Below are 115343 nucleotides of genomic sequence, written 5' to 3'. Positions count from 1 at the left end.
TGCTGGTAAAAAAAGTGAAAACTGCCACTAAACCGTATTTAACACTTCAGCCGAATGCGAAACAGTACAAAGCCTTGCATACAGTTTTATTGGCGGCTCAGCCTGAACTGCAAGATGGTCATGCATTTTGTGAGGGCATTTATACGGAACAAGGTGCAACACCACAAGCGATCGAGTTGTATCAGCTGTCTAATCATAAAGTTCTAGCCACAACCCTGTGCTGGCGCGGGGCGTATAACGAAGGGTATGGGGCTTGGGTGATAAATGAGTCTTTAAAAGGTAAGGCGACTTTTGTGACAGAATCTGCGTCGGAGTTTGGTGATGGTGAAATAGGAAGTTCACAAAAGGGACGTGGCGTAGGCGATTGTTGGGCGATGAGCGAATGGATTTGGGATGGAAAAGCCTTTGTGCAGACCATAGACCGCTGGTCAGGCATGTGTAAGGGCTTAGCTGTGGGTGGGGTTTGGAATTTAGATTTGATTGAATCTGTCGTAAGGTAACTACATCCTGTAGAGGACAATACATTGAAGTAAATCTTGGTTCGAAGCATGTATTGCTCCTTCGGGGGATGTTTGAATAAATAGAGGTGCAAGAAGATAAAAAAACGGTGATCAAAATAGCGGTTACTTCGTCCGATCATAATTGAAAGTGCCGAATGGCTTGGCAGATAAATTTACTTAAACCCATGATCAGATTTTTAAAAGTTTGACTGAACTGTTATGCAGTTCAAACTATCAATCCAAAACCATTAAAAATTGGCAATTTATGAGCCATTTTGAATAAAAAATCAAAAAACAATTCAGTAAAATCAATAATGAAATCAAAGTTATGAGTTTGTTATTTTGAGGCTTTTCATATATTTTCATTAACACGGCATAATTGAGAATTGATACGTGAATTTCAGAACATTAATCTTGATTGGTGGAGTGGGCATCGCTTTACATGGCTGTACAAGTCTGGGCAGTTTAAGCTCGGATTCAGCTCAGAATTTTGCTTCGCCGCAGGAACTGATTGTTCAAAAAAATATTAATGCTGCCAACGGTCGGGCTAAAGAATATGTCTATTATTGGGGGCCCAAGCAAGGCAATAAAGAACCGCAAGCTTTATATCCAAGAAAATATTTAAATAATTATTGTACTGCCAAGGGTGGAAAATTCTCTCTTTTATATAAAAGTTCAATGAACTTAGTAAAGAATCAATGGGATAAAAAACTGTTATCAAGCTATAGCAGCGTCAAGCAAGGCCTAGGTGCCTATAAATGTGTGCAAAGTGATGGGCAAAGCTGGATTGTCTCTATTGAACCGGTTTCTGAGCGTAAATTAGAGGATGGCAGCGAAGCGCGTACGGTTGCGCTTCAAACTAAAATAATGACGGCTTCAGACGCTCAAAAATTTTATTCCAGTGCCAATTCTTCAAATAGTTCTGCTGCAAAAAAAACCAATGTAAATAATCAGACGGCCAAAAATACAGCGATTAAAACCATGCCTCCAAAAGAGATGCAGGTTAAAAAAGAGGTTGAAACTAAAAAAGAAACCAAGCCTACGCCTGAATTGCCAGTAAAACAGGCTGTACAAGTTGTGGAGACATCACAGCAGCACCAGCTCAAATCTTATGTTGCGGCACGCCGTGATTTAAATAGTGGTAAAAATCAGGTGGCTGCCTGTAATAATGCACAACGTGCTTATAACTACGGCAAGTTACAGGGAACAGATGGAACCAAAGTTTATACTGAGTCTGGAATGCTGGTGGCACGTTGTTTAACCAGTGTACCGAGTTATAGCAGTCGTTTTGCCAATTCCAAAGCGCAGGCGGTCAAGATTTTGCAAAACCTGTCCAATAATTACAATCATGCGGGAGCGAAGCATATGCTTCGGCAGCTAAACTAGGATTATATTCTTCATTCTTGCTCAATCCTTTGCTTTGCATCCTCAAAATATATCTTGGGGATGCCATCACGTGTACTTCCTTTAATGCAGCATTTTAAAAAATTGCTAAGCAAAGGAAATGTCTAATATCAACTTCACATTTGTACCAAATCTGGGTGCCGGTCTTTTTCAATTGATGTAAGAATGGTTCAGGTTACAGAGTAATAACAGGGACAAAGCGAGAGTCTATGATACAAAGTAGCTGATTGTTAATGAGAGATTCGCTTATGTCACGCCAAATTAATATTATCCGTAGCAGATTTACAGCTAAAATTCGGTGGGGGTTGATGGCAATTGCCTTGATGGGTACAACTCAAATTGCTATTGCAGGGCCAACAGTCGATCAGCTAAGTAACTGTCTGGTGAAGTCGACCACTGCAACCGATAAAAAGACCGTATTGCAATGGACCTTTGTGGCGTTGTCCACACATCCTGACTTAAAAGCCTATAGCAATGTGACCGATGTGCAGAAAGATCAACTCGATAAAAATCTAGCTACGGTTTTACAGCGCATATTGGTAGAGCAATGTTCGAGTCAGACCAAAGCCGTAATTGCTGCTGAAGGAGTGCAAGCGGTAGGCGATAGTTTTCAGGAGCTTGGACAAATTACAGGTGAGGAAATACTCAAGAATCCTGAGGTAAAGGGGCAGTTAAAAGGCGTGATTCGCTATGTGGATTTAAATAAATTGGTGATGACGTTTTTGACGCCCGATGTATGGAATAAGTTGGGTGAGTTGAGAGGGAAGTAATTACCTCTCCCTTGCGCGTAATTACCCTCATCCTTTAAAAAAGAGAGGGAACTTCGCGTATCAAATTAATCACATGACAAAGTCTTCCTTTTCTAAAGGGAGATTTAGAGAGATTCTAAAAAATGCGCATAAAAAAATTAGAGGTGAATAAACCCAAAATCTCTAAGTCGAGTTATTGATTTTATTAGAATACAATACAATACAATACAAGTAAGTATTTAATTAATTTATTGATTTTGGTAAGGTTAAACAATTAAAAAATTACATTTGAGTAGAAATATGGCTGAACCACTATCCTTAGGAATTATAAAAGTTATAAATAAACCTTTGAATGATTTATATGACTACCTCAAACAACAAACTAAATTTCATTTAGAAAAGCAAAGACTCAATGATATTAGTGGAAAAATAGAATTAAAAATTGAAAATATTAAAAAGGTAAAAACAATTTATAAGGGGGATGAAGCTATTGATCTTAATAGTTTTTACTATCCCCCATATATTGATAGCGATCAAGGGTATAGGAAAGCAGATAGTATTTCAGATATAACTTCTAAAAATTTTGTGATTGAAGGGGTTGCGGGACAGGGAAAATCAATTCTACTTAGATATTTATCCTTTAAAGAGTATGAAGGATTGAAGCGAATTCCTATCTTTATTGAACTAAGAAAGATAAATAAAGAGGGAGAAATTCTAGGCTTTATTAAAGAAGCTATTAATTCTTGGGTATTTTCTGTTAGTGACGAACTTTTAGATTGGGTATTGAAGTCAGGAAAAATAGTTTTGTTACTTGATGGTTTTGATGAATTAAAAGCTAAAGATGTTCCGAATGTAATAAAAGATCTAGAAGGAATTTGTCAACAATATCCTATGACACAAATAGTTATAAGTTCTAGACCAGACAATGCAATTCAGTCCAGTAATTATTTTAAAGTATTATGTATAAGGCCTTATAAAGACGATGAAAGGATAGGGCTAACAAGGAAGTTAGTTGAAGATGATGATGCTTTTAACAATTTACTAAAAGCTTTAAAAGAAAGTCCTTTAAAAGTTGATGAATTATTATCAACACCATTAATGGTCACTCTTTTTGTAATGACATATAGGGCAAAATTAGTAATTCCAGACAGTATGTCAAAGTTTTATGAAGAATTATTCAGTGTATTGATATACAAACATGATCGTACTAAGCCGGGTTATCAAAGAGAGTTTAAAAGTAATTTAAATGAAAGTGAATTACAAGAATGGTTTGAAACCTTATGTTTTATATCAAAAAACAATAAAACTCTTGTATTTGAAAATAGGCAGGCATTATTAGCTTGTATAAGGCAATCAATATTAAAAAGATTTCAACAGGAAAATCCCTCAGCTTTATTAGAAGATGTGAGTAAAAACCTTTGTTTAATTATTCGTGATGGTAATAATTATAGTTTTATCCATAGATCTATTCAGGAGTTCTTTGTTGCTTCATTTTTTAAAAAACGACCACAAGATTTAGCTGAAAGAACATATAACTTATTAAATGAGAAAAGTTCTGTATATAAATCTGAAATCAGTTTTCTATCAGAAATTGATAATTACAGATTTAAAAAATATTTGTTTAGACCAGCTTTAGAAACATTTTTTGAAATATTCCCGACATTTTTGGCTTTTAAATCTTGTATACATGTTGATTTGCATGAGGATTGGGAAATTCCAAGCGATGACGAAGTACAAGATGGTTATGATGGAGAGTTAAAGAAATATGTGGAACTTACAATTAAAATAGTTGATATTTCAAAAAAATTAGCAAGAAGTTTTAATAGCTATTTGTATACATTGATATATGAGCAATTGATTTCAAAAAAAATATCAACAGCCGTATTTATTAATTTAGGAAGTTATGGAGTTAATAGGTTTCTTCATAGCATTCCTGTTTTAGATAAAGATATTGAGGTAACTAAAGTTACAAAATATTTCCGTAAGGAGGCTAATCAAGAATTACTACAAATTTATAATCATTTCCAAGACGAACTTCAACAATCTAAAATAGAGATCAATCAACAAGAAGATCAAAGTTTTTTGGATTTAATATGATAAAAACCCGCTCTAAAGCGGGTTTTCTTTTTCAAAACTGATCAGCTTAACCAATCAATTTCTTCATTAACTCATTTACTTGAGCAGGGTTTGCCTTACCACGTGATGCTTTCATCACTTGACCAACAAGACCGTTAAAGGCTTTCTCTTTACCAGATTTAAACTCTTCAACCATCTTCTCGTTCGCAGCAAGCACTTCCTTAATAATCGCTTCAATCGCGCCTGTATCAGTTTCCTGTTTCAAGCCTTTTTCCGCAATAATTTCGTCCGCAGTTTTGCCTTCTTCCCACATAAAGCCAAACACCTGTTTCGCGATCTTGCCGCTAATGGTGTTATCCACAATACGCGCGATCATACCGCCAAGTTTTTCCGCAGTTACAGGAGTGTCAGCTAAATCTAGGCCTGCTTTGTTTAAGGCAGCCGAGAATTCACCCATCACCCAGTTTGCAGACACTTTACCTTGTGCAGCACCGCCCGCAGCCTTAACCACATCTTCGTAAAATTCAGACATTTCACGAGTAAGCGTAAGAACGTGCGCATCGTACTCAGTTACACCAAAGTCAGCGACAAAACGCTCACGACGCGCTTTAGGTAATTCAGGTAACGCAGCACGTGCCGCTTCGATTTGTTCGTCTGCAATAATCACAGGCAACAAGTCTGGGTCAGGGAAGTAGCGGTAATCGTTCGCTTCTTCTTTAGAACGCATCGAACGTGTTTCCATTTTCACTGGATCGAACAAACGCGTTTCCTGATCAATGGTGCCATCCCATTCCAAAATTTCCATTTGACGCTCAATTTCAACATTGATCGCTTGTTCAATGAAACGGAATGAGTTGAGGTTTTTCAATTCACAACGCGTACCGAAGGGTTGACCCGGACGACGTAACGACACGTTACAGTCACAACGGAATGAACCTTCTGCCATGTTACCGTCAGAAATACCGAGCCAACGCACTAACGTGTGAATTGATTTAATATAAGCAACCGCTTCTTCAACCGAACGCATATCCGGTTCAGAGACGATTTCGAGTAAAGGCGTTCCGGCACGGTTGAGGTCGATACCTGACATGCCTTCAAACTGGTCATGAATCGATTTACCTGCATCTTCCTCAAGGTGCGCACGGGTTACGCCAATGCGTTTAACCGTACCATCTTCAAGTTGAATGTCGATATGACCCAAGCCCACAATCGGGTTGTCCATCTGGCTAATTTGGTAGCCTTTAGGCGAATCCGGGTAGAAGTAGTTTTTACGTGCAAATACAGAAGCCTGGTCGATGTAGGCATCAATCCCCAAACCAAAGCGAATCGCAAGATCTACCACTTCTTTGTTGAGTACTGGCAACACGCCCGGCATTGCAAGGTCTACAAGGCTTGCCTGCGTGTTTGGATCATTACCAAAAACAGTGGAAGAACCAGAGAATATTTTTGAGTTGGTCGCAAGCTGAGTGTGAATCTCGATACCAATGACGACTTCCCAGCCATCAATCAACAGTGATTTTGGTTTAGCCGCTTTTGTAGAATTGTTTTGAGCTTGAGCCATTATGCGTTCTCCTCAGCAATTGCAGCGCGTTTGGTATGCCAATCAGTCGCTTGTTGATACTGGTGTACCACAGACAACAATTGAGATTCTGACCAGTAATTACCAATCAACTGCAAGCCAACCGGTAAGTTGTCTTGGTCAAAACCAACAGGCGCGTTAATCGCAGGAAGACCTGCCAAGTTCACCGCGATGGTGTAGATATCACCCAGATACATTTCAACTGGTGTCAGATTCGCACCAATTTTATAGGCAGTCGTTGGCGCCGAAGGTGCAGCAATCACGTCTACAGATTCAAATGCTTTTAGGAAATCTTGCTGGATTAAACGACGTACTTTTTGAGCTTTTACATAGTAAGCATCGTAATAACCGGCAGAGAGCGCATAAGTACCAATCAAGATACGACGTTGCACTTCAGGGCCAAAGCCTTCTGAACGTGAACGCTTGTACAAATCTGTTAAATCAACCGGATTTTCACAACGGTAGCCATAACGTACGCCGTCAAAACGCTGTAAGTTAGACGATGCTTCAGCAGGGGCGATGAGGTAATAGGTCGGAACATAAGCGTCAGTCATGTTGAGATCAATCTCAACCAAGGTCGCGCCCATGTCTTCCAGTTTTTTCAATGATTCTTCAACACGTGCTTTAACGTCAGCAGCCAAACCGGCAACATTAAAGTACTGTTTAGGAATACCAATGCGTAAACCTTTCAACGATGTACCATTCAAGTTCGCAACGTAATCATCAACGTCTTGATCCATCGAAGTTGAATCTTTGGCATCATGACCCGCCATCACGTTCATCAGGTAGGCACAGTCTTCAGCCGAACGTGCCATTGGGCCGCCTTGGTCTAAAGATGATGCATAGGCAATCATACCGAAACGCGAGACACGGCCGTAAGTCGGTTTAAGCCCGGTAAGGCCACAGAATGACGCAGGTTGACGGATTGAGCCACCGGTATCAGTACCCGTTGCAAAGGGTGCTAAGTCCGCTGCCACAGCTGATGCAGAGCCGCCTGATGAACCACCTGGTACATGGTCCAAGTTCCAAGGGTTTTTAGTCGCGCCATAGTAAGAATTTTCAGAAGTCGAGCCCATGGCGAATTCGTCCATGTTCACTTTACCTAAAGTGACCAGACCCGCAGCTTTGCCTTTCGCTACAACGGTGGCGTCGTAAGGAGAGATAAAGTTGTCCAGCATTTTAGAACCGGCAGTGGTTTTAATGCCTTGGGTACAGAAAATATCTTTATGCGCAATCGGTACACCTGTAAGTACATTTGCGTTGCCTGCTTGACGCAGAGCATCGGCCGCATCTGCTTGTGCCAAGGCTTGCTCGGGCGTTACAGTGACATAAGATTTGACTTGTGCATCAATTTTTTCAATGCGTTTTAAATAATGTTCAGTGAGTTCGCGAGAAGAGAATTTGGCTTGAGCTAAACCCTCAGTGATTTCACGAATCGATAAGCGATGTAAATCTGTCATGAGAAATAATTCTTTACGTTTGATTTAATAAAATGATTTAACTGAATAAAGATTATTCAATCACGCGTGGAACAAGGTACAAGCCATCTTGCACGGCAGGTGCAACCGCTTGATATTCATCGCGATGATTCTGTTCAGAAACCACGTCTTCACGTAAGGGTTGGGGATGGTCAAATGGGCTTTTAAGTGGCTCAACACCGTCGGTGTCAATGCCTTTTAAGGTTTCCATCATGCCTAAAATTTTATTTAGACTTTGAGCATATTCAGCAGATTGCGTATCATCTAGCGACAATCGTGCAAGATTGGCGATTGCTGAAACTGTTTGTGCATTTAAATCTGCAGAATGCTGTGCATCCGTTGTAGACATAACATCACCTGATCAGTATTAAAAAAATTCAAAATATCGTGCGTTATAATAAGCGATTGACTTGTTCAAATCATCACATTTAGTTAAAGTTGCCACCTTGCGTCCACATAAAGTTTAATCGAGAACGTCTCCGTGATTCTAAAAAGACTAATTGGCTTGTTTTCGCCCGATCTAGCCATTGATTTAGGTACAGCAAATACGCTTATTTATGCACCAGGACGAGGCATTATATTAAATGAACCGACGGTTGTGGCAATTCGTCACAGTGGTTCACAGAAAATCGTTGCCGCGGTAGGTCTTGATGCAAAGCAAATGCTGGGTCGTACACCTGCAAATATCTCTGCAATTCGCCCGATGAAAGATGGGGTAATTGCCGATTTTGAAGTAACAGAAACCATGCTGAACCAGTTTATTGGTAAAGTGCATGAAAGACGTCTATTTCCACCTGCACCGCGTGTTGTGGTGTGTGTTCCTTGCAAATCGACACTGGTTGAGCGTCGTGCCATCCGTGAAGCAGTATTCAATGCCGGTGCGCGTGATGTTCGCTTAATTGAAGAGCCAATGGCTGCTGCAATTGGTGCAGGTATGCCGGTTGAGCAGGCATGCGGTTCGATGGTGGTAGATGTAGGTGGAGGTACCACTGAAATTGCCATTATTTCTCTACAAGGCTGTGTCTATGCAGACTCGCTACGTATTGGTGGTGATGTATTTGATGAACAGATCATTAACTATGTACGCAAAGCGCATGGTTGTGTGATTGGTGAAACCACTGCTGAAGTGATTAAGAAAGAAGTGGGAATGGCATTGCCGGATGAAGGCGCTAAACCCCTCGAAATCGAAGTTCGTGGTCGTAACCTGGCAGAAGGTGTGCCTCGTGCAATTACTGTGACTTCTGATGAAATCATGCAAGCCATTTCTGACCCATTACAAAATATTGTGTCGGCCGTGAAATCTGCACTTGAACAAACACCACCCGAATTGTCGTCTGATATTGCAGAACGCGGCATTGTTTTGACCGGTGGTGGTGCATTATTGCGTAATCTCGATAAACTGCTTGCACAAGAAACAGGTTTACCTGTAGTGGTCGCAGAAGATCCTTTAACTTGCGTGACGCGTGGTGGTGGTAAAGTCTTAGAATTCTTTGATAACCCAAATCATGACATGCTATTTGTAGGCTAAGTTAAGGATCAGGCGGGTGCAAACAAATCTGTTTTCTAGACAACCGCCATCTTTTCGCTCATTTATCATTGCGGTCATCACATGTTTGGTTGTGCTGTTTTTTAACTGGCGCATACCGCATGTGATTCAGCCCGCACGTGATGTCTTGTATGCGGCATATAATCCGATTTATGCCTTAGCAAGTTATCCAGTGTTATCGCGAGAATGGCTAAATCAACAAACCAAGTCTGAAGCCCAGTTACGTCGTGAAAATACCGCGATGCAAGCCGAGCTGTTACAGGCGCAAGTGCGTCTGCAAAAATTATCTGAACTTTCTGCTGAAAATACCCGTCTAAGAGGTTTACTCGATACGCCACTCATTATTGATGGACGGATGGAAATTGCAGAAGTGATTGGTACCGATGCAGATCCACTCAGACATATTATTGTGATTAACCGTGGTGCAAGCAGTCAGCTCAAAGTCGGTCAGACGGTTTTGGATGACAAAGGCATTATGGGGCAAATTATCAATGTCTATCCGCACAGTAGCCGCATCATGTTGCTGTCGGATAAAGAACATTCTCTATCTGTCCGTTTAGAACATACCGGAATGCGTGCCATTGTGACAGGTACGGGTGATCTAGGTCATTTGAAAATGGAATATGTCCCAACCAGTGCCAACATTAAAGTCGGTGAGAAAGTGTATAGCTCAGGTTTAGGTGCACATTTCCCTGCGGGTTATTTAGTGGGAACAGTGTCTAAAGTGAATCGACATAATACGGGTGAATTTGCCAAAATTGAAGTCATTCCAGCCGCTCTATTGGCAGGTGGACATCATGTGGTGGTGCTTTTTTCTGATTCTTTAGCGATGGAGCAACCTTATGTCACTCGCTAAATTACGCTCTGAAAACCATCGTGATCCGCTTATTGCGATTATTGTTTCAGTCATTATCTGTTCAGTCCTGATCGTTTATCCATTGTCCTATGCTATTTCAGGTGCACGTCCATTATTCATGCTATTGGTGGTGCTCTTTTGGACTATGTGTCAGCCAACATGGTGTGGAATTTGGTTTGCCTTTGCGACGGGTATCTTTACCGATCTTCTGGTAGATGCACCCTTGGGAATGAATGCTTTAACATTTGTCATCATTACTTTTATCACCAGATTTTTAACTCGCGAGCGACGAATTTTGACTTTTGCTAATCTATGGGTCATTAGTTTCTTGGCCGTATTGGCGCATTTGTTTATGACCTGGATGGCTCAAATTATGGGCGGTTTGCAATTTTCGATTGCAAGACACTGGCAGCCCCTAGTGAGCAGCGTTTTAGTTTTCCCTGTTATTTATTTTGTCTTAAGAAAATGGCGCGTTTAATTCTCGCTTCGAGTTCTCCGCGCCGTCGTGAGTTGCTACAACAACTTGGACTCGAGTTTGAAGTTTTTAGTCCCGAGATTGATGAGTCAGTTGTAGCAGGTGAGGGCATTGCAGCTTATGTAGAACGTCTGGCATGTGCGAAAGCTCAAGCAGTCTTGGACCAATTTCCCGATGCTATTGTTATCGCAGCAGATACTAGTTTAGGCGTGGATCATCAGATTTTAGGTAAACCGGAATCTAAACAACATGCTTTTGAAATGTGGCAACGTATTTCAGGTCGTAAACATGATGTGTTTTCAGGTGTTTGCGTACGTACAATGACAGAAAAATCAAGTATAGTGGTACGAACGCAGGTTGAGTTTCAACAATTAAGTCTCGATGATATGGAAAGTTATTGGGCGACAGGCGAACCTGTAGGTAAAGCGGGTGCTTATGCTATTCAGGGGATTGCAGCACGCTATATTCCTCGTATAGAAGGAAGTTATAGCAACGTTGTAGGTTTACCTGTATATGAGACAGTACAGTTATTACAGTCGGTTAAGGCACTAAATTAACGACTGAAAAAAAAGAATTTTTATAATGTTTTGAGTCTTATTATGTCTGACGAGTTGTTGATTAACGTCACACCTATGGAATGTCGGGTGGCCTTAATCCAAAATGGTACGGTCAATGAACTATTTGTAGAGCGCACGGTTAAACGTGGTTTAGTCGGAAATATTTATAAAGGAAAAGTTGTCCGGGTTTTGCCGGGTATGCAAGCTGCATTTGTAGATATTGGTTTATCACGTACCGCATTTTTGCATATTAACGATATGGTGTGGCCGCGTAATCAACCCATTCCTAATGTTTTTGAGTTGCTCCAACCGGGCCAAATCCTCACTGTTCAAGTGATGAAAGACATGCTCGGAACCAAAGGTGCGCGTTTAAGTACCGACCTTTCTATTCCTTCGCGTTATCTCGTTCTTATGCCCTATGGTCATCATACGGGCGTTTCACAACGGATTGAATCTGAACAGGAACGTGATCGCTTACGTTCGATGATTGAAGGTATTCAAACTGAACACAAGCTACCCGGCAGTGTGATTGTACGTACTGCTGCGGAAGGTATTCCTGAAGCAGAAATTGCCCAAGATATGGCATATTTAGCCAAACTTTGGGAGTTTATTCAACGCAAGCAAACCAGCATCGCTGCACCGTCACTGATTTTTGAGGAGCTACCGCTTCCGCAACGGGTGATTCGTGATTTAGCCAATGAGGATACCGCGAAGATTTCAGTGGATTCACGTGAAATTCATGCCAAGTTGCAAGAGTTTGTCGAAGAATTTGTACCGAGTATGCAAGATAGACTCATTCATTATCCAGGCGAACGTCCCATCTTTGACTTGTACAATGTTGAAGAGGATATTCAAAAAGCATTGCAAACACGTGTGGCACTCAAGTCTGGCGGCTATTTGATGATAGACCAAACAGAAGCGATGACTACGATTGATGTCAATACCGGTTCCTATGTGGGCGGTCGGACTTTAGAAGACACCGTGTTTAAAACCAATATGGAAGCAACGCAAGTCATTGCTCGTCAGCTGCGATTACGTAATTTGGGTGGCATTGTCATTATTGACTTCATCGATATGCAAGAAGCAAAGCATCGTGAAGAAGTGATGAACCAGTTTGAGCGAATGCTGCAACGTGATCATGCTAAAACCAAAATCACCCAAGTATCAGAGCTCGGTCTAGTCGAAATGACCCGTAAGCGTACCCGTGAATCTTTAGAACACTTGTTATGTGAATCATGTTCGACCTGTCAGGGACGTGGTTATGTGAAAACGGCAGAGACAGTGTGTTACGAAATTTTTCGGGAAATTTTAAGATATGCACGCGCTTTCGAATCAAAGAGTGAATTTACCGTTGTGGCACATCCTTTGGTGATTGACCGATTGTTAACAGCCGAAGCACCGGCAGTGGCCGACTTGGAGCACTTTATCGGGCGTATGATCAAGTTCCAGGTGGAAAATCTATATACGCAAGAGCAATACGATATCATTCTAAGCTGAAATTGTAACAGAATGTCGTTAAATACTTGTTACATCTGAAATTTTACTTTCGAAGTAGAATTTCTAATACTAGTCATACACAGTAGCCAAAGCCAAATTCTCCCTTTTTGGCTTAGCAAAAAGAGGTAAGACATGAGTATGAGCCAAGTCGTTATTAAAAAAAGTTTGAAAGCGTTAGATAATAAACCAATACAAAATGGTTATATCGTTGATGAGCAGGGTAAAGAAGTTCAAATTACTGCTGCCATGATTCGTTCGGTCTGCCATCAATTATTAAATCAATGCCGTAGTATTAAAAATTAAGGGGCTCATAAAAGCCCCTTAATTTATTCATATTTATTCTTTAGAAATTGCGGTTAACTCACCGCGCGTAACTTTGGGTTTTCTTGACCCACGATCTCTTCAAATCGCTGAATTTCATCTTCTAAGTGAGTCAGGAGGTTTTGCATTTTAGGTAATGCATTTCGACAGCCTGTTAAGCCTACTTCCAATTTATCTAAATAGCTGGTCATCGTAATATTGAGGGCTTGACCATCTAGAACAATCGAAGCTGGGTAGAGTGCATCTAATTTGGCACCATTCCAATATAACGGTTCACGTGGTCCTGGAACATTCGAAATCACAATATTGAAGGCTTGGCGTTTTGGCATCATGCCTGACACAATATTTAAACCCGCTGCACCGTAAACCAATGCGCTATAGTTTAAAATTTGATTTGAATTCATTCGCTTGAAACGCTGTTTCGCATTTAAAACACTACGCCGAATAATTTGCAGACGTTCTAATGGGGTTTCTTTATCCGTGCCCAGATTGGCTAGAATCATGGTGATACGGTTAGATACATCAGAATTATCATCACGAATTGAAGCAGGAACCATGGCAATTAGCGGTTTTTTCGGTAAAGCGTGTTGGCTGAGCAGATATTCGCGTAATGCACCCGAACAAATAGCCAGCACCACATCATTAATGGTCACACCGAGTGCCTTGGCAATCTTGCTTAAGCGATCCAGTTCAAAAGATTGTGCTGCGAAACGGCGTGATGAACTCACGCGCTGATTTAAAATACTGCTTGGTGCCTGAAAACTTGAAACATAGTCAGGATTACGTCCCATATCTTTAAAGATAGTTTGGGATAATTCATACATGACTTTTGGGGTCGACTCAAATTGTTCTTTTAAAGCACCCATAATTTTTTTTATGCGACTCTTCTTCTGGGGTTCTTTAAAACGTTTAGCGCGAGGACCTTCAACACACCAAAGCGGCACAATACTTTTGGCATTTGGATCTAGAGACAGTGATTTTTCAACTAAACGCATGCCTGCAATACCATCCACCATCGCATGGTGAATTTTAAAATACATGGCAAAGCGGTTGCCTTCAATGCCTTCAATAATATTACAGGTCCAAAGTGGTTTAGCCCGATCAAGCAGAGCGCTATGTTCTTGTGAAATATAAGTCAGTAATTCACGGATTCGACCTGGGTGAGGAAGTGCAATGTGACGGAAATGATGGTCTAAATCAAATTCTTGGTCTTCATCCCAAAATAGACCATTCAGTTTATTATTAAAAGGTGCAACAGGAAGACATTTAGATTTACGAATATCGGCAACGAGGTCTTGAATAAATGTGTCAGGTGCATTATCGGGAATTTGAAATAAAAAGAGTCCACCGACGTGCATCGGTTGTTGACGTTTTTCTAGTGACAAAAAAATAAAATCAATAGGGTGTAATGGACGCATAGCGTGGAATGCCTCACTGCAATTTCATTGGCTGTTCTTATTTGAACAGGCTTGTTAGAATTATAAAAAACCGTTTTTTCAGTATATCTTTTTTCAAAAAGAAAAGAACTGCTTTGTATGTAAGAAAAAGTGAATAAAAAGCCACTGAAAACAGTAGCTTTTTTGAAAAATTATTTTTTTAAGTTTCCAGCATGTAATCCACATTCTTTATGGGTCGCTTCTTCCCACCACCAACGACCTTCACGTTCATGCTGGTTCGGAAGGATTGCGCGTGTACAAGGTTCACAACCAATAGAAATAAAGCCACGTTCATGCAACGGATTATATGGGATTTCCATCATACGGATATAGTTCCACACGTCGGCGCTTGACCAGTTAGCCAAGGGATTATATTTGATCAGTTGCTTTCCGGGTCCAGAAAAACCAGTATCGGCTTGAATGACTGGAATTTCATTACGCGTGCCTGGACTTTGGTCTTTACGCTGACCGGTAATCCAGCCATCCAAAGTTGCTAGTTTCTTACGTAGCGGTTTAACTTTGCGAATGCCACAACATTCCTGGTGTCCATCACGATAGAAACTAAATAAACCTTTTTCAGTTGTAAATTGCCGAACTGCTTCCGTCTCGGGGAAACAAATTTCGATATCAATTTTATAGTGATTACGCACGGTTTCTATAAATTGATAGGTTTCTGCATGTAAACGACCAGTATCTAAACTAAAGACACGGAAAGGTTTACCCAGATGAGAGGCCATATCAATCAAAACCACATCTTCAGCACCTGAAAATGAAATGGCAATTTCGCCTTCTTGACTTAAAGCAAGCTCCAGAATCTCGCTTGGAGATTTATCGGTATATTCAAATGCAAGTGCATCAACAAGGTCAATGGTGGGGATCGTAGTCATGATAGTTCCTGGCGTATAGGCTTGGACACTTAAAAACCTATATTAATTTAATTCACAACGATTTTAATAGAATTGAAATAGCCTGCTTAGCACTAAAAAATAAATACTTATGAATAAAATAGATTTAAAAAACAGCACCTGAAATATCAATTTTTAAGCTATGATAGCGCAAAATTTTTTCACTGACATTGGGAGAACCCATGGAAATCGTATGTCTTGATCTTGAAGGAGTGTTAGTTCCAGAAATTTGGATTAACTTCGCCAAGAAAACTGGAATTAAAGCATTGGAAGCCACTACACGTGATATTCCAGACTACGATGTGTTAATGACTCAGCGCCTGAATATTTTAAAAGAGCACGGTTTAGGCTTAAATGATATTCAGGAAGTGATTGCAGATATGGGACCTTTCCCAGGTGCAAAAGAATTTGTGAAATGGGTCAGTACTCATTTCCAGCTCATTATTCTTTCAGATACTTTCTATGAATTTGCTCATCCACTCATGAAGCAGTTAGACTGGCCGACTATTTTCTGTCATAAGCTAGAAACCGATGAAGCGGGCATGATCTCTGCCTATAAACTTCGTCAGCCGGATCAGAAGCGTCAAGCGGTGAAAGCTTTGCATGGTTTGAACTTCCGTGTAATTGCAGCGGGTGATTCGTATAATGATACGACGATGCTAGATGAAGCAGACCACGGTTTCTTATTTGATGCGCCTGAAAATGTGATTGCTGAATTTCCGCAATTTCCGCCAATTAATGGGTATGAAGCTTTAAAAGAAGCGATTCGTAATGCTTCAGTTCGTGATATTCCAGCTTAATATTTAATAGATATTGGAATAAAGAAGGGCGCTATAAGCGCCCTTTCTTGTTTAATGCTAATTTTTAACGCAATTAGAAGCGGTAACCGATTTTCATACCATAGCCGATTGCATGGTTATCTTCAAAATCGCCTACTGGAGTACCACCAGTTTGTGCGGTTGCATCACCTAACCAGAAATATTTAACACCAGCTTGAATAAAGTAGTTTTCAGCAGGGCTATACTGACCACCCAGACCAACACTCCAGTAACCTTCTGTTGGACCCAATGTTGTTACAGGGTTACCAGCACCAGAATCGTATCCGATTGCTGCTGTACCTGACCATTTATTATTAAATTTATGACCTAAGCCAACGTTTGCAGACCACTGGTCATCAGAATAGTCAATAAGATTTTGTGCTTTGCCTTTAGCAAGTGCAGAAGCTTGCGCTAATAATTCTGGTTTAACTGCAAATTGGTCCCAGTGTACCCAGCGTAAATTTGCAAATGCTAAAGTGTTTTGAGCAATACCGGTTTGTAAATCAATGTTTACAGATTGTGGGGTAGTCGCTTCTACAGTACTTTCTTTGTATGAAAGAAATGATAAAGCAGGATTAATCGATGCAAGAGTTGTAGATTCTACAGATTTTGCTTCATGTTTAATTTCAGAACGATAAGTTACAGAAGCTTTTAATGCAATTTCAGGTATTTGATAAGCAAAACCAGCTAACCAGCCATACGCTTCTTCCTGCTCAACTTTAATATTGTAACCACTTAATAGTGAGTAAGCTGAACCGCGTAATTTAATGTCGGCTTCCACAGTTTGCCATACTGGACCGGCATAAAAATTCCAGTTTTCATTTAGCTGATAACCAAGTAGTGCTGTTAGGTTTTCTGTTTTTACTTCTACGGAAGTGCCTTCTGTGATCTTGCTTAAAGGATGAGTTTCAGAAAAACTTTGGGTTTCAGTATCGTAGGCTGCATCAGCCCCAAAAGGTTGATCATAAATCAAACCAAGTGAAATTTTATCAGTAGCTTGTACTTTAATGGCAGCAGATGGGAAGTAATAATCCTCTGCCATATCCTTAATTTTTTCACCTTCAAGGCCTTTGACTGTAGAAGAACCTTTGACTGTTGGATCTAAAACGGAAAGTCCTGCTTCTGCATAATTACCCAGTTGTAAAAAGGCAGAAATCGATTGACCAGAACGGTCTAAGCCAGCTGCTTGAACTGCTGAGAGAGGTAAAGTGCTAAGTAAAATAGCAGAATAAATTTTATTGAGCTTCATTATTCTTTCCCTGATGCCATTTTGTAACTAAAAGTCATGGAAAAGTAACATAAATAAAAAAAGAGTAAATGCTCAGCTCTGAGTAGATAATGAACTGACTAATTCAAAAAATGAACTTGAATAGAGTAAAAGTACTAACGGTGCTTTTGTATATTAATGATTTATAAGTAAAAAAATAGAGAAATAAGCTTAAAAAAATAAGGTGATACAAGAAATTCTTTTTGATCAAATTTAAAACATATAGATTGTAGTATTAAAAAAACAAGAGATGTAATGTAAAAAAGACCATTGTGAACAATGGTCTTTTTATAAATTGGCTGCAGAATATTAGAAGCGGTAACCGATTTTCATACCATATGCGATGGCATTGTTATCTTCAAATTTAGCTACAGATGCTGGTGTATTGAATTGAGCGCCTGTTTGAGCATCAGCATCACCTAACCAGAAGTATTTCACACCACCGGCAATAAAGTAATTCGCTGCAGGGCTATATTGAACACCTAAGCCCAGATTCCAATAACCTTCGGTTGGACCAAGTGTAGATACAGGATTTCCTGCACCTGAGTCATAACCTACAGATACATTACCTGCCCATTTCTGGTTAAACTTACGACCTACACCCACATTTGCAGACCATTGCTCGTCAGTATATGCAACTAAATCAAAACCGTTTGGTTTATTTAGTGCAGGGTTAGCTCCAGCAGCAACAGAGGCTCGGCCAAATTTATCTGGACGAATCGAGAAATTAGACCAATCGACCCAGCGCACATTGGCAAATGCGACTGTGTCTGCCATGATGCCAGTCTGGAGATCCAGGTTAACCGATTGCGGTGTTGTAATGGATGTATCGTTGCTTTGAGCCGGATTCAATGCCGAAAATAAAGACGTTGGACCAAAATTTTCAGTCGTTTGAGCATCATGATCAATTTCAGAACGATAGGTTACAGATGCCTTAAGTGCGATATCTGGAATTTGATATGCCATACCAGCCAACCAGCCAACAGCGCTGTCTTCTTTGATGCTTGCATTATAACCACCGAAGCCTGCAGCACCACCGTAGGCTAGACCACGTAATTGAACATTACCCTTAATGGTTTGATAAGCAGGTCCGGCATAGAAGTTGAAATTTTCAGTTGGCTGGAAGCCAAAAATCATTGAAATATTTTGTGATTTCACTTCAACTTTGGTTGATTCAGAGCCATTATGGAATAAACCTTGGCCTTGAAATGCTGCTAATGCACCTGGTAGAGCAGCAGGTGAACTTGAGTCTGTTGTTGAATAAGTCGCATCAGCTCCAAAAGGCTGATCGTAAATTAAGCCAAAAGAGAAATGATCAGTAAGCTGTAATTTTAATGCTGCACTTGGAAAATAATAATCATCTCCCATATCTGATAAATTTGTATTTTCAAGCCCAATTGCACTTGCTGGAGCCGCAGGGTTTGGAGTATATCCACTATTTACTTTACCTGAAACATTCGGATCTAAAACAGAAATACCTGCCTCAAAATAGTTACCTGGTTGTAAGAAAGCGGCAATAGATTGGCCTGAACGGTCCAAAGCAGCTGCAAAAGCCCCAGTCATTGGTACAGTTGCAAGAAGAATCGCGGTACTAAGTGTTTTTAATTTCATTCTGTGTCTTTCCTTGAGGTACAAATTTTTACTGCAGATTAGTGTTATTTATGCTGAGTATTAATTTTTGGTAACATCGGTCTTTCAACCAGATATCATTTGTTACTCCATGTGACAAAAATAACACAATAAAAAAAAGAGTAAATGCTCTAGAAAAACTAATTGGAATAAAAATACAATTTATCAGAGTTTTTAATCTGAATTTGACTATTTTTTAGTTTTAAGTTAATGATAAATATAAATATATTCAATTTTAAATTAAATTTTTATTTGACTAAAAAATAACCATTTATCGTGAAAAGTGTAGTAATAATTTGTTATCTGGATCACATTATTGATTTACATAAAAATTACGACATAAATTTAAGATCTGGATGTATTAACTCATGAATAGGGTACATTCTTATTTTTAGCTTATATTCTTTAATATTTATTCTAAATTGTTAAAAAATTCATACTCTTATTCATTGCAAGAATAAATTGTAAATGCTGAATAAGAACGTCATGGAAAATGAATTGATTTAATATTTATTCATAGAGGAGTTAGCGTCTTAGAGATTCTTTATATGAAAATTTTATTTCTTATTAATACGGTTGTGCGCCCTGCGGGAGTCGAACCCGCGTCGGTCACTTAGGAGGCAACTGCTCTATCCAGTTAAGCTAAGGGCACAATGCGAAGCTAATTTAGCGCAAATATTGATAAAAAAAAAGTTATTGTCGAAACAATAACTTTTAAAGACAGATCTTTAAGGTTGATGCTTAAGTTTTGTTCATCTTGAGTACTTTAAATAGACCAAACATGATCACAATCCAGATCGGAATCATCAGTACAGATTCTTTAAAACCTTGCGTCCACATAATATAAAGTACGGTCGCAATGAAGATTAGGACTAAATAATTACTGATTGGAGACCAAAGTGCAGGGAATTTGGTTTGGATTGACCCTTGCTTAACAGCTTGTTTAAATTTCAAGTGAGTCAAGGTAATCATCGCCCAGTTCAAAACCAACGCACCTACCACGACATACATTAAATGGCTTAAGGCATCTTCTGGAACAAAGTAGTTTAAAAGTACGCAACCAAAAATTAACAGTGCTGAAAATAAAACAGCAGGGATAGGAACACCTTGTTTATTCACATTCTGGAATACTTTTGGTGCATTTCCTTGCTGTGCCAAGCCAAAAAGCATACGGCTATTGGCATACATCCCACTGTTATAAACGGACAGCGCAGCGGTTAAAATAATGAAGTTCAGTAAGTGAGCTGCCCAGCCAATACCGAGTTGGCTGAAAATCATCACAAATGGACTTTTATCCAAACCACCTAAATCAAGCTGATTCCATGGCACCAATGATAAGAGAATCGTCAATGAACCGATATAGAATAGCAAAATACGGAAAACCACCTGGTTAATGGCTTTAGGAATGGTTTTTTCAGGGTCTTTAGCTTCTGCTGCCGCCATACCAATCAGCTCAATCCCCCCGAAGGCGAACATGAGGAAGGCAAGCATATAGAATAAACCTTCAAATCCATTCGGGAAGAATCCACCATGAGTCCAAAGGTTGCTAAACGAAGAGGTTGAGCCTGCATCTGCGGTGAGTAATAAATACAAACCGAACACGATCATGGCTACAATCGCGGTGACCTTGATGATAGAAAGCCAGAATTCTGATTCACCATAGAATTTCACATTGCCGAGATTGACCAAGGTGATGACAACGAAAAAGAACAGTACGGATGCCCATGCAGGAATAAAAGGCCACCAGTAATTAATATATTTAGCGACAGCAGTCAGCTCTGTCATTGCTACTAAAATATATAAAATCCAGTAATTCCAACCCGCTAAAAAGCCGGGAAACTTCCCCCAATATTTAAAGGCAAAATGGCTGAATGATCCTGCTACAGGCTCATGTACAATCATTTCACCCAGTTGACGCATGATTAAAAATGCAATCAAACCACCAATGGCATAACCCAAAATGATGGAAGGACCTGCAGATTGAATCACCTGTGCGGAACCTAAGAATAAGCCTGTACCAATTGCTCCGCCCATGGCGATGAGTTGGATATGACGGTTCTTTAAGCCACGCTGAAGTGTAGAAGACTCGTTGTTCAAAGTACTCAGCCCGACAATGGATAAGTTTGTGATTGTAATGGATTGATTTGTATTAGCCTAGTACAACACTACCGTGGTCACTGTTATGCGAATAAGTTAAGAATAGGATTTTTACATAATTAATAAATGAATCAATAGATTAATTTTATTAATACAATGACTTGTAAGTTATAAAGGGTTTTTATCAATAAGATTAAGCGGTTCTTTTTTATACTTAAGTCCTGTAACAAAGGTTTTTACTGAAAAAAGTATTATGATAAAAGTGATCAACATTGCCCAAATTTTTTTAAAACAATGATAAATATCAAGGATCAATGAAATGAGTTTTGCTCCACAAATCAAAATTCCAGCAACCTATATGCGTGGTGGCACCAGTAAAGGCGTTTTCTTTAAACTTGATGACTTACCGGAAGCAGCACAGCAGCCTGGAAAAGTGCGTGATCAATTGTTATTGCGTGTGATTGGCAGTCCAGATCCATACGGCAAGCAAATTGATGGTATGGGTGGAGCAAGTTCAAGTACCAGTAAAACCGTGATCTTGGCCAAAAGTTCACAGCCTGAGCATGATGTGGATTATTTATTTGGGCAGGTGGCGATTGATCAGCCTTTTGTCGACTGGAGTGGGAACTGTGGCAACTTGACGGCTGCCGTAGGTTCATTTTCGATTTCCAACGGCTTGGTCAGTGCAGAACGTATTCCTGAAAATGGCATCTGTACGGTACGAATCTGGCAAGTGAATATTCAAAAAACCATTATTGCGCATGTACCGATTACAAACCGTCAAGTGCAGGAAACTGGGGACTTTGAACTCGATGGCGTAACTTTCCCTGCAGCTGAAGTTCAGATTGAATTTCTAGACCCTGCAGATGATGGCGAAGATGGCGGTGCAATGTTCCCGACGGGCAATGTCGTGGATACTTTTGAAGTTCCGAATATAGGTACTTTCCAGGCCACTTTTATTAATGCCGGTATTCCAACCATCTTCTTGAATGCCGAAGAGATTGGTTATGCAGGCACTGAATTGCAAGACGCGATTAATGGCGATGTTCAGGCACTGGCACGGTTTGAAACCATCCGTGCCTATGGTGCAAAACAAATGGGGTTAATCCAGGACATTTCTGAAGCTGAAAAACGTCAGCACACCCCTAAAATTGCCTTTGTGTCTAAACCTAAAGCCTATACCTCTTCAAGCGGTAAAGCCATTCAAACCGATGATGTCGATTTACTGGTTCGTGCCTTGTCGATGGGTAAATTGCATCATGCCATGATGGGAACGGCTGCTGTCGCCATTGGCACTGCTGCAGCCATTCCGGGAACATTGGTCAATTTGGCTGCGGGTGGGGGAGCGCGTGAAGCGGTACGGTTTGGTCATCCTTCAGGGACTTTGCGTGTCGGTGCACAAGCCGTTCAGGAAAATGGACAATGGCAGGTGAAGAAGGCGGTGATGAGCCGTAGTGCACGAGTCTTGATGGAAGGCTGGGTTCGAATTCCTGAAGATAGCTTGAAATAACAAACCAGATAGAGAATCTTGCGAGAAAGCAGTATGATGAGTCGCAAGTTCTCTGTCGATGATGACAAGAGCGCTGTAGATTAGATTAAGCTAAATCTGGCAGTATTTCTGTGGATTTAGATTTACTCACCAAAGCAAAGTATTCGAGGCGAATGTGTCATCTTTAACTGACGTACATGCAAATGTATTAACCCAAGCACAGCAACGTATCCAACACGATTTATTGACGGCATTAGACGCATTTTCTATTCCAGAACCTTTAAAAGGGGCGGTGCATCATGCGGTGATGCTCGGTGGTAAGCGTGTACGTCCAGCGCTTTGTTATGCCACAGCGGCCATCAAACCGAATGCAAATTTTGCAGCGGTACGCCGTGCGGCAGTAGCCATTGAAATGATCCATTGCTATTCACTGGCACATGATGATTTGCCGTGTATGGATAATGATTTGTTGCGTCGCGGTCAGCCAACCTGTCATGTGGCTTTTGGTGAAGATACTGCCTTACTGGCCGGCGATCTTTTGCAATCGATGGCCTTTGAAATATTGGGCAGTCGTCTGTTTGATCAAGGCCCTGCGGTTGATCCGTCTATTGTTTTAAAACAGATGCAGATTTTGGCGACTGCCAGTTCAAAAATGGTCTGTGGTCAGGTACTGGATTTACAGGCTGAAGGCAAGCGTGTTGATCAGGAAGCTTTAGAAAATATCCACCGTAATAAAACCGGTGCACTGATTTCTGCTGCAGTGATGATGGCTGCGGTATGTGTATTTGAAGGTACCGATCAAGCCATTCCTAAGCTACGTGAATATGCGCAAGCGATTGGACTGGCTTTCCAAGTGCAAGATGACATTCTGGATATTATCTCCGATACAGAAGTTCTAGGAAAAACTGCAGGTAAAGATCAGCAAGTAGATAAATCGACTTATCCTGCATTAATGGGTTTGGAAAATGCCCAAATCTATGCCAAAGAATTGCACGATCAGGCCTTTAGCGCTTTAGAAATTTTTGGTGAAAATGCAGCTGAACTCAATCAGATTTCACAATTTTTATTGTCGCGTAAAAGTTAAATAACCTAAGTTCAATGAAAGTTTTCATTCAATTTATTGAAAATAAATGAATAATCACAACGGAGTCTGACCAATTTGAAAGATATTCAGGATTAACCTTCGGTTCGACCTACCTTTCTTTCGGGAAAAGTAGGCAAAACCATTTGTCAGTTGCAAACTCGGTCAAAGACCATCATTTTCTCTAATACATTGATAAACAATATTCTACAGATGTAGTCCTGACCTCAAACATGCAACTGACGTTTCCGCGTATCCCATCATTTCTATTCATCTTATATCGAACTCAGGTTAAATATTTATTTAAATCATGCCGATCAACTAAAAGAGGACATGGCGTCCTCTTTTTTATGCGCTGAAGATTATTTAGAGTCTTGATATAAACGATCACCTTCATCGAAGCGACTAGTGATCTCTTTGGTTGGTGCTTTACCCATTAAGCTGACCACAATAATGGCAATCAGTGAGCAAATGAAACCTGGAATAATTTCATAAAGCTCAGTCGCACTGAACATATTTTTCCAAAGAATCACCACAACCGCACCAATAAGCATCCCGGCAAGTGCGCCATTTAGCGTCATACGACGCCAGAACAATGACAGAATAATCAGAGGACCGAAAGCCGCACCGAAGCCAGCCCAAGCATAGGCCACTAAGCCGAGGACTTTAGATTGAGGATTTCCAGCCATCCAGATCGCAAGCAGGGCAATCAGTAGCACCATTAAACGACCAATCCAGACCAGTTCTGTTTGCGTTGCATTTTTACGCAAGAATGATTTATAAAAATCTTCGGTTAAGGTACTTGAGCAAACCAGTAACTGGCAGCTTAATGTACTCATTACTGCAGCTAAAATGGCAGCCAAGACAATACCGGCAATCCATGGATTAAACAGAATTTTGGTCAGTTCCATAAACACGGTTTCTGGATTGGCAGTCACTGCACCGGCAAGTTCAGGGTGTTGCTGGAAGTAAGCAATACCAAAGAAACCGGCAGCCACTGCACCGCCTAAGCAAAGAATCATCCAGGTCATGCCAATACGACGTGCATTGGGAATGGATTTGACTGAATCGGCCGCCATGAAACGCACCAGAATATGCGGTTGACCAAAATAGCCCAAACCCCAGGCCAATAATGAAATAATCGCGACAAAGCTTAAATTGCCAATCATGTCAGTTGCTTGTGGGCGAGCCGCTTCAAGCGCTAAAGTGATTTGATTCATATCGGAAAAACTTAAGACCACAACCACAGGAGTCAGCAACAAGGCAAAAATCATTAAACCGGCCTGAATGGTATCGGTCCAGCTGACTGCCAAGAAGCCACCAATAAATACATAACTGATGGTGGCAATCGCACTGATCCAAAGCGCCGTGCTATAGGACATGTCAAACATGCTTTCAAACAGACGTGCGCCTGCAACCATGCCTGAAGCACAATAAATCGCAAAGAAAATTAAAATGATGAAAGCAGAAGCAATTCGCAGAACTTTCTTTTGATCGTTAAATCGGTTGGAGAAATAATCGGGTAAGGTCAAGGCATTATGCTGAACTTCGGTGTGCACACGAAGACGCCCGGCAACCAGTCGCCAGTTCAGCCATGCGCCAATAATCAGGCCAATGGCAATCCACATTTCAGATAAACCTGAAAGATAAATTGCACCAGGCAGTCCCATCAGCAACCAGCCACTCATATCTGAAGCACCGGCAGAGAGTGCCGTTACGAAACTACCTAAACGACGACCCCCCAAAATATAATCAGAGAAATTGGCTGTTGCGCGATAAGCCATCAGGCCAATCGCGATCATGGCGACAATATAAAAAAGAAAGGTAATTAAGGTCGGATTCAGGGAGCTCATACGGTATCCATTTACAAGTTGGACAGTAGATCGAAACAAAGGCTTATAAAAGAAGCACAAATAATTTCAAAAAATAACGTGAAATTTAATCATAATTTCACAATGATTGCAGAGATTTTCGCAACTGAAATAAAAATAGACAGCGAATGCTGTCTATTTTATAGAAAAATGTAGAGGTTATGGATTACGACCCATCACGCCACGAATGGTATTCATGATATCCGCAGGCAACACTACAGTTTTGGCATTATTTGATTTGGCCATCTCTTGCATGGCTTTGACATACTGTTCACCGAGCAAGTAAGCCACCGGAACTTCTTTATCACCAACCGCAGACGTAATCATTTCAATGGCACGTTGTGATGATTCAGCCAAGACTACTTGTGCTTCAGCATCACGACGCGAAGCTTCCAAGCGGCCATCTGCTTCTAAAATAGCGGCCTGTTTTTCACCATCCGCTTTAGTCACGGTGGCACGGCGCTGACGTTCAGCCGCAGCTTGCGCTTCCATGGCAGACTGCATGGTGCTTGAGGGTTGAATATCCTGAATTTCAACCGTTTTTAAGGTAATACCCCAATCAGAAATATCATCAGAAATGGCCGCTTTCAGTTTGGCCTTAATGTGATCACGTGACGATAAAGCATCATCCAGATCCATTTCACCGACGATGGAACGCAGTGAAGTCTGTACCAGGTTTTGAATCGCCCAAGTATAGTTTTCAATACCATACACCGCTTTTTCTGGTGTGGTGATATTGATATAGGCCATGGCATTCATCAGCAAAACCGCGTTATCACGAGTAATCACTTCTTGAGAAGGAATATCCATCACGATGTCTTTGGTGGTGACTTTATAAGCGACTTCATCGACATAAGGAATCACAAAATTGAGACCCGGTGTTAGCGTGGTATGGTATTTACCCAGACGTTGTACAATCCATTTATAGCCTTGGGGAACAATGCGCACCCCTTTAAAAATGGTAACGCCTGCAAAAACCAGGATGGCTAAAATAATAATAGATCCACCAGACATGTTATTTCCTCGCTTTATACATTTTCATTATGTGAATGATGTGGCTTGACCACAAGCTCATTACCTAAAATATCGATCACGCGCACGCGATCTCCAACACGTACAGGTTCTAAGCTACGGCAGTTCCACTCGTCAGAACCCAAAACCGGCATAGGGAAACGTACCGTAATCAGGTCATGTTCCATATGAATTTGAATAACCATGCCGACTTGACCAATGGTGGCCTCGCGGGATAAACCGGCTTTGGTTTTATCGGTTGAAAGCGGTTTAATAAATTTAAACCACAATAAAGTGCAAAGTACGGATAAAACAATCCAGATGACGAGTTGAGTGGTAAAGCCCATCATCGGGAACAGCCACAGTAAAGCACCCACCAGGATGGCTGCAATGCCAAACCATAGTGCAGCAAAAGCGGGCAATACTAATTCAGAGAGAATGAGTAAAACACCCAATACAAACCAATGCCAAGGTTCGAAAGCAAATTCCATACATCTACTCGTGTATTGTTAAAATTGATATAGATAACCAAGCGTCTATATCAATCTAGCAGATGAGTAAGTCTTTGAATATTAAAAAAGCATCTTTTTTAAATTTTGGCTTTGGGTGCAGGCTTGAAGGTGGCTGGAGACTTTTTAAAATCGGAAATGGCTTTGTCAATCGCGATGATTTTTAGTTGGGCCGCTTTTTCACCTTCCAGAATAGACTGGTTACTGGCTTTTAAATCCAAGGTGCCTAGGTGTCCGACTTTAGGCTGGATCACTACAGTGGCTTGACTGAGTTCTTCATTAATACTTTGCTGTCCCATAATATTAATGGTTTGGTCGAGTAAGCCCCACATGTTGAGTGCTTTATCACCGACTGGGCGTGCAGAAATATCTACGGCAATGACAATATCTGCACCCATAGCTTTCGCTGTTTTCACCGGAATCGGACTGACTAAACCGCCATCGACATATTGTTTTCCACCAATAGTTGCAGGCACAAAGACATTCGGGATACTGCATGAGGCACGAACCGCCTGACCCGCATTGCCTTTAATAAATTCAGCTTTACGGCCCGTGTCGAGGCGCGTTGCAACAGCTGCAAAACGAATCGGGAATTGTTCAATCGGCTTGTTGGCAATGTGCTTGTTGACATAGTTTTGCAATTTTTGGCCTTGCACCACGCCTTGACTGTTTAAGGTTAAATCGCGAATGTCAGATTCTTTAAGGGTCAGTGCAATTTGCTGTAATTGGTAAGGGGTTTTACCACTGGCATAAATACTGCCAACAAAGCTCCCGGCACTGGTACCAGTCACTATTTTCGGTTTAATACCATGTGATTCTAAAACTTTCAGTACCCCAATATGGGCAAATCCTTTGGCACCGCCACCGCCTAAAGCTATGGCTACCACAGGTTCACGTGCTTTTATGGTTGTTGTCTGTAGTGGAGTTTTAGTGGCTTTATCACAGCCAATCAGGCTAAGCATAAGCAGACCAATGAAAGAGTATTGCACAAGATTCATAGTTAAAGTTGGACGTTAAATAGACAAAAGTTGCGCACATGAGAGCAGATTGTTGTCATTATGGCTAGCTATTTTTTATACGATTTTGTAAGGGCTTGGCCAACCACTGTGGATTTTTCGGAGAAAATTTTCCCACGTATCGATTCAATATCTGTTCCAAATCTTGTTCATAATTTCCAGTGGGTTGAAACACGCCTAGGCAATAAATGGTTTTGCGGTTGTAATCAAAAGAAAACATCACAATTGGGATATGGGCACCTAGCGCAATACGATAAAAACCGCTTCTAAGCGATTCTGCCTGTTTGCGTGTTCCTTCAGGCGCCATACCGACCCAGATCTGCTCTTGGGTGTCAATGAAGTCGATAATTTGCTGAGTTGTACCTTGTTGAATACTGCGATTGACCGGAATCACACCAATCCATTCCAGTAAGGGTTTCAGCGGCGTGTTAAATAACGTGTGTTTGCCAAAAATGGTGATTTTAATGCCCAGTCCAAGCAGGGCTGTGAAACCATGCCAGGCATCAATATTGGAGGTATGCGGGGAAATAATGGCGGCGGTTTTAGGCAGGTTGGGAAATTCACCTTCAAAACTCCAGCCTTGGGCAAGAAATATTTTTTTGAAAATAGTTCGGCTCAAGCTGCTACCGCGAGCAGGCACTTGATCGGGCAATGTTGGGAAATGTGCTGACATGGTGATTATCCGCCTCCCTGACAAAAATTTATCGCGTTTTAATGATGTTAAGCTTTTGTAAAATAAGATTCATTGGCAAAATGTAAAGCATCATTCAGCTTGCCTGATATAAATAATCAATCCTGTTCTGATCATAAGGGCACTCTATGCCGAGTACACCTAACATTTATATCGTGTTGTTCTCTTTATATTGGGCACAAGGTTTACCTGTCGGTTTTATGACCCATGCCTTACCGGTAATTTTACGTGCTCAAGGGGTGTCACTGGCACATATTGGTGGCTTCGGATTATTGATGTTGCCATGGTCGATTAAAATTTTGTGGGCGCCGTGGGTGGATCGTTTTGGCTATTCAGCTTTTGGACATTATCGCAGCTGGATTATTCCCACCCAGTTACTCAGTGTGGGCGTACTGATCGGCTTATCCTTTCTGCCGATTCAGGCTTTAAATCAACCTGAGTATTTACTGGCTTTTTTTGTGGTTTTAATGAGCATGAATTTAGTCGGTGCTACACAAGATATTGCAACCGATGGCTTAGCGGTGAATATTCTGAAAAATGAGCAGCAGCATTGGGGCAATACTTTTCAGGTGATTGGTTCGAGGTTAGGTTTTATTGTCGGGGGCGGTGCGATTTTATGGGCACTGGACTGGCTGGATTGGCACATCACTTTTTTAGTTTTGGCAGGACTGGTTCTTCTAAATACATTACCAATTCTGTTTTTTAAAGAACCTGATCGATTCAATAATATTCAGCAAGCTACTGAAAAAGAAGTATTTAGCTGGAAAAAAATCAAAAGTTATCTAGAGTATTTTCATCAAACCCGCAGTCTGGCTTTATGGCTGGTCGTACTGATCACGTTTAAAATTGCCGATGGTTTAGCAGGTCCTTTACTGAAACCTTTAATGGTCGATTTAGGACTGACTTTTTCCCAGATTGGCATCTATGTGACCATGCTGGGGGCATTGGCTGCACTTCTAGGCGCGGGATTGGCCGGCTTAAGTCTGAAGTACATTTCTCGTGCCAATGCACTGCTTAGTTTTTCTGTTTTAAAAATTTTCAGCTTGGCTGCATACGCATGGCTGGCTTTTCAATATGAAGCACAACAGCAAATTAAACCGTGGCTCATTTATGGAATTAATGCAGTCGAAGATATGATTTCAGCCATGTTGCTGGTGGTGATGCTGACTTTAGTAATGCAATACAGCCGCAAACATTTCGCAGCAACAGATTTTACTTTTCAGGTGGCGCTGATGGCCACGGTCAGTGGTGGACTCTATAGCCTAAGTGGAATATTGGGCGACATTTTAGGTTATGCAAATTATTTAGCCTTCATCACAGTAGTTACGGTGATCTGTCTGTTGCCTGTTATTAAATGGAAAGCCAACCTGTAATAACGCAATAAAAGCTTTTTAATTCAATTGAATATCTATTTAAAATCTAAGGAATAAAAAAGATAACTAAATAAAATCTAAATCATTTTTTTAAATATTTCTAAACAGTAACATCTGTTACAAAATAACTTAGGGGTATTTAAAAATGAAAACCAAAATTGCAGCAGCAATTGCTTTAACTCTACTGGCTGGCTCTACTTTTGCCGCGCCAACCTTCTATGGGGAAATCGATGCTTCTATCGATTATTTACCTGAAGATAATGCATCACCTGTTTCTGATCGTGACGTTGTTGAAGTAAGTTCAAATAGTTCTTTCATTGGTCTTAAAGGTGATGAAAAGCTGACTGAGCGATTAAGCGCAGTTTATGCGATTGAATGGGGCTTAAGTGCAGATGGTGATAGCACAGACTGGACTACGCGCAACCGTTTTGTTGGCTTAAAAGATGCTCAGTTGGGTACTTTAAAAGTGGGTGCACATGATACCCCATTGAAACAACTTTCAAGTCCAGTTGATACATTCAACAACTATGTTGCCAATAAAGCGGATGTTAACGGTATTTTCACTGGTGAAACACGTGTTTCAAATGCGGTTGTGTATGAGTCTCCAGCCATTAAATTGCCTACAGGTGCTATTAAAGTAAATGCATTACTTGCTTCTGGTGAAGATTCAGGTATCGCGAAAGGCAATGGCTCATCTAAGACTGCCGGTCGTGGTTTAGGTGATGCATGGTCTGCATCTGTATTATATGACAGCCCAGTGGTTGTAGCAGGTATTGCGTATGACAAAGCGATTCCAAGTAACTTTGCTGGACGTGGTTTTGTCAATTCAGCTACACCTGAAGTAACGGGTGGTGTTGCAGGAACTGCCTTTGCTGCTGCAAATACACTTCGCGCCATTGGTCGTGTAAACCTTGCTCGTGGTTTAGCGCTTAAAGCGTTATATCAAACTTCTGAAGTACAAGATGCGGCAGGTAATGAGCCAGCAGCAGCAGATATTGATGATTCAAAAGGCTGGTTAGTCGGCACTGAATATAATCTTCCAACAGCAAAAGCATGGACTGTAAAAGCGCAATACAGTCAAAATACAACCAGCTTTAAAAATAACAAGGCGGATTTTGAAGCGAAGCAAATTTTTGCAGGTTTTGCTTATGCATTTACCAAACAAGTAAAAGCATACGGTTATGCGGGTTTGTTAACGCTTGAACAAGGTAATTTAGAAACCAAGCAACCTGTGGTCGGCACAGGATTAGAATTTAGATTCTAATTTCCAAGTCTGTTAAGTGAATAAAAAAATGGTGATATTTAGATCGCCTTTTTTTATTTAAGTGAGTTTTAAGTTTGGCACTTTAGATTAAGACATCAGTAAAAGATTAGTCAGCAAGCATGTCAAATATAATCAGTCCAATACGAAATAAGATAAAGCCGATTTCATTAAGCCAGTTTAATTTATTGCTGGCAATTTGGTTGGGTGTGGTTCTTAATTTTGCTTTTTTTCAAAAAATACAAAATTTAACGCCTTATCAAGGTCCTAAAGCCTATTTATTCTTAATGGCAACCGTATTGGTGATTGTTGCAGCCTATAACTTCATTTTTCAACTGATCCAATGGAAATGGAATGCAAAAATATTTGCTTATGTGTTGCTTTTCATTGGCGGTTTTACTGCATATTTTGTGAATAGTCTGGGCGTGGTGATTTCACCTGAACAAGTTCAGAATATGATGCAAACCGATGCACGTGAAGTCCGGGGCTTATTGTCTTTACGATTTGTACTGTGGACAGTGGTCTTTGTGATCTGTCCGCTCATTTTGGTTGCTTTGGTTCGTATCAAGCCTGAAGTTTTGTTATCTAAAGTCACTAAAAAACTCATCAATAGCATCGTTTCATTGTTATTGGTGGGCGGATTATTATTTCTCTTCTATGTGGATTATGCAGCGATTTTTCGTGAACATCGTGATTTAAAAGGCATGATTTCTCCACAAAATACCATCTCATCAACACTCTCTTATTATCATAAATCTAAACCTGCGCAGAATTTGCCTTTAGTGACCTATGGTGATGATGCCCATTTGATTGACCCGGTAAGTCAGCAGCATAAACCGAAATTGATGGTCTTGGTGGTCGGTGAAACCGCGCGTGCAGAAAGTTTTTCTTTAAATGGCTATGCTAAAAATACCAATCCTGAACTCTCTAAACTGGATATCATTAATTTTAATCAGGTCAGTTCATGCGGTACGGCAACAGCAGTTTCAGTACCTTGTATGTTCTCCGGGATGCCTCGTTCAGATTATGATGCACAACTTGCCAGTCACCGTGAAGGGCTACTCGATATTGCACAGCGAGCAGGTTACAAAGTCACCTGGATAGACAACAATTCAGGTTGTAAAGGGACGTGTAACCGAGTGGAACAGTATCAAATTCCACAACAGTTAAAAGACAAATGGTGTGCCAAAGATGGGGATTGTTATGATGAGATTTTGGTGGATAGTTTAAAAGCCTATCTTGCGGCTATTCCTGAAGCTGACAAAACCCCACGTTTAATTGTTATACATCAAATGGGAAGTCATGGACCTGCTTATTACCAGCGTTCAACACAGAAATTCCAACCGTTTAAACCCAGCTGTAATACCAATGCAATTCAAGGTTGTAGTAGTACAGAATTATTGAACAGTTATGATAATTCGATTGTATATACCGACCATGTTTTAAGCTCGCTCATTCAGGTGTTAAAAGGCAATAACACCCATCAAACTGGCTTCTGGTATTTATCTGATCATGGTGAATCGACAGGGGAACATGGTTTATATTTACATGGCTCACCGTATGCCATTGCACCAACGCAACAAACCCATATTCCAATGCTGATGTGGTTTTCACCGGAATGGACTCAACACAATTCTGCACAAATCACTTGCTTAGCCAAGCAAAAAAGCAAAGAATTGAGCCAAGATAACTTGTTCCCAAGTCTACTCAGTTTGTTGGATGTTAAAACCCAGGTTATTGATGAACAGAATAATATGTTGCAGCAATGTGAATCAAAAAAGAAAGTATGAGTTTAAGGCATGACTAAAATATTAATGATTGAAGATGATTTTATGATTGCTGAATCCAGCATGACGTTGTTGAAATACCAGCAATTTGATGTGGAGTGGGTCAACAATGGGATTGATGGTTTGAAAAAACTGACCCAGGAAAAGTTTGATATTGTTTTGCTCGACCTTGGTTTGCCGATGATGGATGGTATGCAAGTGTTAAAACAGATTCGTCAGCAGTGGCCCGCTTTGCCTGTACTGATTATTTCCGCACGTGATCAATTACAAAACCGTGTAGATGGATTGAACCATGGCGCAGATGACTATTTGATTAAGCCCTATGAGTTTGATGAATTGTTGGCGCGCATTCATGCTTTGTTACGTCGTAGCGGTGCTGAATCAGCACTGCAAGACAGTCTAAAAATTTTAAGTTATGGTGATTTGGTTCTGGATGTCGAACAGCATATTGCCAAGTTCAAAGGACAATATATTGATCTCTCCAATCGTGAATGGGCGATTTTAACTCCTTTGGTCAGTCATCCGAACAAGATTTTTTCTAAAGCCAATTTAGAAGATAAGTTATATGATCTGGATAGCGAAGTAAGTAGTAATACTATTGAGGTCTATGTGCATCATTTGCGTGCCAAACTGGGCAAAGATTTCATTCGCACCATTCGTGGTTTAGGCTATCGACTCGGACAACTATAAGGTTAGCATTTGGTGCAGTCACAGTATTCATTAAGAAAACGCCTGATTATTTATATTTCTGTTTTTAGTATTGCCTTGGGTTGCCTGCTGATTTTTTCTGCTTACCGGATTGCGCTACAAGAAATTAATGAAGTTTTAGATGCGCAGATGCAAAATTTGGCAGAACGCGTCGCGGCTCATGATCCTGAACCGGTTAAAAGCCAGTTTGATCCATCCAAGCATTATCACGAAGAAGATTTGTTTGTTGATGTGTGGTCTTATGCACGTAAAGAACATAAAACCCATGCTTTAAATTTGTTGATCCATCCTGTTCATAAAGCGGGATTTTACACCCACAAAACCGCACAAGACATTTGGCATACTTATGTTTTACCTTTAGAACATTATCAGGTTCAGGTCAGCCAGCAGCAATCGACACGGCAGCGTTTAGCACTCGAGCTTGCTGGAAGCATGTTTATTCCTTATTTGCTGTTTATGCCTTTTGTGATTTGGGGACTAAGCTGGATTATTAGTCGCAGTTTACAACCACTTGATGATTTTAAAGCGGAATTGGCACAGCGCGATTCAGACGAACTAAGTGCAATACAACTCAATGATTATCCTGTGGAAATTGTTCCTACCATTACCGAAATGAATCATTTGTTTGAGCGTATTTTACATTCGCAACAGGAACAGCGACAGTTTATTGCCGATGCTGCACATGAGTTACGCACACCCATCACTGCATTAAATTTACAAATGCAAATTCTGTTAAAACAATTTCCAGAAGATCATGATTTACAGAATTTGAGTAAAGGATTAATCCGCATTCAACATTTGGTTAGCCAGTTACTCAATCTGGCAAAACAAGATACTTCAATTCTGGAGGTGGAAACCAAACAGCAGTTTTTACTCAATCAGGTCGCGGTAAATTGTGTGGAGCAGTTGATTCATTTAGCGATGCAAAAAGAAATTGATTTGGGGATGGAGCGCCAGGAAGAGATACTGCTAAATAGCCAGGAATCTGCGGTGCATTCGATTATTTTTAACCTGATTGATAACGCGATTAAATACACGCCGAATCAAGGAGTGATTAACGTTTCTGTATTTGAACAAGAGGGTTTTGCCATGGTTCAAGTCGAAGATAGTGGCCCGGGGATAGCCCCCGAGTTACATCAGCAGATTCTGAAACGTTTTTATCGGATTCATCATCATTTAGAAATGGGTAGCGGTTTAGGGCTTTCTATTGTCGATAAAGCTACGGAACGATTAGGGGGCCGTATTTCTTTCTCAATAAGTGCCAGTCTGGGGGGATTACAAGTGAATGTGCAATTGCCACTGGTCAAGCAGATTTAAAAACCCATTACTTTTGAGACGAGGGAGCAATGGTAAAATGCTTGTAATTGAAAAAGTAAAAAACCACATTGACCAGCCAGATAACCCATGCTGTCCATAGATTGTGACTGAGAAAATGCGCTCCACGCATCATCTGGGCCCAGCCCATAGCAAAACCTAAAATACACCCCGAGACCAGAAAAAAGTATGCGCGCTTTTTATTGGATAGGCGAAACACAGCGTAACCTGCCATGAGCGCAAAACCGATAGATGCATGCCCACCTGGGAAACAATGCCCTTTAGTGGCTGAAAAATTCCAAAAGAAGCCTTGAGATGTAGGAATTGTGATATTCCAAGGACAGGCATGAGCGGATTGAGACTTTAACAGTCCAATGATTGAGGTTGATAGAATCACCATGCCGAAAAAATAACCATAGCTCCAGCGTAACGGTCTTAACTTTTCAACTTTAAAAGAGGCCAGCCAGATGATAAAAAAAATGATATAGACCAAAATGATCAGATCTTTGACATAACGGTGATTCAGTTCCGCTAAATACCAGTTATCTCGCAGCAAGAATTGTCCAGACTCACTTATCCAAGGATGAATCAGTGCAAGATCGAGTGATCCACCGATAGGAAAAAACACCCAAAGCATGCAAAAACTAATGACCAGAAAACAGCCTTGATAAAGGATGAAGCGTTGCTTGTCGTGCATAAAAAAAGATCGATTGATTTTATTTGCGCTATTACAGCAACAAAAACTTAATTTAGACTTAAGTAATGGCGACAGAGATGCTCTAATCACCTAGAAAGTTATGTGCGGATGGACAATAACCTTGTGCTGAATCGTAATAAACCTGTCAAGGAAACAGCTTAAGCATGCATGTCTTCGGTGCTACATTAGTCTACAAGATTTGTGAGGTATTAAAATGACGATTCGTGCTGTTTTATTTGATCTGGATAATACCTTAACCCATCGTGATCAAAGTATCTTGGCGTATAGTCAACATTTGGCTCATACATATCAGCAGCAATTACAGCATGATCAGATTAGTCAAATTCAGTCGATTATTCGCCGTATTGATAATGGCGGCTATCCTAAAAAAGAGTTGCTTACCCATCCGAGTATTGCGGCTTCCGTGGCCTATGCACTACAGCAAGAACTGAACTGGAACAGTTTTCCTGAACTGGATGAACTAACTCAATTCTGGTTTCAGCAATTTGGATTATCTGCGGTTGCCATGCCAGGCGCGAATCATTTATTAGCAGAGTTAAAACAGCAAGGTTATAAACTGGCAGTGGTTTCCAATGGTGGACATGCTACCCGTTTAACCATTTTGCAAGGCTTGGGTTTTAGCCATTATTTTGATGAAATTATCAGTTCTGAACTGGTCGGGATCAGCAAACCGAATCCTGAAATTTTTCTGCATACCAGTCATCAATTGGATGTTGCCCCAAAAAATTGTCTTTTTATTGGCGATCATCCAGTCAATGATATACAAGGCGCAACTCAAGCCGGGATGAAGGCTTTATGGCTGCAGGGTTTTCATGAGATCGAAGCGCATAAACCCATCAATACAATTCAAAATTTAGCTGAAATTAAACAATATTTATAAGGATCATTGTTACTTATGTATTTTCAGAAATAGAAGTGACATTGATATAGATAAAAAAAAGCGACCCTTTTGAGTCGCGCTGAAAATCGTAATCAAGTTTTAAAATTCAGGTTTTAAAAGTCAGGTTTAAAATTTAAGCCTTAAAATAGGGTGTCTTCTGAATTGGCTGAAATTTTGTGAATCGATAAGTCCGCACCACGAAATTCATCTTCTTGGGATAAGCGGATACCCATGGTGATTTTAAGGGCACCGTAAACCAGAAAGCCACCAGTAAGTGCAATGCAGATTGCGAGAAATGTACCAATCATTTGCGAAATCATGGAAACGTTGCCTAGGCCGCCTAACCATTGTTGTCCGAAAATACCTACGGCTAAGCCACCAAATGTTCCGCATACGCCGTGCAATGGCCAAACCCCCAAGACGTCATCGACTTTAAGTTTATTTTGGGTATAGGTAAAGAGTTTCACGAAAATCACCCCTGCAACTGCTCCAATAATAAGTGCTCCGACCGGGTGCACCACATCAGAACCTGCACAGATGGCCACTAAGCCCGCCAAAGGACCATTGTGTAAAAAGCCCGGGTCATTTTTACCCATAAAGTTGGCAGCCAGTGTTCCACCGACCATCGCCATGAGCGAATTAATTGCCACCAGTCCTGAAATGGCATCCAGACGTTGTGCACTCATTACGTTAAAACCAAACCAGCCCACGATTAAGATCCAGGAACCCAAAGCCAGAAAAGGAATGGAAGAAGGGGGATGTGCACTTACTCGGCCATCTTTTTTATAACGTCCATAACGCGCACCCAGTAAAAGGACCGCCACTAAAGCAATCCATCCCCCCATGGCATGCACCACCACAGAACCGGCAAAGTCATGAAAACTTGCACCAAATGTGCTTGCTAACCATTTTTGCAGTCCTAAATTACCATTCCAGGCAATGCCTTCAAAGAAAGGATAGATCAAGGCAACCAATAATAAGGTGGCAATCGCTTGGGAACGCATTTTGGCACGTTCGGCAATACCACCAGAAATAATGGCAGGAATAGCCGCAGCAAAAGTCAGCAGGAAGAAACAGCGCATCAGGTTATAGCCATGATCTGCAGCTAAGGTCGTACCAATATGGAAAAAATGTTGTCCATACGCAATATAGTAGCCAACAAAAAAATAGGCGATAGCTGAAATAGAAAAATCGGTCAGAATTTTACTCAGCGCATTGACCTGATTTTTATGTCGGACTGTACCCAGCTCCAAAAATGCAAAACCTGCATGCATGGCTAAAACTAAAACTGCACCAAGAAGGAGAAAGAGTAAATCTATATTTTGCATATTTTAGCCCCATTTTAGTGCTGTTTTTCACAAAAAGAAGATCAGTATATCGAGGCGTAGAATTTGAGAAAGATGTTTGAAAGAGGGAAATTTTGATCATTGATGCCAAAAAATGATCAAGACTCGATATAAAGCAAAGTGTTGCTTTAGTAACCAATATTTGTTTCATTATGGTGCGCTTTTTTATTCTAAAATTATAAATAAATATATGATAATTAAGTTAAATTTTTAGTTTACTTTTTTCTGGTTTTTAACTTTGAATTCATGGCACTGAATAGTGGCAAAGGGTATTGATCTAAAATATTAAAAATAATTTCAAGTTAAAAGAATAAAATGCATTTTGATGAAGCGATTTTAGATAATTTTACAATCAATTATAGGGCATTATGAAAAAATCGTTCTTATTCGGAATTCAATTGCAGAGAGCCGAAGCTAAAAATAAAATAAAAAATGAATTGAGCTTAATTTTTAACTCTAAATCAGGTGAATGATTAATTAATATTGGATACAAAACCTATAATGAATTGGTAGCTTTAGTTTTGATATCGCAGTTGCAACCCTAGAAGATAAGTGCTCATTTTATATTATATTTTAGGGCTCAAAAATGAAGCGGAGTATGCTTGCGGTAGTGGCACTGGTAAGTTTTAATTATTCATTTGCAGCAGAAGGCAGCCAGTTTGACTGGAGTTATGCACAACAGACTGCACCGGCACAATGGGGCAAGATTAAACCTGAATATCAAGCCTGTGAAGGGCTAAATCAAGCACCGATTAATATTGATCAAACCATATCAGCAAAACTGCCTGCTTTAAAATTAAGTTACAGCTCAAAAGCGGATACGATTATCAATAATAATCGGACCGTGCAAATTAATTTTGCTGAGGGTAGTACCCTTGAATTAGAGCACAAAGTTTTTCATCTGAAACAATTTCATTTGCATAGTCCAAGCGAAAACACCATTAAAGGAAAAAGCTTTGCCATGGAAATGCATTTGGTGCATGCCACTGAACAAGGCGAGTTAGCGGTAGTGGCTGTCATGTTTGATGAAGGTCAGGAAAATAAAAAGTTGAAACAACTCTGGAAAGAATTGCCGAAAAAAGCAGGCAATGCAGTACAGTTGAAACATCAAGATTTAGCTGCTGCCTTCTTACCTGAAAAATTAGATTATTATCGTTTTAATGGTTCGCTAACCACGCCACCGTGTTCAGAAGGGGTGCGCTGGATTGTGCTTAAAGATATTCAACAAGCATCAAAACAACAAATCAAGGCATTTTCAAGTTTGCTGGAACATCCGAATAACCGACCTGTACAGCCGACCAATGCACGCTTGGTGCTTGAATAATTTTTTTCCCATAAAAAAAGCAGATCATAAGATCTGCTTTTTAAAATGTTTATATGTTTAGTGCAAAATTTTATCCAGGAATTGCTGAGCGCGTTCGCCGCGCTTCGTATTAAAGAATTCATCTTTAGTACAGTCTTCCACAATTTTCCCTTGATCCATAAAAATCACCCGGTTTGCCACCTGACGCGCAAAGCCCATTTCATGCGTGACACACATCATGGTCATGCCTTCTTTGGCCAGTCCCACCATTACATCTAAAACTTCGGTAATCATTTCAGGATCAAGTGCGGAGGTGGGTTCATCAAACAGCATGGCAATCGGATCCATACTCAAGGCACGGGCAATCGCAACACGTTGTTGCTGTCCACCGGAAAGTTGTGCCGGGAATTTATCGGCCTGAGCACTCAGTCCAACACGGTCGAGATAAGCCAATCCCTTTTTCTTGGCTTCTGCTTCAGAACGCCCCAAAACTTTAATCTGGGCAATGGTTAAATTTTCAGTAATGGTTAAATGAGGAAACAGTTCAAAATGCTGAAACACCATACCGACGCGACTGCGCAATAGGTTTAAATTGGTTTTCGGGTCTTTAATGGAAATGCCGTCGACCACAATATTGCCTTGCTGGAAGGCTTCCAGACCATTCACTGTTTTAATCAGGGTCGATTTTCCCGAACCCGAAGGACCACAGACCACCACCACTTCACCTTGACGAATTTGCGTCGTGCAATCTGTGAGTACCTGAAATTTATCGTACCATTTACTCACGTTCTGAATGTCGATCATCACTTTGTTATCATTCATACGTGTAACCTTCTTTGTAATTTTTTAACAGCATACGTGGCCAAAAGACTAATGGTGAAATATACCAACCCTGCAAATAAAATGTACTGGGTCAGCAACGACATCAGGTCACCACGGACATAGTTGGTTCTGAAAAAGTCCAGTAAACCGATGGCATAGACCATGGTGGAATCCTGAAATAAGATAATGGTTTGTTGCAGCAGCAGCGGCGTCATTTTACGAAAGGCTTGCGGCAAGATGATGAGTCGCATTGATTGCCCATAACTCATGCCTAAAGCAGAAGCTGCGGCTGATTGTCCACGCGGAATCGACTGAATGCCGGCACGTACAATTTCAGAAAAGTACGCTGCTTCAAACAGCATAAAGGCCACAATACTGGAGACCAAGGCAGTATCAATGGTCAGGTAATTCCCCGTGACTGCGGTATAAATAAAAGGCACCGCAAAGTAGAACCACATCAATACCAGCAGCAAGGGAATGGAACGAAACAGGTTCACATAGCCTTGTGCAATCCAGTTAAACACTTTAATGGAAGATAAACGCATTAACGCCAAGATGGTGCCAATTAAAATTCCGCCCACGGTTGCAATACAGACCACTTTTAAAGTGATACTAAAACCATGCCATAACGCAGGACCAGACAGTTGTAAGTCATTTAAAAATGCAGAGAGCCAATCCATTATTTACCTCCTGCAATTAAACCGGGAACATATAAGCGTTTTTCCAACAGGGTCATCGCCGAGATTAAACAGACGTTAATCACAATGAAAATCACGGTTACAATGGTGTAAATTTCAATGGTATTTTGCGTGTATTCACTGATGGTTTTCATTTGGGAAATAATTTCTGCAACTCCCACCAGTGAAGCAACAGAAGTGTTTTTTACACAGTTGGTCAGCTCTGAACTGAGCGGTGGCAAAATGGTACGAAAGGACTGCGGTAAAATTACATAGCGATATAACTGAGCGGTACTAAAGCCCATGGCATAGCCGGCATTGACCTGTCCGACCGGTAAGGCTTCAATGCCTGTACGAACCTGTTCACAGACCCGTGCAGCGGTAAATAAACCCAAGCCGACACTGGCTGAAATCAGTGCTGTGGTATTGGCACCCAGGTCATTGATCCACCAGTCGCGAATAACTGCTGGCAAAAAATTGGGAACCACGTAAAACCAGATAAATAATTGAATCAGCAACGGTATATTTCGGAAAATAGTGACATAGCCTGTACCAATGGCGCGTGCAGTTTTATTCGGCAAGGTCCGCATGATGCCCAGAATACTGCCCAAAACCATGGCAATGCTCCATGCGACAAGGGCAATCACCAACAACCAGCCCAGACCCACTAAAACCCATTGCAAATAGGTACTATCACCGACCCCTGTGGATTGCCACAAAACACTCCAATTCCAACTATAATTCATAGTGACTCCACCGAAGAATCAGGTAAAAATCCATGTTTACCTGACCTTGAAAGTATGTTGTTTTAAAGTTTATTGATCGCGATCGTGCGGTGTAGCAATTAACGCTTTAAGCTGATCTGACATTTTGAAGTTTAGATTAATATTTTTTGGTGGAATCGGCTGCTGAAACCATTTTTCGTACATTTTATTGATTTCACCAGAACTATACGTGGCTTTAATCGCATCATCGACCACTTGTTTAAAGCCTGTGTCCCCTTTACGCAGCATACAGCCATAAATTTCGTGAATTGGGGCTGTCCCGACAATTTCCCACTTATTTGGATCAGCGGCTTTAGATTTTTCACCGGCAAGTAGGATGTCATCCATCATAAAGGCAGCAGCGCGTCCGTTTTGTAGCATCAAGAATGATTCAGCATGGTCTTTGGCAGAAATAATTTCCCCAATCCCGAGCTCCTGCTGATGCTGACGAATATAACGCTCAGAGGTTGTTCCTGCAGTCGTTACCAGTTTTTTGCCTTTCAGATCAGTAAAGTCTTTCACCCCAGAATTTTTGGCGGTAAGCAGACGAGAACCGACTTCAAAGAAACCCATAGAGAAATCGACTTGTTGCTGACGTTCCTTGTTGTTGGTGGTTGAACCACATTCCAAATCGACCGTGCCATTTGAAACCAGCGGAATACGATTTTGACTGGTCACCAGGTTATAGCGAATTTTCAAGTCCGGCATATTCAGTTTTTGTTTAACAGCATCTACCACTTTTAATTGCAGGTCATGTGCATAACCGACCGGTTGATTTGGATTGTCTGCAATATAAGAGAACGGAATAGAAGAATCGCGATAGCCCAGCACAATGGTGCCAGATTTTTTGATTTTATCGAGAGTACCTGAAGTGGCAGCATCGGTACTGGTTCCCGCCGCCTTTTCGCCCGATGCTGGAGCCTTATTATCACTACAAGCACTTAGGCCAAGCATGAGTGCACTTGCACAAAGTAGGGACGTTACGCTGCGTTTATGTGTCATCTATAAAACTCCTTTTTTATTTCATTATCATCAAGTGCTAAGTTGTTGGTGGAACGCCACCATTTTTTATGCAAAAGATGTTTTCTTTTATGTATATAAATACATTAGATTTCATCTTAAGCGAGTTTTGAACAATTGCTCAAGCAAAATTTTGGCAGAATTTGTTAATGATAAATATTGAGGAAATAAGCAGTTTTTAGGACAAAAGCTGTATAGCACGTGACTTTAACTGCAGCAGAAAACATGCCAGACTGAATCTAATTTCCAAACTCACGACTAAAGTTTAAGACAGCTTCATTTGAACAAAAGCTAAAATTATTTAGATGTCATGACAATTTATCTTAATATCTGGTTATTGAGCGCTTTGGCCCAACGACAACAGTTGCAACGTGAACATTGCTGATCGGGCTTGGAAATATAATCGACATAACCGCAGTACATGCAGGCATAGTAGGTTTCTGATTCTACCTGCTTAACTTCCTTATATTTTTTTGGAAAAAGGGGCAGGCCGTAACGTATTTCATCGGACTTAAAAAGTAAAATACTAAACTTGCCATCGGTTTCCAGCAAGCCAGCACGCACCTGACCCAAATGTTCGATGCCTTGCTGACGCATTTCAGCAAAGAATTCATCATGTGACATTTTACCCAGTTTAATTTTGTCCAGAACCAGCATGCCATCTTCCACAATGTATAGCGATTTTCCTTCGATCAAGTCTTCAAAAGGCTGGTATTTCATCATTAGCCAAGTGGTCAGGCGATAAAGAATAATCACGATACTCATGATCAGCAGCGCCTGAATCAGCGGCAGGTCTTCCGTGAACATGGGGTCACCGGCAATGGAGCCGAGGGATAAAATAATCGCCAGTTCGAAAATGGACAGTTGCCGAATACCACGTTTCCCGGTTAAGCGAAGAAAGATCATAATCATGCTAAACATGAGAATTACACGTATAGTGATCTCTGCGGCAAATGTCCATGTGGTGTCATGAATAAAGATACTGGCCCAATCCATGTATGTTGTTCCTTCCTGTTATTGGTTCATCATTCTTTTATACTATGCCTGAGTAGAGCAGGGTGTATGTTTATATTTAGGTAAAGAACTGCCAGTATTTTAGTAACTTACTGAACTTAAAATAATCAGGATTACGCAATAAAAAAATGAATAATCTAATAACTAAATATGCACTTTTAACTTTTGCCTAGCTCTACATTGTTTGCTCTTATCTGTCATTGAGACAGGAATATTGCTATAGTTTTTCTTTTGCTTTTTTCCTCGTTATGTCTTTCGATTTAAAAACCACTGTTCAGCCAGATGCAGAGCTTTCTCCACAACAAAAAAAGTTGAATCGTCTGATTGAAAAAATTGAACAGCAAAAAATAGACTTGGCAACTTGGGAAAAAGCACAAAACGATATTCAACAATACGCTCGTCAAACTCTTGTGCCTGTTTATAACGAATTACACACTGTGTTGTTTCAGCAGCTTGAGCAATTGTGGAAACACTTACATGGCAGTGATTTTTCAAAAGCGGAAGTCGTGCAGCTTGATGAAAAAATCCAACACCTTGCAGCATACTTAAAAGACTCAAAAGCCTTGTCAGCGCAACAAGCCAATACAGTCGAAGAAATTGAGAATTTCTACCAGCAATATGTAGAGCATATAAACGCGAAGAAAACCAAGAAAAAGCCTTTCGTTGAAACAGATTCTGGGTTTGTAAGCACTGAATCAGATGCAGATGAAACAGCGTTTGATAGCTTCGATGATTGGGACAGTACCCAGTACGAACAGCAACGAGAACAAGCCAAACTTAAAAAGCAGCAGGAGAAGCGCGAGCAAGCAGAGAAAATGGCAGAGCAATCTTTAAAAACTGTTTATTTGAAAATTGCAGCGGTGATTCATCCTGACCGTGAGCAAGACGAAATCAAAAAAATTGAAAAAACAGAAATGTTGCAACATGCCAATGCCGCTTATGAGAAGCAGGATTTGTTCTATTTGCTCAAACTGCAAATTCAGATTGAGCAGAATAGAGGGACAGCGCAAAAAGGTTTAAGTGCAGATCAAATCAAGTTTTATAAATTGGCGTTGGATGCGCAAAGTCAGCAGCTCGATAGCCAAATAGATGACATGATTGATTCACTGGTTTGGTCAGAACATGCCAAAATTGCTGTGCAAAAGTCCAAAGGAAAGGTTCAAATTTCTGACTTATATAAGCAAATTGATGCCGATACCGCAGCCATTAAACAGCAACTGAAATGGGAAAAGGAACGACTCAAATATATGAGTCGGGTGAAAGGATTGGAGATGTCGTTGGGGGATGGGGCGTTATAGGGCTTTTCTCCCTCTCCCTTTGGGAGAGGGTCGGGGTGAGGAAAGAAGTTATAAAGAAAGAAAATCAAAAGCACCTCTCCCTAACCCTCTCCTGAAAGGAGAGGGAACTTCATTAGAGAATGATTGAAGATATGGAGCATTTTTTGCTATTTTTGAAAAAATAATAAAAACGAAATCCTATGAACAAAAAGCTAGATCCCCAATTATTAGAATTCTCAAAATCCATGCGTCACTCCGCAACAGATGCAGAACATCTTATGTGGCAATTACTCCGTGCTAAACGTTTAATGAATCTGAAATTTCGCCGTCAGCATGTGATTGCACCATATATTTTGGATTTTTACTGCCATGAAATTGGCTTAGTAATCGAGCTAGATGGTGGACAGCATGGAACGGATGATGCCATTGAATATGATGCTGAACGGACAAATTTCTTAGAAGCTTTAGGCATAAAAGTAGTGCGGTATTGGAATAATGATGTGTTGAATCGGACGGATGAGGTGTTAGAAGATTTGTGGCGAAGATGTCATGAATTAAAGCAGACCTCTCCCTAACCCTCACTTGCGCTTCGTTTTTAAGCAGTGCTTTAAAACTTGCTCAGAAGAGGGAACTTCAAAAAATAGAAATTTTAAAAATTAAATTTTTTAACTAATAATATTATTGATAATTTCGTAGACTTCGTTCCTATTTTCATACCAAATTATATTTATACCTAAATCATTAAATATTTCTTCTTGGATTTTATGGTGCTTGATTAAAAAATCATTAGATAATGTGCTTAAGTCCTGAGATAGGTTTTCTTGATATTCAGTATTTGTAAATAATTTATTCTGGTTAAAGCGGCTAAGGAATGCAAAATGTTGAGGCGATGTTAAATTTTTGTTAGCAATATCAAACAATCGTCTTATATTAGGATCTTCTAGCGATAAGCCAATCATTATACAAGTATTACTATTTAATTTATTTAATTGGGTTAAGTTTGACCAATTGTATGGTTCATTATATACATTATGATAACTTTCTTCAGAAAATATAATATTATTTTTTGAGTTGAAATTGTTTTCGGCTATTAGGCCATGCACATGATATATAGGTAAATATCCTTTGATTGGACGTAATGTGCCTGAGTCAATACAGGTATGATGAATTCGTTCAGATTTTAAGAATTGTTCAATTATATCATCAAAGTTATAGGTAATAATTGAATCTAAATTTTTTAAAGATTTGATTAGTTGAATTATGCTATCTATTAATTTGGATTTAGCTTGTTTATCTTTATATAAGATATCATGGATTTCTTTTAAAAATCCGATGGATTTATTATCATCCATTTTAAAAGCTTGTTTAAGGTATCTAGCGGATAGTAAAGCTGAACTCATATTCCTAGACTGAAAAAGAGATGAAATTATTTGGATATTTTCTTCTATATTATCTGTTTTTATAGTATTTTTTAATAAAAAATTAGATAGTAAGTTAGATATTAAGTTATTCCAATTTGGTAAGCCAATACTTTGAGAAACACCAGCACCTAAAAATAATGAAAATGAATTTTCTGGATTATTTATAGAGTTTTTTAGATTTTTAATATTATTTTCTCTATTTTCTTTCCAATTGTCCTCACTTCGAAGTAGGTTATTAATTTTATTCTGAAAAATATTTTGTAGAAAAAGATAAAACTCATTTTCACTATTGAAATAACTGCATAGAAAATCTAGAAAAGAAATACCTAATATATTGGTTGAATGATTTTTTTTATTTTTTTCAAATAATTCAATTTCATTGTCATCCATTGCTGTAATTATAGTTAACCCATATAAGTAAAATCCACCTTTTCTACCATCTCTACTTTCTAGGTAGTAAGAAAACTCTAAGTTATGTAATTCGATTAAATTTAGTGAGATATCGGTAGAAATTAAATGGTTTTCATTACCTATTCTGAAAGTATATGGAAAAGTTGTTACATGGTACTCATCATATTTAAAATTATTATCACGTAAAAATTTTTTAGTTAAGCTGTTAATAACTAGTAATAAGTCTTTATAAGTTACTTTTCCAAAACGTTCTTTAATAAAATCACTGGCAAATTTAAATTTCATAATTAATAAAGGGCTGAATAATCAGCCCTTTATACACAAATTAGATCAAACTAACAACATATTAAAGTGCCGCAATCTGCTCCATATTCGCTTTAATTTTCGCTAACTGGTCAGCAAATTCTGCAAGTTTTACTTTCTCGCCTTCAACAACAGCAACAGGAGCTTTCGCAACAAAACCTTCATTTGCAAGTTTGCCTGCAATTTGGTCATGTTGCTTTTGAACTTTATCAAAGTCTTTCTGCAAACGACCCAATTCCGCTTTAGGGTCAATTAAACCCTTCATTGGAACAAATACAGACGCATGACCGACTACAGATGAAGACGACAATGGTGGTTGTTCGCCATCTGCCAGGTAAGTAATGCTTTCCACTTTCGCCAATGCTTTAAACAAAGGTTCGATACGTGAAATTTGCGCAACCTCAGTATCAGTAATGTTTTGCATCAACACCGGAAGTAAACGCGCATTACCTAAGCCCATTTCACCACGGATGTTACGTACCGCACCAATCAAACCTTGCAGCCAATGCATATCTGCTTCAGCCTGGTCATTGATGAGTGCTTGATCTGCAACAGGGTAAGCCGCAGTCATAATGGTTTCGCCGCCCAAACCAATCATTGGGGCAAGGGTTTGCCAAATTTCTTCAGTCAAATACGGCATGATTGGATGTGCAAGACGTAAAGATGCTTCCATTACCGCGAGCAATACACGACGAACTTCCGCTTTACGCTCGATTGATACATTTTCATCATTTAGAACTGGTTTAGTTAGCTCGACATACCAGTCACAGTATTCATTCCAGATGAACTCGTAAATTGCTTGTGCAGCCAAGTCTAAACGGTAGGTGGCGAATGCTTGTTGAACTGCAAGTTCCGCTTTTTGTAAACGGCTCACGATCCATTGTTCAGGCAATTCCCAAAGATCTGGACGTGCAGTTTGACCGACGGTTTGACCTTCAACATTCATCAGAACGAAACGTGTACCGTTCCAGATTTTGTTACAGAAGTTACGGTAGCCTTCAACACGTTTCATGTCGAACTTAATGTCGCGACCAGTGTTGGCAAGTGCACAGAAGGTGAAACGAACTGCATCTGTACCGTAAGACTGAATGCCTTCTGGGAATTCTTTACGGGTTGATTTTTCAATCTTCGCTGCCTGTTTCGGGTTCATCAGACCAGTCGTACGTTTTTGTACTAAAGTTTCTAAATCTACACCGTCAATCAGGTCTAAAGGATCAAGCACGTTGCCTTTAGATTTAGACATTTTCTGACCTTCGCCATCACGTACCAAACCATGTACATACACAGTTTTGAACGGAACTTGCGGCGTGCCATCTTCATTTTTCATGAAGTGCATGGTCATCATGATCATGCGGGCAACCCAGAAGAAGATGATGTCGAAACCAGTCACCAATACATCAGTTGGGTGGAAGGTATTGAGGAAATAGTTTTCCGCATCTTTTTTGGCATCGCCAGTCCAACCTAAAGTTGAGAATGTCCACAAACCAGACGAGAACCAGGTATCCAAAACGTCTTCATCTTGAGTTAATTGAACATCCGCAGCAATGCCATTTTCCGCGCGTATTTCAGCCTCAGAACGACCCACATAAATGTTGCCATCTACATCGTACCAAGCCGGAATGCGGTGACCCCACCACAATTGACGCGAGATACACCAGTCTTGAATGTTGTTCATCCAGGCCATATACATGTTGCTGTACTGTTCTGGAACGAATTTAATGTCGCCATCTTTCACCGCCTTAATTGCAGGCTCAGCCAGCGGTGCAATTTTCACATACCATTGATCCGTCAATAATGGCTCAACGATGACACCTGAACGGTCACCGCGAGGTGCTTTCAAGTCATACGGTTGAATTTGGTCTAACCAGCCCTCGCTTTCGGCTTGTTCAACCAGTTTTTTACGCGCAGCGAAACGTTCTAAACCAATATAGTCCGCAGGCGCAGGAATAGTTTTAGAAATCTGTTCGCCCGCTTTGGCAATAAATTCAAACTCAGCCAATACTTCAGCGTTTTTATTGAGGATGTTGATGATTGGCAAGTTGCAACGTTTACCCACTTCATAGTCATTGAAGTCATGCGCAGGGGTGATTTTTACACAGCCTGTACCGAAGTCTTTTTCTACATATTCGTCAGCAACCACAGGAACCAAACGACCTGAAATTGGCAGAACGATATTTTTACCGACAAGATGTGCATAACGTTCATCTTCAGGATGTACCGCAACAGCCGAGTCACCGAGCAAGGTTTCCGGACGCGTTGTTGCAACTACAAGGAAGTCATTGCCATCTTTGGTGCGAAGGTCTTTATCTTCAAAGAAATATTTAAAGTGCCAGAGTGAACCTTTTTCTTCTACTGATTCAACTTCAAGGTCAGACAGGGCAGTTTGCAGTTTAGGATCCCAGTTCACCAGGCGTTTACCACGGTAAATCAAACCTTCTTTATGTAAACGTACGAATACTTCTTTTACTGCATTGGATAAACCTTCATCCATGGTAAAACGTTCACGTGACCAGTCTACAGATGAACCCAAGCGGCGAATCTGGTTGGTAATGTTACCGCCAGACTTCTCTTTCCATTCCCAAATTTTGTCGATGAATTTTTCACGGCCCAGATCATGACGGCTGATATCTTGTGCAGCCAATTGACGTTCTACCACCATTTGGGTTGCGATACCTGCATGGTCAGTCCCCGGCTGCCAAAGCGTATTTTTGCCAGACATACGGTTATAACGGGTTAACGCATCCATAATGGCATTGTTAAAACCATGACCCATGTGCAAGCTACCAGTGACGTTTGGCGGCGGAATCATGATGCAGAACGATTCGCCCTTCTGAGACGGCTTAAAGTAGCCTTTCTCTTCCCAGGTTTGGTACCATTTTTTCTCGATCTCGGTAGGATCGTATGTCGTAGCAATATTTTGCGCAGAATCAGTCATAGTCAGAACAGATCAAAAGTGAATAAAAAATTAGGACTATTGTAGCAAAAAAATTATGGAATTAGGCAGGTTCACCAAATGCAAACTTTATGCAATTGGCATACACTGAATATGATCTTATGATAAGACTTGAATAAAAACAGCATGACTGGTCGCAGAACAATTCTAAAAAGGACATTATTATGAACTATTTAATTTCTTTAAAATTAACCCGAGAAACCCATCAGCGTTTTCAGCAGATTCATCAGCAATTGAATCAAGGTGAAACTCAAAGTTTAGCCAAGCCTTTAGGCGAGGTGCTGGCCGATATTTCCTGTGAAATTGTTGATCAGGTTTTTGGTGAAATTGCGCGGTTATCGACTTCGGCTGATCGAGAATCCGAAAAAATGGTCCAACAAATTTTAGATACCGTACGCAAATATATGCCATGGTCGGTTTCATTCTTTGGCAATGATCGCTTGGTCCCGATGGTAAATTATCTGAAAGATAGGGCCTATGAGAAAAATGGTCAAAATTATATTTCTTATAGTGTGGATCATGTCTTGGTGGTGGAATTGCTGGAATGTGTAGAGCAAATGAAAGACGGCAATACGCATTATGTTTCGCCAGGCTTAAAAGCATTTACCCAGTTGGTCGATCAAGGGGTGACCAGTCTGGTTCGTGAACCTAAAAACATATTGAAATTCAATTTGGTGGTCGATAAAACCTTAAATGGCGTGATTCATTTGACTACACAGATGGGTTATAAGCGTTTAGAAAGGCTGGGTACACACTACGATTCGCAACTGACGCATCGTTATTTTGATCATTTTCTGATGTTTTTAAATCACGAGCAAAAACATTAATAAGGTATCAATGCATTAAGCTATCAACACATTATCAATCTATAAGTGCAATTAGGAACAACAAGATGGCGAAGCAGGGCAGTTTAGACAATAAAGTGGTATGGATTACGGGTGCATCTTCAGGTTTGGGTAAGGCACTTGCACAAGAATGTGCCTCACAAGGGGCACAGATTGTACTCACCGCTCGTCGTATGGATGAACTGGAAAATGTTCGTCAAAGTTTAGTTAGTCCAGATCGACATATTTGTATCAGTGCCGATATTACTGATGAAAATCAAGTTCGCCATGCATATGAACAAGTTTTAAATCAAAAAGGGCGTATTGATTGGCTGATCAATAATGCGGGTTTAAGTCAGCGCGCCTTAATTGCCGACACCACCATGCAAACTGAACGTGCCATTATGGAAGTGGATTATTTTTCTCAGGTATTTCTCACTAAAACCGTTTTACCGACTTTCTTAAAACAAAAATCAGGTCGAATTGCATTTGTTTCCAGTGTTGCAGGTTTATTGGGTACGCAATACCGTGCCAGCTATTCGGCAGCCAAAGCCGCGATTCATATGTGGGCAAACAGCTTAAGAGCAGAAGTGGCGGATAAAGGCGTGGGTGTTTCGGTTATTTTCCCCGGTTTTGTTAAAACCAATGTGTCATTCAATGCCTTAAATGGCGAAGGCAAAGCACAAGGCCATCAAGATGAAGCGATTGAAAATGGCTTGCAACCTGAGGAATTTGCTAAAACTGTAGTCAAATCTCTATTGAATGATGAAGAATATATTGTCGTTGGTGGTACTAAAGAAAAACTTGGCGTTTTAGTTTCACGTTTATCTCCACCCCTACTTTATAAAATGATTCGCAAGATGAAAGTGAAGTAAGTAAAGCTCCCTTCTTTTTAAAGGAGGGTTGGGGAGGATTAAAGAGGGAAAGTATCTATTATTTAAATGAGAATCCCCCTCTTACGCACTCGAAACATATTTCGAGGATGCTCACCTTTTGAAAAGGGGGGACTTTCTTTCTCTCTTTTTTATTAAAGAGGAGAGAAGGAAATGAAAAAAATCTCTCCCTTAAGGTAGCTGTGCTTGTCACCTTTTTAAAGGAGTGGCTTTCTCCAATTTACTTAACCTTGGATTGCCGTGCCATAAGCAAACACTTCGACCATCCCGCCTTGCATGCCCAGTTCAGTGGTGCTTAAACGCAAGCCCATAATATGGGACGCGCCCATTTTTTCCGCTTCCAGCTTTAAACGCACAATTGCTTCACGTCGAGCACGTTCAACCACACTTTCATAACTGGTCAAACGTCCACCGAAAAAGTTCTGAATATTGGCAATCACATATTTGAAGTAATCATGTGAGATCACTACATTGCTACTCACCAATTGCCCATCATGAGGTGAAGTTTTAAAGCGGCTATTATCCAGAGTGATATAAGCCAGCCGATGTTCTTGTTCATCCAGTTTATTTAAATGCTTTCTTTCGGTATGGCGACCGAAGCCCCAGCCTATGGCAAATAAAATCACAAAGATGACAATTTTTAATATCAAGGCATCCATGGCTTAGCCTTGAACCGGGAAGGGGTCAGGCAAGTGTTGTGCATTTGGTTCAACTACCACCGCAGTACCATAAACAAAAAGTTCAGAAGCACCTTGGGCAATATTTGAGGTTGAGAAACGGATACCCACCACCGCGTTTGCACCGATTGATTTTGCTTTCTCAATCATACGACTCATGGCTTCCTGGCGTGACTCTTCAAGTAGTTCTGTATACGCTGTAAGTTCACCACCGACAATATTTTTTAAGCCGGCAAGTAGGTCACGTCCCACATGTTTACTGCGAACGGTGCTGCCATATACCACATCAATTTGGCGGATAATGGTATGACCCGGAACAGATTCTAGATTACTTAAAAGCATTTTTTAGTATTCAAATAAAAGAAGTTGTACTGAAGATAGGAAATCATGCTTTAAAAAGCAATAAAAAAGCCTGCATAGTGCAGGCTTTTTTACAATGCTTAAATATTATTGAGTGCTGTTTGCAGCTTTACGTTCCGCAGTAGAGGGCTGCTGTTGAACGGCATCACCGGTGTTGGCCTTAATACCACCACCGAGTGTTTTGTAGACTTCAACCTGGTTATTCATGTTGGCTTGTTCAAGCAGCAATAATCCTTGTTCAGCAGCATAAGACGCACGTTGCGCATCCAATACCGTCAAGTAACTGTCAATACCGGCACGGAAGCGGGCATTAGAAAGTCGGTAGGTGGTATTGGTGGCATCAACTAAACGACGTTGTGCAGCTATACGGTCACCAATATTTTGACGTACTGCCAAGGCATCATTCACTTCGCGGAAAGCGGACTGAATTGATTTTTCATAGTCAGATAACGCAATTTGCTGATCTGTCTCTGAAATTTTGATGTTGGCTTGACGTGTACCCCAATCGAAGATTGGAAGGTCAATACTTGGACCTAATGACCAAACAAATCCGCCTGATTTAAACAAGTCACTTAAGCTGGTGGACGCATAGCCCGCATTACCGGTCAAACTAATGGTCGGGAACAAGCGTGCTTTAGCCGCAGCGATATTTGCGCCCGCTGCAGAAAGTCTGTATTCGGCAGCACGGACATCCGGACGGTTGTTCAGCAAATCACTTGGTAGACCGGCATTAAGGGCATTGTTCTGACTAATACGGGTTACGCGTTGAGTCGGTAACAAGTTGGCAGGCACCTGTTGACCTACAAGCAGGTTAAGCAAGTTCTGTGCTTGTGCAATTTGAGTCTTGTAATTGGCAACATCGTTACGCGCGGTTTCTACAGAAATCTGTGCCTGACGAACAGGAACTTCGCTGTCGATTCCAACATCGAAACGTTTTTTGTTGAGGTTATAAGACTCAAGTTGAGCTTTTAAGGTTTGATCTGCAAGTTTTAAATTTGCATTTGCAAACGAATAGTTCAACCAAGCTTGAGCCACCTGACCTATGAGCGCAATTTGAGTAGCATCACGTGCACTTGAGGTTGCTAGATAAGTATCTAAAGCATTGTCTTTTAAGCTACGAACACGACCCCAAAAATCCAGCTCATAGGCAGTTACGCCCAGACCAACATTGTAACTGGTCATTGCACCATTGGTATTGAGCGTGTCTTGACGGAGCACACTACCGCTGGCACCAATCGTTGGAAGCTGATTGTTCTGAGTGATTTGATACTGTTGCTGCGCACGTTGAATATTCAAGGTCGAAGTACGCAAATCACGGTTATTGGCCAATGCCAAATCGAGCACCTGTAATAGGCGCTGATCGGCAAAAAAGTCCTTATAACCCTGTTCGGCAATGGAAGGACCAGAGTTACTGGTTAAATAACCTTGTTCTGGAATATTGGCTTGAGCGACGGGCTCTGGCCCACGCATGCTTTGACAGGCTGTCAAAGCAAGCGCAAGTGCAGATACCGCAATGCTACGACCTGTAACAGACCATACCTTTTGCATCACGATGTTTGCTCCTGATTATTTGGCTTTTTAGGTTTAAATTTAAAGATACTTCGAATCCAGACATAGAATACAGGAATAAAGAAAATACCCAATAAAGTCGAGCTGATTACGCCACCCAGTACACCATAACCGACTGAGTGCTGGCTACCTGCACCCGCACCAGAAGAAAGGGCAAGAGGAAGTACACCAAAACCGAAGGCTAGGGTAGTCATGATAATCGGACGTAAACGCATTTTTGCTGCATGCAAGGTTGCTTCAAGTAAAGGTTCACCTTTATCTTCTTGCAGTTCCTTGGCGAACTCTACAATCAGGATCGCATTCTTTGCCGCCAAACCAATCACGGCAATAATTGCCACCTGGAAGTAAATGTTATTCGACAGGTTCGGATCTTTTAACAGTACCATGCCGAGGAAGGTCAAGCCCACTGCACCGACAATCCCTAATGGAATCACCAGCATGACTGAGAATGGAATAGACCAGCTCTCATATAGTGCTGCAAGGCACAGGAACACGATTAACATTGAAAGTGCGTATAGACCAAAGGTTTGAGAGCCAGATTCACGTTCTTCCAAAGATAAACCTGTCCATTCGTAGTCAAAACCGTTCATACCCATTTCAGGCAATTTGGCGATGATTTCTTCCATGGCAAGCATCGCATCACCCGAGCTGACACCCGGAGCAGGCGTACCCTGAATGTTAACTGAAGAAATACCGTTATAACGCTCTAAACGTGGTGAACCATAGGTCCATTCACCGGTCGCAAAGGATGAAAATGGAACCATTTGACCAGTGGTGCTACGCACATACCATTTGTTTAAATCTTCCGGCATCATTCGTGCATCAGGAATAGCCTGTACATAAACTTTCTTCACCCGACCACGGTCGATAAAGTCATTAATGTATGAACCACCCCATGCAATACTCATGGTGCTGTTGATTTCTGCAATGCTGACGCCCATAGCGCTGGCTTTTTCATTATCGACATAGATCTTGTACTGTGGCGTATCTTCCTGACCATTCGGACGGACACCAGCAAGACGTTTATCTTGTGTAGCCATACCCAAGATCATGTTACGTGCGGTCAGCATTTTTTCATGACCATTACCCGCAGCATCTTTCAACATCAAGTTAAAGCCTGCAGAAACACCCAGTTCAGGCATTGCAGGAAGCTGTAAAGGCATGACATAAGAGGCATCTTTGGCAATCACGTTAAGCGCCATACCACGTTGAATAATGGCACCCACAGTAGATTCTTTAGTGGTACGTTCTTCCCAGTCTTTCAGCTTAATGAAAGCTAGACCGGCATTTTGACCGACACCGGTAAAAGAGAAGCCTGCGACACTGAATACCGAGTCGACATTGGCTTTTTCACCTTCCATAAAGAAGCCGGTCATTTGATCAATGACTTTTTCGGTACGGTCAAGCGTGGCATTTGGAGGAAGCTGAACCAGCGTCATCACCACACCTTGGTCTTCATCCGGTAAGAATGAACTTGGCAGGCTCTTGAACAAGAACAATAGACCGACAATCACTACCGCATAAATCGCGCCGGCAATGAATTTATGAATCAGCAGTTTTCCAACCCAGTTTTGGTAGCCTTGCGCCATGCGGTCAAAACGACTATTAAACCCACGGAAGAAGCGGGCAAAGAAACCATTGCTCTGTTCTTTGTTTTTATCATGCTGTTTAAGCAATGTTGCACACAGTGCAGGAGTGAATGTTAATGCCACAATCAGTGACAGAATCATTGCGGTAACCAAGGTAATCGAGAACTGGCGGTAAATCACCCCGGTGGTTCCGCTAAAGAACGCCATTGGGACGAATACGGCAGACAATACCGTGGTAATACCAATCAGTGCACCAGAGATCTGAGTCATCGACTTTTCAGTCGCTTCAACAGGCTCGAGGTGTTCTTCGACCATAATACGTTCAACGTTTTCGACCACCACAATTGCATCATCGACCAGTAGACCAATGGCAAGAACCATGGCAAACATCGTGAGGGTGTTAATTGAGAAGCCAAACAAGTTGATAATCGCAAAGGTACCCAAGACCACCACAGGCACTGCCATGGTTGGAATAATGGTTGCGCGCCAGTTCTGCAAGAACAGGAACATCACCAGGAACACAAGGATGATTGCCTCAATTAAAGTGTGAACTACACTTTCAATTGAAAGTTTGATAAATGGTGTTGTATCAAACGCCAGCTGATCTTTTAAACCAGTTGGATAATTTTTACGTAACTGTACTAAACGTTCTTCTACAGCAGTTGCTGTATCTAATGCATTGGCACCAGTGGCCAGTTTAATCGCTACACCGCCCGCAGGCTTGCCATTAAATTTAGAGGTAAACTGATAGTTGTCCGAGCCTAATTCAACTTTGGCAACATCACCCAAAGTGACTTTTGCCCCAGTTCCAGCACTCTTTAGATAAATTCCGCGGAACTGATCTACTGTTTGTAATAAGCTTTGCGCATTTACGGTCGCATTTAAAACCTGACCTTCAACGGCAGGAGCACCACCCAATTGTCCCACCGCAACTTGCGCATTTTGGGTACGTAAGGCAGCAACGACATCACTTGGAGAAAGTTGGTAGCTGGCTAGTTTGGCAGGATCAAGCCAAATACGCATTGCATATGAACCACCAAAGACCTGAACCTCACCGACACCGGCAACGCGGCTGAGCGGTTCAGAAATATTCGAGTTCACATAGTCTTTAATGTCGGCATCAGTCAATTCACCATTAGGTGAATAGAAAGCCAAAACCTGCAAGAAGCTTGCACCAGACTTGGTGACTCGAAGTCCCTGACGCTGTACATCTTCAGGAAGTAACGCTGTTGCCGACTGTAATTTGTTCTGTACTTGAACCTGAGCGATATCCGGATCGATCCCTTGTTCAAAGTTCAATGAAATGGAGGCTTGACCATTACCCGCACTATTTGAAGAAATATAGCGCAAACCATCCAGGCCATTCATTTGCTGCTCGATGATCTGGGTCACTGTATTTTCTACAGTTTCAGCAGATGCACCCGGATAAGTTGCAGAAATGCTAACCGTTGGTGGAGCAATGGTTGGATATTGTGCAATTGGCATTTTGCTAAGGGTCAAAATACCCGCCAGCATAATCACCAATGCAATCACCCATGCAAAAATCGGGCGATGAATAAAAAAGTGAGCCATTTAGTCTACCCCTTATGTATTTGAAGTAGATTTTTGTTCAGTTTTTGGTTGTGCTTGCTGCGCAGGTTGGGCGGCTTTATTGGCTTCTGCTGCAGGTTGACCTGCACCTTGAGGGGCAGCGGCCGGTTGATAAGGCTTGGCAACCACAGTTGCACCTTCTTTGACCTTGGCAACACCATCAACAATCACTTTTTCACCGGTTTTTAAACCAGAAGTCACGATCCAGTCTTTACCTTGTACACCTGCAGTTTCCACAGGACGTATTTCAACCTTACCTTCAGCATTCACAATCATGGCAATCGCTTGACCAGTCGGAGTACGGGTAATTGCTGCTTGAGGAATCAAGATGGCATTTGGAATCACACCTTGCACAATCTGTGCAGTGGCATACATACCCGGAAGCAACAAATGATTCGGATTCGGGAATACAGCACGTAAAGTCACGGTACCCGTTTCCGGATTCACACTGGCATCAGAGAATGCAAGGCGGCCTTCAACAGGGTAGTCGCTACCATCTTCAAGCTTAAGTTTGACTTTGGTATTGTTGCTGCTGTCTAAACTGCCTTTGCTCAATTGTTGACGTAAACGCAATAATTCAGCACTCGACTGGTTAATGTCGATATAGATTGGATCTAAACGCTGAATCGTCACCAAAGGATCGGCTTGACTGCCCGTAACCAATGCACCAACAGTAACTGTTGAACGGTTAGTTTGACCTGAAATTGGCGCACGCACAGTTGAATAACCGAGGTTGATTTCGGCATTTTTAAGTTCAGCTTGTGTTGCCGCCAAATCTGCTTCAGCCAGTTTTACTTGTGCAGCAATATCATCATATTCTTGTTTTGAAATGGCATTGGTGCCGACAAGTTGACGATAACGTCCTTCTTTAACGCGTAATACATTCAAGTTAGCTTGTTGACGATTCAGTGCGGCACGGGCACTATCGACGCCAGCACGATTGGTACGCGAGTCAATTTCATACAAGGCTTGTCCTTCACGAACATAACTGCCTTCAGTGAAAAGACGTTTTTGAATGACGCCACTGGTTTGTGGGCGTACTTCAGAAATTTCAAATGCCGTGGTCCGACCTGAAAGTTCCACCGATTGTTCTACGCTCTGGGGTTGAGCAACAATGACACCGACTTCAGTCGGTGGCATTTTTTGGGCTGCTGCAGCTTGCTGCGCATCCTTTGGATCTTTGCTACAACCAACAAGTGCAATACTTGTTGCTAATGCGCAAGCGGTAAAGGCGGGAGCCCATAGCTTTGCAGACATCATTGTTCCACCTCGATTAGATTTTTATCTAAAAATTAATTTGTTTTCGCTCTACTGAATTTGACGTACAGCATATAAAGTAGTGTGATCCAAATAAAACCTATGCTCCAACCAGCCAGGACATCAGAGGGGAAATGTACCCCAAGGTAAATCCTTGAAATTCCCATGATCAACAACCATATAAAAGCACACAGCCAAATAAGCTGGTGCTTTGGATGTTTTTGACTTAGATAAATTGCAAGACAACCCAGAGAAGCTGCATAAACACTATGCGCACTGGGAAATGAAGCACCATAGCTTTGAACCAGATGATACATTTCGGGCGGGCGAGGTCTTGAAATTATATATTTGAGCAACCAAACCGTAGCAATGCTTCCTATAAGCCCTAAACTTGTAAAAACAACATTTGTATATTTTTTATACCAGGCTTGATGTAAACACCAGATTGTGGTTAAAAATAGCACAAATGGCATACCACCTATAGCAGAAAGTGTGATAAATATCGTATTTAATTGCGCTGTACGATGCTGGCTCATCCATTCAACCATAGCTAAATCGAACGGGTTAAGTGAGGGCATAAAAAGCATTAATACACTGAAAATAAATAAGAAAAATCCTACATAAAGCAATAGGGACGGCATGTAAGGAACCTTTGTTATCTTAGCCGATTGGAGCATGACTAATTCATGTTTAAAGTGTACTCATCAGTACACTTTATTTCAAGGGTGTGTAAATTATGCTGATTTCTTTTTTACCGATTTTTTAATGTAAAGTAAAATAAAAAATAACCAATTACTTGTAAGCGGATTTTTGTGATAGCGGAGATTCTTCCACTTCAAGAGGAATCTTAGGTGGCCAAAAAAAGTCACTCGGACGGGTTAAGAAATGGGTAAGCACTAGTTTAGCTAATGGTTTCCATTGTTCAAAACGCACGCGGCGTGCGCGTAGTGCCACAATAATGGTCAGGCTGAAACTGACAAATAAGTTTGTCAGGCCAATTAACAATACCCCTAAAAAAGATACAAAAATCAAGCCAATTTCAGGACTGCCATTAATATTAAGCAAGCCTTGAATAAAGTTGGCTGAAGCAAACGCAATATGTCGAATATCTAGCGGAAGACCCAAAATAAAACCAAGGGTTCCCATGCTTCCGAGCATAATCCCAAACAGGAAGTTTCCTGCCAAGGCACCTAAATTTCGTTCAATATATGCAGCAAAACTATTTAAACGTTCTTGACCTAATAACAGTTTTAATTGGGCATGCGCTTTTAAGCGTGGGCCAACCTTGCGGTATACCGCCATATTGTCGAAATAACCTGCAATCAAACCTGAGAAAAACAGACAAACGCCCGCAATGGCTGCATGGGGAATGGCGAGTGAAGTAAACGGATTGAGTGAGTTTAGGGTGGTGGCCGCCTTGGAGTGAGTCAGCAGCGGTTCATCCATTCCGTATTGCCAGAGCAGGGTAATGACTGCAGCGGTAGGAATGGCGATGGAAATATTGCCAAGAATGGCAATAAACTGGGTTCGGATAATATTAATAATCAGGGCTGCAAGTTCCGCAATTTGTGCAGTTTTAGAGCCTTTTTGATGCTGTACCGTAGCTGCGAGTGCAGCTGCGGTCATGGCAGGTTGTTTGGTGGCAACGGTGAAATGTAGCACGTGAATCAACATGAAACCGAGTGAATAGTTCATGCTAAAGACAAAGGCCTGCATCAGGGGGGGCAGAACCAGACGTGCCGACAATATTTTTAAGGTTGCCATGCTGGCAATAATGACGCCAGCGCCTGCCGCTGACTTGTACATCGACCAGAAACCTTGCTTGTCGGTACTCACATAATGTTCACCGGTTTTACTGGCATTTTCGGTGACTTGTAACGCAATTAATTCACTGTTATTTGCCAGTAAAGAACGAACACTGCGTTCACTATAAATGGCAGAGGTAATATCCACCAGTAAGGCGCTGAGTGATTCATAACGCACGTCATCTTCTTCAACAATTAAGTTAATTAACAGTTCGATCCGATCCAGACATTGTTCTAAAAGGGATAATAAATAAGTCAGGCTGATACTTACGCCAATGCGTTTGATGGCACGACGAATTTTTAAAACCACATCACGGCATTGTTCAATCATCACCAAGGCTTGTGAGGCATCGGGTGGGGCAATAATTGCCATGGGATCGGTATTTTGATACAGCTTTTTATAATGCTGAATGAATTCGACAATTTCACGGTTCTGTACCAGAAAAGGCGATTCGTATTCCGTTAAATCGGGTTGTGCATTGATAAATTCCGGATAAAGCCCAATCCCGCTAATCCGGTAAGACAGAACGGTAATGGCTTTGATCAGCTCACTGTTAATTTTAAGTTTTTCAGCCTGGTTGCCATGACCTTGGCTCAGTAAGGCAAATAACTTTTGCCAATCATCATTAGAAATGCTGTCCAGCCAATATTTATCACTACGTTGATAAAAGACGCGGCGGACCAAATCCTGCAGTTGGCTTTCGTCATTAATCAGTGGTAAAAAATGAGCGCCTATTCTTTGAGCCAACTGATTCCAAAAACCATCGAGGGATAAAATGCCGGTATCGGCATACAAACTGGTCTGTTTATATTGGCTAATCAGTTTTAAGACAAAATTCTGTAAAGTAGAAATTGCATTCGGTGTAATGAGCAGTGCTTGTATGAGTGCCCGAAATTTGCAGTTAATTTCTTCAATATTGGCTGAGTCATCTGGCCGAATCCGGTTAACCAGCTCTATTAACAGGGAGTCATCAAGAGCAGCTGGGTCAGATTCAAGCTGCTCCTGCATTTTTAAAAATAGATCATTAAAATTTATATGCATAGGCGAGAGTTAAGTCTATTTTTTTCAGAATCCATCATTGGATTCGGTTTAAGGCAAGTTGAGTCAGATTAATCAGTGCTTGGCGATATTCACTATGAGGCAGCGCGTCCAAAGCTTGCAGCGCAGATTGAGTTTCTTCAGTTGCACGTTGGCGGCAGTAATCCAGTGCACCACAGTTTTGCACAATCTGAATGACACGTTCTAATTGGGTTGTACCACCGGTTGCAATACTGCGGCGAACAATTTCATGTTCTTCATCGGTGGTTTTTTGCAGTGCAGAGATTAATGGCAAAGTAGGTTTCCCTTCCATTAAATCATCACCAATATTTTTACCTAATGTTTCAGCATCGGAAGTGTAGTCTAAAATATCGTCAATAATCTGGAAGGCATTGCCAAAATGACCGGCAAAAATTCGCAGTGGTTCACGGTATTGCGGAGTACCCGCTAAAATGGCTGCGCCTTCAGTGGCCAGCTCAAATAAACGCGAAGTTTTACCATGAATAATATCGAGGTAAGTCTGTTCCGTGGTTTCAGGCTGATGTTGTGCTTGCAATTGTAGAACTTCACCTTCAGCAATTTCACAGGTTCCGGTCGAGAAATCCTTAAGTAAGGTCATATCGTTTAAATCGACCAATAAATCAAAAGCACGTGAAATTAGGAAGTCACCAACCAAAACTGCCGTTTGATTATTCCAGGTGGCATTTGCGGTTGGACGACCACGACGTAATCCAGATTCATCGACCACATCATCATGCACAAGCGTCGCGGTGTGTAGCATTTCAATAATCGCAGCCAATTTACGCTGACGTTCTATATCGGTCGCACCACACGCTTTTGCCGCCAATAAACACATGATCGGACGCATACGTTTACCGCCTGCCTCGACCACATGTTTACTTACCGCCATGACTAAGGCAACTTTTGAAGTAATCCCTTCATTAATAAAAGTGTCCATCGCAGCAAAGTCTGAAGCAACAGGAGCGAGAATATCTTGCTTAAAGTCGATGGCCATATGAAGAGAAACCTCTAAAAATTGAATTGCTTATTATATAGTGTAACAACTATATCTGATGATATAGCTAAGATCTTAATATAATTGCTTAAATCCTGACTAAGCAAATAGTTTTAAGTGAGTGCTAATACCCATAACCCTCCCCATAGGTAACTGAGCTGGCATGGCGTAGTTTATAGTAGCGAATTGATTTTAAAAATCTATTTCATTTTATAAAGTGTAAGATTCCGATCTGAAAAGTAATTTATTTTTTAGCTTTTGATTGTTTATAAAATAAACACTCGATCAGCGCAAAAAAAACGCTAAAATGGCTTGTCGTTTGATTTATTATCACTTAATATGTTTGCCCTTATATATACCCCAGTGGCGCTCGTATTAAGATCGGTATATTCCTTTATCGGCACGACGACACGGGCATGTTTGGAGTACATTATGTACGCAGTAATCCAAAGCGGTGGTAAACAGCACCGTGTTATCGAGGGTGAAACCCTTAAAGTAGAATTGTTGAAAGCTGAAACTGGTACAACTATTACGTTTGATGACGTATTAATGCTTGTAAACGGCGAAAGCATTCAAATTGGTGCTCCAGTTGTTGCTGGTGCTACAGTAACTGCTGAAGTAGTTAGCCACGGTCGTCACGACAAAATCCGTATTGTTAAAATGCGTCGTCGTAAACATTACCGTAAACAACAAGGTCACCGTCAATGGTTTACCGAGTTGAAAATTACTGCTATTTCAGGCTAATTACGAGGATTATGAAACATGGCTACTAAAAAAGCTGGTGGATCGACACGTAACGGTCGTGACTCGAACCCTAAAATGTTAGGTGTTAAAATGTACGGTGGTCAATCTGTGACTGCTGGTAACATTATCGTTCGTCAACGTGGTACAGAATTCCACGCTGGTACAAACGTAGGTATGGGCCGTGACCATACTTTATTTGCTACCGCTGATGGCGTGATCAAATTCGAAGTGAAAGGCCAGTTTGGTCGTCGCTACGTATCTGTTGAAGCGTAAGCTTAAATAGAAAAAAGACCCACAGTTGATGTGGGTTTTTTTATGCCTGTAAATTGGTTAAAAATAATCTGAGTCTTCATCATGATGTAGAAAAGTCTACATTGAACATTAATAACAATACAAAACTTCTTATTTTCTCAATTATTACAAAGAAAAATTGGTTTAAGATGGCACATTGAAGAAATTGTTATACAGCAAATAAAAAGGTGATGAGATGAAAATGCTTCGTAAAACCCTATGTGCTATGACATTAGGTACAGCAACGCTTGCACCGATAATGAGTACTACTGTTTTTGCTGCGCCTGTTGCCGCGTCGGAGCAGCAAGCAACCAACAATTTGGTCAAACAGTTAAGTAATATCCGTAGTTTGTCAGCAAATTTTGAACAAATGACCAAAGCGACTTCGGGTAGTAAAGTAGCTCAGAAAAAAGGCTTAACCGGACAACATATGAATCAGACCTTTAAAGGTGTAATGAAGGTTGCCCGTCCTGGTAAGTTTTTCTGGGAAACCACCAGTCCCTCAAAACAGACTATTGTGACTTCAGGTAAAACCGTTTGGATTTATGACCCTGACTTGCAACAAGCAGTTCGTCAAAGTCTGGATGACCAAGTAGCGAACACGCCAGCTTTGTTATTGTCGGGAAATACCAGCCAGATTATGCAATCTTACCGGGTAACGCAACCGGATAAAGGCAAGACTTATTACACCTTGCTTCCTAAAGACCGTGATGGTGCATTCCAAAGCTTAACCATTAGTTTTGGTGTCAACAAAGCACCAAGTTTAATGATTTTGGAAGATTCACTGGGTCAAACCACGTATGTTCGATTCAATAACGTGAAAGTGAATCCTTCAATTCCAGCATCAACCTTTAATTTTGCACCGCCTAAAGGTACGGATATTATTGATCAGTAATGAATTGATTTATAATAATTTAATTAAGTAATTGTTGTTTAGAAGCAGTCATCCGTGGCTGCTTTTTTCGTTCATATTTCGCTGAAAATATAGCGATGCTTTTATAGACAAAGTAAATTTAATTTTTATTCATCACGATTAGTTTAACTTTTTTAAAGATACATATTTAAAATTTCATTTAGTTACTGAGCTTTGTATAGTGCAGGGGCATGATAAAAGGTAGTAGGTTGTTAATATAAGATGAAAATACGCATGAATCAACAATGGCTCTGGGCACTTCCTGTTTCTTTCGCTGTACTGATGACGACGGGGTGTCAGGAACGACCTGCACCACAAGCTGAACAGGCAGCAACAACAAAGCAAGAAAAGTCTGAGTTCATTCCATTAATTCAAGCTAAAGTTGTTCCTGTGAAGTTGACTAAACCTGAAGCGTGTGAGGCTGAAGGTTGCATGCAATATGACATTCAAACGGTTGAAACGAAGGTTAAATGGATAGATGCTTATTTTATTGATCGGGTTAAAAAAGCCGATCCGATTGCCTTTTCAACCGCACCGAATCAAAAAATCAATACTTCTGAGGGTGCGAATCCTAACTTAAGTCAAAGTTCGACCTATATTCGCTTTGTCAGCCAGCAATATGATCAGGCTACTTTTGCTATCCAGACTTATACCTATTCTGCAGGTGCGGCACATGGTATGTATCATCAGGAATTTGTGAATTTTGATTTGAAAAACAAGAAACGTTTGGCGCTACAAGATATTCTGGTGAAAGGTGCAGAGCAGCAAGTATTAGATAGCTTGTATGATTCAAATTCACTCTGGTTAGATCAGCACAGTATAGAAAGAGAAAAGCTAAAATTAAGTGATAATTTTTACTTTGGTGCCAACGGGATTGTATTTGTCTATCCTCTATATGAGTTGGCTTCCTATGCAGAAGGGATGACCGAACTTACCTTGCCTTATGTTGCGTTGACCAAATTGGTTAAAGCGGAATATCTGCCAAGTTTGCCGAAGTATCCAAGCCTATAATTTTGGGTTAATTCGGTGAAATTTGCTTTAATAAGGCACAGCTGTAAGCCCGGTCACTGTCTTTTTTGCTGTTTAGCGCTTACACTATAGCCAGTTTTTTTCTTTGCAAAAGATTGGCTATGATCGACCCGAAATTAATCAGAAATAATATTGAGGCTGTAAATTTAGCCTTGGCAAAACGTGGTGTACAGCTGAATGTAGAAGAGTGGGCTTCACTTGAGGCTCGCCGTAAAGAGCTTCAGTCGAAAACTGAAGCTTTACAGGCAGAACGTAATTCGGGTGCAAAACAAGTTGGCCAAATTAAAAAATCTGGTGGCGATGCATCTGAAATCATGGCACGTATGTCAGCGATTGGTGATGAAATTAAAGCGGCTGAAGTTGCGCTTGCTGAATTGCAAAATGAAATTGAAACCAAATCGTTAAGTATTCCAAACATGCCGCATGAATCTGTGCCTGAGGGTAAAGATGAAGACGACAACGTTGAAATTTTAAAATGGGGTACGCCGCGTCAATTTGATTTTGAAATTAAAGATCATACTGACCTCGGTGAATGGATGGGCGGTCTGGAGTTCGAAACTGCGACCAAATTAACCGGTACGCGTTTCAGTGTTCTTAAAGGTCCATTGGCACGTTTACAACGTGCGCTTACACAGTTCATGCTCGATACCCATACCCTAAAAAATGGTTATACCGAAGCTTATGTGCCTTATTTGGTGAATGCGGATTCTTTGCGTGGTACAGGTCAGTTGCCTAAATTTGAAGAAGACCTGTTCAAACTTCAAGGCGAAAAAGAATATTACCTGATTCCGACTGCGGAAGTGCCTGTCACCAATTTCGTGCGTGATGAAATTGTTGATCCAGACCGTTTACCACTAAAATATGCAGCGCATACCCCATGTTTCCGTAGTGAAGCTGGGTCGTATGGCCGTGATACCCGTGGTTTGATTCGTCAACACCAATTCGACAAAGTTGAGATGGTACAGATTGTTAAACCTGAAGACTCCATGCAGGCTTTAGAAGAGTTGACGGGTCATGCTGAAGGCATTTTGCAGGCTTTAGGTCTGCCATATCGTAAAATCACCCTGTGTGGTGGGGATATGGGCTTTGGTGCGATCAAAACTTATGATTTGGAAGTTTGGGTGCCAAGTCAAAATACCTATCGTGAAATTTCAAGCTGTTCATGCATGGGCGACTTCCAGGCACGTCGTATGAAAGCCCGTTACCGTGTAGACCAGAAGAAAACTGAATTCGTGCATACCTTGAATGGTTCTGGTTTGGCAGTGGGGCGTACCTTGCTTGCGGTGATGGAAAATTATCAACGTGCAGACGGTTCTATTGAAGTTCCTGAAGTACTTCGTCCATATATGGGTGGTGCAGAATTTATTGATTAATCCCAGGATTAATCAATAAATTGATAAACGGCACAGTTTTGTGCATGAAAATTGCTTAAGACAGTCAGATTTAAAAATACTGAGGTAATTCGTGGATATCTTTCCAATCTCTTTAAAGTTGCAACAGCAACCTTGTCTGATTGTCGGTGGTGGACATATTGCTTATCGAAAAGCGGTACTTTTGGAAAAATCAGGTGCAGTCATTCACGTGATAGCACCTGAAATTGAAAGTAATTTGCTTGAGATTGTTAAAGCCTGCCAAGGGCAATATGTCCAAGCGCCTTTTAGTCCAGATATTCCATTACGTGATTACCGTTTGGTGATTGCCGCAACCAATGATAAGGCGACCAATATCCAAGTTTTTGAAGCCTGTGAAGCTGAAAAAATATTGGTGAATAGTGTGGATGATCCACCGCATTGTCGTTTTATGGTTCCAGCCATTATTGACCGTTCACCTTTGGTGGTGTCTATTGCGACCAATGGCACATCCCCGGTTTTATCCCGTCAAATTCGAACACAGCTTGAAGCCAGTATTCCACATGGAATGGGCAAGCTGGCTGATTTTTCTGGTAAATGGCGTGCTGCAGTCAAAGCTAAAATTGAAAATCCAGATGAGCGCCGTATTTTTTGGGAAGACTTATATGCTAGTCCACTCAAGGAACAGGTGTTTAATGACAACATTGCTGAAGCCGATCGTTTAATTGAACAAGCCTTAATTGAGTGGAAAACACCGAAAGGTGAAGTCTATTTGGTCGGTGCAGGCCCAGGTGATCCTGAACTGTTGACCTTAAAAGCACTGCGTTTGATGCAACAGGCGGATGTGGTTATTTATGACCGTTTGGTGTCACCACCCATTTTAGACTTGTGCCGCCGTGATGCGACAAAAATCTATGTCGGCAAAGCACGTTCAAATCATAGCGTTCCCCAAGATGGTATTAATGCTTTATTGGTGGAATACGCAGCGCAAGGTAAGCGTGTCTGCCGTTTAAAAGGCGGTGATCCCTTCATCTTTGGTCGTGGTGGTGAGGAGATTCAAGAACTCTTTGCTGCAGGTGTAGCTTTTCAAGTGGTACCGGGGATTACGGCGGCTTCGGGTTGTTCAGCCTATGCCGGTATTCCTTTAACGCACCGTGATTATGCGCAAAGTGTTCGTTTCCTGACAGGACATTTGAAAGAAGGTTCACCAGAGTTACCGTGGAGTGAACTGGTGTATGAAAATCAAACCCTGGTGTTGTACATGGGCTTGGTGGGATTAGAAAGAATTTGTGCCCAACTGATTGCCCATGGCCAACGTCCGAATATGCCGGTTGCGCTTATTTCTAAAGGAACGACACCAGACCAGAAGGTTGTGGTGGGAACTTTGGCGGATATCGCCTCTAAAGTGACAGAACATCAAATTCAAGCGCCCACCCTGACCATTATTGGTGAAGTGGTAAAATTGCGCGAACAATTGCAGTGGCAAGCTTAGGGACTGTTGAGATTTCGTCTATGTTTGCGACTAAGAGTATTTTTTAGAGGATACGAGGCGTGAAATACAATATTTAGTCATTCTAAGTGCGTAGTTCACAACGACGTAGCATCAAAAAATACTCTAGTCCCGAAGGGTTGCAGCTAAAATTATCTCAGACTGCGTCATGAAATTTAAAAATGGAACCACCATTCTTTGCATTTCACCCTTGTCTGCTCAATTTTAGTCTACAACGCAAGCCATTTATGAAATGTTAACAGACCCTTATAAAGCTTGTCATTTTATTTAAAGTAGAGAACTCCCGTGATTCATGTCGTATTGTACGAGCCAGAAATTCCTGCAAATACAGGGAATATTATTCGTTTATGTGCCAATACCGGTGCGCAATTGCACTTGGTAAAACCGCTGGGTTTTGAGCTGGATGATAAAAAGCTCAGACGTGCAGGCTTGGATTATCATGAATGGGCACATATGAAAGTTTGGGAAAACTTTGCAGAATGTGTGGCTCATCTAAAAGAACAAGGAATTGAAAATGATGCGATCTATCCTTTAACCACGAAAGGTGTTGAAACGCCACATACCTCAAATTTAAACCGTCCAGTAGCATTATTGATGGGGCCCGAAACACGTGGCTTGCCTGAAAATATTCGCATGATGTTCCCTAAAGAACACTGGATTCGTTTGCCCATGGCACCAACTTCTCGCAGTCTCAATTTATCCAATGCCACTGCTGTGATTTTGTATGAAGCTTGGCGTCAGCAAGGTTTTGAAGCTTTAGTTTAAAATCCAGTACTGATGAAAGCTGCTTACAAGCAGCTTTTTTATGCTTAAATTAAAAAAATACGGTAACAATAAATTAGTTTGTAATAGAAAGCAGCTTCAATTTCTTTAATGAAAAAATTCAGCCTCAATAGGCCTTAATTGCTAAATTAAATCAATCATTAAGCCAAGAAAAAAGACGCATGAAGCGTCTTTTTTATGCAGTGAATTAACGCATTAATGAGAATCATCAAACTCGTTATGTTGTGGAGCAGGGTGTTTAAAGCCTTTGGTTTTATAACCCAGGTATAAAATACCGAACATCGCCCACCATAAACCGAATTTTAATGCCGTATCTTCAATCTCCAGCCACATCGCAAAAATACTGATAAAGCCCAGTAGAGGAATGATGACGAAATTAAAAATATCCTTGAGGTTTTTGGTACGGCCATCACGTAATGCATAACGCGAAATCACCGACAGGTTCACAAAGGTAAATGCAGTCAAAGCACCGAAACTGATCATGGAAATCACAATGTCTAAATCCATGAAACCTGCAGTTAATGCCACTACACCTACAATCAGGATATTGTAGTTTGGTGTATAGCTTTTAGGGCTAATATGACCAAAGATTTTCTTGTTAATGACGCCGTCACGGCCCATCACATACATCAAGCGCGATACACCTGCATGCGCAGAGATCCCTGAAGCCATAACGGTCACAATCGCGAAAGTCAGTACATAAGACTGGAACAGTGAACCCCCAACAAGCATTAAAATATCTGGCTGAGTCGCTGCAATATCTTCAAAATATGTTTTCGGATCATTCGGGAAGTAAACTTGCATGAAGTAAGTGCTGATAATAAAGATCACACCGGCAATTAAGGCAGTCAAGAAAATGGCTTTAGGTAGGGTTTTCTCAGTATCTTTAGTTTCTTCTGCAAGTGAACTTAAGGAATCAAAACCGGTAAATGAGAAGCATAGTAAAGTTGCACCAGTAATGAGTGCGCCCACTGAAGTCAGCTCATTCCAGAACGGTTCCAGGCTCCACAGCTGATAACGTTGCTCAGCTGTGATTGGACCATCGGCATTAAAGCCTGCTTGTAGCTTGGTGTAAACCAAATAGGTAAATACAGCAATCACAATCAACTGCACGAAAACGATCATACTGTTGAAGTTCGCCACAAAGCGCGCACCTTTTAAGTTAACGCCGGTCATAAATGCCGTGAGTACAATCACCCACACCCAGTGATTGACATCCGGGAACAAAGCTTCCAGGTAAATAACTGCAAGAATGATGTTGACCATTGGCGACAATAAATAATCAAGCCAAGATGACCATCCCACCATGAAACCCACATTCGGGTGAATCGATTTTTGGGCATAAGTATAGGCCGAACCCGAAGACGGGTAGCGACGAATCATATGACCATAACTAATCGAGGTAAACAAGATTGCAATCAGGGCAATAATGTAGGAAGTCGGAACGTGAAAATGACTTTCTTCCGATACCAGACCGAAAGTGTCAAATAACGTCATTGGTTGAATATAAGCTAAACCAATAATAATGATGTGCCAGAGTCCCAGCGTTTTTTGCAGTTTAGCTGCCGATTGAGTCCCAGAGATATTAGTCAACGGCGTTATCCTCTTAATCGTTGATCAAGGATCAGTCATGTTTATAAGGATCGTTTGAGACGAACGATCCCCCCTATACGAATAAAACAAAGTGCGCCAATCTACTCTAGTTTGGTATCTTTTGCCAGTATCTTTATAAATTTTTAATGCAGAAAATATGCCATTCGATATAAAAATTTAGCTTGAATTTTCCACAAAGTAAAAGCCCGATGCTTAAAAAAACATCAGGCTTGAATTTTGGCTATATTGGCTTATTTTTCAGTAATTACCAAGCCTTTTTTAAGATAGATTTTAAATCGCTTAAGGTGGCTTCTTTCGGGTTATAAATGATAGAACCATCATTTAATGCTTTGTCTGCGACTTCATCTAATTGTGCTTCAGACACTTTACCTGTTTCACGTAGAGTACGCGGTAATTTGGTCAGGGTATATAAGCGATCACGCATGGTTAGAATCGTTGCAATAGCTTTATCTGCACGTAAGTGGGCAGGCGTTTGGGCGTAAATATCTGCACCCGCTAAAGGAAGCAATAATTCTGCAATTTTGTCGCCATTCACTTCTTTATTGTATTCGAGTACATAAGGAAGGAACAGGTTCATGCATAAACCATGCGGTAGATGCGCAACTGCACCCAAGGCATGTCCTAATGAATGCACCAAGCCCACCATTGAGTTAGAGAAGGCGATACCTGCCATGGTAGAAGCTTGAGCCAATTCTAGACGACCAAACTCATCTGTTGGATTGTCGAGTACATTGAACAAACTGTTGCTGACCTTTTTGATTGCAGCAGTGGCATAAGCATCGCTAATTGGATTCGCAGCCATACAGGTATACGCTTCAACCGCATGGGTCAATGCATCCATCGCTGTCATGGCAGTTAAATGCGGTGGCAAGGTTTGTGTCATACGCGGATCGAGAATTGCTGCATGCGGCATCAGGTAATAAGATGCAAATGGCATTTTGACATTCTTTTCAAGATCGGAAACCACAGCCACCATGGTCACTTCTGAACCCGTGCCCGAAGTTGTTGGAATCACGAAAAATGGTTTTAACGGTTTCGGAAGATTATGCGCACCTGAAAATTTCAGTAAGTCATCACCGCCTTCAGTCACCAAAATGTTAGTCGCTTTGGAAGTATCAATCACTGAACCGCCGCCTACCGCAATAATCGCATCACAATGATTATCGCGATACGCTTTTGCTGCATTTCGCACGGTTTGTACGCTTGAATCGGGTGGAACATCATCAAAAATATAACCAATCACGGCATCAGTAGATTCAAATGCGGCTTCGATTGGAGTCAGTAAATGATTTGCGCGTACGCCTTTATCGGTAATGATCAGTGGGCGTTTGGCACCCAAAGTCGCAAGTTCAAAGGGAATGTGTTCTAACGCGGCATGACCTGCGATGACTTTTACTGGGCAGAAAAATTCGTAATAAGGCTTAGCCATGTTATGCACTCCGTTTAAAATATGATTGAGCTAGTTTCAAATAAATATTTGCAGCTCCGGTGAGTTTTTGTTTTAGGCTCAATTCAGTTGGATATTGTTTTACAGCAAGCTCCGCCAGAAGTTTAGGTAAAATCAGTGATTCCATTTTATTTAAGCAACGGACCAGACGAATGGCGTTTGACACATCACCATCGGCAATCATGCGGTCGTGAGCAAATGCCTGTGCAGTACTTTCCTGGAAAGAAAAGACTAGAAAAGCATGGGTTAAGTGCTTAAAGGTAATGGTTAGATCAGGCTTGATGTCTACAGATTTTAGTAATTTTAATTGATGGTCTTCCGTGACTTTCGCAATAAAAGCCGGGCCATTGGGAAATACTTTCATCGATAGAACAAAACCGACAGGGAAGTTAGAGACTTCCTGTTTTACTTCGTTATCGACTTGACTCGCCATTACCAGACCTCTGCCAATCACATCCATCATGAGTTTGACGTAGGTCAGTTGTAAAGCGGGCTTTACGGATTTGGTTGAAATCACTCGCGCATCCCTTATCTAAAAAATACTTTATTAATTTAGAGTAAATACTCTAATTTATTTTTATGTCAAAAGCAAAGTTATTGTTGCATGACTTGGACTTGATTAAAGTAACCGCTGTTGTCTAAAGTTTCAATGATATCCGTACATAAATCATTAAAGTGCGGGTAGTTCGGAAGCAAGTCCATGACACGAACCATTTCCAGTCCTGCATAACCGCATGGGTTAATGGTATGGAAGCCAAACAGGTCGCAATCAATATTCAGTGCGAGTCCATGATAGCTGCGTCCTTTACGGATTTTAAAGCCTAAAGAGCCAATTTTACGTTCATTGACATAAACCCCCGGTGCATCCGGTTTGGCATAGGCTTCAATCCCGTATTTCTTGAGCAGTTCAATCATGAGGTTTTCTGCATAAGACACTAAAGTACGGACATTCCAGCCTAAACGGTTTAGGTCGAACATGAAGTAGGCAACCAGTTGACCCGGCCCATGCCAAGTGACTTGTCCACCACGATCGGTTTGTACCACAGGAATGTTGCTGGACATCAGAATATGTTCAGGCTTTCCTGCCTGACCTTGAGTTAAAACCTCATGATGCTGCAAAATCCACAGTTCATCTGGGGTATTTTCATCACGGTTTTCAGTCAAATTTTTCATGTCCTGGAAACGATCTGGATAGGGCGTGAGTTGGTTAAATTGACGAATAATCAGTGTTGGTTTTAGAACAGCATCAGTCACGTCAAGTGCGTCCTTAAAGAATTTTAAATATTATGAATGATTATAATGAAATCATGCTTGGATAGGGGATGATACCCAGATGATTTGCCATTTTTGTTGGAAGGGATTTAATGGTTTTTTGTAGATATAAAAAAACACGCTGCTTAGCGTGTTTTTTTATTTGTCTTAAAGGGCTGTTTTAATCAATGGACATGCGGCTAAATCGGCATAAAGCGCATGAACTTGTTCAAGTTCCAAGAAAAGCAGTTGTGCAGTTAAAGAGTGATATTTACCTGTGCGAGATACTTGAATTTTAATACTCGTGCTATCAAAGTCAGGGAAGTGTTTCACTAAAATTTCTACAACAGCGACATGTAAATCATCACTCGCTTCCCCAATCAGCTTGATTGGATAATCCATAGGGAAAACCCAAAGATCTTCTTGAAGTTCGCGAGATGGCGTACGGTCTAACATGGTCATAGTAGTCCCCTTATATCAAACGCCTGCATGAATGCAGGCGTTATATGTCTTCCGAATACTAAATGGGGATACTCGAATACTTTTCAAGTCCCCATTGGTATCATCAAGAATTAGTCGTTTTCTAGGAATGAACGCAAGTGTTCAGAACGAGAAGGATGACGTAATTTACGTAATGCTTTGGCTTCAATCTGACGAATACGCTCACGTGTTACGTCAAACTGTTTACCGACTTCTTCTAAAGTATGGTCAGTTGGCATATCAATACCAAAACGCATTTTCAAGACTTTCGCCTCACGTTCAGTCAAGTTCTCAAGTACTTCACGAGTCGCTTCTTTTAAGCCTTCTGAAGTTGCCGCATCAATTGGAGAAGTGATGTTGCCATCTTCAATGAAGTCACCAAGATGCGAATCTTCATCATCACCAATCGGCGTTTCCATGGAAATCGGCTCTTTGGCAATTTTGAGTACTTTACGCACTTTAACTTCGTCCATTTCCAGACGTTCACCCAATTCTTCAGGCGTCGGTTCACGACCCATTTCTTGAAGAAGCTGACGTGATACACGGTTGATCTTGTTAATGGTTTCGATCATGTGTACTGGAATACGAATGGTACGTGCTTGATCGGCAATAGAACGTGTAATCGCCTGACGAATCCACCAAGTTGCATAAGTCGAGAATTTATAACCACGACGGTATTCAAACTTGTCTACGGCTTTCATCAAACCGATGTTACCTTCTTGAATCAAGTCAAGGAATTGCAAGCCACGGTTGGTATATTTTTTCGCAATTGAAATTACCAGACGTAAGTTTGCTTCAACCATTTCTTTTTTCGCGCGGCGGGCTTTGGCTTCACCAATCGACATGCGTTTAGAAATATCTTTAATGCCTTTAACATCAAGACCCAGTTCTTTTTCGATGTCTGCAATCTTTTGTTGGAATGCAAGCACATCTGGACGTACTTTTTCTAAATAAACTTTTTGCTCAGCAGGTGCTTTAGCAATTTGTTCATCTAACCAGGCTGGATTTGATTCATGGCCCGGGAACGAAGTACGGAAGTGATTGCGGTCCATACGACCACGACGTACTGCATAACGCATTACTTCACGTTCAGCGGTACGAATTTGTTCATGCGTACCACGAATCATTTCTGAAATGATGTCAAATAAACGCGGGGTAAATTTAAACATCATAAACACGGTTGCCAGTGCTTGAAGCGCTTCTTCTGCTTGTTTGCTATCACGACCATGTTTTTCAATAGCAGTTTTGGTTAATTTCCACGCATCTTCTAATTCGGTAAAACGAATACGGGCAATTTCTGGATCTGGACCTGATTCGGCTTCAGACTCGTCATCGCTTTCAGCTTCTTCTTCTTCGTCATCATCCAATTTTACATCTTTAGTCGTTTTAGTTGCAGCTTCAGCTTTTTCAACAACAATTTCCGCTACTTCTAGAACTTCTGGAATTTCTTCATCAGATTCTGGATCTAAATATCCAGATAAAATATCAGCAAGACGACGTTCACCTTCGGTAACATCGTTATATTCTTTTAATACAACTTCAACTGCATTTGGCCAATACGCAATAGAATGAAGAACGTCACGAATACCTTCTTCAATGCGTTTAGCAATGCTAATTTCGCCTTCACGTGTTAAAAGTTCAACCGTTCCCATTTCACGCATGTACATACGTACTGGATCCGTGGTTCGACCAGGTTCGCTTTCAACTGAAGCAAGAACGGCTGCCGCTTCTTCTTCAGCGACTTCATCGGTTGCTTCAGCGTTATTACCGTCGAACATGGTGTCATCAGATTCAGGCGCCCGTTCATGCACTGGAATGCCAACGTCTTGAAGCATTTGAATAATGTCTTCAATCTGTTCGCTTTCCGTGATCGAGTCTGGGAGATGATCGTTAACTTCAGCGTAAGTTAAGTAACCTTGCTCTTTGCCTCGGCTAATCAGAGCCGCTACTTGAGAAGTAGGGGAAGTCATATCGCTCATCTTTGCTTACTCTTCATTGAATCAGTGGCAGTGAAAAACCGTGCATAATAGCACAATTCGCTTAAAATTGTTTTGAATTGATTGGTCAAGTATCATTTAGAAAGATGACTTTGATTTAACAATTGTTTTCAATATTGGGTTGAAATTTTATTTTTCAAGTGCGTTTAATGGAATGCCTTCAAAATATACCGGGTTTTCTGCATACATTCTGAATAAAATTCTGCATGCTAATAAATACACAATTTTAGGGTCAAAAAACAAGAGTAAATTGAGTTTGTTATATAAAAAATTAAAAAAAACTTGACAAGATTTCCGAACAAAGATAAATAGCGCCTAGACCCATTCACTTTTTTCACCATGAGGTAGTTTTAGTGTCTTCTACAGATTTTGAACTAGATGATAGCTTCAGTGATGATGATGTCAGCTTTGATGAAGCCTCAAGCAAAATTAGTGCTAAAGAGTCTTTGGAAAAGCGTCGTCTGATTGACGATTTACTCGCACAACGTCGTTTGGAGCGTGAACTGAAAGATTTTGATTACGATCTGGATGATGATGACGACTTTGATGATGAAGAAGACTAAATTGTGATTTGGCATAGCCGGCTAAAATGCTATGCTATCCGCAGTTATTTTACTGAACTTGGATTTTAAATGAGTGCTTTAGATTTAGACCTATTGAGCGAATATCTAGACGGCGACCAAAATGAACACGGTCTAGATTTTGCGGCAACTCATGGTTTTTTATGTGCAACTGCTGTTGGACCAACTTTTGATAAATGGCTCGATGAACTTTTCGATAACAATCAAAAGAAAGTTCCTGCCGAAATGATTGCTCAAATAAAAGCATGGTTAGAAGCAATTCGTCAAAACTTGGCCAATGAAGAAGGAATTGAATTTCCTTTTGAAATTGAAGAAGCGGATGTTGAATCAAGTTTAGGCGACTGGAGTGTTGGTTTCGTTGATGCCATGTTCTTAAACGAAGATGCCTGGTTCACACCTGAACATGAAGAACAACTGGTAGATTTAACTTTACCAATGATGGTGTTCAGTGGCGTGGATGATGAAGATCCACAAATGGAATCTTTCCGTCGCAATGGTCAGCTTATGGACGAAATTGCTGAAGAAATTCCAGAAAACTTAAATGAAATTTATCTTATGTACCACACGCCAGGGTAAGGGTACACCTTGCGCCGCTGTAATCGCGGCTCATGTATCACCCACCAAACTCATTTAGACAAGTTTTAAAAAAGCACCTTTTGAGGTGCTTTTTTTATGCGTGAATTTCCATTTTCGTAGTGGGTAGGGGAAAGTTCATCATAAAAACTTATCTAAATTTATTTAAAGTATATCGGGCATAGCCGTTATAGGCGATATGAAAGATCAGCCCATGTAAAGCAATGGCAACCGCCACTAGCAATGAATAGCTGGCTCTCCCGGCCTGACTTATTATTATCAGCATTTCCTCAGCACGTGGATGCATAAAAATCAGGCTAAACATGACGATAAAGCCCAGACTCATGGCGACTATTGTTGATCCCCAGACCAGTTTGTTTTTTTCTTTGTCGTTTGGTAAGCGCCGTTCTTTTTTGACAAAATGTCGGGCACTTAGAAAAGCTGAAGCGATCAGGCCAGGCAGCAGGGTAATAGCACCGAGTTTCAGACCATAAATTAAGATGCTGACCAGCAGGATCAAGGCAATACTATAAACGGCTGCAAAATATTTAAGATAATGCGACATCGTCTTAGTCTCCTGATGAGAACCTGTGATCAGGATGGACGATTTTTACGCTGATGTCTACGGTATACAATCCAGCCGAGGATCATTACCACAATAGCAATGATGATGTAGCCGACTTGGCTAAAAATTTGATGCATCAAAACTTGATTTTCGCCAAAGTAAAAACCCATGCAGGCCAGAAAAGTCGTCCAGATAATCGTACCGAGACTACTGTAGAACATGAATTTCCCGAAGGGCATGTGACTCATGCCAGCTGGAATGCTGATTAGTGAACGAACTGCAGGAATCATGCGACCAAAGAAAACGATCCGGTGCCCATAGTGTTCAAACCAGTCCAGAGATTTTTTGACATCGTTAGGTTTTATAAAAAGATATTTGCCGTAGCGATCTACAAAACGGAAAATACTGTCGTGATTAAATTTATACCCCACCCAGTACAGTATAGCCGCAGCAATCAGGGAACCTATGCAACCCGCAATAATCACGCCAGTTAAAAGCAATTGCCCTTGTGATGCAGAATATCCAGCGGATGGCATAATAATTTCCGAAGGAATCGGAGGGAAAACATTGTCGAGAAACATTAATAGAGCAATACCGAAGTAGCCCAATTGTTCCATAATGGAAATAATCCATTCAGTCAAATTCATAAGTTTATAAAAATAATAATTATATCAAAACTATCCTAAAGTTTATTTAGTGTAGGGTAAAGTAAAGCCAAGTCATTAAATTTGCTTATTCCTGACTATGGACTAGAGTGTGAATATAAACTTTTCTTAAACTATACGAAAGTGCAAAAGGAATCACACTGAGCATCGCATATTCAAATAGATTCGGTTTTAAGTGGTAGGCAATAAAGATTGATAAAATAGTGCCAATCACCGCTCCCAAGGTCACAATAAAAAGATGAGATTGTTGATCTAAAAGTATTTTTATTTCTTGTATTTGTTGATGATTTTTTCCACGTACAAAGTCAACACGTCTAGTATAATTGACCGAACGAGTAATTGATTTTGGCATAATTTAACTCCTTTTTCACGTTATATGTTTAATTTTTTACTTTAAAAATTAATGAGTTACAGTGTTGTTTTTGATTTTAATCTCAGGTTATCAAATTATTTGAGACTTAGTAAGCATTAAAAGTGAAATTTGGTGATATTTTTTTAGTTATTGTTTATTTTAGGTAAATAAAAAGCCCTCAAATGAGAGCTTTATTTATATAACTTTACAAATTTAAGTTTAAAGACGTTTTCGTTTAGCAGCTGCAATTTGAGACTGACGCATGCGGAAACCTTCTTTTTGCTTTTCGGTGGTTTTTTCGATGCAGTATTTGCATGATACCCCATGTTCATAACTTGGAAGTTCAGCTTCTTCAGGAAGTAAAGGCCATCCACATGCATGACACTTAATGTTCTGACCTTCTTCTACTCCATGAGTAACAGCAGTACGGCCATCGAAGACGAAACATTCACCTTCCCACATGCTCTCGGAAGCAGGCGTTTCTTCCAGGTATTTTAAAATACCGCCTTTTAGGTGATAAACCTCATTAAAGCCTTCCTGAAGCAATAAAGAAGTTGATTTTTCACAACGAATCCCACCAGTACAGAACATCGCAATTTTCTTGTCTTTATGCTGTGCAAGATTTTGTTTTACATATTCTGGAAATTCACGGAAAGTTTCTGTTTTAGGGTCAACCGCGCCTTTGAATGTACCTGCTTTATATTCGTAGTCATTACGTGTATCGACCAGAATCACGTCATCACGTGCAATTAGTTCATTCCATTCTTTAGGATCTAGGTAATGCCCGACTAAATCGCGTGGTTTAACTTCTACACCTAAAGTTACAATCTCTTTTTTGAGCTTGATTTTCATTTTACGGAAAGGTTTATCATCGCTATGAGATTCTTTGTATTCCATAGCGTTAAAGCCTTCATTCAAAAGAAAGGCATGAATTTGGTCAATCGCTTCCCGATCCCCAGCCACAGTACCATTAATACCTTCACCGGCTACAATTAGAGTTCCACACAAGTTAATGCTGTTGACCAAGTCTAAAAGACGTTGTTGAAGATCGGCAGGATCTTGAACTTCTTTAAATTGATATAGTGCGGCAACAACCCAACTTGTGGTCGCTTGCTGTTCTACAGGTGCAAGCTGTTCTACAGTAGCGTTCATGGAATACTCCAAATGTATTATGATAGGACAAAATTCAAGGCGCGTATTTTAACGTGAATTGTATGAATAAGCGAGAAAACCATAACTAAAATATGGTTATTAAGCGAAAGATGCCGATATAGGCTGTCATTTATCAAATCGATCTTGAATTAAAAGCGTTTGTTAGATGATTTTATTGATTTCTCAATTGTGCAGGAGTGTGTTTTGAGTACTGACCGTCGAATTGCTTCTTTGACCCCATGTGTAGGGCGTTGTTCTACGGTATTTGGTGATTCAGTATGCCGTGGTTGCCGTCGCTTTAACCATGAAGTGATCCAGTGGAATACCTATACACCTGAACAGCACACTGCGGTCTGGAAGCGTCTGGATGCGCAACTGGATCAAATTTTAGTACCCATGTTACCGCATGCCGATTTGCATCATGTAGAGGGATTCGTCTTATCTAAACGGGTGCGTTTGCGTGAGGATACCTCCAAGGGTCGCAAGCTTTATCACGCACTTAAAATTTGTGAGAAGAATAAAAATTTAGCCGAAGAAAGTGGTTTGGGGATTCAAGATAAACAGGTGAAACCACTCTGGCAGGAATTTGAACGTCGCGTACTGGCTTTAGCTACAGCAAGTTATGATTTCGCTTTTTTACGTGCTGATGGTATTAGCCATAATTTATTGCAGATGATGGAAGAAGATTAAACAGATCATTGTTATTTGAATTTTCAAAAATTTAAAGTGTGGGAAAAGTGAATATCGCAGAATATCTGTTGTACTGCATGGCGGTCATTATCATGATTGCCACGCCTGGACCCGTCATGATGCTGGTCGCAAGTGCGGGACTCAAAGGGGGTTATCGCAAAGCTTTGCAAACGATATTTGGAACCAATTTTGCCTCACTGATTTTAATCACTGTTTCCATTTTGGTTCTAAAAGGTTTTCTGGATATTAGTGAGCAATGGTTCAACAGCATTAAAATTCTAGGCTGTGTGTATATTGCTTATTTAGGCTTTCAAATTTTAAAGGAAGTGTGGTTTTCTAACCAAGATGAGTCACCATCACAATTAAAATCCAATTCAATGAATGGTGGTTTTAAACGGGGATTCTGGGTTGGTATTTCTAATCCTAAAGATATTATTTTCTTTGCTGCATTTTTCCCTCAGTTTGTACAGATTACCCCTTATTTAAATATCAGTCTGGGGATTCTAACTTTAAGTTGGATCGTGCTTGATTTTGCCACTTTATCCATGATTTATTTGAGTTTTAATCGTTTATCTAAATCCAATATTTACCATAAATTGTTAGGGGCTTGCGGTGCCACTCTAATTTTAATTGCTGGATATGGTTTGTACTCAACATTGTCCTAACTATTCTAAATAATAAAAAAGCTCCTAGAGTAGGTAAGGCGGATCAGTTAAGAGCTTTTACCATAAACTCCTTAGCTTTTAGATCATTTACGGCCGAGTCTTATCTTTTTAAATCAAATATTTGAATTTCGTTTTGTTCCTTGCAAAGACTTTAAATAAGTTATTTAAAGGCTTTTCATCGCAAAACTCGTCCACTGCGTAAATTAAGAAAAATTGCAAAAACTGTATTTTTTAAATTTAGTTTTGCCTTGCGCCGTAAACAAAGCATGGCTGTGTTCTTGCTCAAGTTGCGAATGACATTTCCACGTATCAAAGAACATGAGGAGTACAAAATTAAAACTGCCAGTCAATTTCTTAACTGACTGGCATTCCCTCGAATAGGGGCTTTTATTTTTTAATTTTAGAGATTATGCGCTACGCGATATTGCACAATTTCTTCAATCGTAATCACGGTTAAATGATGAGTTTGCGCATAAGCCAGCACTTGAATACCCGACGCCATAGTGCCATCCGGATTAGTCAATTCACATAAAACACCTGCCGGTTTTAAACTGGCTAAACGTGCTAAATCAATCGTACCTTCAGTATGCCCACGACGGGTTAACACACCACCATTACGGGCGCGTAAAGGAAAGACATGACCAGGACGGTTTAAGTCACTTGCGATAGCCCCATCCTTGATTGCAGCTTTAATTGTGGTGGTACGGTCTTTTGCTGAAACGCCAGTGGTTATGCCTGTCGCGGCTTCAATGGTTACAGTAAAGGCTGTTTTAAACTGGCTTGAGTTGTCAGTCACCATCGGTGGAAGTTCCAAATGATTGGCCAATTCATCGGTTAAGCATAAGCAGACAATACCTGAACCATCACGAATCATCCGCGCCATGGTTTCAACAGTTAGTGTTTCTGCAGCAACAATCAGGTCGGCTTCATTTTCGCGGTCAAAGTCATCCATCACCAAAACCGGTTTACCTTGGCGGATATCTTCTAATGCTTTTTGGATACGTTGTTCAGCTGGGGGAAGGGCTGAAAAGAAAATTTCGGGTTGAATCAAACTAGACATTGAAACGCTCTCGTAAAATAAAAATACGGTTGAACATTTCAGGACTGATGCAGAAATGGGGTCGCAGCGATATATTAAATATAAATATCGGTTACGTCGTCTTCTTTCATCCGGACTATACCGTCGGCTTTGGTTTCTCACCAAATCTGCGAGTCAATCTTTTAAGAAAATTGACAGGCTCGTGGGCTGATTAAATCTTATCATTTCATCTAAGTTTAACTTACCACCGGTGGGGAATTGCGCCCCGCCCTGAAGCGATGTTCAATGATTATAGACCCGTTTTTAATCAAGGGCGCAGCTTTGTATAGATCAGTCAGTCATATAGATAGTAAATATTTGAATAATAAAGTGAAAATCACAAGATAATAAAAAAGCCCGCATACTGCGAGCCTTTAATATCTTTAAATTTAAGCCACTTGAACAGGAATACAGTTCGCAGTGTGACTTACAGTATTGTTCGGGTTGGCATAAACAAGACGTGGTTTATGTGCATTCGCTTCAGCTTCAGTGAAATCACCAAAGGTGGCAATAATCACTAAGTCACCGACGTCAGCTTGATGTGCAGCACCACCATTGACAGAAATAATACCTGAATGATCTTCACCACGAATCGCATAAGTGGCGAAGCGTTTACCATTCGTGACGTTCCATACGTGGATTTCTTCGTATTCACGAATACCTGCTAAATCCATGAGTACGCCATCAATTGCACATGAACCTTCGTAATGAAGTTCTGCATGCGTAACTTGAGCACGGTGAATTTTGCATTTTAATAAACGAGATAGCATGGCTGGCGTCTCCTTAGTCGAGCTAAGATTTTATCTTATGGTTAAATCAATCACTTTTTACTGGGTAAGTAATCCGCAGAAAACGCATTTTGCTCTGAAAAAAGCATCATGGCAAGAAGGATTGTTCAACAATTTGTGGATTGATCAATTCGGTTTATAAGCATTGATTTGATTCATGGCTGGCTGTATGTCACCGTTTACCAGCAATTTAATGCGAGATAAAGCGTGCGCAATGGCATCATCCATTAAATCTTGTTCGCTGCTCGGCGCTTTGCTGAGTACATGTCCAGATACACGTTCTTTTGAACCAGGATGACCAATACCGATACGTAGACGATGGAAATCAGGACCTGTATGCGGAACGATATCGCGTAAACCGTTATGACCACCGTGACCACCGCCTGTTTTTAAGCGAATTACACCGGGATTCATATCCAGCTCATCATGCGCGATCAGCATCGTTTCTGGGGCAACTTGATAGAATTTTGCGAAGGGCACAACACTTTTGCCAGAGGCATTCATAAAGGTTGTGGGTAAAAGCAGACGAACGTCTTGACCTTCAATATTACCGCGACCACTGATTCCGTAGAATTTAGGATCGGCTTTGAGGGAAATGCCATATTGTTCTGCAAGCCGTTCAACAAACCAAGCGCCTGCATTATGGCGGGTTTGGGCGTATTCCTTACCAGGATTGCCCAAACCGACAATTAGCGAAAGTTTTGACACTAATTATACCGTTAACACTTATGCGCGTTTAAAGTCAGCGTGCATAGGCGTGTTTTTAGCTGGGTGACGTTGTAAAGCTTGGATTTTAACGCTTTCAACTTTGTCGCCCACTTGAATTTCAATCACTTCTTCAAAGAAAGAATTGTCTTCAAGAAATTTAACAAGTTGACGAAGTTCTAAAGTCACAGTTACAGGAGCAGCTTCGCCACCGTAAATGATTGCTGGAACTTTGTTTTCTAGACGAAGGCGGCGGCTCGAACCTTTCCCTTGTACTGATTCGTCACGAGCTACTGCATTTAATACGAAGTTTGCCATGATGACATTTCCTCATTGAGTTTAATGGACTGAACCTTCGACCAGTTCAGCGATACAAAGCCCTACCATAGGGCAGGGCTTTTAAAATTTAGCGCTGTATTATAGATAACTATCAAACATTGCGCTAATAGATTCTTCGTTGTTAATACGACGAATTGTTTCAGCAACCATACTAGCAACTGAAACTTGGCGAATCTTACCAAGTTCTAATGCTTCCTGAGAAAGAGGAATGGTATCTGTTACGACAAGTTCGTCGAGTACAGAGTTTTTCAAATTCTCAAGAGCTTTACCTGAAAGTACAGGGTGAGTTGCATAGGCAACCACACGGCGAGCACCAAATTGTTTCAGTGCATCAGCAGCTTTACACAAAGTACCAGCAGTATCCACCATGTCATCCACAATTACGCAGTCACGATCTTTTACATCACCAATCAAATGCATCACTTGTGATTCATTTGCTTTTTGACGACGTTTATCAATGATTGCAAGATCGATATCACCCATTTGCTTAGCTACAGCACGTGCACGAACTACACCGCCAACGTCTGGAGAAACAACCATAAGATTATGGTGTTGCTGTTGACGAAGATCAGCAAGTAACGCAGGAGTACCGTAGATATTGTCTACAGGGATGTCGAAGAAACCTTGAATCTGGTCAGCATGAAGGTCGATCATTACAACGCGGTCAATACCTACAGTTGTCAGCATATCTGCTACAACTTTTGCAGTGATTGGCACACGGCTTGAACGGGGACGACGGTCTTGACGAGCATATCCAAAGTAAGGGATGACAGCAGTAATACGACCTGCGCTTGCACGACGTAAAGCATCGGCCATCACGAGGACTTCCATAAGGTTGTCATTCGTTGGGGCACAAGTAGGCTGTACGAGAAATACGTCTTTACCACGAACATTTTCAGTAATTTCGACAGCAATTTCACCGTCAGAAAAATGACCTACAGATGCTGCACCTAAAGGAATGTGCAGGTGGCTTACGACTTTTTGGGCGAATTGTGGATGTGCAGTTCCACTAAAAACGACAAGATTGGGCATGAAGCACCCTTGGCGGTTGGAATGTTTGAAAGTAGATGGCAGGGGCGGCTGGATTCGAACCAACGGATGCCGAGATCAAAACCCGGTGCCTTACCACTTGGCGACGCCCCTAATGCGGCAGAACTTTAATAGTTTTGTGGTTCTATGTCAAGGTAAATTAACAAATGAACCTGCAAACTCTGTTCTGTCTTTTTTGAGAAAATGGCAGGGGTAGCTGGATTCGAACCAACGGATGCCGAGATCAAAACCCGGTGCCTTACCACTTGGCGATACCCCTAAATTTGATTACTGTAATTTTTATTTAAACGACTGGTTTAAATGGCAGGGGCGGCTGGATTCGAACCAACGGATGCCGAGATCAAAACCCGGTGCCTTACCACTTGGCGACGCCCCTAATACAGCAATCTACAGATGAAATGAATGGCAGGGGCGGCTGGATTCGAACCAACGGATGCCGAGATCAAAACCCGGTGCCTTACCACTTGGCGACGCCCCTATCATATAACCTGGAAATGACGTAATGGTGATTCATTTAAACTATTGACCAAGTAAGCTTTACAAGGTGAATGAGCCAAAATCTCATCAATATTCATATCGGCAGTTACTTCAGTAAAAACACAAGCACCTGTACCTGTAAGTTTTGCAATACCGAACTGGTCTAAATACTGCATCGCTTCATTCACTTCAGGATATAGACTTCTTGCCAAAGGCTTAAAGTTATTTCCAAAGTTAAATGGCGTTAACTGATAGGCGCAAAATTTAGTAGGCTTCGTGTCTCTTGTCAACGTTTTTTGTGAAAAAAGCAGTTGAGTGCTGATAAAACAGTCAGGTTTTAGCACAATGTATTGTTTTTGATCTAAGTCTATGAATGTTAAGTGTTCACCAATACCTTCAGCCCATGCGTTACGGCCATGAACAAAAATCGGAACGTCTGCACCGAGTTTTACCCCTAGCTCAGCCAATTGTTCAATACTTAGACCGCATTGCCACAGTTGGTTTACTACAATGAGGGTGGTGGCAGCATTGGAGGAGCCACCTCCGAGGCCTGCACCCATCGGAATATTTTTCTCAATGGAGATTTTTAAACCAGTTGGCCGTTTAGCATAAGGTTTTAAAATTTGAGTGGCTTTATAGATTAAATTCTGTTCAAGGTCGACACTGCTCAAGCCATCAATTGAAATGGTTAGGTCATCTGCTTGAGTGAATTCTAGCCAGTCAGTTAAATCAATCAATTGGAAAATAGTTTGCAATTCATGATAGCCATTGTCACGACGACCGGTGATATGCAAAAAAAGATTGAGCTTGGCAGGAGAGGGAACACGAATCATAGAGTTTTAAACTTTTGCAGATTTAACGATTTTGAATAACCATTGTAATACGGTTTTCCTGACCTGATTCAAGTGCCTGTTTCAAAATCAATTTATTTGGTAATTGCGCTTGATCATTATAACTTAAATCAACAGTCCAGCCATCTTCCAAAAATTGGATGGGACGATTGTTCTCATCTTTACTGATTTTCGCTTGTGCGGTTGCCGGTTTGGCTTGAACCCAATCAACTAAATGAGTAATCGGTGCTTGCCAACCGGTTGCACGTTCCAGTAATTCTTCAGGTGTTTCAGCTTCAATCAGTCCAGTTTTGGCACTATTTAAGCTGACTTGACCTGGAGTGCCTGAAATTTGCGTTTTGCCCACCCCTAAAATTCCGCTTAACTCGATGTCAAATTCATCCTGCTGTTGTACCCAGGTGAAAAATGCACTGCCAGATTGTTTTGGGGTTTTTACCCCAATTTTACCTTGCAGGTTGAAATTTTTTGCTTCAGGTAATTGGGAAACACTCGGCGCTTGAGGCTGAGTATATTGTTGGCAACCTGTCAGTACTAGTGTGCTTGTGGCGATTAGGGTTAAGCCGAATTTCGAAAAAATACGCATAAAGATCATTAACTCTTTTTCAGGTGTGGCGGTAACAATAACGATTTCAGTTGCTCTAATTGAGGATCATTGGGGTGTTTTTTTTGTAATTGTTGTAACACATGATTAAATTTTGTCAGATCGCCTTGCATATACAGCGCTTTTGCATAGCGCACTCCAATTTTGACACTTTGACTCATCTCATACGCTTTTTCTAAAACCAGCGCAGAGGTTTTAAAGTCATTCTGTAAAAAGGTGATATAGCCGAGCGTATCCAAAATAGACGCTTGTTCAGGTGCAAACTCCAAGGCATGTTCAACATACTGTCTGGCTTCATCCAAACGTCTGTTTTGTAGCGCTAGTGTGTAGGCATAAGCATTCAGATAGGTTGGGCTGTTTGGTTCAATTTCCAATAGTTTTTTCAATAATTTATCAAGCTTATCCTGATCTTGATACGCGTCAAGAAGCAGTACTTCAGAATAGATCAGCTCAGGGTCATCCGGGATATTTTTAATGGCCTCATCGAGCAGGCGCATGGCTGCTTTTTTATTGCCCATACGTTTTAGAATATCGGCCTGAGCCTGATAGAGGAAACTGGCATGTTGAGGATAATTGACCCGTTCCTGAGTTAAAAACCGTAACGCATCGCTCAGCTGTTTTTGCTCTGAAAAAATATTAATCATGTTGCGGCGTGAAACCGTGTACAGGCTGCCATCCACCAAGCGGTAATAGGCTTTTGCGGTTTCAAAATGTTGTTTTCTTTCGGCATTTACAGCTAGATAATAATAGGCTTCATTTTGATATTGATTGGAATATCGAAGCTCAACTAAAAACTTTTCCGCCTTTTCATATTCTTCTAAATCAATACTGGTTAAGCCTGCAATGAACAGGGCTTCTTCTTCATGCGGCCATTTCTTGAGAATGGTTTCGAGTTTATCCAGTGCTGCTTTAGATTTATTAATTTTAATTAGATATTTAATTTCAGCCAAACGAACTTCTAAATTGGATTTATGTTTACGACTGGCTTTGTCATACCATTCTAGGGTGGCGTCTTCATCCCCTAAAGCACTGAGTAAATTGGCTTTCATTAAGATAAAGCCAGTGACTTTGGGGCGTTTTTTAAGTGCACGATTAACCGTAACCAGTGCTTGCTCTAACTGTCCATTTTGCGCCTCTAAGCCTGAAATCAGTACCAAGACAGATGGGTTGTCGCGTTCTTTACTTTTGCTTAATGCTTCCAGTAGAACTTCTCGATCTTCCGGTTCTTCTGGCACAATGCCGACCAGAATCTTTTCCAGGTCTGCATCGGGATCAATATTTAAAATTTTATCTAGCGTTTCGGATGCCAGTTCATACTCATGCGATTTCAGGGCAATATGTGAAAGATAAAATAAAGCCGGAACATCTGTAGGTTCCTGAACCACCCAATGCGTTGCAATGTCGAGTGCAGCTTTTAGGTCATTTTGTTCCAGTGCAACATTTAAGGCGCGCTGTTTAACCGTGGTCGAACTGCTTTTAATTGCAAGCACGGTGTAGTTATGTAATGCTGTTGGAATGTCATGATAGGCCAGTGCAAATTCAGCAATCATGCTTTGTTTTATGGCATTATAATTTGAATTGGCATGATAAATTTCTCCGGATGCTCTAATATGAGCACTCGAAGCCATGCTACCCACAAGTAAGAATGTGGTAGAATATTGCTTAATTGTCGCGCCGTTTATTCGGCTATTTGTTTGACGCAATTTTTCTTGATCCAAGTAATGCTTTTTATGACACCAATATTGCACAATAGCATAAATTTAGCGAAATGATGATCTGATATGTCTTTCTTTGCACTGGGTGTCAACCATCAGACCGCTTCTGTAGAACTGCGTGAACAGATTGCATTTAACCCGGAAAAGTTAACGCAACTGCTTGCCGAGCAAAGCCAAAACCATGACTTGAATGATATGGTCGTGGTTTCTACATGTAATCGAACTGAAGTTTATGCCATGTCTGACAATGCAGAGATGGTAATGAATTGGCTCGCCCAGGCAAATGGCCTAGATGCTAAACAATTATTAAATCATGTCTATCGCTATGAAAATGCGCAGGCTGTAACGCATCTGATGCGGGTTGCCAGTGGTCTTGACTCCTTGATGCTGGGTGAACCGCAAATTTTAGGACAAGTAAAGTCTGCGCTTTCTCTGGCCAAAGATGCCCATACCGTTTCTCCAAATTTAAACCGCATTTTTGAATATGCTTTTTACGCAGCCAAGCGTGTCCGTTCGGAAACTGCAGTTGGTAGTCATGCGGTTTCCATGGGTTATGCCGTTGCTCAGTTGGCACTTCAAGTCTTTAGCAAGCCTGAAAAACTGACCGTGATGGTGGTTGCAGCAGGTGAAATGAATAGCTTGGTGGCGAAACATTTAGCCGAAATGGGCGTAGGTAAAGTCCTTATTTGTAATCGTACACGTGCCCGCGCTGAAGTCTTGGCGCAAGAAATTGCGCATCGGGTAGATGTGGAAATTATCGATTTTTCCGAGTTGGCTGCAAACTTATATCGCGCAGATGTGATTTCAAGCTGTACCGGAAGTTTGCATCAGGTTATTGCTTACAATGACGTTAAAACTGCATTAAAAAAACGTCGCTATCAACAAATGCTGTTGGTGGATTTAGCGGTTCCGCGTGATATCGACCCAAAAGTTAAATCATTGGATGGCGTGTATTTATATGGCGTCGATGATTTACAAAGTGTAATTGATGACAATCTGGCTCAACGTCGCCAAGCGGCGGTTGAAGCAGAAGTCATGGTCAATCAATTAGCCACAGAATTGCTCACCCAGCAAAAAATCAACAAAGCGGGTAGTACTATTCATGCGTATCGTGAACAAGGCGAAGTTCTAAGACAGGAAGAGTTGGCTCTAGCGATGTCTCGAATTACAGCCGGTGAAAATGCCGAGCAGGTGCTGCAAGAGTTTTCGCATCGTTTAACCCAAAAATTACTCCATCCTACTTCTATTTTATTGCGTCAAGCAGCGAAATCTGAAGATCCAAGTTGTTTTGAATGGATGCGTGATGATCTGGACGCAATCTTTGCGAAGCGTCGTAAAACAAAACAAGAAAAAGAATAGCTTGGTTTTTAGCGCCCGATTATTCGTCAATTAAGGTCAATGATCGTTTACGATCAATTTCATAAATTCGCTGTTTCAAGTTTCTCATTTCAGCAATGCTGGTAAATTTTTTCGATTTTAATTTTTGCTGCAAGCATTGATATTGCAGTTTAATCGAAAAATCTTCAGCTAGTTTATCTGCTTGCTCTGGAGATGAGGTGTAATCACTGATATTGGTTTGCATTAAAATATGCTGTAAGTCATGGTGATAATTTGCACAGGCACCTAAGACATAATATTGCGATAATTCAGTATCATCCGGTAAATCATCAAAAATGATATTAAAGATATTTAAAATTTTAAACAGCAACTGATCATGTGGAATCAAAGCGCGTAACGGTTCGAAATGGATATACAAATAGGGGTGACTCATTAAAATCGCCACCACATATTCTTCTGCATCAATTTTGGTACTAAAGCTTAATGACGCATCATTGTTGACTGGCGGTTGCCATTTGCGGCTATAACCGAGCTTTTCACGGAAATATTGCTGTAACAAATAACGGTAAGAACCATGTTTCGGCAACAGTTCAGTGAGCTGTTTTAACTCACCCATGACCTGACTTTTACCTTCAGGCGATGTGCTGTTATGATTTTGAGTTAAATGGGCAAAAACAAACTCGGACAATAAAGGCGCGGCTTGCAACATGCGTTGAAAGCTTTCTAAGCCTTCACGGCGAATGAGTGAATCCGGATCGTGATCATTCGGTAGCACGAAGAACTTGAGTTCACGACCGTCATTCAGTAAAGGAAGTGCAATTTCTAAAGTGCGACGCGCCGCTTTTTGACCGGCCGCATCGCCATCGAATGCCACAGTAATGCGACTATTTTGCTTAAATAAAATATTTAGATGGTCGGTATTACTGGCTGTACCCAAGGTCGCCACAGCACCGAAAACGCCATATTGCTGTAAGGCAATGACATCCATATAGCCTTCGACCATCAGCCAGTCTTGGGCTTTTTGCTTGCGGCCTTCATATAAACCATATAGCAACTGGTTTTTATGAAACACTTCAGAATCGGGTGAGTTGATATACTTGGGTTTGATTTCGTCATTTAAAGCACGACCGCCAAAGCCAACCACACGACCTTTGGAATCACGAATCGGAAAAATGACCCGATCACGCAGCAGGTCAAAATCTCGCCCTTTGTCACTGGTACGGATTAACCCCAGTTGTCTTAAACCTTCAATATCATAAGGGAAGGCTTTTTCCAGATGTTGCCAGTCTTCGGGCGCATAACCTAAACGCCAATACGCAATGGTTTCAGCGCTTAAACCCCGTTGTTTGAAGTATTGCTGGGCAGTCTGACTATGCGGTAATTGCTGTTCATAATACAGCGCAATATTTTCCAGTAAATCGTATAAGTTACCGTCTTGAGCAATATCTTCAAATTGCGCAGTAGTTTGATCAAACGCTGCAAATGGATCATTGCCATAGAACACATCCTCTTGCATCTGAAATTCTGCAAAAGGGTCGTGATCCATTGCTGCCGGTGATGGGGCATTAGAGTTTTGTGGTGAATTGGCTGCAGCATTTTGAGTGTCGGGTTCAATTTTTTTCGCAACAGGCTGAGGCTTCGCTGCTTCACGTTTATATTTGATTTTATTTGAATCTTGATTGTCTTTGGGCAGTTCAATACCGCTTCGGCTCGACAGATCTTTCATCACATCGACAAAATTACGACCGTCGATGTCCATTAAAAAGCGAATGGCATTACCGTTGGCCTGACAACCAAAACAATGAAAATACTGTTTATCCCGATACACATGGAATGATGGCGATTTTTCCTGATGAAAAGGGCAGCAGCCTGAATAGGTGCGACCAGTCTTCTTAAGTTTCACGCGTTGACCAATCAGATCGACAATATCTGTGCGATCTAATATTTGATCAATCGTGTGTTGAGGAATAGCCATACGTATGTAATCGGGTTGAGATCTATCTATTAAAAATGGCTGACAAATAGGCTGTCAGAAATTAGCTAAGTTAAAAGTGCGTCAGGGGTTAAAAGTTAATTTGTATACCTTTTACGCAAAATGATCAATATGATCGGTTAAAATAGCAAAAGGGCAAGTATGATAACTTGCCCTTCATGAAAATGCGACCAATAAGCTTGGCTTATTTAGTTGCTGGTACTTCTTCTGTAGTTGGTTCTGCAATCATTTCTTGTTTCGGTGCAGGAATACTACTTTCTGTTTGTGGTCGATCTAACAAACCGAAACTTAAACGATTGGTGATGCTGCGTTTTTGTCCATCTTCAGTGCTTTGTTGTTGCTCTGTCTCTGTAGAACTTTGCGCTTCACGTCCAAATACACCTAAAGTTGCACGGTTAATCCAGCTACCTTCACTGCGTGCAGCACGAAGATTTACACTACCATCCGCTTTAACAAGGTTTGGATAGTTTAGCTTTAGCACTTCAATATATTGTTGTGAAGTCTGGGTATCCCCTAGTTTGTCATAACCATAGGCAATTGTGGCTAAGGCTTCAGGCACTTGTGGGGTTTGTGGATAGTGTTCAACCACCCATTGAGAACGTTCAACTGCAGCTAACCATGCCTTACGCTTGATATTAAAACGCGCTGCATTCATCTCGGCTTCAGCCAACTCGGTGCCAATAAACTTCATACGCTGTGCTGCATCGACTGCATAAGTGCTTGACGGGAAGCGACGAATGAAATCGACAAAGTTTTGATAAGCCACTTTTAAATAGCTGACATCACGATGCGCCTGCTTTAATGAGGTATAACGCAATAAACCATCATAGTTTTGTTCCATGTTCGCCACGCCACGAACATAGTAGGCATAGTCCACATTTGGATGTTGGGGATTTAGACGAATAAAACGCTCGGCAAGGGCAATTGCACCTTCATAATCTTTTTGTTGGAATTTAACGTACAACAATTCTAATTGTGCCTGTTGCGCATAATCACCTGTAGGGTAGTAGGTGTCTAAGGCTTCAAGATGCTTAGCCGCGTCGGTATATTGACCACGTTCAAGGGCTTTTTCAGCTTTTTGAATATAAACTTGCTCGCTAGATTGTGGTCCGGTGTCTACAACTTCTTTCTTTGGATTACTGCTACAGCCCGCTATTGCCGACGCAACGCCTAAAGATAAAGCAAGCATTGTCATTTTATAACGTGGTAACGACATAAAAATTCCTCTGTTAATACGGGCAATGAGCTACAATTGCACTATTAAACCACTTTTGTCTGAATGAGCAAATGAGTCAAGCACAATCTTCTAATTCTAATTTCCCTGAAACTGATTTCAATTTACTTGAAGATTCTGAGGATGCAGATAACCATACTTCAGACTCAACTGCAACACGTTTATCGTTGCAATTTCAATTGGATGAAAGCTATTTAGGGCAACGTATCGACCAGGTCGCAGCGCTGGTCTGGAACGATTTTTCCCGTGAAAAACTGAAGCAGTGGCTTAAAGATGGCCATTTGTTGGTAAATGGTAACACTGTTAAACCCAAGTATAAATGTGAAGGCAATGAGCTTTTAACACTCAATGTTGAGCTGGAAGTTCAAACCAAAAGCTTGCCTGAAGATATTCCATTAAATATTGTTTATGAAGATGACGATATTATTGTCATTAATAAACCGGTGGGTATGGTGGTTCATCCAGGCGCGGGCAACAGCTCGGGTACTTTGGTAAATGCCTTGCTGCATCATTATCCTAAATCGGCGGAGTTGACACGTGCGGGCCTCGTGCACCGTATTGATAAAGACACCAGCGGTTTGCTGGTGGTTGCGAAAAACCTGGAATCTCAATTTTCCTTAAGCAAGCAGTTGGCCAAGAAAAGCGTCTACCGTGTTTATGATCTGGTGGTTTACGGCAAAATCATTGCCGGCGGCACCATTGATGAGCCAATTAAACGTCATCCGGTTGATCGTATTAAAATGGCCATCTTGCCGGGTGGTAAGGATGCAGTAACTCATTACAACGTAAAAGAGCGCTTCCAGCATTTCACCCGTGTACAAGCACGTTTGGAAACGGGTCGTACCCATCAAATCCGTGTTCATTTTAGTTATCTGGGCTTTGGTTTGGTTGGTGATCCGGTGTATATGAGTCGTGTACGTGTTCCTGCGGGTGCTTCTGAATTACTGGGTGAAACTTTACGTGGCTTTAAACGCCAAGCCTTACATGCATCTAAACTTGGCCTGGTTCATCCACGTTCAGGTGAAGAAATGATGTTCGAAGCGCCGTGGGCAGATGACTTTACTCAATTGGTTGAAGTTTTACGTAGCGAAAACCAAGCCTACTAAGTTGTTTTATCGCGTGCTATGCATCATAAGGAAAGAAACATGCAATTCGTTCAAGGGCTTCCACAGGGTATATTTGTTGGGCAGACGCGAGTGCATCATCAAAAAACTCAACCTTCCGCTCAACCTGAACTTGCAGGATTTAACTTGGCATTGCATGTTCATGATGAAGCAAAGCGTGTACAGCAGCATCGTATGGCGTTACTGCAAGAGTTTAATGAATTCGGGGTCGATAAAGTCACCTGGATGACGCAAACGCACAGTACTATTTGTCATACCATTAATGAAGAAATTCCTTTTACAGCACTCGAAGGTGATGGCCTGGTCACACAACGCAAAGCACATGCTTTAATGATGATGACTGCGGATTGTTTGCCTATAGTTCTCGGTAATAAAGATGGCACGGAAATCGCGAATCTACATGCCGGCTGGCGAGGTTTGGCGGGTGGTATTGTTGAAAATACTATTGCGACCATGCAAAACCAGCCGACTTGGGCATGGTTAGGCGCTGCCATTAGTCAACCATGTTTTGAAATTGGTGAGGAAGTCAAATTGGCTTTCTGTTCAAAATATCCTGAACTGGAGAGCGCTTTTAAAGACAGTGAAAAAGCAGCCAAGTTTTATGCTGACTTATATGCCATCGCACGTTTTATTCTGAAGCGTCACGGTGTTGATGTTGTGCTGGGTGGCGATCAGTGCAGCTTTCAGCAGGCAGAAGAATATTTTTCTTATCGCCGGGAGGCAAAAACAGGGCGCATGGCAACATTCGTGTTTATGGCGTGAAACTGTTAAACTTGCTTAAAATTTACTGCTTTTATTGATATGCCTTTATCTTCGAAATCACTTGCCATCGTTTATCACAGCCCATATGGACATACTGCAAAAGTAGCCTCTTTTATTGCTCAAGGTGCTGAGCAAACGGGCATTCATGTGCACTGTATGAACATCGAACACGTGGATTGGGATGTACTGGATCAGGCGGATGCGATTGTTTTCGGTTGCCCAACCTATATGGGAAGTTTAACTGCTGCTTTGAAGTTATTTATGGAGCAGTCTTCCAAACGCTGGTTGGCACGCACATGGCAAGGCAAAATTGCAGCGGGTTTCACCAATGGTGGCGGTTTAAGCGGAGATAAGCTAGCTGTGTTGCAACAGATCAATCTGTTTGCCATGCAACATGGCATGTTGTGGACAGGCTTGCCGATGATGCCTACCGGACGTAGCGCACAGGATTTGAACCGGATGTCGAGCTTTTTAGGTTTAATGACGCAGTCCGATAATGCGCCCGTTGAAATAACTCCGCCACAAGGTGATTTAGATACAGCCATCTGGTTTGGTGAATATATCGGCTTATTGCTGGGTAAACTAAAATAAAAGCAGATTGATATGAATATTAAAAAACCTCCAGAGGGAGGTTTTTTGTTTGATAGATAAAAACTTATTTATGGAAAATTCGGGCTTTATCGCGTTGCCAGTCACGGTCTTTTTCAGTGGCACGTTTATCGTGAAGCTGTTTACCTTTTACTAAAGCAATTTCAAGCTTGGCATTTGGCCCTTTCCAGTAACAAGCCAGTGGAACGCATGAATAACCTTTTTGGTTAATCGCACCCATCAGCTTTTCGATTTCACGTCGGTTCAACAAAAGTTTACGTGTACGCGTCGCTTCAGGTACCACATGGGTCGATGCGCTCAGTAAAGGCTGAACCTGTGCACCAAACAAGAAGGCTTCACCATTTTTAAAGGTAATATAGCTTTCTACGATGGTCATACGACCTGCACGCATTGATTTGACTTCCCAGCCTTGTAATGAAAGACCAGCTTCGAATTTCTCTTCAATAAAATAATCGTGGCGGGCACGTTTGTTGAGTGCAATAGTTCCGCCGTTATTTTTTTTAACTACAATACTTGCTTTCGCCATAATCTGATACTTCCAATCTTCCTACTATTGTACCGCAACTCGAACCAAGATGAAGTTTTTTAAATTTATGAGGATTATTCACTAAAAAAACAAGTTTTTGTTAAAATAAGCATCTACACAATAAACTAGAGTACAAATGGATGTCTAAAACTCGCGTTATTTATCCGGGCACCTTCGATCCAATTACCAATGGTCATATCGATTTGGTGTCACGTGCAGCGAAAATGTTCGATGAGGTGGTGGTTGCCATTGCCATTGGTCATCATAAGAATCCAGTTTTTAGTTTAGAAGAGCGAGTAGATTTAGCGCAAAAATCTTTAAGTCACTTGCCCAATGTAGAATTTGTCGGCTTTGATGGTTTGTTGGTGAGTTTTTTCCGCGAACAAAAAGCCACAGCAGTACTTCGGGGTTTACGTGCCGTATCGGATTTTGAATATGAATTTCAACTGGCCAATATGAATCGTCGACTGGATTCGAATTTTGAAGCGGTGTTTTTAACTCCTTCAGAGCAATATTCTTTTATTTCATCTACGTTGGTACGTGAAATTGCCCGTTTAAATGGTGATGTGACCCAATTTGTACCGCAAGCTGTGGTTGAAGCCTTTAAACGGAAACAACAACAAGGTTGGTAGCGTGTCTTTATATATTACCGATGAATGCATCAATTGTGATGTGTGCGAGCCGGTGTGCCCGAACGAGGCCATTTTCATGGGTGAAATCATATATGAGATTCACCCGGATTTGTGTACCGAATGTGTCGGGCATTTTGATGAACCCCAATGTCAATTATTCTGTCCAGTCGATTGTATTCCGCTAGATCCAAAGCATGTGGAATCTCAAGATCACTTAATGGATAAATATAAAAAACTGATTGCTCAAAAAAGCACAAGCAATTAGTCCGGAAGTTTGATAAGATGCGCCCCGAAGTGAGCCAGACGATCGCTGCTGTGGAAATCTCCGTGATTGAAGCAGGGGAGGAAAGTCCGGGCTTCATAGGGCAGGGTGCCAGGTAACGCCTGGGCGGTGAAAGCCGACGGCAAGTGCAGCAGAGAGTAGACCGCCATCTTTGCAATTTCCCTTCGGGGAGACCAAGAGAGATGGTAAGGGTGAAAGGGTGCGGTAAGAGCGCACCGCGTGTCTGGTAACAGTTCACGGCAAGGTAAACCCCACCAGAAGCAAGACCAAATAGGAATCCTGAGGCACGGCCCGTGCTGGATTCGGGTAGGTCGCTTGAGCGTACGAGTGATTGTGCGCCTAGAGGAATGATCGTTCACGACAGAACCCGGCTTATCGGCTCACTTCACTAATTTTTTACAATTATTGTGTGATATTTCTTGACATACAGCATGTTGAAATAGATAATACGCGCACAGTTTTGGCTATGTAGCTCAGTTGGTTAGAGCACCGCACTCATAATGCGGGGGTCACAGGTTCAAGTCCCGTCATAGCCACCATTTTAATAGGTCACACTTCTATAAGTGTGACCTTTTTTTATGCTTGAAATTTGTACTTAATTATTTATGCTTAAAATCATTTATTCACACTGAAGAGCAGTTGTTGCCAATTTAATATGTGGAAATTCTTGATTATATTTTTCTAAAATAGCATCTTTCTTGTCTTGACCGAACAGCATCGATTGTAACTGACTAATTTTATCTTCAGTTAAATGCTGATATGCACAATGTAATGCGATCTGGTTTTGTTTGGCAATTGCCAGTTTTTGATCTTCTGGAATTTGTTCAATTCGATACAATTTTTGCTGTGCTTTACTCAGCTGCGCAAGACTACGTTTTTGTTGCATGGTGAGTAGCTGCTGACGGTTAATTCATTGTGCTACATCCATCCGTACACCATTGTAGTCCACAAATATGGGTGAGATGATTTGGCAACCTGTACTGAGCAAGGTGACTACACTTATGCATATTAATTTGAGTTGGTTCATATTTTCTTTGTCTTTTGGATTCTTGATTTGAGCAGATAATAGGAAAAATAACATGAAGAAAAGCTGCTTTTGTTTAAATATTGATTGAAAGCTTTTAAATCGCTTAAAGACTGAACACTTGTAAAATGCAGGGCTTGACGCTACTCACTGAAATTTAGATAATGCGCACACAGTTTATGGCTATGTAGCTCAGTTGGTTAGAGCACCGCACTCATAATGCGGGGGTCACAGGTTCAAGTCCCGTCATAGCCACCATTTTTATAGACCATGCTCTCAGCATGGTCTCTTTTTTTGTGGGTCAAAAAGTATAGGTTGATGTCAAATAAAAAATACAAGAGAAAGATTACAAATTATCTTGGATATACTGCTCAATAAATTGATGGGTTGTTTCGCTTAAATAGAAAGGTGAGATCAACTGCTGCAGAATCCCCTCGAGTAAGCCTTGTTCTTCTAGAGCCTGAATAGTATGCGGCAAGAAACGCAGCGCCTCTTGATGCAAATCATCTTCATCTAGTCCAACGGAGTGCAATAATTCTTGTAAATTATAGTCAGCAAAATAATCATAAAAAACGGCCACAACATCCAAAATCACCTGTTGCAAATATTCGCCTTGTCGCAACTGTCGCCATGTTTCATAAACCAATATGAAAAATTCTTCAAAGTCGATGGCTTGGAGTTGCGAGAAGATTTCTTTTAAGGTTTTTTGTTTAATATCATTCCATAAATGTAGGCTGATATCAGCCAGTTCTTCATTGGGTAATAAAATGATATTGCCCAATTGTTTAACTAGCGTTTGGGCAAGTTGTTGCTCAAGTTTAAGTTCAATATTTTGTTGTTGGTCTTGAATAAAACTGAGTATTTTGGAACCCAATCCGTGTTTATGCAGATTAAGTTTGCGTAGATGGTCCAGCCAAGGCGTATTGCTTTCCAGAATTTGATTGGCTAACTGTAAACTCACAAGTTTGACTTGCGGGTTATGTTGCAAATTATCTTGGATATAGTAACGTAACTGGTCTAATTCCAGTATTTTGTTCATCCATAATTCGAATGATTCATCTGAAAACAGCTCATTAATTTGAGTATGATTATTAATGGCAAGATGATGAATTCTTTGCGCAATCATCCCGATGAACTCTAAAATTTCCGCACCTAGATTTAGTTCAAAAGTATATTTTTGAACTACATTTTGTAATGATTCAAGCTGAATAAATTGTTTTAATAAAATTTGATCGGAATGGGTATAAATATGATGAACAAACTTTTCGATGTAGTGATTATTTTTTTCTGCTAATAATTGTTTTTTAATAAAACAAGTTTGCTCAAGCATAAGCGCTTGAGCAAACTGTTGAGCAAAGTCCTGCTTAGACACCCGGTGTCCATCCATTAACGATCGGATAGCGACGTTCGCGGCCAAATGAGCGCGGACTAATGCGTGGACCAATCGCAGCTTGACGGCGTTTGTATTCGTTACGATCGACAAGACGAATTACTTTTTCAACCACTTCTTTCTTAAAGCCTTTGGCAATGATGTCATCCTGGCTGCAATCTTCTTCAATATAAGCATAAAGAATCGCATCTAGTACATCATACGCAGGTAAAGAATCTTGGTCTTTTTGATCAGGACGAAGTTCTGCAGAAGGCGGACGGGTGATCACACGTTCAGGAATGACAGGGGTTTCAGAAATACTGTTACGGTATTTAGCCAGTTCAAACACAATGGTTTTATACACATCTTTTAGAACTGCGTAACCGCCCACCATATCGCCATACAGCGTGCAATAACCTACAGAAAGTTCTGATTTGTTACCGGTTGCCAATACAAGGTTGCCAAATTTATTCGATAGACCCATCAGTAGTGTACCGCGTGCACGTGCTTGCAGGTTTTCTTCAGTCGTATCTGCAGGGCTGTTACCAAAGAAAGGATACAGAGTTTGCATGAAGCTGTTTACAATCGGGTTGATTTCGGCAATACCAAAAGTCACGCCCATATTTTTCGCTTGTGCAGCTGCATCTTCAACACTGATTTGCGCTGTATAGGTATAAGGCATCATCACGGCTTGGACTTTATCTGCACCGATCGCATCAACCGCAATTGCGAGGGTTAATGCCGAGTCAATCCCGCCAGACAAACCCAGAATCACGCCCGGGAAACCAGAACGTTGAATATAGTCACGGGTTGCTAAAACCAGGCCTTGATAAATTTCAGCCATGGTATCTAAAGCGGGAGTCAGTGTTCCAACTTTATAAGCCTGTTGTTCAGCTTCATATTCAGCGTAAAAAAGATCTTCTTTAAAGCTTGGTGCCTGTAAAGCAATGCCGCCGTCTTTATTGATCACAAAACTGGTGCCATCAAAGATAAGATCGTCCTGACCACCGACTTGGTTGGTATAGACCAAATTGATGTTCAGTTGTTTGGCCAGCTCGCTCATGGTGGTAAGGCGATGTTGCGGTTTACCCACTTCATAAGGGGAAGCATTTAAGACTAAAGCGGTTTCAACATTTAGTTGGGATAATTGATGTACGGTATTGAGTGACCAAATATCTTCACAAATCAAAACGCCAAATTTATGGCCTAGATATTCAAAAACAAGGTGTTGATGTCCTTCGCTGAAATAACGTTTTTCATCAAAGACACCATAGTTTGGCAAGTTCTGCTTGTTATAAATACCCAATACTTGTCCATCTTTCATTACGGCTGCCGCATTATAACGGTGACCATCGTCAGTTTGATTGACAAAACCAAAGACCATTACTATATCTTTTACCTGGCTAAGCTGCTCAAATGCATTTTGAGTACGTTTAGCGAAGCTAGGACGGAGTAATAAGTCTTCCGCAGGGTAGCCGACGGTTGAAAGCTCGGGAAAGATAATTAAATCAGCTTTTTGTTTTTTGGCTTCATTTACCTGTGCAAGCATTTTTTGAGCATTTGCTTCGATATTGCCAATATGTGGAGAGAATTGTGCAAGGGCAATTTTAAAACTTTTCATTCCAACTTAATCCTATACCTATAGGGATATATACACAGACTGATGATTTATTATGGCTATTGGTTCAACGCTGTGTACGCGACGACAAACAAATAGATGTTTAATCAATAATTAGCAATTCGATACTATATACGAATTGCGACATTTATTGAGATAAAAACAAAAAAAAATCCGAATTTAGACAAAAAAACTACAGCGTTAATGAGAGAATAAAAACGCGAAAAATGTGTGATTATTGCCAGATAAGATGACATTATTTATGAAGCCTATACTGCATACTTTGAATCGGTTATTCGAGGTTGAGAATCGAAAATTAACCCAAGGTGAAAAACAACTTGCGCAATCTGTTTTTGGAATACATTTGCAGCTTGATACAATCAGAATTGTGGCTCATCGCGGGGTGATTAAGAATTATGCCATTAGTCCCAATGGTAATATCTATTTCCATCCTCAAAACTGGTGCGAAGATTTCTCTAAGCTGTCTTTAGCTAAACAGTCCTGGTTAATTCATGAACTTACCCATGTCTGGCAAATTCAGCAGGGTTTGGCTGTAGTGCGTAAAGCAATATTTGATCGTAAATATCAGTATGTTTTAGAGCAGGGCAAACTGTTTTTACAGTACGGTATTGAGCAGCAGGCGCAGATGGTTCAGGACTATTTTATTAGAAAATCCCGTGGGCAGGAGTGTCAGGCCTATGAGGATTGTATTCCATTCCTGTCTCAAAAAGCATGATTTTGTGCTGAGCTGAAAATAATAAGGTGGTTCATTAGAGTATTAAGAATAATTTAATTGTGTTTAGTCATAAAAAAACCGCCTAAAGAGGCGGTTTTTTAAATCATTAAATTCTTAAAGAATTAACGACCCTGGATGTCACGTTGAACTTCACCTGTGTAAAGTTGACGTGGACGACCGATTTTGTAAGGACCGCTATGCATTTCTAACCAGTGACTGATCCAGCCAACTGTACGTGCAAGAGCGAAAATTACAGTAAACATTTCAGTCGGGATACCAATCGCTTTAAGGATGATACCTGAGTAGAAGTCTACGTTAGGGTACAAGTTGCGTTTAATGAAGTATTCGTCAGATAACGCAATACGTTCAAGTTCCATAGCAAGCGCAAGTTGTGGATCGTTGATGCCAAGAGCAGCAAGAACTTCATCACAAGTTTCTTTCATTACTTTCGCACGTGGATCGAAGTTTTTATAAACTCGGTGACCGAAGCCCATAAGTTTAACTTCTTTAGTTTTCACTTTTTCCATGAAGCCAGCAACGTTTTCTACAGAGCCGATTTCGTCAAGCATCTTAAGAACTGCTTCGTTCGCGCCGCCGTGAGCAGGACCCCATAGTGCAGAGATACCAGCAGCAATACATGCATACGGGTTAGCACCAGTAGAACCAGCTAAACGTACTGTAGAAGTAGACGCATTTTGTTCATGGTCAGCATGAAGCGTGAAGATACGATCCATTGCTTTAGCAAGAATAGGATCAACTTTGTAATCACGGTCTGCAGGAGTAGCAAACATCATGTACAAGAAGTTTTCTGCGTAGCTCAAGTCGTTACGTGGGTAAACGAACGGTTGACCTACTGTGTATTTGTAGCTCCAAGCTGCAAGAGTTGGAACTTTAGCAATCAAGCGGATTGCTGTAATTTCACGGTGATCAACATTTTCGATGTCTAAGTTGTTGTGATAGAACGCAGAAAGCGCACCCACTACACCAACCATGATCGCCATCGGATGAGCATCGCGACGGAAACCATTGAAGAAACGGCTAACTTGGTCGTGAACCATTGTATGGTTACGAACTTTAGCATCAAACTCTACTTTTTGTTCAGCTGTTGGAAGTTCGCCGTTTAACAACAAGTAGCAAGTTTCTAGGTAGTCTGCTTTAGTCGCTAACTGGTCGATCGGGTAACCCCGGTGTAAAAGAACACCTTTACCACCATCGATGAATGTGATTTTAGATTCACATGCAGCTGTTGCCATAAAACCAGGATCGAAAGTAAAGTGACCTGCAGTCAACACATCTTTAACGTCGATTACATCTGGGCCCAATGTGCCGCTGTAAATTGGTAATTCAATTTCTTTGCCATCAAGCTGTAAAACGGCTTTTTTGCCAGTTGCTTCAGACATTCAATAGATCTCCTGTCCTGGTGAATGTTTTATCCGACTCGTAGTAATCATCTTTTAATGCGCGAATCAGATGGATCGAAAATTTGCTATAAGATTAGTGAGTACTGAAATTTTGTCAATTATACTTATGGATAAAAAGAGACGCTCTCACAGGGATTTGGTCAAAAAATAATCCGGTAACCATGGGGAAAATATCAGTATCGACGCAGTATAATAAGTCATATAAAGATAAGTTGCAGAAAAAAATATGCATGCTGTTGGAATTATAGGCAATTTTTAATTGTTAAAAACTCTAGGTAGGATGGTTTTTTAAATTTTTATATATGACTAAACTATTCTAATTCTCATAACTTACCCATGTTAATTGAAGAAAAATGTCGTTTTCTTATTCATAATAAAAAGCGATTAATCATCTTTAAAAAATCGTTCGTTTGGATAAAAAATAACTTGTTTATGAGTGTATAAATGCTTATTCATTCAGCGATTATGTGAGAATAAGTCATTTTTTTGTTTAAAATCTAAACATAAGAAGGATGAAATATGGAGTTATACACAGACTAAGTGGTTATTTCTTTTCATGATGTTGCTATCACGTATTTTTAAATAAATACCCCATATTTATTTTGTAAATGTAGGGCGTTATTCTAATATTTGTGATTATCTAAAGAGATAAGAAGTCTTGGCGATGATTTGTTCATCTTTAGTCTAAATATATTTATTTAATTATCCAAGCAAAAAACGATCAATCAAATAGTATTTTAATCAATAAAAACCAATTATATAGCTATGTTTTGTTAGATCTATTTTGTCTACTTTAGTACAGTAATTAGTGTTAATGATTCTTATTTAATGGTTTTTTGCAGAAAAGGTAAATGGGATTGTTTGTATTTTAATAGTTCACGTTTTATAATTCCCTGTCGTTTTAAGTTTAGGTATTGCTGGATATTGCAAATACCTAAAAATGCTAGCTTTCCTTCGAATTAATTCCAACAAACTCCGGATGGAGTTTTTACTTACAGGATGCCCGCTGTGAAAAGCAACAGACCTGTCAATTTGTCCATGGGTCAAGTTTTAGAAGTAAACTTAAAATCCCCTGTGGCTATTGCATCAATTCTACACCGTCTTTCTGGTGTCATCGTATTTTTACTCGTACCGGTACTTTTGTGGCTTTTAGACAAATCATTGTCTTCGGCTGAAGGTTTTACTCAAGTTCAAGAAATCTTCGGTAGCTTCATTGTGCGTTTCATCGTATGGGTATTTGTAGCCGGTTTAATATTCCACTTTATTACGGGTGTTAAACATTTACTTGCAGACAACGGTATTGCCGAAGAGCTGCAAAGTGGTCGTATAGCAGCTACTATTTCATTGATCTTGTCTGCGATTGGTATCATCGCAGCATTTGTATGGATTGTTCTCTAATGAAAAGTGCTACAGGTTTTACGGGTTCAGGTTCTCGCGATTGGTTTATCCAACGTGTTAGTGCTGTTGTATTAGCTGTTTATACTGTTGTGGTATTTGGTTGGATTCTCTGCAATGGCGGATTTAACTACGAACAATGGTTTGGCTTTATGATGACATTACCAATGAAGGTTTTATCTTTATTGGCAGTCTTATCTCTTGTCGCACACGCTTGGATCGGCATGTGGCAGGTATTCACGGATTATGTGACTACTCGTCAAATGGGTCCTTCAGCTTCAGGTTTACGCCTAGTGTTGACGTCAGCAGTCATTATTGCTGTATTTGCATATGCAATCTGGGCGATCCAGATTTTTTGGGCGAATTGATAGGAAAATATCATGGGCGCAATAACCCCTAAAGAAGATTATACAAACATTCAACACCTCACTTTTGATGCAGTTATCGTTGGTGGTGGTGGTTCAGGTATGCGTGCTTCATATCAACTTGCTCAAGCAGGTTTGAATGTTGCAGTCCTGACTAAAGTATTCCCGACACGTTCGCACACTGTTGCAGCGCAGGGTGGTATTGGTGCATCTCTTGGTAATATGCAAGAAGATAACTGGCACTACCACTTCTATGACACGGTAAAAGGTTCGGATTGGTTAGGTGACCAAGACGCAATCGAGTTTATGTGCCGTGAAGCGCCTAAAGTTGTTTACGAACTTGAACACATGGGTATGCCATTTGACCGTAACGCAGACGGTACGATTTACCAGCGTCCATTTGGTGGTCACTCTGCAAACTACGGTGAAAAACCGGTTCCACGTGCATGTGCTGCAGCTGACCGTACAGGTCATGCGCTTCTTCATACGCTTTATCAAAGCAACGTGAAAATGGGTACGCAATTCTTCGTAGAATGGATCGCACTTGATCTGATTCGTAACGAAGCGGGTGATGTACTCGGTGTAACTGCAATTGACCAAGAAACCGGTAATATTGCGGTATTCCAAGCAAAAGCGACATTATTTGCAACAGGTGGTGCGGGTCGCGTTTACCGTGCATCTACCAATGCGTATATCAATACTGGTGACGGTCTTGGTATGGCGGCGCGTTCTGGTATTCCATTACAAGATATGGAATTCTGGCAGTTCCACCCAACAGGTGTTGCGGGCGCAGGTGTATTGTTGACTGAAGGCTGTCGTGGTGAAGGTGCAATCCTTCGTAACAAAGACGGCGAACCGTTCATGGAGCGTTATGCTCCGACTTTGAAAGACTTGGCACCGCGTGACTTCGTATCACGTTCTATGGACCAGGAAATCAAAGAAGGTCGTGGTTGTGGTCCTAAAGGTGATTATATCTTGCTTGATATGACACATTTGGGTGCTGATACCATCATGAAACGTCTTCCATCTGTATTTGAAATTGGTAAGAAGTTTGCAAACGTAGACATCACCAAAGAACCAATTCCTGTGGTACCGACAATCCATTATCAAATGGGTGGTATTCCAACCAATATTCATGGACAAGTTGTTGTTCCTGAAGGTGCTTCGGATACTAACTTTGAAGCAGGTTATGATAAGAGTGGTGACGTTTACTCAAGCAATGGTGGTGAGCGTAACTATACCAAACCTGTTAAAGGCTTCTATGCAATTGGTGAATGTTCTTGTGTGTCTGTACATGGTGCAAACCGTTTAGGTACTAACTCGCTGCTTGACCTGGTTGTGTTTGGTAAGGCTGCCGGTGACCATATTATCGATTACGTGACTAAACATCACGGTGATGAATATCAACCGCTTCCGACCACTGTGTTTGAAAATACAAGAAAGCGTATTCGTCATTTGGATGAGTCAACTTCGGGTGAAAATGCTCAAGAAGTTGCTGATGCAATTCGTGATATCGTTCAAGACCATGCGGGTGTGTTCCGTACTCAAGCATTGCTTGATGAAGGCGTGAAACAGATTCTTGCGATTGAACCACGTGTTCGCAACATTCATTTAAAAGACAAATCTAAAGTATTTAACACTGCACGTGTTGAAGCTCTAGAAGTTGAAAACTTGTATGAAGTTGCTAAAGCAACCTTAATCTCGGCTGCTGCGCGTAAAGAATGTCGTGGTGCACATACTGTTGTTGATTATGAATTACCGGCAGATCATCCAACTTATTCTTACGGTCGCCGTGATGATGAATGGATGAAGCATACTTTATGGTTCTCTTCAGACAATCGTCTCGAGTACAAACCAGTCCGTTACAAGCCAGTATCGGTTGATGCGATTCCACCAGCACCACGTACATTCTAATCAGGAGAATAAAGATGAGTAGAGGTATCCGTACATTCCATATCTACCGCTATGATCCTGACAAGGATAAAGCCCCGTACATGCAAACTTTTAAACTTGAGTTGACTGACAAGCACCGTATGTTGCTTGATGCTCTTCTTGCGTTGAAAGTACAGGACGAATCTTTAACGTTCCGTCGTTCATGTCGTGAAGGTATTTGTGGTTCTGATGGTGTAAACATCAACGGTAAAAACGGTTTGGCTTGTTTGTGGAATCTTAACGATTTACCAAACGAAATCACCATTCGTCCTTTGCCGGGTTTACCTGTAGTAAAAGACTTGATTGTTGATATGAACCAGTTCTACGATCAGTACAACAAAATTCATCCATTCTTGATCAATAATCAGCCTGCGCCAGCGAAGGAGCGTTTACAGTCTCCTGAAGAACGCGAGCATTTAAACGGTCTGTATGAATGTATTCTTTGTGCATGCTGTTCAACTGCATGCCCATCATTCTGGTGGAACCCGGACAAATTCTTGGGTCCTTCAGCATTGTTGAATGCATACCGTTTCATTATTGACTCTCGTGATACAGCGACACAAGATCGTTTGGCTCGTCTAGATGATCCATTCAGCTTGTTCCGTTGTAAAGGTATCATGAACTGTGTATCTGTTTGTCCTAAAGGTTTGAATCCAACTAAAGCGATCGGTCACATCCGTAGCATGTTGTTAGACCAAGCAGGCTAATCTGTACCCGTCATAAAAAAGCACACCTTATGGTGTGCTTTTTTATGTTTTGAATATCATAATCATTTATAGATTTATGCAAAAAATGTATGTAATTGGGGGAGAGATTATTTGTTGGCGCTGAAGCAAATGACTGGAATTGTTTAAAATTAACCCCAAATGACATTAAAGCTTCATTGGATTGTAGTTAAGTTGTTCGAATTGACAATTAAAGTGCCAATCTTAGGTTTCAATCTGCAAAGTTGAGATTAAAATGTTAACATATGGTGTGAATAAAGAGGGCCAGTTTAAATATTGCGCTCTCTTTTGTTGTATTTAAATTGTTGGCTTGGGACTATGGTCTACATTGAAACCAATTATTAAATAAAGCACCATATGTTAAAGGAAAATGGGAAGGATGTATTTCGCTAATTTATGAGAGGTATGTGTCAAAAAAATCAATTGTAACTAGATATCATGTTACGATTTGATACATCGTTATATTTAAAAAAAGCGCCTTGTTTATGTACATTTTTTCAACATTTTAGAGTGTATATAAGGGTTATAAATAGAGATTAATCGTTTTAGAAAAAATAAGTCGCGTAGTTATTTTTTCTAAGTCGATTTGCAAAAAAATTGCTCGGTTTCGGTCGAGTATTTAAATGAGTGATGATGCCAATGAGGGCGTTATGATTCATTATTCACATTAGGTTATTCCTGATGTAGTGATAACGCCTCATGGCTTATGCCTGATGGGGACTAATGTCATGTTACCAATTTGACATTATTAATCATGGGTTCGCTTAAAAAGCATCCTGAAAATGTTTTTGCAATAGGAAATGGGTCCACAAATGCAAGAAGTTGCTGACGCACTGCGTCTTGACACTGAACTAAGCGCTGACAGTGCAGCGTATATTGAAGAACTTTATGAACATTATTTGACGTCACCAGACTCAGTTGGGGCTGATTGGCGCGAATATTTCGATAAATTCCCTAAAGGTGATCAACCACATAGCAATGTACGTGAGCAATTCCTTTTATTAGGTCGCAATTCAAGCCGCGTACAGCCTGTTGTTCAAAGTTCTGTAAGTTCTGAGCATGAACGTCGTCAAATTGGCGTTTTACAATTGATCGCTGCTTATCGTAATCGTGGTCATCAAAAAGCAAAATTGGATCCATTAGGTCTGGCAAAACGTGAAGATGTGCCTGATCTTGATCTTGCTACGCACGGTTTGACTAAATCTGATTTCGATACAGTATTTAACACAGGTAACCTTGCACTCGGTAAAGCAGAAGCTACGCTTGGTGAAATGGTTGAAGCAATGGAAGCCGTTTATTGCGGTTCTGTTGGTACTGAGTACATGCACATTGTTGACACTAAAGAGAAACGTTGGATTCAACAACGTCTTGAAGGTGCGAAAGGTCAATTTAACTTTACTGCAGAACAGAAAAAACATTTCCTTGAGCGTTTAACTGCAGCTGAAGGTCTGGAAAAATTTCTAGGTAATAAATACGTTGGCGCTAAACGTTTCGGTGTTGAAGGCGGTGAATCATTCATCCCGATGGTCAACGAAATTATTCAGCGTGCAGGCTCTGTTGGTTGTAAAGAAGTTGTGATTGGCATGCCACACCGTGGTCGTCTTAACCTTCTTGTCAACATTATGGGTAAAAACCCGGCAGATCTTTTTGGTGAATTTGAAGGTAAATCAATTCATAAAAAAGGTTCGGGTGACGTTAAATATCACCAGGGTTTCTCCTCTAACGTCATGACAGCAGGTGGCGAAGTTCACTTGGCATTGGCGTTTAACCCTTCACACCTGGAAATCGTGGGACCTGTAGTTGAAGGTTCGGTACGTGCTCGTCAAGTGCGCCGTCGCGACATCGGTGGTGATGATGTATTGCCAATTATTGTACATGGTGATGCAGCATTTGCAGGTCAAGGTGTAAACCAAGAAACCTTCCAAATGTCACAAACTCGTGGTTATACCGTGGGTGGTACAGTTCATATTGTGGTGAATAACCAAGTGGGCTTTACAACCTCCGATCCACGTGATGCACGTTCTACAGAATACTGTACCGATATCGCAAAAATGATTCAGGCACCAGTATTCCACGTGAATGGCGATGATCCTGAAGCTGTGATTTTCGTGACTCAATTGGCGCATGACTTCCGTCATACATTCCGTAAAGACGTTGTGATTGACATGTTCTGCTACCGTCGTCGTGGTCATAACGAAGCGGATGAGCCAGCAGCAACACAGCCAATGATGTATCAAGTGATCAACAAGAAAGTGACTACACGTGCACTTTATGCCGATCAACTGGTTAAAGAAGGTGTACTTGATCGTGCCGCTGCTGATCAAATGGTTGAAAACTACCGTTCAGATCTTGAAGCCGGTAAGCACGTTGCCAATGCTTTAGTACTTGAACCAAATACGAAAATGTTTGTGGATTGGGCCCCTTATTTAGGTCACGAATACACAGATGTTTGGGATACCACTTTCCCAATCGAACGCTTAAAAGAACTTGGCACTAAAATGCGCGAGCTTCCTGAAGGCTTCGTGATGCAACGTCAAGTTGCGAAAGTGATTGATGAACGCTTAAAAATGCAGACCGGTGAAATGCCATTGAACTGGGGTGCAGCTGAAACTTTAGCCTATGCAACCTTGCTTGATGAAACCTACATGGTTCGTATTACGGGTGAAGACGTTGGCCGTGGTACCTTCTCACATCGTCATGCGAAACTGCATAACCAGGTGGATGGTTCAACTTATATTCCGCTTTGTCATATCAAAGAGAACCAGCCGCGTACTGCAATTTATGATTCACTCTTGTCTGAGATGGCCGTACTTGCATTTGAATATGGCTATGCAACTACAATTCCACACGGTTTAATTATTTGGGAAGCGCAGTTTGGTGACTTCGCGAACTGTGCACAGGTAGTGATTGACCAGTTTATTGCTTCAGGCGAAACCAAATGGGAACGCGTATGTGGTTTAACCATGTTGCTTCCACACGGTTATGAAGGTCAGGGTCCGGAGCATTCATCTGCACGTTTAGAGCGTTTCTTGCAGTTATGTGCTGAAGACAACATGCAAGTGATTACACCAACGACCCCTGCACAGATTTTCCATGCTTTACGTCGTCAAGCGATTCGTCCAATCCGTAAGCCATTGATCGTGACTTCACCGAAGTCATTGCTTCGTCACAAACTTGCAACGTCTACTTTGGAAGAGCTTGCAACTGGTACATTCCAGACGGTGATTGATGAAGTAGATCAAATCAACCACGCTGACGTGACTCGTTTAGTCCTGTGTGGCGGTAAGGTTTACTATGACTTACTTGAAAAACGTCGTGCAGAAAATCTAAATAACACTGCAATTGTTCGTATCGAACAATTGTATCCATACCCAGAACAACGTATTGCTGAAGTACTTGCTTCTTATCCAAACCTAAAAGAAGTGGTTTGGACTCAAGAAGAGCCGAAAAACCAAGGTGCTTGGCTATTCATCGCACCGCGTCTCTATGACGATGTGATGAAATCTGCTAAACAAGTTCGTATCAGTTACGCAGGCCGTCCAGCTTCTGCTGCGCCAGCTTGTGGTTCACCATATTTGCATGCAAAACAACAAGCTCAGCTAGTAAATGACGCATTAGCGATCGTAGCTGAACAATCAGGAGATTCTAAATAATGGCAACCGAAATTAAAGCACCGGTATTCCCAGAGTCAGTTGCAGACGGTACGATCGCAACCTGGCACAAACAACCAGGTGAAGCTGTATCACGTGATGAAGTGATCTGCGATATTGAAACTGATAAAGTTGTTTTAGAAGTTGTTGCTCCTGCTGACGGTACTATCGCAACCATCATTAAAGGTGAAGGCGAAACTGTTCTTTCTAACGAAGTGATTGCTCAGTTTGAAGAAGGTGCTGTGTCTGGCGCTGCTCAAACTCAGGCAGTTCAATCTGAAGGACAAGTTGAACAGGCTGCATCACAAACTGAAGCGGGTGCTGCACCTGTTGTTGAACGTGCTCAACCGGTTGCTGACCAAGCGCCTGCAGTACGTAAAGCGTTAACTGAAACTGGTATTGCTGCTGGTGATGTTACCGGTACTGGTCGCGGTGGCCGTATCACTAAAGAAGATGTTGCAAGTCATCAAGCTAAACCAGCGGCTCCTGCTGCTGCACCATTAAGCGTTGCTATTGGTGAGCGTATCGAAAAACGTGTTCCAATGACTCGTTTACGTAAACGTGTTGCTGAACGTCTTCTTGCTGCAACGCAAAGCACTGCAATGTTGACGACGTTTAACGAAGTGAACATGAAACCAATCATGGAAATGCGTGCTCAATATAAAGATGCATTCGAGAAACGTCATGGTGCACGTCTTGGCTTTATGTCATTCTTTGTTAAAGCAGCAACTGAAGCACTTAAACGCTACCCAGCGGTAAATGCTTCAATTGATGGCGACGATATCGTGTATCACGGTTACTACGACATCGGTGTTGCAGTTTCATCTGAACGTGGTCTAGTGGTTCCTGTACTTCGTGATACAGACCGCATGAACTATGCTGAAGTTGAAAACGGTATTCGTGCTTACGCAGGTAAGGCGCGTGATGGTAAATTAGGCATTGAAGACATGACTGGTGGTACGTTCACTATTACTAATGGTGGTACTTTCGGTTCATTGTTATCGACTCCTATCTTGAATACGCCACAAACTGCAATCTTGGGTATGCATAAAATCCAAGAACGTCCAATGGCTGTAAATGGTCAAGTAGAAATTTTACCAATGATGTACTTGGCGCTTTCTTATGACCACCGTTTAATCGATGGTAAAGAAGCTGTAGGTTTCCTTGTGGCAATTAAAGAATTGTTAGAAGAGCCAGCTCGTCTTATCCTTGATCTTTAATTCTAAAGAATAAATCCATGGGCTTAGGGCGATCCTCTAAGCCCATTTTTGGAGATAAAAATGTCTCAACAGTTTGACTTAGTAGTAATTGGCGGTGGACCAGGTGGTTATGAAGCAGCAATTCGTGCGGCTCAACTTGGTTTCAAAGTTGCATGTATCGAAAAGCGTATTCATAAAGGCAAACCATCTTTGGGTGGTACTTGTTTAAACGTGGGTTGTATCCCGTCTAAAGCTTTGCTTGATTCTTCACATCGCTATGAAGATACCGTTCAGCATTTAGATGACCATGGTATTACTACCGGTGAAGTTAAATTTGATCTTTCTAAAATGCTGGCTCGTAAAGACAAGGTTGTAGATCAATTAACTGGCGGTATTGATCAATTGCTTAAAGGTAATGGCATCGAGTGGTTAAAAGGTACGGGTAAACTGCTTGCGGGTAAAAAAGTAGAATTTGTTTCTCACGAAGGTGAAACTCAAGTTTTAGAGCCTAAATACGTGATTCTTGCGACGGGTTCTGTACCAATTAACATTCCTTCAGCTCCTGTAGATCAAGACTTAATCGTTGATTCTACTGGCGCGCTTGAATTCCAAGAAGTACCTAAGCGTTTAGGTGTGATTGGTGCTGGTGTTATCGGCCTTGAGCTGGGTTCAGTATGGCGTCGTTTGGGTGCGGAAGTTGTTGTATTTGAAGCAATGGATGCGTTCTTGCCAATGGCTGATAAAGCTCTGGCAAAAGACTTCCAAAAACTGTTGACGAAGCAAGGTATGGATATCCGTATCGGTGCGAAAGTTGCGGGTACTGAAATCAACGGTCGCGAAGTGACTGTTCAATATAACCAAGCTGGTGAAGACAAAACTGAAACTTTCGACAAGTTGATCGTTTGTGTAGGTCGCCGTGCATATGCTGAAGGTTTATTGGCTAATGATTCAGGCATTAAATTGACTGAACGTGGTTTGGTTGAAGTTAACGATTGGTGTGCAACTTCTGTTGAAGGTGTATATGCAATTGGTGACTTGGTACGTGGTCCAATGCTTGCACATAAAGCAATGGAAGAAGGCGTGATGGCAGTTGAACGTATTCACGGTCATGCTGCTCAAGTGAACTATGACACGATCATTTCTGTCATCTACACACATCCAGAAGCGGCGTGGGTAGGTTTAACAGAACAGCAAGCGACTGAAAAAGGTCACGAAGTTAAAACGGGTCAATTCGGTTTTGCTGTGAACGGTCGAGCACTCGCTGCTGGTGAGGGTGCTGGTTTCGTTAAGTTTGTTGCTGATGCAAAAACAGACCGTTTATTGGGTATGCACGTGATTGGACCTGCTGCGTCTGACATCGTTCACCAAGGTATGATCGCGCTTGAGTTTGTATCTTCAATTGAAGATCTACAGTTGATGACTTTCGGTCACCCAACATTCTCTGAAGTAGTTCATGAAGCTGCACTGGCAGTGGATGGTCGAGCGATTCACGCGATTCAGCGTAAGCGTAAATAAGATGAGTAAAAGAGCGACTTAGGTCGCTCTTTTTACATTTGATGGTTGTTTTTATTGGAATAATCATCTAAAAATAAAGATAAGAAAGATTTTAAAAAATGCCAATCCTGCTTTGATGGATGTCTGGGTATTGGTGGGTCATAACAAAGCAAAGAAGTAATAAAAGGTTATTCGATGAATTTACATGAGTATCAAGCAAAAGCGTTATTAAAAAAATATGGTATGCCTGTTCAAGAGGGTGTACTTGCAACCAATGCGGCAGAAGCTGTAGCAGCATTTGAGCAACTCGGTGGTAAGTTTGCCGTGATGAAAGCTCAAGTCCATGCTGGAGGACGCGGTAAAGCGGGCGGGGTTAAAGTCGTAAAATCCAGTGATGAAGCTGCTGAATATGCAAATGGCATTATTGGTACACGACTGGTAACTTATCAAACCGATGCCAATGGTCAGCCGGTAAATAGTGTTCTGGTCTGTGAAGATGTTTATCCGGTTGAGCGTGAATTGTATCTTGGTGCAGTGGTCGATCGTTCTAGCCGTCGTGTCACTTTTATGGCATCTACAGAAGGGGGGGTCGAAATTGAAAAAGTCGCAGAAGAAACCCCAGAAAAAATTATTAAAGTTGAAGTTGATCCTCTAGTTGGGCTTTTACCTTTTCAAGCACGTGAAGTTGCATTCGCCCTTAATTTAAAAGATGGACAAATCAACCAATTTGTCAAAATTATGACGGCTGCGTATCAAGCTTTTATTGAAAATGATTTTGCCCTGTTTGAAATTAATCCACTTTCAGTTCGAGAAAATGGCGATATCTTGTGT

Annotated in this window: 104 protein-coding genes, 7 tRNA genes, 1 other RNA gene, 1 pseudogene and 1 riboswitch (2 of these 114 cut by a window edge); of the genes and pseudogenes, 53 read left to right on the top strand and 60 right to left on the bottom strand. The window is 41.0% G+C overall.

Features of this window, described 5'->3' with window-relative positions; genetic code table 11:
• The 4 genes from ACP69Y_RS06570 to ACP69Y_RS06555 all read left to right on the top strand — a co-directional run.
• Nucleotides 1-500, top strand: partial view of a DUF1176 domain-containing protein gene (locus ACP69Y_RS06570; protein WP_425917214.1) — the end only. Its footprint begins 574 nt before the window's first position; only the last 500 of its 1074 coding nucleotides appear in the window; its start codon lies off the left edge, out of view; it ends in the stop codon at nt 498-500.
• Nucleotides 501-893: 393 nt separating this feature from the next.
• Nucleotides 894-1886: a hypothetical protein gene (locus ACP69Y_RS06565; protein WP_425917212.1), complete on the top strand. Its 993-nt coding sequence runs from the start codon at nt 894-896 to the stop codon at nt 1884-1886.
• Between the two features lie 266 nt (nt 1887-2152).
• A complete protein-coding gene (locus ACP69Y_RS06560) occupies nt 2153-2674 on the top strand; it encodes a hypothetical protein (RefSeq protein ID WP_425917210.1) in 522 nt (173 codons plus the stop codon).
• A 279-nt stretch (nt 2675-2953) separates the two neighbouring features.
• Nucleotides 2954-4750, top strand: coding sequence for an NACHT domain-containing protein (locus ACP69Y_RS06555; protein ID WP_425917208.1), 1797 nt, complete (start codon nt 2954-2956; stop codon nt 4748-4750).
• Between the two features lie 46 nt (nt 4751-4796).
• Here ACP69Y_RS06555 and gatB read toward each other — a convergent pair whose 3' ends face one another.
• From gatB to gatC, 3 genes are read right to left on the bottom strand one after another with little or no spacing between them, the layout of a single operon-like run.
• The gene (gatB, locus tag ACP69Y_RS06550; protein ID WP_425917206.1) at nt 4797-6290 is read right to left on the bottom strand and encodes an Asp-tRNA(Asn)/Glu-tRNA(Gln) amidotransferase subunit GatB; all 1494 of its coding nucleotides are present in this window, start codon (nt 6288-6290) and stop codon (nt 4797-4799) included.
• Complete coding sequence (gene gatA / locus ACP69Y_RS06545; protein ID WP_425917204.1) at nt 6290-7768, bottom strand: Asp-tRNA(Asn)/Glu-tRNA(Gln) amidotransferase subunit GatA; 1479 nt, start codon at nt 7766-7768, stop codon at nt 6290-6292. Before gatA ends, gatB begins: the two co-directional genes overlap by 1 nt.
• Nucleotides 7769-7820: 52 nt before the next feature.
• A complete protein-coding gene (gene gatC / locus ACP69Y_RS06540) occupies nt 7821-8135 on the bottom strand; it encodes an Asp-tRNA(Asn)/Glu-tRNA(Gln) amidotransferase subunit GatC (RefSeq protein WP_131215074.1) in 315 nt (104 codons plus the stop codon).
• A gap of 132 nt (nt 8136-8267) precedes the next feature.
• Between gatC and ACP69Y_RS06535 the strand changes: the two genes are divergently transcribed.
• The 6 genes from ACP69Y_RS06535 (at nt 8268) to ACP69Y_RS06510 (ending at nt 13020) form a co-directional block, all read left to right on the top strand.
• Entirely contained in the window at nt 8268-9314 is a 1047-nt protein-coding gene (locus tag ACP69Y_RS06535; RefSeq protein ID WP_425917202.1) for a rod shape-determining protein, read from the top strand.
• A 16-nt stretch (nt 9315-9330) separates the two neighbouring features.
• Nucleotides 9331-10188 carry a rod shape-determining protein MreC gene (gene mreC, locus ACP69Y_RS06530; RefSeq protein WP_425917200.1) on the top strand — a complete coding sequence of 286 codons (858 nt, stop codon included), beginning with the start codon at nt 9331-9333 and terminating at the stop codon, nt 10186-10188.
• Entirely contained in the window at nt 10175-10666 is a 492-nt protein-coding gene (mreD, locus tag ACP69Y_RS06525) for a rod shape-determining protein MreD (protein WP_425917198.1), read from the top strand. The genes mreC and mreD overlap by 14 nt, the downstream gene beginning before the upstream one ends.
• A complete protein-coding gene (locus tag ACP69Y_RS06520) occupies nt 10654-11220 on the top strand; it encodes a Maf-like protein (protein WP_425917196.1) in 567 nt (188 codons plus the stop codon). The genes mreD and ACP69Y_RS06520 overlap by 13 nt, the downstream gene beginning before the upstream one ends.
• A 42-nt stretch (nt 11221-11262) precedes the next feature.
• Nucleotides 11263-12717, top strand: coding sequence for a ribonuclease G (rng, locus tag ACP69Y_RS06515; RefSeq protein ID WP_425917194.1), 1455 nt, complete (start codon nt 11263-11265; stop codon nt 12715-12717).
• 132 nt (nt 12718-12849) lie between these two features.
• On the top strand, nt 12850-13020 hold the full coding sequence (locus ACP69Y_RS06510; RefSeq protein WP_425917192.1) for a PA1571 family protein: 171 nt from the start codon (nt 12850-12852) through the stop codon (nt 13018-13020).
• Between the two features lie 53 nt (nt 13021-13073).
• On the opposite strand, the gene ACP69Y_RS06505 is transcribed toward ACP69Y_RS06510, so the two are convergent.
• Together ACP69Y_RS06505 and ACP69Y_RS06500 are read right to left on the bottom strand one after the other, a co-directional pair.
• Nucleotides 13074-14456 (bottom strand): WS/DGAT/MGAT family O-acyltransferase, encoded by a 1383-nt coding sequence (locus tag ACP69Y_RS06505; protein ID WP_425917190.1) that lies wholly within the window; start codon nt 14454-14456, stop codon nt 13074-13076.
• Nucleotides 14457-14626: 170 nt separating this feature from the next.
• Complete coding sequence (locus tag ACP69Y_RS06500) at nt 14627-15361, bottom strand: phosphoadenylyl-sulfate reductase (protein ID WP_425917188.1); 735 nt, start codon at nt 15359-15361, stop codon at nt 14627-14629.
• A gap of 200 nt (nt 15362-15561) precedes the next feature.
• Here ACP69Y_RS06500 and thrH point away from each other — a divergent pair, with 200 nt between their 5' ends.
• A complete protein-coding gene (gene thrH, locus ACP69Y_RS06495; RefSeq protein ID WP_425917186.1) occupies nt 15562-16179 on the top strand; it encodes a bifunctional phosphoserine phosphatase/homoserine phosphotransferase ThrH in 618 nt (205 codons plus the stop codon).
• 73 nt (nt 16180-16252) lie between these two features.
• Here thrH and ACP69Y_RS06490 read toward each other — a convergent pair whose 3' ends face one another.
• The 4 genes from ACP69Y_RS06490 to ACP69Y_RS06475 form a co-directional block, all read right to left on the bottom strand.
• Nucleotides 16253-17446, bottom strand: a complete 1194-nt coding sequence (locus tag ACP69Y_RS06490; protein ID WP_425917184.1) for an OmpP1/FadL family transporter — start codon at nt 17444-17446, stop codon at nt 16253-16255.
• Between the two features lie 327 nt (nt 17447-17773).
• Complete coding sequence (locus ACP69Y_RS06485; protein WP_425917182.1) at nt 17774-19075, bottom strand: OmpP1/FadL family transporter; 1302 nt, start codon at nt 19073-19075, stop codon at nt 17774-17776.
• 597 nt (nt 19076-19672) lie between these two features.
• A tRNA-Arg gene (locus ACP69Y_RS06480) sits at nt 19673-19745 on the bottom strand.
• An 89-nt stretch (nt 19746-19834) separates the two neighbouring features.
• Nucleotides 19835-21190 carry an amino acid permease gene (locus tag ACP69Y_RS06475; RefSeq protein WP_425917180.1) on the bottom strand — a complete coding sequence of 452 codons (1356 nt, stop codon included), beginning with the start codon at nt 21188-21190 and terminating at the stop codon, nt 19835-19837.
• Nucleotides 21191-21509: 319 nt separating this feature from the next.
• Between ACP69Y_RS06475 and prpF the strand changes: the two genes are divergently transcribed.
• On the top strand, nt 21510-22700 hold the full coding sequence (gene prpF / locus ACP69Y_RS06470; RefSeq protein WP_425917178.1) for a 2-methylaconitate cis-trans isomerase PrpF: 1191 nt from the start codon (nt 21510-21512) through the stop codon (nt 22698-22700).
• A gap of 154 nt (nt 22701-22854) precedes the next feature.
• Nucleotides 22855-23763 carry a polyprenyl synthetase family protein gene (locus tag ACP69Y_RS06465; protein WP_425917176.1) on the top strand — a complete coding sequence of 303 codons (909 nt, stop codon included), beginning with the start codon at nt 22855-22857 and terminating at the stop codon, nt 23761-23763.
• Between the two features lie 359 nt (nt 23764-24122).
• Here ACP69Y_RS06465 and putP read toward each other — a convergent pair whose 3' ends face one another.
• The 5 genes from putP to ACP69Y_RS06440 form a co-directional block, all read right to left on the bottom strand.
• Nucleotides 24123-25613, bottom strand: coding sequence for a sodium/proline symporter PutP (gene putP / locus ACP69Y_RS06460; protein ID WP_425917174.1), 1491 nt, complete (start codon nt 25611-25613; stop codon nt 24123-24125).
• A 177-nt stretch (nt 25614-25790) separates the two neighbouring features.
• The gene (locus tag ACP69Y_RS06455; RefSeq protein ID WP_425917172.1) at nt 25791-26645 is read right to left on the bottom strand and encodes an SPFH domain-containing protein; all 855 of its coding nucleotides are present in this window, start codon (nt 26643-26645) and stop codon (nt 25791-25793) included.
• 14 nt (nt 26646-26659) lie between these two features.
• Nucleotides 26660-27133 (bottom strand): NfeD family protein, encoded by a 474-nt coding sequence (locus ACP69Y_RS06450; protein WP_425917170.1) that lies wholly within the window; start codon nt 27131-27133, stop codon nt 26660-26662.
• Nucleotides 27134-27231: 98 nt separating this feature from the next.
• Nucleotides 27232-28149 (bottom strand): patatin-like phospholipase family protein, encoded by a 918-nt coding sequence (locus tag ACP69Y_RS06445; protein WP_425917168.1) that lies wholly within the window; start codon nt 28147-28149, stop codon nt 27232-27234.
• A 64-nt stretch (nt 28150-28213) separates the two neighbouring features.
• A complete protein-coding gene (locus tag ACP69Y_RS06440; RefSeq protein ID WP_425917166.1) occupies nt 28214-28840 on the bottom strand; it encodes a 1-acyl-sn-glycerol-3-phosphate acyltransferase in 627 nt (208 codons plus the stop codon).
• 146 nt (nt 28841-28986) lie between these two features.
• Here ACP69Y_RS06440 and ACP69Y_RS06435 point away from each other — a divergent pair, with 146 nt between their 5' ends.
• The 5 genes from ACP69Y_RS06435 to ACP69Y_RS06415 all read left to right on the top strand — a co-directional run bounded on the left by ACP69Y_RS06435 (nt 28987) and on the right by ACP69Y_RS06415 (nt 35304).
• The gene (locus tag ACP69Y_RS06435; RefSeq protein ID WP_425917164.1) at nt 28987-30231 is read left to right on the top strand and encodes an MFS transporter; all 1245 of its coding nucleotides are present in this window, start codon (nt 28987-28989) and stop codon (nt 30229-30231) included.
• 145 nt (nt 30232-30376) lie between these two features.
• The gene (locus ACP69Y_RS06430) at nt 30377-31495 is read left to right on the top strand and encodes a porin (RefSeq protein WP_425917162.1); all 1119 of its coding nucleotides are present in this window, start codon (nt 30377-30379) and stop codon (nt 31493-31495) included.
• A gap of 119 nt (nt 31496-31614) precedes the next feature.
• Nucleotides 31615-33282, top strand: coding sequence for a phosphoethanolamine transferase (locus tag ACP69Y_RS06425; protein WP_425917160.1), 1668 nt, complete (start codon nt 31615-31617; stop codon nt 33280-33282).
• A gap of 9 nt (nt 33283-33291) precedes the next feature.
• On the top strand, nt 33292-33969 hold the full coding sequence (locus ACP69Y_RS06420) for a response regulator transcription factor (RefSeq protein WP_425917158.1): 678 nt from the start codon (nt 33292-33294) through the stop codon (nt 33967-33969).
• A 12-nt stretch (nt 33970-33981) separates the two neighbouring features.
• Nucleotides 33982-35304 carry an ATP-binding protein gene (locus ACP69Y_RS06415; protein WP_425917156.1) on the top strand — a complete coding sequence of 441 codons (1323 nt, stop codon included), beginning with the start codon at nt 33982-33984 and terminating at the stop codon, nt 35302-35304.
• 7 nt (nt 35305-35311) lie between these two features.
• On the opposite strand, the gene ACP69Y_RS06410 is transcribed toward ACP69Y_RS06415, so the two are convergent.
• Entirely contained in the window at nt 35312-35998 is a 687-nt protein-coding gene (locus tag ACP69Y_RS06410; protein WP_425917154.1) for a phosphatase PAP2 family protein, read from the bottom strand.
• Between the two features lie 214 nt (nt 35999-36212).
• Here ACP69Y_RS06410 and ACP69Y_RS06405 point away from each other — a divergent pair, with 214 nt between their 5' ends.
• Nucleotides 36213-36899 carry an HAD family hydrolase gene (locus tag ACP69Y_RS06405; RefSeq protein ID WP_425917152.1) on the top strand — a complete coding sequence of 229 codons (687 nt, stop codon included), beginning with the start codon at nt 36213-36215 and terminating at the stop codon, nt 36897-36899.
• Nucleotides 36900-37039: 140 nt separating this feature from the next.
• Here the strand turns inward: ACP69Y_RS06405 and ACP69Y_RS06400 are convergent, their stop codons facing one another.
• A complete protein-coding gene (locus ACP69Y_RS06400; protein WP_425917150.1) occupies nt 37040-38227 on the bottom strand; it encodes an ammonium transporter in 1188 nt (395 codons plus the stop codon).
• Nucleotides 38228-38831: 604 nt separating this feature from the next.
• Here ACP69Y_RS06400 and ACP69Y_RS06395 point away from each other — a divergent pair.
• Complete coding sequence (locus ACP69Y_RS06395; RefSeq protein WP_425917148.1) at nt 38832-39569, top strand: carbonic anhydrase; 738 nt, start codon at nt 38832-38834, stop codon at nt 39567-39569.
• Nucleotides 39570-39626: 57 nt separating this feature from the next.
• Here ACP69Y_RS06395 and ACP69Y_RS06390 read toward each other — a convergent pair whose 3' ends face one another.
• The 5 genes from ACP69Y_RS06390 to ACP69Y_RS06370 all read right to left on the bottom strand — a co-directional run bounded on the left by ACP69Y_RS06390 (nt 39627) and on the right by ACP69Y_RS06370 (nt 43827).
• A complete protein-coding gene (locus tag ACP69Y_RS06390) occupies nt 39627-40352 on the bottom strand; it encodes an amino acid ABC transporter ATP-binding protein (RefSeq protein ID WP_425917283.1) in 726 nt (241 codons plus the stop codon).
• A gap of 14 nt (nt 40353-40366) precedes the next feature.
• Entirely contained in the window at nt 40367-41050 is a 684-nt protein-coding gene (locus ACP69Y_RS06385; protein WP_425917146.1) for an ABC transporter permease subunit, read from the bottom strand.
• Nucleotides 41050-41793, bottom strand: a complete 744-nt coding sequence (locus ACP69Y_RS06380) for an amino acid ABC transporter permease (protein ID WP_425917144.1) — start codon at nt 41791-41793, stop codon at nt 41050-41052. Before ACP69Y_RS06380 ends, ACP69Y_RS06385 begins: the two co-directional genes overlap by 1 nt.
• A 69-nt stretch (nt 41794-41862) precedes the next feature.
• Nucleotides 41863-42813 carry a transporter substrate-binding domain-containing protein gene (locus ACP69Y_RS06375; RefSeq protein WP_425917142.1) on the bottom strand — a complete coding sequence of 317 codons (951 nt, stop codon included), beginning with the start codon at nt 42811-42813 and terminating at the stop codon, nt 41863-41865.
• A gap of 336 nt (nt 42814-43149) precedes the next feature.
• Complete coding sequence (locus ACP69Y_RS06370) at nt 43150-43827, bottom strand: DUF421 domain-containing protein (protein WP_425917140.1); 678 nt, start codon at nt 43825-43827, stop codon at nt 43150-43152.
• A gap of 266 nt (nt 43828-44093) precedes the next feature.
• Here ACP69Y_RS06370 and ACP69Y_RS06365 point away from each other — a divergent pair, with 266 nt between their 5' ends.
• On the top strand, nt 44094-45143 hold the full coding sequence (locus ACP69Y_RS06365) for a molecular chaperone DnaJ (protein ID WP_425917138.1): 1050 nt from the start codon (nt 44094-44096) through the stop codon (nt 45141-45143).
• 179 nt (nt 45144-45322) lie between these two features.
• Entirely contained in the window at nt 45323-45697 is a 375-nt protein-coding gene (locus tag ACP69Y_RS06360; protein WP_425917136.1) for an endonuclease domain-containing protein, read from the top strand.
• A 90-nt stretch (nt 45698-45787) separates the two neighbouring features.
• On the opposite strand, the gene ACP69Y_RS06355 is transcribed toward ACP69Y_RS06360, so the two are convergent.
• Together ACP69Y_RS06355 and ACP69Y_RS06350 are read right to left on the bottom strand one after the other, a co-directional pair.
• The gene (locus ACP69Y_RS06355) at nt 45788-47239 is read right to left on the bottom strand and encodes an SIR2 family protein (protein ID WP_425917134.1); all 1452 of its coding nucleotides are present in this window, start codon (nt 47237-47239) and stop codon (nt 45788-45790) included.
• 61 nt (nt 47240-47300) lie between these two features.
• Complete coding sequence (locus ACP69Y_RS06350) at nt 47301-50192, bottom strand: valine--tRNA ligase (protein WP_425917132.1); 2892 nt, start codon at nt 50190-50192, stop codon at nt 47301-47303.
• Nucleotides 50193-50374: 182 nt separating this feature from the next.
• On the opposite strand from ACP69Y_RS06350, the gene ACP69Y_RS06345 reads away from it, so the two are divergent.
• Together ACP69Y_RS06345 and ACP69Y_RS06340 are read left to right on the top strand one after the other, a co-directional pair.
• Nucleotides 50375-51037: a hypothetical protein gene (locus tag ACP69Y_RS06345; RefSeq protein ID WP_425917130.1), complete on the top strand. Its 663-nt coding sequence runs from the start codon at nt 50375-50377 to the stop codon at nt 51035-51037.
• A gap of 65 nt (nt 51038-51102) precedes the next feature.
• Nucleotides 51103-51909 carry an SDR family oxidoreductase gene (locus tag ACP69Y_RS06340; protein WP_425917129.1) on the top strand — a complete coding sequence of 269 codons (807 nt, stop codon included), beginning with the start codon at nt 51103-51105 and terminating at the stop codon, nt 51907-51909.
• A 242-nt stretch (nt 51910-52151) separates the two neighbouring features.
• Here the strand turns inward: ACP69Y_RS06340 and ACP69Y_RS06335 are convergent, their stop codons facing one another.
• The 8 genes from ACP69Y_RS06335 to sdsA form a co-directional block, all read right to left on the bottom strand.
• Nucleotides 52152-52586: a YbjQ family protein gene (locus tag ACP69Y_RS06335; protein WP_425917128.1), complete on the bottom strand. Its 435-nt coding sequence runs from the start codon at nt 52584-52586 to the stop codon at nt 52152-52154.
• 3 nt (nt 52587-52589) lie between these two features.
• The gene (locus tag ACP69Y_RS06330; protein WP_425917126.1) at nt 52590-52946 is read right to left on the bottom strand and encodes a YbjQ family protein; all 357 of its coding nucleotides are present in this window, start codon (nt 52944-52946) and stop codon (nt 52590-52592) included.
• A gap of 105 nt (nt 52947-53051) precedes the next feature.
• Nucleotides 53052-54512, bottom strand: a complete 1461-nt coding sequence (gene adeK, locus ACP69Y_RS06325; RefSeq protein WP_425917281.1) for a multidrug efflux RND transporter AdeIJK outer membrane channel subunit AdeK — start codon at nt 54510-54512, stop codon at nt 53052-53054.
• Nucleotides 54512-57694, bottom strand: a complete 3183-nt coding sequence (locus tag ACP69Y_RS06320) for an efflux RND transporter permease subunit (RefSeq protein ID WP_425917124.1) — start codon at nt 57692-57694, stop codon at nt 54512-54514. Before ACP69Y_RS06320 ends, adeK begins: the two co-directional genes overlap by 1 nt.
• Before the next feature lie 12 nt (nt 57695-57706).
• Entirely contained in the window at nt 57707-58972 is a 1266-nt protein-coding gene (locus ACP69Y_RS06315) for an efflux RND transporter periplasmic adaptor subunit (protein WP_425917122.1), read from the bottom strand.
• Between the two features lie 32 nt (nt 58973-59004).
• Nucleotides 59005-59610 carry a phosphatase PAP2 family protein gene (locus ACP69Y_RS06310; RefSeq protein WP_425917279.1) on the bottom strand — a complete coding sequence of 202 codons (606 nt, stop codon included), beginning with the start codon at nt 59608-59610 and terminating at the stop codon, nt 59005-59007.
• A 151-nt stretch (nt 59611-59761) separates the two neighbouring features.
• On the bottom strand, nt 59762-61816 hold the full coding sequence (locus ACP69Y_RS06305) for a site-specific recombinase (RefSeq protein ID WP_425917120.1): 2055 nt from the start codon (nt 61814-61816) through the stop codon (nt 59762-59764).
• 34 nt (nt 61817-61850) lie between these two features.
• Nucleotides 61851-62828: an All-trans-nonaprenyl-diphosphate synthase gene (sdsA, locus tag ACP69Y_RS06300; protein WP_425917118.1), complete on the bottom strand. Its 978-nt coding sequence runs from the start codon at nt 62826-62828 to the stop codon at nt 61851-61853.
• Nucleotides 62829-63260: 432 nt separating this feature from the next.
• On the opposite strand from sdsA, the gene rplU reads away from it, so the two are divergent.
• From rplU to ACP69Y_RS06265, 7 genes are all read left to right on the top strand, one after another.
• Entirely contained in the window at nt 63261-63572 is a 312-nt protein-coding gene (rplU, locus tag ACP69Y_RS06295; RefSeq protein ID WP_067723976.1) for a 50S ribosomal protein L21, read from the top strand.
• Between the two features lie 18 nt (nt 63573-63590).
• Nucleotides 63591-63845, top strand: a complete 255-nt coding sequence (gene rpmA, locus ACP69Y_RS06290; protein WP_067723977.1) for a 50S ribosomal protein L27 — start codon at nt 63591-63593, stop codon at nt 63843-63845.
• 214 nt (nt 63846-64059) lie between these two features.
• Entirely contained in the window at nt 64060-64758 is a 699-nt protein-coding gene (lolA, locus tag ACP69Y_RS06285) for an outer membrane lipoprotein chaperone LolA (protein ID WP_425917116.1), read from the top strand.
• Nucleotides 64759-65010: 252 nt separating this feature from the next.
• The gene (locus ACP69Y_RS06280) at nt 65011-65787 is read left to right on the top strand and encodes a DUF3298 domain-containing protein (RefSeq protein WP_425917114.1); all 777 of its coding nucleotides are present in this window, start codon (nt 65011-65013) and stop codon (nt 65785-65787) included.
• A gap of 119 nt (nt 65788-65906) precedes the next feature.
• Complete coding sequence (gene serS / locus ACP69Y_RS06275; protein ID WP_425917112.1) at nt 65907-67178, top strand: serine--tRNA ligase; 1272 nt, start codon at nt 65907-65909, stop codon at nt 67176-67178.
• Between the two features lie 91 nt (nt 67179-67269).
• Nucleotides 67270-68646 carry a siroheme synthase CysG gene (gene cysG / locus ACP69Y_RS06270; RefSeq protein WP_425917110.1) on the top strand — a complete coding sequence of 459 codons (1377 nt, stop codon included), beginning with the start codon at nt 67270-67272 and terminating at the stop codon, nt 68644-68646.
• Between the two features lie 303 nt (nt 68647-68949).
• Complete coding sequence (locus ACP69Y_RS06265; protein ID WP_425917108.1) at nt 68950-69429, top strand: tRNA (cytidine(34)-2'-O)-methyltransferase; 480 nt, start codon at nt 68950-68952, stop codon at nt 69427-69429.
• Between the two features lie 213 nt (nt 69430-69642).
• On the opposite strand, the gene ACP69Y_RS06260 is transcribed toward ACP69Y_RS06265, so the two are convergent.
• The 6 genes from ACP69Y_RS06260 to rpoD all read right to left on the bottom strand — a co-directional run bounded on the left by ACP69Y_RS06260 (nt 69643) and on the right by rpoD (nt 76218).
• Entirely contained in the window at nt 69643-71040 is a 1398-nt protein-coding gene (locus ACP69Y_RS06260; RefSeq protein ID WP_425917106.1) for an APC family permease, read from the bottom strand.
• Nucleotides 71041-71305: 265 nt separating this feature from the next.
• Nucleotides 71306-72490, bottom strand: a complete 1185-nt coding sequence (locus ACP69Y_RS06255) for an iron-containing alcohol dehydrogenase (RefSeq protein WP_425917104.1) — start codon at nt 72488-72490, stop codon at nt 71306-71308.
• Nucleotide 72491: 1 nt separating this feature from the next.
• Entirely contained in the window at nt 72492-73025 is a 534-nt protein-coding gene (locus ACP69Y_RS06250; protein ID WP_425917102.1) for a hypothetical protein, read from the bottom strand.
• 77 nt (nt 73026-73102) lie between these two features.
• Entirely contained in the window at nt 73103-73762 is a 660-nt protein-coding gene (lipB, locus tag ACP69Y_RS06245; protein ID WP_425917100.1) for a lipoyl(octanoyl) transferase LipB, read from the bottom strand.
• Between the two features lie 165 nt (nt 73763-73927).
• On the bottom strand, nt 73928-74215 hold the full coding sequence (locus tag ACP69Y_RS06240) for a YbeD family protein (RefSeq protein WP_165492585.1): 288 nt from the start codon (nt 74213-74215) through the stop codon (nt 73928-73930).
• 116 nt (nt 74216-74331) lie between these two features.
• On the bottom strand, nt 74332-76218 hold the full coding sequence (rpoD, locus tag ACP69Y_RS06235) for an RNA polymerase sigma factor RpoD (protein ID WP_425917098.1): 1887 nt from the start codon (nt 76216-76218) through the stop codon (nt 74332-74334).
• Between the two features lie 371 nt (nt 76219-76589).
• Between rpoD and ACP69Y_RS06230 the strand changes: the two genes are divergently transcribed.
• Nucleotides 76590-76799, top strand: a complete 210-nt coding sequence (locus ACP69Y_RS06230; protein WP_067723989.1) for a PA3496 family putative envelope integrity protein — start codon at nt 76590-76592, stop codon at nt 76797-76799.
• Between the two features lie 69 nt (nt 76800-76868).
• Nucleotides 76869-77393: a YecA family protein gene (locus ACP69Y_RS06225; protein WP_425917096.1), complete on the top strand. Its 525-nt coding sequence runs from the start codon at nt 76869-76871 to the stop codon at nt 77391-77393.
• A gap of 148 nt (nt 77394-77541) precedes the next feature.
• On the opposite strand, the gene ACP69Y_RS06220 is transcribed toward ACP69Y_RS06225, so the two are convergent.
• From ACP69Y_RS06220 to ACP69Y_RS06205, 4 genes are all read right to left on the bottom strand, one after another.
• Entirely contained in the window at nt 77542-77955 is a 414-nt protein-coding gene (locus tag ACP69Y_RS06220) for an ABZJ_00895 family protein (RefSeq protein ID WP_425917094.1), read from the bottom strand.
• Nucleotides 77956-77984: 29 nt separating this feature from the next.
• Nucleotides 77985-78602: a DedA family protein gene (locus tag ACP69Y_RS06215; protein WP_425917092.1), complete on the bottom strand. Its 618-nt coding sequence runs from the start codon at nt 78600-78602 to the stop codon at nt 77985-77987.
• Nucleotides 78603-78687: 85 nt separating this feature from the next.
• Nucleotides 78688-78972, bottom strand: a complete 285-nt coding sequence (locus tag ACP69Y_RS06210; protein ID WP_425917090.1) for an FUSC family protein — start codon at nt 78970-78972, stop codon at nt 78688-78690.
• A 219-nt stretch (nt 78973-79191) separates the two neighbouring features.
• A complete protein-coding gene (locus ACP69Y_RS06205; protein ID WP_425917088.1) occupies nt 79192-80124 on the bottom strand; it encodes a rhodanese-related sulfurtransferase in 933 nt (310 codons plus the stop codon).
• A gap of 204 nt (nt 80125-80328) precedes the next feature.
• On the opposite strand from ACP69Y_RS06205, the gene ACP69Y_RS06200 reads away from it, so the two are divergent.
• Nucleotides 80329-80814 (top strand): DUF1289 domain-containing protein, encoded by a 486-nt coding sequence (locus ACP69Y_RS06200; RefSeq protein WP_425917086.1) that lies wholly within the window; start codon nt 80329-80331, stop codon nt 80812-80814.
• A 47-nt stretch (nt 80815-80861) separates the two neighbouring features.
• The gene (locus ACP69Y_RS06195) at nt 80862-81479 is read left to right on the top strand and encodes a LysE family translocator (RefSeq protein WP_425917084.1); all 618 of its coding nucleotides are present in this window, start codon (nt 80862-80864) and stop codon (nt 81477-81479) included.
• 400 nt (nt 81480-81879) lie between these two features.
• Here the strand turns inward: ACP69Y_RS06195 and ribB are convergent, their stop codons facing one another.
• From ribB to ACP69Y_RS06135, 12 genes are all read right to left on the bottom strand, one after another.
• On the bottom strand, nt 81880-82539 hold the full coding sequence (ribB, locus tag ACP69Y_RS06190; RefSeq protein WP_425917082.1) for a 3,4-dihydroxy-2-butanone-4-phosphate synthase: 660 nt from the start codon (nt 82537-82539) through the stop codon (nt 81880-81882).
• Between the two features lie 94 nt (nt 82540-82633).
• Nucleotides 82634-82799: riboswitch (FMN riboswitch) on the bottom strand.
• 147 nt (nt 82800-82946) lie between these two features.
• Nucleotides 82947-83327 (bottom strand): aspartate 1-decarboxylase, encoded by a 381-nt coding sequence (panD, locus tag ACP69Y_RS06185; protein WP_131213933.1) that lies wholly within the window; start codon nt 83325-83327, stop codon nt 82947-82949.
• Nucleotides 83328-83471: 144 nt separating this feature from the next.
• A complete protein-coding gene (gene pth, locus ACP69Y_RS06180) occupies nt 83472-84053 on the bottom strand; it encodes an aminoacyl-tRNA hydrolase (RefSeq protein WP_425917079.1) in 582 nt (193 codons plus the stop codon).
• Nucleotides 84054-84071: 18 nt separating this feature from the next.
• Nucleotides 84072-84368: a 50S ribosomal protein L25 gene (rplY, locus tag ACP69Y_RS06175; RefSeq protein ID WP_067723999.1), complete on the bottom strand. Its 297-nt coding sequence runs from the start codon at nt 84366-84368 to the stop codon at nt 84072-84074.
• Between the two features lie 99 nt (nt 84369-84467).
• The gene (locus ACP69Y_RS06170; protein ID WP_131288821.1) at nt 84468-85421 is read right to left on the bottom strand and encodes a ribose-phosphate pyrophosphokinase; all 954 of its coding nucleotides are present in this window, start codon (nt 85419-85421) and stop codon (nt 84468-84470) included.
• A gap of 36 nt (nt 85422-85457) precedes the next feature.
• Nucleotides 85458-85532, bottom strand: a tRNA-Gln gene (locus ACP69Y_RS06165).
• A gap of 91 nt (nt 85533-85623) precedes the next feature.
• Nucleotides 85624-85698, bottom strand: a tRNA-Gln gene (locus ACP69Y_RS06160).
• 42 nt (nt 85699-85740) lie between these two features.
• A tRNA-Gln gene (locus tag ACP69Y_RS06155) sits at nt 85741-85815 on the bottom strand.
• Between the two features lie 27 nt (nt 85816-85842).
• A tRNA-Gln gene (locus ACP69Y_RS06150) sits at nt 85843-85917 on the bottom strand.
• A gap of 1 nt (nt 85918) precedes the next feature.
• Entirely contained in the window at nt 85919-86749 is an 831-nt protein-coding gene (gene ispE / locus ACP69Y_RS06145; protein ID WP_425917076.1) for a 4-(cytidine 5'-diphospho)-2-C-methyl-D-erythritol kinase, read from the bottom strand.
• Nucleotides 86750-86771: 22 nt separating this feature from the next.
• On the bottom strand, nt 86772-87350 hold the full coding sequence (lolB, locus tag ACP69Y_RS06140) for a lipoprotein insertase outer membrane protein LolB (RefSeq protein WP_425917074.1): 579 nt from the start codon (nt 87348-87350) through the stop codon (nt 86772-86774).
• An 8-nt stretch (nt 87351-87358) separates the two neighbouring features.
• Complete coding sequence (locus ACP69Y_RS06135; protein ID WP_425917072.1) at nt 87359-89071, bottom strand: hypothetical protein; 1713 nt, start codon at nt 89069-89071, stop codon at nt 87359-87361.
• A 78-nt stretch (nt 89072-89149) separates the two neighbouring features.
• Between ACP69Y_RS06135 and hemA the strand changes: the two genes are divergently transcribed.
• Nucleotides 89150-90442, top strand: a complete 1293-nt coding sequence (gene hemA, locus ACP69Y_RS06130) for a glutamyl-tRNA reductase (protein ID WP_425917070.1) — start codon at nt 89150-89152, stop codon at nt 90440-90442.
• Between the two features lie 162 nt (nt 90443-90604).
• Here the strand turns inward: hemA and ACP69Y_RS06125 are convergent.
• Together ACP69Y_RS06125 and ACP69Y_RS06120 are read right to left on the bottom strand one after the other, a co-directional pair.
• Nucleotides 90605-92396 (bottom strand): annotated as a pseudogene (locus tag ACP69Y_RS06125) (DNA primase); the annotation flags it as partial.
• A gap of 202 nt (nt 92397-92598) precedes the next feature.
• A complete protein-coding gene (locus ACP69Y_RS06120; RefSeq protein WP_425917068.1) occupies nt 92599-93630 on the bottom strand; it encodes an outer membrane protein assembly factor BamD in 1032 nt (343 codons plus the stop codon).
• Between the two features lie 71 nt (nt 93631-93701).
• Between ACP69Y_RS06120 and rluD the strand changes: the two genes are divergently transcribed.
• The 3 genes from rluD to ACP69Y_RS06105 are packed head-to-tail and all read left to right on the top strand — an operon-like array spanning nt 93702 to nt 96125.
• Complete coding sequence (gene rluD / locus ACP69Y_RS06115; RefSeq protein WP_425917066.1) at nt 93702-94754, top strand: 23S rRNA pseudouridine(1911/1915/1917) synthase RluD; 1053 nt, start codon at nt 93702-93704, stop codon at nt 94752-94754.
• 39 nt (nt 94755-94793) lie between these two features.
• Nucleotides 94794-95534 carry a peptidoglycan editing factor PgeF gene (gene pgeF, locus ACP69Y_RS06110; RefSeq protein WP_425917064.1) on the top strand — a complete coding sequence of 247 codons (741 nt, stop codon included), beginning with the start codon at nt 94794-94796 and terminating at the stop codon, nt 95532-95534.
• Nucleotides 95535-95573: 39 nt separating this feature from the next.
• Nucleotides 95574-96125 (top strand): flavodoxin family protein, encoded by a 552-nt coding sequence (locus tag ACP69Y_RS06105; protein ID WP_425917062.1) that lies wholly within the window; start codon nt 95574-95576, stop codon nt 96123-96125.
• 64 nt (nt 96126-96189) lie between these two features.
• Here the strand turns inward: ACP69Y_RS06105 and smpB are convergent, their stop codons facing one another.
• On the bottom strand, nt 96190-96669 hold the full coding sequence (smpB, locus tag ACP69Y_RS06100; protein ID WP_131288808.1) for an SsrA-binding protein SmpB: 480 nt from the start codon (nt 96667-96669) through the stop codon (nt 96190-96192).
• A gap of 140 nt (nt 96670-96809) precedes the next feature.
• Here smpB and coaD point away from each other — a divergent pair, with 140 nt between their 5' ends.
• The 4 genes from coaD (at nt 96810) to ACP69Y_RS06080 (ending at nt 98123) form a co-directional block, all read left to right on the top strand.
• The gene (gene coaD / locus ACP69Y_RS06095) at nt 96810-97301 is read left to right on the top strand and encodes a pantetheine-phosphate adenylyltransferase (protein WP_425917059.1); all 492 of its coding nucleotides are present in this window, start codon (nt 96810-96812) and stop codon (nt 97299-97301) included.
• Nucleotide 97302: 1 nt separating this feature from the next.
• Nucleotides 97303-97566 carry a YfhL family 4Fe-4S dicluster ferredoxin gene (locus ACP69Y_RS06090; protein WP_425917057.1) on the top strand — a complete coding sequence of 88 codons (264 nt, stop codon included), beginning with the start codon at nt 97303-97305 and terminating at the stop codon, nt 97564-97566.
• 26 nt (nt 97567-97592) lie between these two features.
• Nucleotides 97593-97975: RNase P RNA component class A (rnpB, locus tag ACP69Y_RS06085), an RNA gene on the top strand.
• Between the two features lie 71 nt (nt 97976-98046).
• Nucleotides 98047-98123 (top strand) — tRNA-Met (locus ACP69Y_RS06080).
• Between the two features lie 80 nt (nt 98124-98203).
• On the opposite strand, the gene ACP69Y_RS06075 is transcribed toward ACP69Y_RS06080, so the two are convergent.
• A complete protein-coding gene (locus ACP69Y_RS06075; protein ID WP_425917055.1) occupies nt 98204-98470 on the bottom strand; it encodes a hypothetical protein in 267 nt (88 codons plus the stop codon).
• A 319-nt stretch (nt 98471-98789) separates the two neighbouring features.
• Between ACP69Y_RS06075 and ACP69Y_RS06070 the strand changes: the two genes are divergently transcribed.
• Nucleotides 98790-98866: transfer RNA gene (locus tag ACP69Y_RS06070), tRNA-Met, on the top strand.
• An 88-nt stretch (nt 98867-98954) separates the two neighbouring features.
• Here ACP69Y_RS06070 and ACP69Y_RS06065 read toward each other — a convergent pair.
• Complete coding sequence (locus tag ACP69Y_RS06065) at nt 98955-99980, bottom strand: hypothetical protein (RefSeq protein WP_425917053.1); 1026 nt, start codon at nt 99978-99980, stop codon at nt 98955-98957.
• Nucleotides 99973-101598 carry an NAD+ synthase gene (locus ACP69Y_RS06060; RefSeq protein WP_425917051.1) on the bottom strand — a complete coding sequence of 542 codons (1626 nt, stop codon included), beginning with the start codon at nt 101596-101598 and terminating at the stop codon, nt 99973-99975. The genes ACP69Y_RS06065 and ACP69Y_RS06060 overlap by 8 nt, the downstream gene beginning before the upstream one ends.
• A 247-nt stretch (nt 101599-101845) precedes the next feature.
• On the opposite strand from ACP69Y_RS06060, the gene ACP69Y_RS06055 reads away from it, so the two are divergent.
• Nucleotides 101846-102331 carry a type IV secretion protein Rhs gene (locus ACP69Y_RS06055; protein ID WP_425917049.1) on the top strand — a complete coding sequence of 162 codons (486 nt, stop codon included), beginning with the start codon at nt 101846-101848 and terminating at the stop codon, nt 102329-102331.
• Nucleotides 102332-102453: 122 nt separating this feature from the next.
• Here the strand turns inward: ACP69Y_RS06055 and gltA are convergent, their stop codons facing one another.
• Nucleotides 102454-103731, bottom strand: coding sequence for a citrate synthase (gene gltA / locus ACP69Y_RS06050; protein WP_425917047.1), 1278 nt, complete (start codon nt 103729-103731; stop codon nt 102454-102456).
• Between the two features lie 1020 nt (nt 103732-104751).
• On the opposite strand from gltA, the gene sdhC reads away from it, so the two are divergent.
• The 8 genes from sdhC to sucC all read left to right on the top strand — a co-directional run.
• Nucleotides 104752-105150, top strand: a complete 399-nt coding sequence (sdhC, locus tag ACP69Y_RS06045; protein ID WP_425917045.1) for a succinate dehydrogenase, cytochrome b556 subunit — start codon at nt 104752-104754, stop codon at nt 105148-105150.
• Nucleotides 105150-105515, top strand: coding sequence for a succinate dehydrogenase, hydrophobic membrane anchor protein (gene sdhD / locus ACP69Y_RS06040; protein ID WP_425917043.1), 366 nt, complete (start codon nt 105150-105152; stop codon nt 105513-105515). The genes sdhC and sdhD overlap by 1 nt, the downstream gene beginning before the upstream one ends.
• Nucleotides 105516-105527: 12 nt before the next feature.
• Entirely contained in the window at nt 105528-107426 is a 1899-nt protein-coding gene (locus ACP69Y_RS06035; protein WP_425917041.1) for an FAD-binding protein, read from the top strand.
• A gap of 14 nt (nt 107427-107440) precedes the next feature.
• Nucleotides 107441-108151 (top strand): succinate dehydrogenase iron-sulfur subunit, encoded by a 711-nt coding sequence (locus ACP69Y_RS06030; protein WP_425917039.1) that lies wholly within the window; start codon nt 107441-107443, stop codon nt 108149-108151.
• A gap of 830 nt (nt 108152-108981) precedes the next feature.
• Nucleotides 108982-111822 (top strand): 2-oxoglutarate dehydrogenase E1 component, encoded by a 2841-nt coding sequence (locus ACP69Y_RS06025; RefSeq protein WP_425917037.1) that lies wholly within the window; start codon nt 108982-108984, stop codon nt 111820-111822.
• The gene (odhB, locus tag ACP69Y_RS06020; RefSeq protein ID WP_425917035.1) at nt 111822-113039 is read left to right on the top strand and encodes a 2-oxoglutarate dehydrogenase complex dihydrolipoyllysine-residue succinyltransferase; all 1218 of its coding nucleotides are present in this window, start codon (nt 111822-111824) and stop codon (nt 113037-113039) included. The genes ACP69Y_RS06025 and odhB overlap by 1 nt, the downstream gene beginning before the upstream one ends.
• A gap of 60 nt (nt 113040-113099) precedes the next feature.
• On the top strand, nt 113100-114533 hold the full coding sequence (lpdA, locus tag ACP69Y_RS06015; RefSeq protein WP_425917033.1) for a dihydrolipoyl dehydrogenase: 1434 nt from the start codon (nt 113100-113102) through the stop codon (nt 114531-114533).
• 174 nt (nt 114534-114707) lie between these two features.
• Nucleotides 114708-115343: the 5' portion of an ADP-forming succinate--CoA ligase subunit beta gene (sucC, locus tag ACP69Y_RS06010; RefSeq protein WP_425917031.1), read on the top strand. The gene runs 531 nt beyond the window's last position; the window shows 636 of its 1167 coding nt (coding positions 1-636); it begins with the start codon at nt 114708-114710; its stop codon lies beyond the right edge, outside the window.

Origin of the sequence: Acinetobacter sp. TSRC1-2 (genome assembly GCF_049895885.1) — a bacterium.
In the GTDB taxonomy this organism is placed as follows: domain Bacteria; phylum Pseudomonadota; class Gammaproteobacteria; order Pseudomonadales; family Moraxellaceae; genus Acinetobacter.
This window is presented reverse-complemented; position numbering and strand designations above follow the sequence as displayed.

Excerpts from the sequence above, each read along its gene's own strand:
- ACP69Y_RS06560 (WP_425917210.1), top strand. The coding sequence starts at position 2,153 with ATGTCACGCCAAATTAATATTATCCGTAGCAGATTTACAGCTAAAATT.
- ACP69Y_RS06555 (WP_425917208.1), top strand. The coding sequence starts at position 2,954 with ATGGCTGAACCACTATCCTTAGGAATTATAAAAGTTATAAATAAACCT.
- gatB (WP_425917206.1), bottom strand. The coding sequence starts at position 6,290 with ATGGCTCAAGCTCAAAACAATTCTACAAAAGCGGCTAAACCAAAATCA.
- gatA (WP_425917204.1), bottom strand. The coding sequence starts at position 7,768 with ATGACAGATTTACATCGCTTATCGATTCGTGAAATCACTGAGGGTTTA.
- gatC (WP_131215074.1), bottom strand. The coding sequence starts at position 8,135 with ATGTCTACAACGGATGCACAGCATTCTGCAGATTTAAATGCACAAACA.
- mreD (WP_425917198.1), top strand. The coding sequence starts at position 10,175 with ATGTCACTCGCTAAATTACGCTCTGAAAACCATCGTGATCCGCTTATT.
- ACP69Y_RS06520 (WP_425917196.1), top strand. The coding sequence starts at position 10,654 with ATGGCGCGTTTAATTCTCGCTTCGAGTTCTCCGCGCCGTCGTGAGTTG.
- rng (WP_425917194.1), top strand. The coding sequence starts at position 11,263 with ATGTCTGACGAGTTGTTGATTAACGTCACACCTATGGAATGTCGGGTG.
- ACP69Y_RS06510 (WP_425917192.1), top strand. The coding sequence starts at position 12,850 with ATGAGTATGAGCCAAGTCGTTATTAAAAAAAGTTTGAAAGCGTTAGAT.
- ACP69Y_RS06505 (WP_425917190.1), bottom strand. The coding sequence starts at position 14,456 with ATGCGTCCATTACACCCTATTGATTTTATTTTTTTGTCACTAGAAAAA.
- ACP69Y_RS06500 (WP_425917188.1), bottom strand. The coding sequence starts at position 15,361 with ATGACTACGATCCCCACCATTGACCTTGTTGATGCACTTGCATTTGAA.
- thrH (WP_425917186.1), top strand. The coding sequence starts at position 15,562 with ATGGAAATCGTATGTCTTGATCTTGAAGGAGTGTTAGTTCCAGAAATT.
- ACP69Y_RS06490 (WP_425917184.1), bottom strand. The coding sequence starts at position 17,446 with ATGAAGCTCAATAAAATTTATTCTGCTATTTTACTTAGCACTTTACCT.
- ACP69Y_RS06485 (WP_425917182.1), bottom strand. The coding sequence starts at position 19,075 with ATGAAATTAAAAACACTTAGTACCGCGATTCTTCTTGCAACTGTACCA.
- prpF (WP_425917178.1), top strand. The coding sequence starts at position 21,510 with ATGAGTTTTGCTCCACAAATCAAAATTCCAGCAACCTATATGCGTGGT.
- putP (WP_425917174.1), bottom strand. The coding sequence starts at position 25,613 with ATGAGCTCCCTGAATCCGACCTTAATTACCTTTCTTTTTTATATTGTC.
- ACP69Y_RS06455 (WP_425917172.1), bottom strand. The coding sequence starts at position 26,645 with ATGTCTGGTGGATCTATTATTATTTTAGCCATCCTGGTTTTTGCAGGC.
- ACP69Y_RS06450 (WP_425917170.1), bottom strand. The coding sequence starts at position 27,133 with ATGGAATTTGCTTTCGAACCTTGGCATTGGTTTGTATTGGGTGTTTTA.
- ACP69Y_RS06445 (WP_425917168.1), bottom strand. The coding sequence starts at position 28,149 with ATGAATCTTGTGCAATACTCTTTCATTGGTCTGCTTATGCTTAGCCTG.
- ACP69Y_RS06440 (WP_425917166.1), bottom strand. The coding sequence starts at position 28,840 with ATGTCAGCACATTTCCCAACATTGCCCGATCAAGTGCCTGCTCGCGGT.
- ACP69Y_RS06435 (WP_425917164.1), top strand. The coding sequence starts at position 28,987 with ATGCCGAGTACACCTAACATTTATATCGTGTTGTTCTCTTTATATTGG.
- ACP69Y_RS06430 (WP_425917162.1), top strand. The coding sequence starts at position 30,377 with ATGAAAACCAAAATTGCAGCAGCAATTGCTTTAACTCTACTGGCTGGC.
- ACP69Y_RS06425 (WP_425917160.1), top strand. The coding sequence starts at position 31,615 with ATGTCAAATATAATCAGTCCAATACGAAATAAGATAAAGCCGATTTCA.
- ACP69Y_RS06420 (WP_425917158.1), top strand. The coding sequence starts at position 33,292 with ATGACTAAAATATTAATGATTGAAGATGATTTTATGATTGCTGAATCC.
- ACP69Y_RS06410 (WP_425917154.1), bottom strand. The coding sequence starts at position 35,998 with ATGCACGACAAGCAACGCTTCATCCTTTATCAAGGCTGTTTTCTGGTC.
- ACP69Y_RS06405 (WP_425917152.1), top strand. The coding sequence starts at position 36,213 with ATGACGATTCGTGCTGTTTTATTTGATCTGGATAATACCTTAACCCAT.
- ACP69Y_RS06400 (WP_425917150.1), bottom strand. The coding sequence starts at position 38,227 with ATGCAAAATATAGATTTACTCTTTCTCCTTCTTGGTGCAGTTTTAGTT.
- ACP69Y_RS06395 (WP_425917148.1), top strand. The coding sequence starts at position 38,832 with ATGAAGCGGAGTATGCTTGCGGTAGTGGCACTGGTAAGTTTTAATTAT.
- ACP69Y_RS06390 (WP_425917283.1), bottom strand. The coding sequence starts at position 40,352 with ATGATCGACATTCAGAACGTGAGTAAATGGTACGATAAATTTCAGGTA.
- ACP69Y_RS06385 (WP_425917146.1), bottom strand. The coding sequence starts at position 41,050 with ATGGATTGGCTCTCTGCATTTTTAAATGACTTACAACTGTCTGGTCCT.
- ACP69Y_RS06380 (WP_425917144.1), bottom strand. The coding sequence starts at position 41,793 with ATGAATTATAGTTGGAATTGGAGTGTTTTGTGGCAATCCACAGGGGTC.
- ACP69Y_RS06375 (WP_425917142.1), bottom strand. The coding sequence starts at position 42,813 with ATGACACATAAACGCAGCGTAACGTCCCTACTTTGTGCAAGTGCACTC.
- ACP69Y_RS06370 (WP_425917140.1), bottom strand. The coding sequence starts at position 43,827 with ATGGATTGGGCCAGTATCTTTATTCATGACACCACATGGACATTTGCC.
- ACP69Y_RS06365 (WP_425917138.1), top strand. The coding sequence starts at position 44,094 with ATGTCTTTCGATTTAAAAACCACTGTTCAGCCAGATGCAGAGCTTTCT.
- ACP69Y_RS06360 (WP_425917136.1), top strand. The coding sequence starts at position 45,323 with ATGAACAAAAAGCTAGATCCCCAATTATTAGAATTCTCAAAATCCATG.
- ACP69Y_RS06355 (WP_425917134.1), bottom strand. The coding sequence starts at position 47,239 with ATGAAATTTAAATTTGCCAGTGATTTTATTAAAGAACGTTTTGGAAAA.
- ACP69Y_RS06350 (WP_425917132.1), bottom strand. The coding sequence starts at position 50,192 with ATGACTGATTCTGCGCAAAATATTGCTACGACATACGATCCTACCGAG.
- ACP69Y_RS06345 (WP_425917130.1), top strand. The coding sequence starts at position 50,375 with ATGAACTATTTAATTTCTTTAAAATTAACCCGAGAAACCCATCAGCGT.
- ACP69Y_RS06340 (WP_425917129.1), top strand. The coding sequence starts at position 51,103 with ATGGCGAAGCAGGGCAGTTTAGACAATAAAGTGGTATGGATTACGGGT.
- ACP69Y_RS06335 (WP_425917128.1), bottom strand. The coding sequence starts at position 52,586 with ATGGATGCCTTGATATTAAAAATTGTCATCTTTGTGATTTTATTTGCC.
- ACP69Y_RS06330 (WP_425917126.1), bottom strand. The coding sequence starts at position 52,946 with ATGCTTTTAAGTAATCTAGAATCTGTTCCGGGTCATACCATTATCCGC.
- adeK (WP_425917281.1), bottom strand. The coding sequence starts at position 54,512 with ATGCAAAAGGTATGGTCTGTTACAGGTCGTAGCATTGCGGTATCTGCA.
- ACP69Y_RS06320 (WP_425917124.1), bottom strand. The coding sequence starts at position 57,694 with ATGGCTCACTTTTTTATTCATCGCCCGATTTTTGCATGGGTGATTGCA.
- ACP69Y_RS06315 (WP_425917122.1), bottom strand. The coding sequence starts at position 58,972 with ATGATGTCTGCAAAGCTATGGGCTCCCGCCTTTACCGCTTGCGCATTA.
- ACP69Y_RS06310 (WP_425917279.1), bottom strand. The coding sequence starts at position 59,610 with ATGCCGTCCCTATTGCTTTATGTAGGATTTTTCTTATTTATTTTCAGT.
- ACP69Y_RS06305 (WP_425917120.1), bottom strand. The coding sequence starts at position 61,816 with ATGCATATAAATTTTAATGATCTATTTTTAAAAATGCAGGAGCAGCTT.
- sdsA (WP_425917118.1), bottom strand. The coding sequence starts at position 62,828 with ATGGCCATCGACTTTAAGCAAGATATTCTCGCTCCTGTTGCTTCAGAC.
- rplU (WP_067723976.1), top strand. The coding sequence starts at position 63,261 with ATGTACGCAGTAATCCAAAGCGGTGGTAAACAGCACCGTGTTATCGAG.
- rpmA (WP_067723977.1), top strand. The coding sequence starts at position 63,591 with ATGGCTACTAAAAAAGCTGGTGGATCGACACGTAACGGTCGTGACTCG.
- lolA (WP_425917116.1), top strand. The coding sequence starts at position 64,060 with ATGAAAATGCTTCGTAAAACCCTATGTGCTATGACATTAGGTACAGCA.
- ACP69Y_RS06280 (WP_425917114.1), top strand. The coding sequence starts at position 65,011 with ATGAATCAACAATGGCTCTGGGCACTTCCTGTTTCTTTCGCTGTACTG.
- serS (WP_425917112.1), top strand. The coding sequence starts at position 65,907 with ATGATCGACCCGAAATTAATCAGAAATAATATTGAGGCTGTAAATTTA.
- ACP69Y_RS06255 (WP_425917104.1), bottom strand. The coding sequence starts at position 72,490 with ATGGCTAAGCCTTATTACGAATTTTTCTGCCCAGTAAAAGTCATCGCA.
- ACP69Y_RS06240 (WP_165492585.1), bottom strand. The coding sequence starts at position 74,215 with ATGTTAGACCGTACGCCATCTCGCGAACTTCAAGAAGATCTTTGGGTT.
- rpoD (WP_425917098.1), bottom strand. The coding sequence starts at position 76,218 with ATGAGCGATATGACTTCCCCTACTTCTCAAGTAGCGGCTCTGATTAGC.
- ACP69Y_RS06225 (WP_425917096.1), top strand. The coding sequence starts at position 76,869 with ATGAGTGCTTTAGATTTAGACCTATTGAGCGAATATCTAGACGGCGAC.
- ACP69Y_RS06220 (WP_425917094.1), bottom strand. The coding sequence starts at position 77,955 with ATGTCGCATTATCTTAAATATTTTGCAGCCGTTTATAGTATTGCCTTG.
- ACP69Y_RS06215 (WP_425917092.1), bottom strand. The coding sequence starts at position 78,602 with ATGAATTTGACTGAATGGATTATTTCCATTATGGAACAATTGGGCTAC.
- ACP69Y_RS06210 (WP_425917090.1), bottom strand. The coding sequence starts at position 78,972 with ATGCCAAAATCAATTACTCGTTCGGTCAATTATACTAGACGTGTTGAC.
- ACP69Y_RS06205 (WP_425917088.1), bottom strand. The coding sequence starts at position 80,124 with ATGAACGCTACTGTAGAACAGCTTGCACCTGTAGAACAGCAAGCGACC.
- ribB (WP_425917082.1), bottom strand. The coding sequence starts at position 82,539 with ATGTCTAGTTTGATTCAACCCGAAATTTTCTTTTCAGCCCTTCCCCCA.
- panD (WP_131213933.1), bottom strand. The coding sequence starts at position 83,327 with ATGCTATCTCGTTTATTAAAATGCAAAATTCACCGTGCTCAAGTTACG.
- rplY (WP_067723999.1), bottom strand. The coding sequence starts at position 84,368 with ATGGCAAACTTCGTATTAAATGCAGTAGCTCGTGACGAATCAGTACAA.
- ACP69Y_RS06170 (WP_131288821.1), bottom strand. The coding sequence starts at position 85,421 with ATGCCCAATCTTGTCGTTTTTAGTGGAACTGCACATCCACAATTCGCC.
- ispE (WP_425917076.1), bottom strand. The coding sequence starts at position 86,749 with ATGATTCGTGTTCCCTCTCCTGCCAAGCTCAATCTTTTTTTGCATATC.
- lolB (WP_425917074.1), bottom strand. The coding sequence starts at position 87,350 with ATGCGTATTTTTTCGAAATTCGGCTTAACCCTAATCGCCACAAGCACA.
- hemA (WP_425917070.1), top strand. The coding sequence starts at position 89,150 with ATGTCTTTCTTTGCACTGGGTGTCAACCATCAGACCGCTTCTGTAGAA.
- ACP69Y_RS06120 (WP_425917068.1), bottom strand. The coding sequence starts at position 93,630 with ATGTCGTTACCACGTTATAAAATGACAATGCTTGCTTTATCTTTAGGC.
- rluD (WP_425917066.1), top strand. The coding sequence starts at position 93,702 with ATGAGTCAAGCACAATCTTCTAATTCTAATTTCCCTGAAACTGATTTC.
- pgeF (WP_425917064.1), top strand. The coding sequence starts at position 94,794 with ATGCAATTCGTTCAAGGGCTTCCACAGGGTATATTTGTTGGGCAGACG.
- ACP69Y_RS06105 (WP_425917062.1), top strand. The coding sequence starts at position 95,574 with ATGCCTTTATCTTCGAAATCACTTGCCATCGTTTATCACAGCCCATAT.
- smpB (WP_131288808.1), bottom strand. The coding sequence starts at position 96,669 with ATGGCGAAAGCAAGTATTGTAGTTAAAAAAAATAACGGCGGAACTATT.
- coaD (WP_425917059.1), top strand. The coding sequence starts at position 96,810 with ATGTCTAAAACTCGCGTTATTTATCCGGGCACCTTCGATCCAATTACC.
- ACP69Y_RS06075 (WP_425917055.1), bottom strand. The coding sequence starts at position 98,470 with ATGCAACAAAAACGTAGTCTTGCGCAGCTGAGTAAAGCACAGCAAAAA.
- ACP69Y_RS06060 (WP_425917051.1), bottom strand. The coding sequence starts at position 101,598 with ATGAAAAGTTTTAAAATTGCCCTTGCACAATTCTCTCCACATATTGGC.
- ACP69Y_RS06055 (WP_425917049.1), top strand. The coding sequence starts at position 101,846 with ATGACATTATTTATGAAGCCTATACTGCATACTTTGAATCGGTTATTC.
- gltA (WP_425917047.1), bottom strand. The coding sequence starts at position 103,731 with ATGTCTGAAGCAACTGGCAAAAAAGCCGTTTTACAGCTTGATGGCAAA.
- sdhC (WP_425917045.1), top strand. The coding sequence starts at position 104,752 with ATGCCCGCTGTGAAAAGCAACAGACCTGTCAATTTGTCCATGGGTCAA.
- sdhD (WP_425917043.1), top strand. The coding sequence starts at position 105,150 with ATGAAAAGTGCTACAGGTTTTACGGGTTCAGGTTCTCGCGATTGGTTT.
- ACP69Y_RS06035 (WP_425917041.1), top strand. The coding sequence starts at position 105,528 with ATGGGCGCAATAACCCCTAAAGAAGATTATACAAACATTCAACACCTC.
- ACP69Y_RS06030 (WP_425917039.1), top strand. The coding sequence starts at position 107,441 with ATGAGTAGAGGTATCCGTACATTCCATATCTACCGCTATGATCCTGAC.
- ACP69Y_RS06025 (WP_425917037.1), top strand. The coding sequence starts at position 108,982 with ATGCAAGAAGTTGCTGACGCACTGCGTCTTGACACTGAACTAAGCGCT.
- odhB (WP_425917035.1), top strand. The coding sequence starts at position 111,822 with ATGGCAACCGAAATTAAAGCACCGGTATTCCCAGAGTCAGTTGCAGAC.
- lpdA (WP_425917033.1), top strand. The coding sequence starts at position 113,100 with ATGTCTCAACAGTTTGACTTAGTAGTAATTGGCGGTGGACCAGGTGGT.